The sequence below is a fragment of the Cupriavidus pauculus genome, from assembly GCF_008801835.1.
Classification (GTDB): Bacteria; Pseudomonadota; Gammaproteobacteria; order Burkholderiales; family Burkholderiaceae; genus Cupriavidus; species Cupriavidus pauculus.
This window is the reverse complement of the sequence record NZ_VZOW01000020.1, coordinates 1-102,343: the sequence shown is the minus strand read 5'-3', so window position 1 is coordinate 102,343 and position 102,343 is coordinate 1. Positions and strand designations below refer to the sequence as shown.

At 62.4% G+C, this 102,343-nt stretch carries 98 protein-coding genes and 1 pseudogene; 55 read left to right on the top strand and 44 right to left on the bottom strand.

What is annotated here, in order from left to right:
* Positions 1–26: 26 nt before the first annotated feature.
* Entirely contained in the window at positions 27–344 is a 318-nt protein-coding gene (locus F7R19_RS19715; RefSeq protein WP_282959937.1) for a porin, read from the bottom strand.
* A 298-nt stretch (positions 345–642) separates the two neighbouring features.
* On the opposite strand from F7R19_RS19715, the gene flgB reads away from it, so the two are divergent.
* Positions 643–1,065, top strand: a complete 423-nt coding sequence (gene flgB, locus F7R19_RS19710) for a flagellar basal body rod protein FlgB (protein ID WP_017510537.1) — start codon at positions 643–645, stop codon at positions 1,063–1,065.
* A 487-nt stretch (positions 1,066–1,552) separates the two neighbouring features.
* Entirely contained in the window at positions 1,553–4,045 is a 2,493-nt protein-coding gene (locus F7R19_RS19705; protein ID WP_029309115.1) for a heavy metal translocating P-type ATPase, read from the top strand.
* Positions 4,046–4,101: 56 nt separating this feature from the next.
* Here the strand turns inward: F7R19_RS19705 and F7R19_RS19700 are convergent, their stop codons facing one another.
* From F7R19_RS19700 to F7R19_RS19685, 4 genes are all read right to left on the bottom strand, one after another.
* The gene (locus tag F7R19_RS19700) at positions 4,102–4,410 is read right to left on the bottom strand and encodes a double zinc ribbon domain-containing protein (RefSeq protein ID WP_017510540.1); all 309 of its coding nucleotides are present in this window, start codon (positions 4,408–4,410) and stop codon (positions 4,102–4,104) included.
* Positions 4,411–4,651: 241 nt separating this feature from the next.
* The gene (locus F7R19_RS19695; protein WP_017510541.1) at positions 4,652–5,776 is read right to left on the bottom strand and encodes a glycosyltransferase family 2 protein; all 1,125 of its coding nucleotides are present in this window, start codon (positions 5,774–5,776) and stop codon (positions 4,652–4,654) included.
* On the bottom strand, positions 5,773–6,156 hold the full coding sequence (locus tag F7R19_RS19690) for a GtrA family protein (protein ID WP_017510542.1): 384 nt from the start codon (positions 6,154–6,156) through the stop codon (positions 5,773–5,775). Before F7R19_RS19690 ends, F7R19_RS19695 begins: the two co-directional genes overlap by 4 nt.
* Positions 6,153–7,790: an ArnT family glycosyltransferase gene (locus F7R19_RS19685; RefSeq protein WP_017510543.1), complete on the bottom strand. Its 1,638-nt coding sequence runs from the start codon at positions 7,788–7,790 to the stop codon at positions 6,153–6,155. Before F7R19_RS19685 ends, F7R19_RS19690 begins: the two co-directional genes overlap by 4 nt.
* A 492-nt stretch (positions 7,791–8,282) precedes the next feature.
* Between F7R19_RS19685 and F7R19_RS19680 the strand changes: the two genes are divergently transcribed.
* From F7R19_RS19680 to F7R19_RS19670, 3 genes are all read left to right on the top strand, one after another.
* On the top strand, positions 8,283–8,816 hold the full coding sequence (locus tag F7R19_RS19680; protein WP_124682079.1) for a helix-turn-helix transcriptional regulator: 534 nt from the start codon (positions 8,283–8,285) through the stop codon (positions 8,814–8,816).
* Positions 8,817–9,025: 209 nt separating this feature from the next.
* Positions 9,026–9,544, top strand: a complete 519-nt coding sequence (locus tag F7R19_RS19675; protein WP_223277481.1) for a mechanosensitive ion channel family protein — start codon at positions 9,026–9,028, stop codon at positions 9,542–9,544.
* A 215-nt stretch (positions 9,545–9,759) separates the two neighbouring features.
* Positions 9,760–10,815 carry a DMT family transporter gene (locus F7R19_RS19670; protein ID WP_029309117.1) on the top strand — a complete coding sequence of 352 codons (1,056 nt, stop codon included), beginning with the start codon at positions 9,760–9,762 and terminating at the stop codon, positions 10,813–10,815.
* 97 nt (positions 10,816–10,912) lie between these two features.
* Here the strand turns inward: F7R19_RS19670 and F7R19_RS19665 are convergent, their stop codons facing one another.
* The 10 genes from F7R19_RS19665 to F7R19_RS19620 all read right to left on the bottom strand — a co-directional run bounded on the left by F7R19_RS19665 (position 10,913) and on the right by F7R19_RS19620 (position 21,150).
* Positions 10,913–11,416: a prolyl-tRNA synthetase associated domain-containing protein gene (locus tag F7R19_RS19665; protein ID WP_029309118.1), complete on the bottom strand. Its 504-nt coding sequence runs from the start codon at positions 11,414–11,416 to the stop codon at positions 10,913–10,915.
* Positions 11,417–11,480: 64 nt separating this feature from the next.
* A complete protein-coding gene (locus F7R19_RS19660; RefSeq protein ID WP_017510548.1) occupies positions 11,481–12,893 on the bottom strand; it encodes an aspartate ammonia-lyase in 1,413 nt (470 codons plus the stop codon).
* Positions 12,886–13,869, bottom strand: a complete 984-nt coding sequence (locus tag F7R19_RS19655) for a LysR family transcriptional regulator (protein WP_017510549.1) — start codon at positions 13,867–13,869, stop codon at positions 12,886–12,888. Before F7R19_RS19655 ends, F7R19_RS19660 begins: the two co-directional genes overlap by 8 nt.
* A gap of 29 nt (positions 13,870–13,898) precedes the next feature.
* Positions 13,899–15,263 (bottom strand): MFS transporter, encoded by a 1,365-nt coding sequence (locus F7R19_RS19650; protein ID WP_150981722.1) that lies wholly within the window; start codon positions 15,261–15,263, stop codon positions 13,899–13,901.
* A gap of 257 nt (positions 15,264–15,520) precedes the next feature.
* Positions 15,521–16,636: a type II asparaginase gene (locus F7R19_RS19645; RefSeq protein WP_080711477.1), complete on the bottom strand. Its 1,116-nt coding sequence runs from the start codon at positions 16,634–16,636 to the stop codon at positions 15,521–15,523.
* Positions 16,637–16,659: 23 nt separating this feature from the next.
* Positions 16,660–17,427, bottom strand: coding sequence for an amino acid ABC transporter ATP-binding protein (locus tag F7R19_RS19640; protein WP_051068924.1), 768 nt, complete (start codon positions 17,425–17,427; stop codon positions 16,660–16,662).
* Positions 17,428–17,436: 9 nt separating this feature from the next.
* Positions 17,437–18,204, bottom strand: coding sequence for an amino acid ABC transporter permease (locus F7R19_RS19635; RefSeq protein ID WP_017510553.1), 768 nt, complete (start codon positions 18,202–18,204; stop codon positions 17,437–17,439).
* Positions 18,201–18,938, bottom strand: a complete 738-nt coding sequence (locus F7R19_RS19630) for an amino acid ABC transporter permease (RefSeq protein WP_017510554.1) — start codon at positions 18,936–18,938, stop codon at positions 18,201–18,203. Before F7R19_RS19630 ends, F7R19_RS19635 begins: the two co-directional genes overlap by 4 nt.
* 8 nt (positions 18,939–18,946) lie before the next feature.
* Positions 18,947–20,323: an MmgE/PrpD family protein gene (locus tag F7R19_RS19625; RefSeq protein ID WP_017510555.1), complete on the bottom strand. Its 1,377-nt coding sequence runs from the start codon at positions 20,321–20,323 to the stop codon at positions 18,947–18,949.
* Between the two features lie 2 nt (positions 20,324–20,325).
* Positions 20,326–21,150 (bottom strand): transporter substrate-binding domain-containing protein, encoded by an 825-nt coding sequence (locus tag F7R19_RS19620; protein WP_017510556.1) that lies wholly within the window; start codon positions 21,148–21,150, stop codon positions 20,326–20,328.
* A 917-nt stretch (positions 21,151–22,067) separates the two neighbouring features.
* On the opposite strand from F7R19_RS19620, the gene F7R19_RS29820 reads away from it, so the two are divergent.
* Entirely contained in the window at positions 22,068–22,226 is a 159-nt protein-coding gene (locus F7R19_RS29820; protein ID WP_160172346.1) for a hypothetical protein, read from the top strand.
* Here F7R19_RS29820 and waaC read toward each other — a convergent pair.
* On the bottom strand, positions 22,199–23,218 hold the full coding sequence (gene waaC / locus F7R19_RS19615; protein ID WP_017510559.1) for a lipopolysaccharide heptosyltransferase I: 1,020 nt from the start codon (positions 23,216–23,218) through the stop codon (positions 22,199–22,201). The two genes, F7R19_RS29820 and waaC, sit on opposite strands and share 28 nt — an antisense overlap.
* Positions 23,219–24,050: 832 nt before the next feature.
* Between waaC and F7R19_RS19610 the strand changes: the two genes are divergently transcribed.
* The 9 genes from F7R19_RS19610 (at position 24,051) to F7R19_RS19570 (ending at position 33,732) form a co-directional block, all read left to right on the top strand.
* Positions 24,051–25,319 (top strand): HNH endonuclease, encoded by a 1,269-nt coding sequence (locus F7R19_RS19610; RefSeq protein WP_011229411.1) that lies wholly within the window; start codon positions 24,051–24,053, stop codon positions 25,317–25,319.
* Complete coding sequence (locus tag F7R19_RS19605; RefSeq protein ID WP_011229412.1) at positions 25,316–27,466, top strand: phage integrase family protein; 2,151 nt, start codon at positions 25,316–25,318, stop codon at positions 27,464–27,466. The genes F7R19_RS19610 and F7R19_RS19605 overlap by 4 nt, the downstream gene beginning before the upstream one ends.
* A 25-nt stretch (positions 27,467–27,491) precedes the next feature.
* Positions 27,492–27,821 (top strand): hypothetical protein, encoded by a 330-nt coding sequence (locus tag F7R19_RS19600; RefSeq protein WP_124682092.1) that lies wholly within the window; start codon positions 27,492–27,494, stop codon positions 27,819–27,821.
* Positions 27,822–27,893: 72 nt separating this feature from the next.
* On the top strand, positions 27,894–28,514 hold the full coding sequence (locus tag F7R19_RS19595; protein ID WP_011514857.1) for a hypothetical protein: 621 nt from the start codon (positions 27,894–27,896) through the stop codon (positions 28,512–28,514).
* Between the two features lie 114 nt (positions 28,515–28,628).
* The gene (locus tag F7R19_RS19590; RefSeq protein ID WP_011514858.1) at positions 28,629–29,438 is read left to right on the top strand and encodes a hypothetical protein; all 810 of its coding nucleotides are present in this window, start codon (positions 28,629–28,631) and stop codon (positions 29,436–29,438) included.
* A 57-nt stretch (positions 29,439–29,495) separates the two neighbouring features.
* Positions 29,496–30,686, top strand: coding sequence for a PDDEXK-like family protein (locus F7R19_RS19585; RefSeq protein WP_017510562.1), 1,191 nt, complete (start codon positions 29,496–29,498; stop codon positions 30,684–30,686).
* Between the two features lie 107 nt (positions 30,687–30,793).
* Complete coding sequence (locus F7R19_RS19580) at positions 30,794–31,486, top strand: hypothetical protein (protein WP_104670320.1); 693 nt, start codon at positions 30,794–30,796, stop codon at positions 31,484–31,486.
* Positions 31,487–31,739: 253 nt separating this feature from the next.
* Entirely contained in the window at positions 31,740–33,287 is a 1,548-nt protein-coding gene (locus tag F7R19_RS19575; RefSeq protein ID WP_017510564.1) for a hypothetical protein, read from the top strand.
* A gap of 112 nt (positions 33,288–33,399) precedes the next feature.
* Entirely contained in the window at positions 33,400–33,732 is a 333-nt protein-coding gene (locus tag F7R19_RS19570; RefSeq protein ID WP_011514862.1) for a hypothetical protein, read from the top strand.
* A 62-nt stretch (positions 33,733–33,794) separates the two neighbouring features.
* On the opposite strand, the gene F7R19_RS19565 is transcribed toward F7R19_RS19570, so the two are convergent.
* Positions 33,795–34,163 (bottom strand): hypothetical protein, encoded by a 369-nt coding sequence (locus F7R19_RS19565; protein WP_017510565.1) that lies wholly within the window; start codon positions 34,161–34,163, stop codon positions 33,795–33,797.
* A 649-nt stretch (positions 34,164–34,812) separates the two neighbouring features.
* Here F7R19_RS19565 and F7R19_RS19555 point away from each other — a divergent pair.
* Complete coding sequence (locus tag F7R19_RS19555) at positions 34,813–35,427, top strand: hypothetical protein (protein ID WP_017510566.1); 615 nt, start codon at positions 34,813–34,815, stop codon at positions 35,425–35,427.
* Positions 35,428–35,577: 150 nt separating this feature from the next.
* Here F7R19_RS19555 and F7R19_RS19550 read toward each other — a convergent pair whose 3' ends face one another.
* Both F7R19_RS19550 and F7R19_RS19545 read right to left on the bottom strand, forming a co-directional pair.
* Positions 35,578–35,985: a VOC family protein gene (locus tag F7R19_RS19550; RefSeq protein WP_061954317.1), complete on the bottom strand. Its 408-nt coding sequence runs from the start codon at positions 35,983–35,985 to the stop codon at positions 35,578–35,580.
* A gap of 26 nt (positions 35,986–36,011) precedes the next feature.
* On the bottom strand, positions 36,012–36,641 hold the full coding sequence (locus F7R19_RS19545; protein ID WP_150981721.1) for a LysE family translocator: 630 nt from the start codon (positions 36,639–36,641) through the stop codon (positions 36,012–36,014).
* Between the two features lie 85 nt (positions 36,642–36,726).
* On the opposite strand from F7R19_RS19545, the gene F7R19_RS19540 reads away from it, so the two are divergent.
* Both F7R19_RS19540 and F7R19_RS19535 read left to right on the top strand, forming a co-directional pair.
* Entirely contained in the window at positions 36,727–38,052 is a 1,326-nt protein-coding gene (locus F7R19_RS19540) for an aminotransferase-like domain-containing protein (RefSeq protein ID WP_150981711.1), read from the top strand.
* Between the two features lie 94 nt (positions 38,053–38,146).
* A complete protein-coding gene (locus tag F7R19_RS19535) occupies positions 38,147–38,530 on the top strand; it encodes a VOC family protein (RefSeq protein ID WP_150981710.1) in 384 nt (127 codons plus the stop codon).
* A 9-nt stretch (positions 38,531–38,539) separates the two neighbouring features.
* On the opposite strand, the gene F7R19_RS30230 is transcribed toward F7R19_RS19535, so the two are convergent.
* The 5 genes from F7R19_RS30230 to F7R19_RS19510 form a co-directional block, all read right to left on the bottom strand.
* The gene (locus F7R19_RS30230; RefSeq protein ID WP_061954325.1) at positions 38,540–38,863 is read right to left on the bottom strand and encodes a hypothetical protein; all 324 of its coding nucleotides are present in this window, start codon (positions 38,861–38,863) and stop codon (positions 38,540–38,542) included.
* Between the two features lie 36 nt (positions 38,864–38,899).
* Positions 38,900–40,402, bottom strand: coding sequence for a tripartite tricarboxylate transporter permease (locus tag F7R19_RS19525; RefSeq protein WP_150981709.1), 1,503 nt, complete (start codon positions 40,400–40,402; stop codon positions 38,900–38,902).
* Between the two features lie 274 nt (positions 40,403–40,676).
* Positions 40,677–41,240, bottom strand: a complete 564-nt coding sequence (locus tag F7R19_RS19520; protein WP_061954329.1) for a DUF6036 family nucleotidyltransferase — start codon at positions 41,238–41,240, stop codon at positions 40,677–40,679.
* Entirely contained in the window at positions 41,237–41,926 is a 690-nt protein-coding gene (locus tag F7R19_RS19515) for a helix-turn-helix transcriptional regulator (protein WP_150981708.1), read from the bottom strand. Before F7R19_RS19515 ends, F7R19_RS19520 begins: the two co-directional genes overlap by 4 nt.
* A gap of 182 nt (positions 41,927–42,108) precedes the next feature.
* A complete protein-coding gene (locus F7R19_RS19510; protein ID WP_150981707.1) occupies positions 42,109–43,011 on the bottom strand; it encodes a LysR family transcriptional regulator in 903 nt (300 codons plus the stop codon).
* A gap of 128 nt (positions 43,012–43,139) precedes the next feature.
* Here F7R19_RS19510 and F7R19_RS19505 point away from each other — a divergent pair, with 128 nt between their 5' ends.
* From F7R19_RS19505 to F7R19_RS19490, 4 genes are all read left to right on the top strand, one after another.
* Positions 43,140–44,405 (top strand): alpha-hydroxy acid oxidase, encoded by a 1,266-nt coding sequence (locus tag F7R19_RS19505; protein WP_170292621.1) that lies wholly within the window; start codon positions 43,140–43,142, stop codon positions 44,403–44,405.
* Positions 44,406–44,463: 58 nt separating this feature from the next.
* Complete coding sequence (locus F7R19_RS19500) at positions 44,464–45,141, top strand: RraA family protein (RefSeq protein ID WP_150981706.1); 678 nt, start codon at positions 44,464–44,466, stop codon at positions 45,139–45,141.
* A complete protein-coding gene (locus F7R19_RS19495) occupies positions 45,138–46,196 on the top strand; it encodes a hydroxyacid dehydrogenase (protein WP_150981705.1) in 1,059 nt (352 codons plus the stop codon). The genes F7R19_RS19500 and F7R19_RS19495 overlap by 4 nt, the downstream gene beginning before the upstream one ends.
* A 198-nt stretch (positions 46,197–46,394) precedes the next feature.
* Entirely contained in the window at positions 46,395–47,264 is an 870-nt protein-coding gene (locus tag F7R19_RS19490) for a tripartite tricarboxylate transporter substrate binding protein (protein ID WP_407648945.1), read from the top strand.
* A gap of 91 nt (positions 47,265–47,355) precedes the next feature.
* Here the strand turns inward: F7R19_RS19490 and F7R19_RS19485 are convergent, their stop codons facing one another.
* From F7R19_RS19485 to F7R19_RS19475, 3 genes are read right to left on the bottom strand one after another with little or no spacing between them, the layout of a single operon-like run.
* Entirely contained in the window at positions 47,356–48,087 is a 732-nt protein-coding gene (locus F7R19_RS19485) for an ABC transporter substrate-binding protein (protein ID WP_150981704.1), read from the bottom strand.
* A gap of 21 nt (positions 48,088–48,108) precedes the next feature.
* Entirely contained in the window at positions 48,109–49,152 is a 1,044-nt protein-coding gene (locus tag F7R19_RS19480; RefSeq protein ID WP_150981703.1) for an Ldh family oxidoreductase, read from the bottom strand.
* Positions 49,153–49,173: 21 nt separating this feature from the next.
* Entirely contained in the window at positions 49,174–50,181 is a 1,008-nt protein-coding gene (locus F7R19_RS19475) for a Bug family tripartite tricarboxylate transporter substrate binding protein (RefSeq protein WP_061954348.1), read from the bottom strand.
* 115 nt (positions 50,182–50,296) lie between these two features.
* On the opposite strand from F7R19_RS19475, the gene F7R19_RS19470 reads away from it, so the two are divergent.
* From F7R19_RS19470 to F7R19_RS19455, 5 genes are all read left to right on the top strand, one after another.
* Positions 50,297–51,202 carry a LysR family transcriptional regulator gene (locus tag F7R19_RS19470; RefSeq protein WP_150981702.1) on the top strand — a complete coding sequence of 302 codons (906 nt, stop codon included), beginning with the start codon at positions 50,297–50,299 and terminating at the stop codon, positions 51,200–51,202.
* A gap of 138 nt (positions 51,203–51,340) precedes the next feature.
* Entirely contained in the window at positions 51,341–51,661 is a 321-nt protein-coding gene (locus F7R19_RS29815) for a hypothetical protein (protein ID WP_170292619.1), read from the top strand.
* A complete protein-coding gene (locus F7R19_RS19465) occupies positions 51,613–52,440 on the top strand; it encodes a helix-turn-helix transcriptional regulator (RefSeq protein ID WP_170292618.1) in 828 nt (275 codons plus the stop codon). The genes F7R19_RS29815 and F7R19_RS19465 overlap by 49 nt, the downstream gene beginning before the upstream one ends.
* 305 nt (positions 52,441–52,745) lie before the next feature.
* Positions 52,746–54,308 carry a matrixin family metalloprotease gene (locus F7R19_RS19460; RefSeq protein WP_150981700.1) on the top strand — a complete coding sequence of 521 codons (1,563 nt, stop codon included), beginning with the start codon at positions 52,746–52,748 and terminating at the stop codon, positions 54,306–54,308.
* A gap of 193 nt (positions 54,309–54,501) precedes the next feature.
* Positions 54,502–55,728, top strand: a complete 1,227-nt coding sequence (locus F7R19_RS19455) for an MFS transporter (protein ID WP_150981718.1) — start codon at positions 54,502–54,504, stop codon at positions 55,726–55,728.
* A 3-nt stretch (positions 55,729–55,731) separates the two neighbouring features.
* Here F7R19_RS19455 and F7R19_RS19450 read toward each other — a convergent pair whose 3' ends face one another.
* Positions 55,732–56,667 (bottom strand): LysR family transcriptional regulator, encoded by a 936-nt coding sequence (locus F7R19_RS19450; protein WP_150981699.1) that lies wholly within the window; start codon positions 56,665–56,667, stop codon positions 55,732–55,734.
* A 102-nt stretch (positions 56,668–56,769) separates the two neighbouring features.
* On the opposite strand from F7R19_RS19450, the gene pcp reads away from it, so the two are divergent.
* A complete protein-coding gene (pcp, locus tag F7R19_RS19445; protein WP_150981698.1) occupies positions 56,770–57,417 on the top strand; it encodes a pyroglutamyl-peptidase I in 648 nt (215 codons plus the stop codon).
* Between the two features lie 97 nt (positions 57,418–57,514).
* Positions 57,515–58,771 (top strand): acyl-CoA dehydrogenase family protein, encoded by a 1,257-nt coding sequence (locus F7R19_RS19440; RefSeq protein ID WP_150981697.1) that lies wholly within the window; start codon positions 57,515–57,517, stop codon positions 58,769–58,771.
* A 37-nt stretch (positions 58,772–58,808) separates the two neighbouring features.
* On the opposite strand, the gene F7R19_RS19435 is transcribed toward F7R19_RS19440, so the two are convergent.
* From F7R19_RS19435 to F7R19_RS19420, 4 genes and pseudogenes are all read right to left on the bottom strand, one after another.
* Entirely contained in the window at positions 58,809–59,453 is a 645-nt protein-coding gene (locus F7R19_RS19435) for a methionine ABC transporter permease (protein ID WP_285846661.1), read from the bottom strand.
* Positions 59,454–59,487: 34 nt separating this feature from the next.
* Positions 59,488–60,270, bottom strand: a pseudogene (locus F7R19_RS19430) (methionine ABC transporter ATP-binding protein); the annotation flags it as partial.
* A gap of 25 nt (positions 60,271–60,295) precedes the next feature.
* A complete protein-coding gene (locus F7R19_RS19425; protein ID WP_150981695.1) occupies positions 60,296–61,120 on the bottom strand; it encodes a MetQ/NlpA family ABC transporter substrate-binding protein in 825 nt (274 codons plus the stop codon).
* Between the two features lie 87 nt (positions 61,121–61,207).
* Positions 61,208–62,548, bottom strand: coding sequence for an LLM class flavin-dependent oxidoreductase (locus tag F7R19_RS19420; RefSeq protein ID WP_150981694.1), 1,341 nt, complete (start codon positions 62,546–62,548; stop codon positions 61,208–61,210).
* A 221-nt stretch (positions 62,549–62,769) separates the two neighbouring features.
* Between F7R19_RS19420 and F7R19_RS19415 the strand changes: the two genes are divergently transcribed.
* From F7R19_RS19415 to F7R19_RS19355, 13 genes are all read left to right on the top strand, one after another.
* Entirely contained in the window at positions 62,770–63,603 is an 834-nt protein-coding gene (locus F7R19_RS19415) for a class II aldolase/adducin family protein (protein ID WP_150981693.1), read from the top strand.
* A 333-nt stretch (positions 63,604–63,936) separates the two neighbouring features.
* On the top strand, positions 63,937–64,662 hold the full coding sequence (locus F7R19_RS19410) for a GntR family transcriptional regulator (RefSeq protein ID WP_150981692.1): 726 nt from the start codon (positions 63,937–63,939) through the stop codon (positions 64,660–64,662).
* The gene (locus tag F7R19_RS19405) at positions 64,659–65,399 is read left to right on the top strand and encodes an ABC transporter ATP-binding protein (protein ID WP_061954373.1); all 741 of its coding nucleotides are present in this window, start codon (positions 64,659–64,661) and stop codon (positions 65,397–65,399) included. Before F7R19_RS19410 ends, F7R19_RS19405 begins: the two co-directional genes overlap by 4 nt.
* A gap of 11 nt (positions 65,400–65,410) precedes the next feature.
* On the top strand, positions 65,411–66,220 hold the full coding sequence (locus tag F7R19_RS19400) for an ABC transporter permease (protein WP_223506135.1): 810 nt from the start codon (positions 65,411–65,413) through the stop codon (positions 66,218–66,220).
* A gap of 10 nt (positions 66,221–66,230) precedes the next feature.
* Positions 66,231–67,256: an ABC transporter substrate-binding protein gene (locus tag F7R19_RS19395; RefSeq protein ID WP_150981690.1), complete on the top strand. Its 1,026-nt coding sequence runs from the start codon at positions 66,231–66,233 to the stop codon at positions 67,254–67,256.
* 74 nt (positions 67,257–67,330) lie between these two features.
* Positions 67,331–68,338 (top strand): zinc-binding dehydrogenase, encoded by a 1,008-nt coding sequence (locus F7R19_RS19390; protein ID WP_211922762.1) that lies wholly within the window; start codon positions 67,331–67,333, stop codon positions 68,336–68,338.
* A 61-nt stretch (positions 68,339–68,399) separates the two neighbouring features.
* A complete protein-coding gene (locus F7R19_RS19385; RefSeq protein ID WP_061954379.1) occupies positions 68,400–68,822 on the top strand; it encodes a PaaI family thioesterase in 423 nt (140 codons plus the stop codon).
* A 6-nt stretch (positions 68,823–68,828) separates the two neighbouring features.
* Positions 68,829–70,367 carry a class I adenylate-forming enzyme family protein gene (locus F7R19_RS19380; protein WP_150981688.1) on the top strand — a complete coding sequence of 513 codons (1,539 nt, stop codon included), beginning with the start codon at positions 68,829–68,831 and terminating at the stop codon, positions 70,365–70,367.
* A gap of 31 nt (positions 70,368–70,398) precedes the next feature.
* Positions 70,399–71,490, top strand: coding sequence for an ABC transporter substrate-binding protein (locus F7R19_RS19375; protein ID WP_223506137.1), 1,092 nt, complete (start codon positions 70,399–70,401; stop codon positions 71,488–71,490).
* Positions 71,487–72,830 (top strand): acyl-CoA thioester hydrolase/BAAT C-terminal domain-containing protein, encoded by a 1,344-nt coding sequence (locus F7R19_RS19370; protein WP_150981687.1) that lies wholly within the window; start codon positions 71,487–71,489, stop codon positions 72,828–72,830. The genes F7R19_RS19375 and F7R19_RS19370 overlap by 4 nt, the downstream gene beginning before the upstream one ends.
* A complete protein-coding gene (locus F7R19_RS19365) occupies positions 72,827–73,585 on the top strand; it encodes an ABC transporter ATP-binding protein (RefSeq protein ID WP_150981686.1) in 759 nt (252 codons plus the stop codon). Before F7R19_RS19370 ends, F7R19_RS19365 begins: the two co-directional genes overlap by 4 nt.
* Positions 73,575–74,360, top strand: a complete 786-nt coding sequence (locus F7R19_RS19360; protein WP_150981685.1) for an ABC transporter permease — start codon at positions 73,575–73,577, stop codon at positions 74,358–74,360. The genes F7R19_RS19365 and F7R19_RS19360 overlap by 11 nt, the downstream gene beginning before the upstream one ends.
* Positions 74,361–74,498: 138 nt before the next feature.
* Positions 74,499–75,869, top strand: a complete 1,371-nt coding sequence (locus F7R19_RS19355) for an LLM class flavin-dependent oxidoreductase (protein WP_150981684.1) — start codon at positions 74,499–74,501, stop codon at positions 75,867–75,869.
* Between the two features lie 174 nt (positions 75,870–76,043).
* Here the strand turns inward: F7R19_RS19355 and F7R19_RS19350 are convergent, their stop codons facing one another.
* Complete coding sequence (locus F7R19_RS19350; protein WP_150981683.1) at positions 76,044–76,880, bottom strand: hypothetical protein; 837 nt, start codon at positions 76,878–76,880, stop codon at positions 76,044–76,046.
* A gap of 472 nt (positions 76,881–77,352) precedes the next feature.
* On the opposite strand from F7R19_RS19350, the gene F7R19_RS30495 reads away from it, so the two are divergent.
* The 9 genes from F7R19_RS30495 (at position 77,353) to metC (ending at position 85,280) form a co-directional block, all read left to right on the top strand.
* A complete protein-coding gene (locus F7R19_RS30495) occupies positions 77,353–77,478 on the top strand; it encodes a hypothetical protein (protein ID WP_263289879.1) in 126 nt (41 codons plus the stop codon).
* Between the two features lie 148 nt (positions 77,479–77,626).
* Positions 77,627–78,622: a tripartite tricarboxylate transporter substrate binding protein gene (locus F7R19_RS19345; RefSeq protein ID WP_150981682.1), complete on the top strand. Its 996-nt coding sequence runs from the start codon at positions 77,627–77,629 to the stop codon at positions 78,620–78,622.
* 100 nt (positions 78,623–78,722) lie between these two features.
* Positions 78,723–79,547, top strand: a complete 825-nt coding sequence (locus F7R19_RS19340; protein ID WP_150981681.1) for a transporter substrate-binding domain-containing protein — start codon at positions 78,723–78,725, stop codon at positions 79,545–79,547.
* Positions 79,548–79,560: 13 nt separating this feature from the next.
* Positions 79,561–80,439, top strand: coding sequence for a transporter substrate-binding domain-containing protein (locus F7R19_RS19335; protein WP_150981680.1), 879 nt, complete (start codon positions 79,561–79,563; stop codon positions 80,437–80,439).
* The gene (locus F7R19_RS19330; protein WP_150981679.1) at positions 80,436–81,683 is read left to right on the top strand and encodes an aminotransferase class I/II-fold pyridoxal phosphate-dependent enzyme; all 1,248 of its coding nucleotides are present in this window, start codon (positions 80,436–80,438) and stop codon (positions 81,681–81,683) included. Before F7R19_RS19335 ends, F7R19_RS19330 begins: the two co-directional genes overlap by 4 nt.
* Entirely contained in the window at positions 81,680–82,426 is a 747-nt protein-coding gene (locus F7R19_RS19325; protein ID WP_150981678.1) for an amino acid ABC transporter permease, read from the top strand. Before F7R19_RS19330 ends, F7R19_RS19325 begins: the two co-directional genes overlap by 4 nt.
* Entirely contained in the window at positions 82,416–83,228 is an 813-nt protein-coding gene (locus F7R19_RS19320) for an amino acid ABC transporter permease (protein WP_150981677.1), read from the top strand. Before F7R19_RS19325 ends, F7R19_RS19320 begins: the two co-directional genes overlap by 11 nt.
* Positions 83,215–84,069: an amino acid ABC transporter ATP-binding protein gene (locus F7R19_RS19315; protein WP_150981676.1), complete on the top strand. Its 855-nt coding sequence runs from the start codon at positions 83,215–83,217 to the stop codon at positions 84,067–84,069. Before F7R19_RS19320 ends, F7R19_RS19315 begins: the two co-directional genes overlap by 14 nt.
* A gap of 11 nt (positions 84,070–84,080) precedes the next feature.
* Entirely contained in the window at positions 84,081–85,280 is a 1,200-nt protein-coding gene (gene metC / locus F7R19_RS19310; RefSeq protein WP_150981675.1) for a cystathionine beta-lyase, read from the top strand.
* A 160-nt stretch (positions 85,281–85,440) separates the two neighbouring features.
* On the opposite strand, the gene F7R19_RS19305 is transcribed toward metC, so the two are convergent.
* From F7R19_RS19305 to F7R19_RS19280, 6 genes are all read right to left on the bottom strand, one after another.
* Complete coding sequence (locus F7R19_RS19305) at positions 85,441–87,678, bottom strand: rhodanese-like domain-containing protein (RefSeq protein ID WP_150981674.1); 2,238 nt, start codon at positions 87,676–87,678, stop codon at positions 85,441–85,443.
* 238 nt (positions 87,679–87,916) lie between these two features.
* Positions 87,917–88,873: a Csu type fimbrial protein gene (locus F7R19_RS19300; RefSeq protein WP_170292617.1), complete on the bottom strand. Its 957-nt coding sequence runs from the start codon at positions 88,871–88,873 to the stop codon at positions 87,917–87,919.
* Positions 88,870–91,200: a fimbria/pilus outer membrane usher protein gene (locus F7R19_RS19295; protein ID WP_150981672.1), complete on the bottom strand. Its 2,331-nt coding sequence runs from the start codon at positions 91,198–91,200 to the stop codon at positions 88,870–88,872. The genes F7R19_RS19300 and F7R19_RS19295 overlap by 4 nt, the downstream gene beginning before the upstream one ends.
* Positions 91,197–91,988: a fimbrial biogenesis chaperone gene (locus tag F7R19_RS19290; RefSeq protein WP_150981671.1), complete on the bottom strand. Its 792-nt coding sequence runs from the start codon at positions 91,986–91,988 to the stop codon at positions 91,197–91,199. Before F7R19_RS19290 ends, F7R19_RS19295 begins: the two co-directional genes overlap by 4 nt.
* Positions 91,988–92,494, bottom strand: coding sequence for a Csu type fimbrial protein (locus tag F7R19_RS19285; RefSeq protein WP_061959558.1), 507 nt, complete (start codon positions 92,492–92,494; stop codon positions 91,988–91,990). The genes F7R19_RS19290 and F7R19_RS19285 overlap by 1 nt, the downstream gene beginning before the upstream one ends.
* Before the next feature lie 334 nt (positions 92,495–92,828).
* The gene (locus tag F7R19_RS19280) at positions 92,829–93,275 is read right to left on the bottom strand and encodes a MerR family transcriptional regulator (RefSeq protein WP_150981670.1); all 447 of its coding nucleotides are present in this window, start codon (positions 93,273–93,275) and stop codon (positions 92,829–92,831) included.
* A gap of 134 nt (positions 93,276–93,409) precedes the next feature.
* Between F7R19_RS19280 and F7R19_RS19275 the strand changes: the two genes are divergently transcribed.
* Both F7R19_RS19275 and F7R19_RS19270 read left to right on the top strand, forming a co-directional pair.
* On the top strand, positions 93,410–94,645 hold the full coding sequence (locus F7R19_RS19275) for an NADH:flavin oxidoreductase/NADH oxidase family protein (protein WP_150981669.1): 1,236 nt from the start codon (positions 93,410–93,412) through the stop codon (positions 94,643–94,645).
* Between the two features lie 44 nt (positions 94,646–94,689).
* Positions 94,690–95,661 carry an acetoacetate decarboxylase (ADC) gene (locus tag F7R19_RS19270; RefSeq protein WP_211922760.1) on the top strand — a complete coding sequence of 324 codons (972 nt, stop codon included), beginning with the start codon at positions 94,690–94,692 and terminating at the stop codon, positions 95,659–95,661.
* A 109-nt stretch (positions 95,662–95,770) separates the two neighbouring features.
* Here the strand turns inward: F7R19_RS19270 and F7R19_RS19265 are convergent, their stop codons facing one another.
* The 3 genes from F7R19_RS19265 to F7R19_RS19255 all read right to left on the bottom strand — a co-directional run bounded on the left by F7R19_RS19265 (position 95,771) and on the right by F7R19_RS19255 (position 98,430).
* Complete coding sequence (locus F7R19_RS19265) at positions 95,771–97,378, bottom strand: DUF2957 domain-containing protein (RefSeq protein ID WP_223506139.1); 1,608 nt, start codon at positions 97,376–97,378, stop codon at positions 95,771–95,773.
* A 303-nt stretch (positions 97,379–97,681) separates the two neighbouring features.
* Positions 97,682–97,996 carry a hypothetical protein gene (locus tag F7R19_RS29810; protein ID WP_170292616.1) on the bottom strand — a complete coding sequence of 105 codons (315 nt, stop codon included), beginning with the start codon at positions 97,994–97,996 and terminating at the stop codon, positions 97,682–97,684.
* A gap of 161 nt (positions 97,997–98,157) precedes the next feature.
* A complete protein-coding gene (locus F7R19_RS19255) occupies positions 98,158–98,430 on the bottom strand; it encodes a YHYH domain-containing protein (RefSeq protein WP_223506141.1) in 273 nt (90 codons plus the stop codon).
* A 386-nt stretch (positions 98,431–98,816) separates the two neighbouring features.
* On the opposite strand from F7R19_RS19255, the gene F7R19_RS19250 reads away from it, so the two are divergent.
* The gene (locus F7R19_RS19250) at positions 98,817–99,248 is read left to right on the top strand and encodes a GFA family protein (RefSeq protein WP_150981667.1); all 432 of its coding nucleotides are present in this window, start codon (positions 98,817–98,819) and stop codon (positions 99,246–99,248) included.
* Between the two features lie 129 nt (positions 99,249–99,377).
* Positions 99,378–100,289 (top strand): YihY/virulence factor BrkB family protein, encoded by a 912-nt coding sequence (locus F7R19_RS19245; RefSeq protein ID WP_061958844.1) that lies wholly within the window; start codon positions 99,378–99,380, stop codon positions 100,287–100,289.
* Here F7R19_RS19245 and F7R19_RS19240 read toward each other — a convergent pair.
* Together F7R19_RS19240 and F7R19_RS19235 are read right to left on the bottom strand one after the other, a co-directional pair.
* Entirely contained in the window at positions 100,286–101,350 is a 1,065-nt protein-coding gene (locus tag F7R19_RS19240; RefSeq protein ID WP_150981666.1) for a mechanosensitive ion channel family protein, read from the bottom strand. The two genes, F7R19_RS19245 and F7R19_RS19240, sit on opposite strands and share 4 nt — an antisense overlap.
* 103 nt (positions 101,351–101,453) lie before the next feature.
* The gene (locus F7R19_RS19235; RefSeq protein WP_407648910.1) at positions 101,454–102,248 is read right to left on the bottom strand and encodes an IclR family transcriptional regulator; all 795 of its coding nucleotides are present in this window, start codon (positions 102,246–102,248) and stop codon (positions 101,454–101,456) included.
* Positions 102,249–102,343 lie beyond the last annotated feature (95 nt).

Genomic DNA, 102,343 nt, shown 5'->3' with positions numbered 1-102,343 from the left:
TCCACCGCGATAGATCGCCACGTCCATCAGCGTTGCCCGACGGCACGCAACATTGGTGATGGACGGTGCCGCAGCCGACCATCAATTACCGTGCTCGCGCATCCATCGAATCTCGTGCTCACGCACACGCCGAGATCTTCAACGCCACGCATGCCCCAGCGCGACGTCGACATATTGCCCGAGGTCATGCGGACCTGGCTTGAACCACCAGGCGAAGCAGACGGGACGTTGCTCAGATACTCGATACCAGCATCGGCGACACCGTAGAGCGTCACGGTGGATTGAGCGAAGGCTGTCGTGGCGAACAGACCAAACGATGCAACGGCAATGCGACTAATCTTCATGGATTCTCCTCAGTAAGGCCAGAATGAATTTTTGTTGAGGGCGAGTATAGAAATCCGCAGATGACGCTCAGATTGCTTTGCAATTACACGGGGGAACTTCGTGGTTCAGCGACGACAGGTATGCAAGCACTATGGATTGCACGTGTTGACAAGGCTTCCAGCAAGCGCCGTCCTTCGACGTCGACGCGAACATTGCGAGTTGGTAATGGGAAACTCATGAAAAAGGGTCGTTGCTCTAACCACAGTGTCGAATGCCGCTGACATACGCTGCGCGCTCCGAACTAGTTGGAGAGTGGAAATGGATACCCCATACATCGCAAAGTGGGCCCGTAGTGAAGACAGCGTTCACGAGCAGGCGCTGAGGCTTCGGACGCGGAGGTTCGAGCTGTTATCTGCAAACATCGCGAACGCGGACACACCGAATTTCAAGGCGCGTGATCTCGACTTCAGTGCCGAGTTGGAGCGGGTGATGGGGAGTGGGCAGAATTTCGCCGGCATGACGATGACCTCGCCGCGACATATCGAAGCGAGCAAGTCGGCGCTGGAGGAGGACCTTATGTATCGGGTACCGCTTCAGTCGAGCATGGACGGCAACACCGTCGAGATGGACGTCGAGCGCGTGGCGTTCGCGGAGAATGCGCTGCGTATGCGATTCTCCATTCAAAAGACCGCCGACGAGTACAAGGATATGCTCAAGCTTTACCAGGACATGCGGCCGTAGTGACAGACGTCAGTCGCCGTCAGATTACCTGAGATTGATGGCGGCGCTCGACGCGTCTCGAGATGATGCTTCTGGTGCGCTCGCCGGGGACTGCTTCTTCGGCGGATGCGTGGCCGTTCGATGTCTGGGGTTAGCGGCCTTTGCCTGAAGTTGAGCAGGTGCGGCGCATTTGGTGTAGGACTGGTTGGCCGGGACGACGCTGTTCTCGACAAGATCCGGGCAGTACCTTGTATCGGACAAGGGGCCTGGCGATGGGGACAGCAGCAAGGCCAGGTAGGCAACGACACTGAGCATCTTGTAAATTACTAGAGTCTTCCGCGGTGGAAGCGTGTCCGTACGATAGACGCGCGAGATGACTGGCAGATTGCGAAGTAATTACGGGTCGGCAATGTTTGAGGTGATGGGTCGATTGGGAGTCAAAGGCAAGGCACACTGATTGCTAGTTGTGCGAGTCACTGCCGTCTCAGACCAACTGGAGCCCGTAACAATGACCGAAAAGCTGCGCTTGGACATCCCTGTTTTACTTCCAGGCATCCCTGATTCCTCGGACCCCTGCGTCGAGCGGCTGCTTGCGGAACTGCGGGCCAAGGATGGCGTCGATGCGGCACATCTCAAGTCCGGCAGTCCGGGAGATGATCCCCAGCTCTGTGTGCATTACGATCCCGCGATCATTTCTCTTTCCCGTATCCGCGAACTGGTGACGAGCACTGGCGCGAAGCTTTCGTCTCGCTTTGGCCATGTTGTCTGGAATCTTAAGGGTATTACGCACGCGCGGCGGGCGAGGACGGTTGCAAGTCAGTTGCGTGATTTTCCGGGCGTCATCGAGGCAGAGGTCAGTGCGGCCGGCATGGCGCGCGTCGAATTCGACAACGAACGGACGTCGGCGGCGAAGATTCGGGAGGCGTTGGCACAACGGGGCCTTGCGCCGACGGACAGCAGCGCGCGGGGTGATCGTAGCCATGCCGGCCATGATCACGGCGAGGGTGCCGCGTCCCATGTTCATGGGGAGGAAAAGGGGCATGCCGGGCACGAGCACGGCGGAATGTTCGGGCCGAACACGGAACTGATTTTCTCCGTCATCTGTGGTGCCTTGCTCGGCGTTGGCTTCGCCATCGAGAAGCTGGTCGCCTATGCGCCTGGCTGGCTGCCGACCTCGCTCTTTGTTGTTGCCTACGTCTTTGGCGGCTTCTACACCGTACGCGAGGCAATCGAAAACCTTCGGTTGAAAAAGTTCGAGATCGATACGCTGATGCTAGTCGCCGCGGCGGGTGCGGCTTCGCTCGGCGCATGGGCTGAGGGCGCGCTACTGCTGTTCCTGTTCAGTCTCGGTCATGGACTCGAGCACTACGCGATGGGGCGGGCGAAGCGGGCCATCGAAGCCCTTGCCGAGCTCACGCCTGCTACGGCCAGGGTGCGCCGCGATGGCGATGTGAGCGAAGTACCGGTAGAGGAGTTGCGGGTCGGTGACGTGGTTGTTGTCCGACCAAATGAACGTTTGCCCGTCGATGGATTCTTGGTGAGTGGGACGTCCTCGATCAATCAGGCGCCAGTGACTGGCGAGAGCATTCCCGTCGACAAGCAGCCGGTGGCTGATGTGCAAGCGGCTAGAACGAGGCCGGACGGTGTAGAGGCCAGCTCACGCGTGTTCGCCGGAACCATCAACGGGGCTGGGGCCATCGAAGTAGAAGTGACGCGTCTTTCCAGTGAGAGCGCATTGGCGAAAGTCGTCAAGATGGTCAGCGAGGCCGAGGCGCAGAAATCGCCCAGCCAACGATTCACCGAGAGGTTCGAGCGGATTTTCGTCCCGGCTGTACTTGTGCTGGCGGTATTGTTGCTGTTTGCAGGTGTGGTCGTCGATGAGCCGTTCAGCGCTAGCTTCTACCGCGCCATGGCGGTGTTGGTGGCTGCTAGCCCGTGCGCGCTTGCCATTGCTACACCTAGCGCGGTCCTCTCCGGGGTGGCACGGGCGGCCCGTGGAGGGGTACTCATCAAAGGCGGGGCGCCGCTCGAGAATCTTGGCTCCCTCAAGGCGATCGCATTCGATAAGACTGGAACGCTCACCGAAGGGCGTCCTCGCATCACCGACGTGTTTGCTGCCGATGGCGTTTCCGAACAGGATTTGCTAACGGTGGCCGTGGCCGTGGAGTCTCTCAGTGACCACCCGCTGGCCGCCGCCATTGCGCGCGATGGCCGCAAGCGCCTGGAAGGAAGCCCCGTCCCGGAAGCGACGCATCTCCAAAGCCTGACCGGGCGCGGTGTCACGGCGACGTTGGGCAATGAAACCGTGTGGATCGGCAAGCCGGACATGTTCGGTGCCGAGGGCATGGCCCCGCTGAGTGACGCGATGACGAAGGCCGCCCAGACGCTGCGGAGCAATGGTCGCACGACGATGATCGTGAGGCAGGGGGACCGGGACCTTGGCGCTATTGGTCTGATGGATACACCACGCGCGTCGGCGCAATCCGCACTCCAGGCGCTGCGCGGTCTTGGTATTACGCGCATGATCATGATCTCCGGCGATCATCAGCGCGCGGCGGAGGCAGTCGCTAAGGAAGTGGGCATCGACGAAGCTTGGGGCGATCTGATGCCCGAGGACAAGGTCGAAGCGATTCAAAAACTGCGCGCGGAAGCCAAGGTGGCAATGGTAGGGGACGGCGTCAACGATGCGCCGGCGATGGCAAATGCCACCGTGGGTATTGCTATGGGCGCTGCAGGTTCCGACGTGGCACTGGAAACGGCCGACGTGGCACTGATGGCCGACGATCTCAAGCACCTGCCGTTTGTGGTCGGGCTGAGCCGCCACACGCGGGCCATCATCCTGCAGAACGTCTATATCAGTCTGGGTGTCGTGGCTTTCCTACTGCCAGCGACGATCCTTGGTCTCGGCATCGGTCCCGCCGTCGCGATGCATGAGGGTTCGACCCTCATCGTCGTATTCAATGCACTTCGGCTGCTTGCTTATCGCGACAAGTCCAGATGATGCAAAGGTCGCGTTCAGGCAAGGATGCCGGACGCGACCGCCCTCACAGTTTTTCCTTACTTGGCTTTGCCGCAACTGCCGCAGAACTTGGCATCTTGCGCAAGGGCGGTGCCGCATTGCGTGCACGGCGTGGGAACCAGCGAACTACCGCATTGTTGGCAGAAGCGTGCACCATTGACGCCCACAACACCGCAGGTTGGGCAGGGATGCCTGGCGTAGCTCTGCGGCGGCGCAGGGGGATTGCCGTAACCGTTGCCGGAATCACCATAACCATTGCCGTGATGGCCTCCGCCGTGACCGCGCCGCATTCCCTTGCCATGGTGGCCGCCGCCGTGACCGCTCAAGAGTCGTTCCAGGAAACCCATCTATTCTCTCCTTAGTGGATATGTGTCGTCGCGTTTGCGGGGCGCTCGGGACCTTCGCTTCGCTGTCCCGTAGCGCATCGCGTTGCCAATGACTGCAGTAGATAGTCTGTAGTAGCTACAGGGTCAACGGATGAAAATGGCGAGGGGTGGTGAAAGTTGCTGGTATTTCACATTCTGTCAAAGACGTCATGATGCCGACGCTTGCTCGCCATCTGCGGGCGTCGCGCACGTCTTCAGCCGGCTAACGAACCGAGGCCAGCTTCTCGGTTAGAGCGGAGGCTTGGTGCCGGCCGTCCGCCAGATCCGGCTCTTCACCCTGAGATCTACCCGGTGCGTGGAAGATGGCTGCAGGCGCCATTGGGGTCCTTGCTGGCTGCCGCGGTTCCTGAACTACGCCGCTGACGCTAGGCTCGGTGCCTGCGGGCGCTGCATAGCTCGCAACGAGATACACCGGGCGTCGCTTGACCTCATTAAACAGCCGCCCGACATACTCCCCCAGTATTCCGAGAAAGACGAGTTGCAGCCCGCCAAGCATCAGCAGGACGGTCATCATCGATGGATAGCCGTGTACAGGGTCGCCATAGAGCAGCGTCTTGCCGACGATGTAAGCAGCCATGCCAAATGCAGGGATGGCGACAAGCAGGCCAATGGAGGTCGCGAACTTGAGCGGGACAGTGGAAAAGGCGGTAATGCCGTCCACCGCAAAGCGCAGGAGCTTACGGTAGTTGAACTTGGTCGTTCCCGATGCCCGTGCGTCGCGCCGATACATGACCGCGGTCTGACGGAATCCGATCCAGGAGTAAAGCCCCTTCATGAACCGGTGTTGCTCTCGAAGCTGCCCCAATGCAGCCACAGCACGCCGGCTCATGACACGGAAGTCACCGGTGTCGGCCGGGATCTCCGTGTCGCTGAGTTTGCCCATCAGTCGATAGAACCAGTGCGCGGTGAACTTCTTGAGGAACGACTCGCCGTCCCGAGAGGTACGCGTGGCATAGACCACGTCGAAGCCCTCTCGCCATTTGTCGACCAAGGCGGGAATCAACTCCGGCGGATCTTGCAGGTCGGCATCGATGATCACCACGGCGTCACCGCCTGCCACATCGAGGCCTGCGGTCAGTGCGGCCTCTTTGCCGAAGTTGCGACTAAGTTCGACAATGCCCACGCGCGCTTCATCGGCCTTCAGACGGTGCGCCAGTTCCAACGATCGGTCTCGGCTGCCATCGTCGACATAGATGACTTCGTAGTCGGAACCCAGTCCCTCCATGACGCGGAGGAGCCGGAAATGAAACTGGGGCAGGACGGCCTCTTCATTGAAGAGCGGCACGACGACCGAAATCTTCTCGGTCGGCAGGGTGGGATCATTCATCGCATCGCTCCATTCATGAACGTCCAGTTTGCATGGAGTACGTAGTTGACCAACATGACTAAAAGGGTCGAGGCGATCTGGGCAATCAGGTAATGCAGACCGACGGCCAGTCCTGCCCACATCAGAATTGAGTTGAGCAGGAATGCCAGGACCGAGACCAGGATGAACCGGACGAAGGCGGCGCGCTCCGAGTGAGCACGTACGAACACCCATCGGCTGCTGATGAAATAGTGGCTCAGCAGTCCGACGACGCTACCGGCTGCCGACGCCGGTAACGCAGGCGCACCAAAGCTGACGAGCGCGATCAGCGCGGCATAGTGCAACGCAGTAGCCGTCGCGCCAGCGCCAAGAAATCGTACAAAACGCGCCGGGATGGTCATGGCTTCTGCACGAGAACGTTGACGCCATGTCGGCTGAGCACGGTCGTATCCGCTCCGAGCAACGCCTTCAGTCGCTCGAACGTGTCCTTGCGCATGACGGCGAGCTTGTGGCCGGGGGCTGTCCATCGCTGTACAAACGCAGCTTCATCGGCGATCCACTTGTTGGGTTCGACCGTGAAGCCAAGATCCAGCTCGGATCTGGCCCCCACAATGGTGGGCTCCCGCTCGGCATAGAATGCCAGGCCCCGGTCAATCTGCCCGACGTTGAACAGTTCCGTGTTGATGCGGGCCGCAGCTTTGGCTTCAATGCCGATCGGCTTGATGGAAAGCGATTCAAATGCTCGCGACGCCAGCAGTCCCGTCTGTAGGCCGGCAAGTGTCGCCAGGGACGCGACGGCGACCGCGCATAGCCTGCGGCCACGCATAGCGATGCCAAAGGCCAGGAAGCCCCCCAGCACCAGGATCGCCATGGTGACGGAGCCCCATACCTGGAGCGATGCTGGGTCAGTGACGTCGCGCTTTAGCACCGCACCCGACAGTGTCGGGTGCCACAGCAGAAACGCGATCGCTACGCCAAGCAGCGGCAAGGAGAGGAAGCTCGCGGCAAGGGTGGGGCGACTCACGGCCATTGCCCGATGGGCAAGCAGTACGGCCGCCGGCGGAAAGGCGGGGAGGATATAGAGCGGCAGCTTGGAGCGGGAAATCGAGAAAAATCCAATCACCACGATCACCCATAGCGACAGAAATAGCTGGGAATCGAAGCTCCGCGTTGTCCGGGCCAATCCCGGCCGAGGTGCGATGGCGCCGGGAATCAGAGCGATGAACGGCAGGACGCCGGCGGCACCCACTGCAAGGAAGAACCAGACGGGCTTGTCTCGCTCATGCACCGAAGACGAGAACCTTGCAAAATGCTCGTGGATGAAGAAGTAGTTTAGAAACTCCGGGTTGCGTACCGAAACCATGATGATCCACGGCACTGCAATCGCAACGGCGAGCAGGCTCCAGCGCCAGAATTTGGTGCTCAGGAAGCTGAAGATCTGCCCGGTCAGCAGTGCATAGAGCAACAACGTGATTGCTGGCAGCACCACGGCGATCAAGCCTTTGGCGAGGAAAGCCAGTCCAACCAGCAACCAGACGGCTGGGAACAGGCGAGGCTCTCGCTTCTGGTAGGCGACCGTGAACATCAGGGCTGCGCTTCCGAGAAGCGCACCGACGCCAATGTCCGTCGTTGTCAGATTCGAGCCAAGAATCCAGAGCGGGGCGCCAACAAGTGCTAGTGCAGCAGCCAGGCCCATCTGGCTTCCGTAGAGCAATCGCGCCGCCCACCATGCGGCAGCGACGCCCAAGAGTCCTGCGAGGGCACTCCAGATCCGGGCGGTCCATTCGGAAGGGCCAAAGATCTCGTAGGCGGTAGCGGTCGCCCAGTACTGGAGCGGTGGTTTGTCGAAGAACTTGACGCCGTTCAGGCGTGGTGTGACCCAATCACCTGAGACGTACATCTCGCGGGGAACCTCGGCGTATCGCCCTTCATCGGGCTCATACAGCGGGCGCATGGATAGCGTGGAAATCCAGAGGACCACCGTGATCGCGATGGTCAAGGCCAAGAGAATCTTTCGCTTCAAGAGACTGCCCATCAAGGTTTCGGCGACAATCGCCACCGATATTCGTCAATTACTGTCAGCCCCAGCGAAGGGCCAGGGCCTCGGAGGTGTTGCGTTGCTCTCGTGACGTTGTGCGTGTGGCAGAACACGTGGCGCATTCTTGATCTCCGCGAGGAGTAGATGCGACTTGCACTGGGAGTCGATTGGGTGGCGGCCGGCCGGAGTGTCGCTGGGCGTCCGAGCCCTCGATCCCTGGAAGCGAACAGGGGGATTCTAGGGGGCTTACCTGTCGGGGGGATTACGAAATGATGACGGCGTAGCCACTGACGAGTATCTAGCGAAAAGAAGGCGGAACGTCGCAGCGTTGGCCCCATACCAGTCGCAGGGGCTGTAATCGCTTCGCAATGCGCAAGCAATCTTTCTCATAGTAGACTCGCGCCGCTCCCGCTTTGACGTTGAACTTTCACGAAGGTCGACAGACCGCTCACAAGACTAGGTGCGGACCGTTGCGGACTGCGATGCCTGGTGGTTTCCTCCACGCAGCAGAATGGCGAAATATTTCGGGTCATGCGGTCGATATTGACATCCGCTCTGTTGATGATCTCGGCCTATCAGGCGTGGGATTTCTACCATCTCGCTACCAAATCCACTGATTCCCATGCATTTGCGGAGGCAGGTGTCGGCGCGGCAGGGATAATGGCAATGGCCTGGCTCGTGATTCGTGAGCGACGGCGTCGCTCCTTACAGAAACTGCGCGCGGTTGCCGCCAGTGCGGCGGCGCGACAGCAGGCGATGATCGAGCGAGACGAAGCGTCCATCCAAGTCACGCGGAATTTCCTTCAGTCGATGCGAATTCAGTTCCAGCTGTGGAAATTGACGCCATCCGAGATGGATGTGGCAACGCTTCTGATGAAGGGGCTTTCCGTCGAAGAATGTGCGCATGCGTTACAGTGCGGTGATACGACCGTACGGGAGCATGCTGCCAGCCCGTACAAGAAGGCGGGCCTCGCCAATCGCCATCAGCTTGTTGCCTATTTTTGGGGCGATTTGTTGGGGTGAACCGATGATTACTGCGTCCCCGCTCATAGAGCGTGCTCTGTAGATTCGATACGGTTTGGCACGCCTTCGCACGAACGTGCGAGGTTGAATCAGGCAGCACCAGACTAACAAATTAGATTACCGGCACTGCGTCGCCGCGTGAGCAGGTTTTGTGTCGTGAGCGTATGAACAGACTTCTTCAAGCTATACACGATAGCCTTCCCCCGTGGATGGCAGATTGGTTCGATATTCTGGTCCCGGCAGTTGAGGTTGTTCTGATAGGCGCGGTTGCATGGCTAGCGGTGCGCATCGCAAGTCGGTTGCTCCGGAAGCTGACAAAAACGTATTTACTACCGGCCAAGGTCGCCGCGCTTTCGTTGCGTGTCGTCGCGGCGATCGTCTACGTGGCGGCCACCCTGTGGGCTTTGGAGCGATTGGGTGTATCCGGTACCGTACTGTGGACGGCATTCACGGGCTTCGCGACCGTCGGTGCTGTCGCGTTCTTCGCGGCGTGGAGTGTGCTGTCGAACTTGTTCTGTGCGCTGCTGATCTACTTTACCGGGGCATTCCGCATCGGGGAAACGGTTGAGCTGCTCGAGAATGGAGAAAAGCCAGGGATAAAGGGACGGGTACAGGACATCAACCTCGTCTATACGACGTTGCTGGAAGCTACCTCAGACGGACAGGAGGTCGTGCTACAGCTACCGAATAGCTTGGTGTTTCAGCGTGTTCTTCGACGATGGAAGTAGGATCGGACGATCACTCCGCACGACGATATATTGGAACTGGGAGGAAGGCCGACCGAACGCAAATGGTGACGCACTTTGGTCGCGCGGACTGACGGGTCGAACGTGTCTGCTGGCAGGATTCGAGGCAGCCCCCTTGCTTGCCAGATACCGTCACGCCTGGCATTTCCTTTGGCGCGGAAGGACAATGTGCTTACTCGGTTTGAGGTTCTACGGCAATGTCTCTGCGTACCGCTTCCCCAGCACTATTGGCGGCACTCCTCTTCGGTGCCAGTACACCCCTTGCAAAATCCCTGACCGGCGCGGTCTCACCGATCCTGCTTGCGGGACTCTTGTATCTCGGGAGCGGCGTCGGGCTTGCCTTGGTGATCGTGGCGCGACGGCTGTGGCACCCACCCGCCTTGTCGAGTGAGCAGCTCGGCATACCTAAGGCTGATTGGACCTGGCTATTGGGCGCCATCCTAGCTGGTGGCGTCGCTGGCCCAGGGCTTTTGATGACCGGGCTCGTGTCAACCAATGCCGCGTCGGCATCACTCCTCTTGAACGTAGAGGGAGTGTTCACCGCGATGATTGCCTGGATCGTGTTCAAGGAAAACGCCGACCGGCAGATTGTGCTCGGCATGATTGCCATCGTTGCGGGCGGTATGCTGCTCTCCTGGCAGCCAGGAAGTCTGCAGTTGTCGATGGGCGCATTATTGATCGTCGCGGCTTGCCTGTGCTGGGCAGTGGACAACAACCTGACGCGCAAGGTGTCGAGCAACGATGCGCTCTTGCTGGCTTGTATCAAGGGGCTGGTCGCCGGGCTCTGCAATACAGCGTTGGCCCTGGCGCAGGGGGCGGCATTGCCTTCGCCAACGGTCCTAGCCGGTGCGATGTTGGTCGGATTCGCCGGCTATGGCGTTAGCCTTGCGCTGTTCGTGGTAGGGTTGCGCGTTCTCGGCACCGCCAGAACGGGAGCTTATTTCTCGGTAGCCCCGTTGATTGGGGTCGTGATCTCGTTCGCGATTTGGCCAGAGGTGCCGAGCGTGGCGTTCTGGCTCGCCGCAACGTTGATGATGCTGGGGGTGTGGTTGCACTTGCGGGAGCGGCACGAACATGAGCACACCCACGAGCCGCTCGATCATATTCACGCGCACCGGCACGACGAGCACCACCAGCATACGCACGACTTTCCCTGGGACGGCCGAGAACCCCACCGGCATCGGCACCATCACGAAGCGCTTGTGCACAAACACCCGCACTATCCAGACCTCCACCATCGCCATTCGCATTAGGAAACCGCACAATTCCGTTGGCGATAGCTATCGCGCGAAAACAGGGAGCCGCGCCACCAAGCTGCATCTGCTCGACGAACTGGTCGACGTCGTTACGCTAGGCTGCCAAGCGCGTCGCGAGCGTGGCCCACTCAATTTTATGCCCCGTGGATGAAAGAAACGCCTCCAGATCCAGCCTGGAAATTGAGAGCGTCGCTGCGCTATCCAAAGGATGAAAGAGGAAGGTCGGCTCGCCTTGCAGTTCGGCATCGACTACCAGGTCAATGGATGGCTCGACATCGTTGATCAATGCCAGAGGGCTAAGCGAACCTGGGAGCACGCCCAGCATGCCTTGCATACGTTCGGCAGACGCGAAAGACAGCCTTTTGCTGCCGATGCTCTTTGCCGCGGCGGAGAGATCCAAGGCCTTCTCGGAGGTTGTCACAACGAGGTAGACATGTCCCTGTTTGTCCTGCAGGAGCAGATTCTTGCAGCGAGTGCCCTCCAATGAAAGTCGGAGTTCACTGGATTCCGCCATGTTGAGCACGCGCTCATGATCTTCGTAGGCAAAGGGAATGTTCCTTGCCTTCAGAATCGAAAGTAGTTCTTCCTTTTCAACCATTCTTCTGTCGTCAAAATTCATTAAAAACCCGCCGCCATTTCTAGCCTGGCGGCGGTTACACCACTCAGGGGTTGAAGACCGGATGCGAGGCCTTCTTGATCGCCTCGAGGGTTTCCTGTTTTGAAAGCAGGCCGGTTTCCTCGAGAATGCTCACCAGTGGCCGCCCTTCGGCCACGGACTGGCGGGCAAGTTTGCTGACCTTTGCGTAGCCAATCGTCGGGACGAGCGCAGTGGCGACTGCCATGGATTCGAGCAGATGCTTCTCGTTACGGGCCACATCTGCCTGGATGCCGACGACGCACTTCTCACCAAATCGCTGGATGCCGTTCTTCAGAAGCGTGATGCTATCAAAGACGCGGGATGCCACGACGGGTTCAAAATGATTGATTTCCAGTTCGCCATACTGCACGGCTTGCGCGACTGCGACGTCGTTACCGACCACAGCAAAGCTCAGTTGGATCATCGCCATGGGTAGGACCGGGTTCACCTTGCCGGGCATGATGGACGAACCCGCCTGCGCTTCGGGAAGGCGCAGTTCACCGACACCACCAACAGGCCCGGAAGACAGTACGGTAAGGTCTGCTGCCACCTTGGCCAGCGAGGTCGCACAGGTGCGGAGTTCTGCCGACACACGGGAGAACACGTCCATGTTCTGCATCGCGTCGAACGGGTCCGCAGGCGGCTGGTATTCCACCCCGGTAACGCGGCTGAGGTGCGGATATACTGCAGCGCGATAGCCTGCCGGGGCTCCGAAGCCCGTGCCGATAGCGGTGCCACCAAGGGGCAGAGTGCGAAGCTTGTCGCGCACTGCGACCAGTTCCTCCGCGAGGCGATGGGTCAGGGAGGCATATCCGCCAAAGAGTTGGCCGAGACGCATAGGCTGTGCATCCTGAAGGCACGTTCTGCCGAGGTGCAGAATGTCGGCGAACTCGTACGCCTTGCGATCGAACAACCGTGCCAACATCCTGACTTCATCGATCAGCGGACCAAGCATCGCGTAGGTCGCGATCTTCATCGCTGCCGGATAGACATCGTTGGTCGACTGGGACCGATTGACATGATCATTCGGATGGATGAGCTCGTAGTTACCCGGCTCGCTCCCCATGAGTTGCTGAGCGCGATTGGCAATCACCTCATTGAAGTTCATGTTGGTCGAAGTGCCGCCCGATCCTTCCATCAGGTCGACGATGAGCGAGTCGGAAAACGCGCCGCTAACAATGTCATCGCACGCACGCGTGATGGCATCGCATTCCTCAGCGGTGATGACGCCCGTGTCGCGATTGGCCAGCGCGGCCGCCCACTTGCACTGGGCAAATGCCGTACTGAACTCAGGAAAGTGAGCGACGTTCAGAGGCGAGACCGTCAGGTTTTGGAAGCCTCGCACCGTATTCACACCGTAGAGCATGTCGGCGGGGATGCTGACCTCGCCGACATAGTCGCGCTCGGTACGGCCGTCGTTGTTGAGGGTATTACTCATGGTTTGTCCTCTCATTTAGAGTGATCAGTTTGTCGACCCCACTTCCAATATCCCGCAGTCGGGGTAGAAGGGAGGTCTCGATGACTTCGCGCGCGATCGTGCACGCGTCTTCGAAAAAGGTGGTGTACTCGTCGCGACGGGCGACCAGATAAAGAGACCGTTCCAGGCCCATACCTTCCACCACGTGGATCGAGACGCGATCGGCATAGGCGACGGCCTGCAAAAGGCACATGGGGGATGTCAGCGCCCAGCCGATTCCCTCGGCCACCATTGAGGTGAGGGCGTCGGCGTTGTCGAGCTCCAGTCGGTTTGGCATCCGCAAGTCGATCCGACGGAGATAGCGATCGACCTGCATTCCGACCTGCGAGTTCCGGTTGAACCGGACAATCGGCAGGGCGTTGGCAAGGGGTCGCAGGTCGTCTAGCGTCTTGATCGGATGCCGTTGGTCACGCGGCGTAATTACCAGATAGCGCTCGGAAAACAAGCGATATCTGACTACCTCGTTGGCGTCCATCAGCGGGTCGCTGGTGACAACCAAGTCAAGGTCTCTTCGCAACAGCGCCTCGCCTTGTTGGGGACTCAGACCCGTGCGGATCGAGAGCTGGGACGTCTTGCCGAGCAATCGCTTAATCAGAAGAGAGCCACAGGTTGCAGCGAATGAGTCCACCAGACCGATACGGAGATCCGGGTTGATGCCGCGCCCCGCTTCGACAACCTGTGCCTTGAGATTTGCGATCTCCTCAGTGAGGATCGCGCCACGGTTCTTCAACGCGATACCAAAAGGCGTCAAGGACAACGGACGTCGCGTACGGTTCACCAGAATGACGCCCAGGTCGTCCTCCAGTTGCCGGACCATCTGGGAGACGCCCGACTGGGAAATGCCCAGGCGGGTTGCTGCGCCGGACATGCTTCCTTCTTCGGCCACTGCTACGAACACCTGCACCGCGTTCATGTCGATGGGCTTGCTAAAGGACATTTGGTCTCCTTGCAACCGGAAGTGTCGTGTCAGCGCGCGACGGAGTGGTTCAGGGGCGTGGTGGATGCGACTGGGCGAGGCTCTTCGGAGTCGTTCGCACCGCCTACGTCCGACAGGTTGTCATTGCCGGTCTCGGGAGAGAACACCCCGCCGAACACCAGCACCGCCACGCACGCGCCAAGCGCTGCGTGAATCCCTACTTGCTGAACGGCAATCGGCAGCAGGAAGGTGCTGATTGCAGAGCCGAATCGGCTGGACGCCACAGCGAGGCCGACCCCGGATGCGCGCAGATGAGTGGGAAACAGTTCCGGCGGGTAGACGAATTCAAGGTTTGCCGCTGCGGAAAGGACACACGCGAAAACACCGAAGACGAGCATTGTCCCGATCGGGCCAAAGTGTCCGAATGCGAGGAGAGCCAGCGCGATCGCCGCAAGATAGAACGTCCCGATCAGGAACGCACGGCGTGACAGACGATCGATCAGGAGCAGACCAATGATGGCTCCAATGAAGAGCAGGACGTTGTACACGACGCCACCGGCGAAGCTGTCCTTGACCTGGAGGGCCTCAAGAACACGCGGTGAGAATGTGCCGAGCGCAAAGAACGGAATGACCTGGCACGTATAAAAGACGCAACCCACGAGGGTGTTGCGACGCCAACGAGGCGAGAACAGTTGCGCCCAGGCGCCCTTTCGCTGCTGCATTGCCACCGGTTCGGGTTGAACGAGGTCAACCTCCGGTCCGAGCTTGCGACGGACAATTTCCAAGGCTTCGTCGCGACGGCCCCGCTTCATCAGCCACAGTGGCGATTCGGGAACTCCCATGCGCAACGGGAAAATAAGCAGCGCTGGCAATCCGCTGGCAACGAGCATATAACGCCAGGCATCAGGACCCAGGTCGCGCATCATGAAGCCGACAAGGTAAGCGCCCACGTAGCCGGCGGCCCATGCTGCCGCCAGCACGCTCAACAGACGCCCCCGATAGCGGCGCGGTGCGTATTCGGTGACGAGCGATTTGCTGACCACGTAGTCGGCGCCAAGAATCAGACCGAGCAGCAGCCGCAGGATAAGCAACTGCGTCGGGGAGGTGACAAAGAACTGCGCTGCCGAGATAGCGGCGAACAAGACCATGTCATAGGCGAAAATCGAGCGTCGGCCATGCTTGTCGGCGAAGGGACCCGCAAAGATACTTCCGAGGAAGAGGCCAGCGAGCGATGCCGCGCCAAGAAGCCCCATCCACATCGCGTCGAGTTGCAGCGGGCCGGCGGCCATGCTTACCGCGATACCGATAATCCCAAGGACGAAGCCGTCGCTGAACTGACCGCCCGTGCCACTGAATGCGACTTGCGCATGAAACCTGCGCAAGGGCAGGTCTTCCAACAGAACCTTATTACTCACAACTGTCTCCTGACTTTCTTCGTAGAGCTGCTGACGCTTGCCGCTGTCGATGCAAGCTTGGAGATCAGTGTAGTCAGCGAACTTCAGGAAAACAGCATGTGTGATGACACTATTACTCAACGTGATAGTAGTTAGCGCTGGACGTAAAGTTGCGCGTCCAGTATCAGGGTTTACGCATGTGTCAGGCGTAAAAAGAAGAAGGGCCGCCTTGTTTGAAGCGGCCCTTAATGCCCTTTGGATTTGGCGCGCTAGCGCGGTCAATAGGTGTGGAAGTACTCCTGGATGCGCTTCGGATCCTTGGTAAGAGTCAGTGCCAGCATCAGCAGAATGCGGGCCTTCTGCGGGTTCAGGCTATCTGCGACGAGGCCAGGGTATGCCGGATCATCTGGCACAAAGCCACCACCGGTCCGTGACGAACGCACGACGACGATGCCTTGCCCCATCGCCTTTTTGATGGAGGGGATGGCGCGCAGCGAAACACTACCGGCGCCTACACCTGAGGCAATGATGCCTTTGATGCCGTTGTTTGCTGCGGCTTCGTACATGAATCCGGAGTCACTTTGATAGTGCGCGATCACCGCGACTTCGGGCAAGACATCGAGTTTTGCGACGTCGAATGGCGTGGCTTTGGTGTGAGGCTTTGCCGTGGTGGTTTCGAAGTAGGGGACTTGATCGACCAGTGTTCCGAGGTAGCCCGCGTCCTGCCCCTTGAAGGTGTCCAAAGAATTGGCATTGGTCTTCGTGACATACCGCGCAGCGCCAATACGATCATTCAACACGATCATGACACCGCGTCCGCGGGCAGACGGGGCTGCGGCGACCGTAACGGCCTGGAGGATGTTACTGGGCCCATCCGCGCTAATCGCCGTCGAGGGGCGCATCGCGCCGGTCACGACCACCGGCTTGTCGCTCTTGACCACCAGATTCAGGAAGTAAGCCGTCTCCTCCAACGTGTCGGTGCCGTGTGTGATGACAACGCCGGCGATATCGGGCTGCGCCAGGAGGGCGTTCACGCGCTTTGCGAGTTTCAGGAGAATCTCGTTGGTCATGTTGTCACTGCCAACGTTTGAGATCTGTTCACCCGACACGCGTGCGACTTTTTCGAGCGATGGCACGGAACGAAGCAGCGCGTCGGCGGTCAGCACGCCAGAGGTGTATGCGGTCGTTTGGGTCTCGCTTGCGCCGGTACCCGCGATGGTGCCTCCCGTAGCCAGCACCGCCACACGGGGCAATGCAGCTTCTGTGGGCTGGGCATGCGCACCCGTCGAAAGCGTAGCGGCAAGGATGAAGCATTGAGTAATCAGCCAGCGAAAACGGCCTGGAAGGGTGCGTTGTTGTGTCACAGAGTGCTCCACTGATTTCAGTTTGAACATGTCAATTGATTTGACACGCAGACTCAGGCCAGTACGTGGCCCAGGAACTCGCGTGTGCGGGAGTCCTGCGGATCATCAAAAAATGCGTCCGGTTTGCCGTGCTCCACGATAAGTCCTTTGTCGGTGAAATAAATGTGGTGGGCCACTTCCCGGGCGAACCTCATCTCGTGGGTCACGAGGACACAGGTCATGCCTTCCTGCACCAGCTCTCGGATCGTGATCAGGACTTCTTTGACGGTCTCGGGATCCAGTGCTGCAGTGACTTCGTCGAACAGCATTACACTAGGCCGCATGGCCAATGCTCGTGCGATTGCCACGCGTTGCTGTTGCCCGCCCGAGAGGTGGCCGGGGTAGGCGTTCTCTTTGCCAGTCAGTCGGACTTTTGCAAGCAGCGTCATGGCGCGCTCGCGGACTTCGTCGGGGCGCTGCTTCAGAACCTGGACGGGCGCAAGCATGATGTTCTCGAGCACCGTCATATGAGGGAAGAGGTTGTACTGCTGAAACACCATGCAGACGTCCTTGCGCAAGGCAATGCGTCTCGCACTGTCGGAAAGGTCATGGACCCTGTGCCCCGCGGCATAGATCTCGCCGCTATCCGGCTGAACGAGACCATTGATGCAGCGCAGCAACGTCGACTTGCCGGAACCCGATGGCCCAATCAGCGCCACGGCTTCCCCTTTGCCCACGGTCATCGAAACGCCCTTGAGCACCTGATTTGCGCCGAATGCCTTCGTCACGCGGTCGACTTTCACGATGGTCTCGCGAGTATTGTTAGTCACGAATGTCTCCATTTTTATGTGTCATGCCACGGCGAAGCGGGCTTCGAGCCGTCTTGTCCAGCGCGCAATGGGCGCGCAATAGGCAAAGAAGAGAATGAGGAGGAGCCCATACACAGGCATGAGGAGTGCCGGGCTGTTCTCAGCCGACAACACGGCCCGTGCCACGGTCACGCTATCCTCGACGCCAACGATGGACACCAGCGGCGTGGCCATCATCAGGATGGCGTAGACGTTCATCCAAGGGGGAACCATCCGCTTGACGGCCTGGGGCAACACCACCAGACGAAGAATCTGCCAGCGGCTCAACGCCAAGGAGTCCGCGGCCTCCCACTGGCCGGAAGGAATCGACTGAATGCCGCCACGCACCACCTCGGAGACGTTCCCCATGACCGGTAGTGCAAGACCAATGATGCCTTTGGCCCAGCCAGGAAAGGGTATGTCCGTGCCCAAGAGCGTGAACTGGTTGGGGAGCAGTAAGACGCAGAAAAACAGCAGGACGAGCCATGGCGCATTGCGGAAGAACTGCGTCACCCACTGTGAAGCGACTCGAAGCTGGCGACGCTGCGCGATCTGCCCCAGTCCCAGCCCTGCGCCGAGGAGGGTTCCGATGGCCATCGATGCCGCGCTGATGCCTACGTCGACGGCGAAGCCTTGCAGGAGTAATGGGAGCCACTTGCCCAGCGCCGCGGCGCCGGCCTCACCATCCTTTGCCAGGGCGGAACCTGCGTAGGCCGAGAGCGCGAGCGCCGGCCACCATTTTGACGTTGCACACTTCATGTATGGGCTCATGCTTTTCCCCAGCCAGGTACTGCGACGGCATGCTCGATCCTGTGCATCAGCCAGGTGAAAACGCCAATAACGGCGATGTAGAAGACGAGGAGAAAGACCATCATCTCCAGCGCGTTCAAGCTTTCTGACCAGATTTGCGAGGACGCATAAAGCAGCTCAGGCACGGCAATGGCGAAGGCGTTGGTCGACGTCTTGATCAGGTTCACCAGGTTGTTATTCAGGCCGGCGAAGCTGATGCGCAACGACAGCGGCAGCACCACCTTGCGAAACGTCTGACCCTTGTTCATCCCAAGTGCATCGGCTGCTTCAAGCGTAGAGTTGGGGACGGCCTCCATGCCAGCACGAAAGATTTCCACGTTGAACGCACCGGCATAGAACGTCAGCGAGACGATCGCCCAAGTTACGTTGCTCAGGACGGGGGAGGTGCCGCCGAGCAAACCGGTTAGCGCAGGGCCCAGCGCAAAGTAGAAAAAATAGAGCTGGACAAGCGGGGGCGTGTTTCGGAAAGCCTGCACGTAGAGGTCGACGGCACTCCTGGCGAATTTTCCACCCGAAAACTGGAGGTAGGCGCCGATCGCCCCCACAACCAGGCTTCCCACGATCGACGCCACCGACAGCCAGGCGGTGTAGCGTATGCCCTGGAGAAGAAGCTCCTTGTCGAACTGGTCGTAAAAGAACGAGAAATTGATGCCTTGAGTGCTGTTTAGGCCGCGAAAGAGTTCTGCGATGTCCATCTTGCCTCCTAGGCGTGCGCAGCTGGTCGCAGAAGATCGCGCGCTTCAGGCAGACTGGCTATGCTCATCAGCCGATCCCACAATGCCTCGCGGCCAGAAGCTTCCAGCACTTGCGCCGTGCAGTCCTTGAACTTCGTGCACAAGGTGTCGATCGACGCGGGCTTTTGGGGCATGCCTTCGGCCGCAAGAATGGTCTCGCTGTAGCGTTCGCCGTTGGCGAGCGTAATTTCAACGCTGGCACCTTCCGGATAGTCTGCCCGCTCGCGCGGATCCACGAGTTCCGCATCGGCAATCATTTCGATGTGCGTCATCAGAACGCGAAGTCGTTCGTCGCGCAGCGTTTCCATATTGAGATGGTTGATAGAGACCGGCCCGTACAACAGCGCGCAGGCGATCGCGAACGTCATCGAGAACTGAGCTTCTGACGGCGCCGTCGGTTCCAGATATGGCAGGCAGCTAGCGGCCAGCGGCGTGGTTCGACAACGGATCCGGACGATATCGGCGACACGCGGTCGCAAGGTGGTGGCAATCATCAGCGTGGCCTCGATCGCGGCCTGAGTCGCGGAGCACAGGGGGTATAGCTTGAAAGCGATTCCTGGTGAAATCAGTGCAAAGCGGGTTCCAAGTCCGGCGATGGCGTCTTCATGAAACCGTCCGCCGTTCACCGTATTAATGAAGCCGAAAGCGTGATGTGTGGTATTGGTGCTCCCCGCGATGCCGGCCTTGGCCGCAAGCGCCATCTCGACGCCCAGTCGGGCTGCCATACCGCAGAGGAACGGTTTGCCGGTGGAGCCGTGTGTCGCGCGCAGCCCCAGGGGAATGTTCATCGAGAGACGAATGGCGTTCGCGACTTCCTCCACGCCTAAACCGTAGAGCTTGCAAGCCCCGACGGTCGCCCCCAGGATGCCCAACGTCGCCGTCGTCCAGTGTCCGCGGGCGTACAGCGTCTCGGTGAGCGCCAGGCCCAGGGTGTACTCGACTTCGGCTGCACAGATGAACGCTTCCAGCAGTTGGCGGCCGTTGGCACCGATTTCCTCGGCGACAGCCAAAACGGCAGGAAGTATGACGGCAGACCCATGGACGATTCCAGCGTAGCTTGTGTCGTCAAAGTCCAGGACATGCGAGGCCACTGCATTCAGGTACGCTGCTGACGGTGCATCAGCAGTCGCGCCCGTGCCGATAACCGTGCAACCGCCTTGATGAAATCCAGTGCGGGAACAAAGGCCGTAGGTCTCAGTGCGCGACCCGGCGTGAGCGACGCCCATGACGTCTGCAATACATAGCGTGGCTGCGCCGATGGCGCCTGCCGGTGCTTGATCGATGGAGAAACGGTGTACCCATCGGGCGATGGTCGTTTCCAGGTCCATTTGGTCGGCTTCCAGCATTGTCACTTTCCTGCAGCCAACTTCGTCTGGTTTTCCTTCAGGAACTCGGTGGGCTTGAGACCCCACTTCTTTTCCTCTTCGATCAGATAGCCGCTTGCGTGCCACTGTGTCACGGTCTTGCGTACGAAGTCGCCGTATGCCGTGTTGAGTTCACCGATGGGGACAGCGATTGCCCAGGGTTGAAGGTCCTGAACGGGCAACGGCGTCGTGTAGTCATTCCACTTCGCTTCGCCGCTTGAAATGATGGAGGCCAGGAGGGTGCTGTCCTGCACGAAGCCGACGCAGGAGCCCGTCAACAAGGCGTTCAGTGCTTCGACGTTCCCAGGGAATGCCACGATGTTCGCCCCGTACTTCTGCGCCACTGCCCGGTTGTAGTACGCGCCTTGCGTGCCACAAATGTCTTTGCCTCGGACATCTTCCCAAGTCTTGATGCCGGCGGACTTTCGGGCGAGCAGGCTCGTCCCGCCTGCGTAATAGAAGGGCTCGATGACGCCGACCACTTTCCGACGTTGGTCGTTGACCGACATGGTGGCAATCATGAGATCGATGCGGCCTTGCTGCAGGAACTCGATGCGGTTGGCGGTCTGGACCGGAACCAGTTCCAGCTTTACCTTCAGTTTCTGCGCCAGATCTGCAGCCAAGTCCGGTTCCAGGCCAACGACGGCACCCTTCGGATCGAGGTACCCGAACGGTTTGTAGTCGGTCTTCACGCCAACGCGTAGCACACCGGAGTTCTTAATACGATCCAGCGCGGGGCTTTGTGCATAGGCCTGAACCACAGTCAAAGCGGACAGGGCGGCGGTTGCCCATACGATCAGTTTCCTCATTGTCTTGTCTCCTTTTTTAATACCGCCAGAATGGCGGTGCGCTGTCGCGCGGTGTCAGGCGGCAGGCAGGGCGGATCGAAGCACAATGGCGTTGATCGGAGGCCGGAAAATCTGCCGCGTGATTTCAGTTTATGGGCTGTTGCATAAGCCAAGGGCGGTCGGCGTCCCGTATCAGGAAATCTAATACTGGCTAGCTGCAAGGCGTGCTAGTGGGGGAGGTCAATGCGGGTTTACCGAATTGGTGGATTCCCTATCTGATAGGAGGGTCACGGCAAGCACGGCTGCGCTTCCTGCGTGGTGCATAAGGCGGTGGGGGATTTTGGGGTCAGCGTGTGAGTAGATTGCGCTCAGGGTGGCAGGTCTGAATGGGCAAGCGCGACCTCGGAATTCTCCCTATCCGACGTGGGTGGGTGGAAGAAGTTGCCTAGGATATTGAACGAGTAAACCTTGGCGGTAGACCGCCAGCGGAAGGTGAGGGCCAATGTTGGACTGTGTCCCCCTGTCCCGTTAGGCACCCGGCAGGTCTGCAAAGGGCGCGTTGATCCGCGAGAGGTTGGCGACCGCGCCTTTGAATGCAGGGTTCAATCGACATCCGGGAAGAGGCGTGCTTGCGTCCGGTGTTCTCTGCCGACGTCAGAAGCCGGGCAGGGGCACGAGCGGCGGCATTTTTCCCAAAGCAGGCCAAAACGCGAGAAGGGCGGGTGCCGAGAGATCGAAATCGATCTTTGCTTTTCGCTGGAATAAGGCGAGCTGCATGATGGGCATTGAGGCGATGTGGCGAAACTGTCCTTCTAGAGTATGCGCCAGTAGGCCATGTCAAGTGCGCGTTGTCCTGTGCAACAGCGTGGGATGCGATCCTTCTACCATGGCAGGGTGCATTTGCTTCGCCGAGCTTTTGCAGGGAACAGGAAGACGCCGTGGCGCCGCGGTCTGGGCTAACCCGCGCTTCGCACTACCTGATCTGCAGGATGATCCAGCGCCAGCCGTTCATGCTTGACCTCGTCACCATGAACGGCAATACGACGATCGCGGATTTCGAATACTGGCGTTACGTCGATGCGCTGCCGGCGGCCTGAAGCGGTGCGCTGCCCGCGGGCACCGGACTGGCATGGGTGACGTAGTGGATTGCCTGCAGCACCCCGTCGACCGAAGGCGGTGCGCCGTTATCGCCGACCGACACCGACTGGCCTGGCTTGTTGACGCCAAAATGCGGACGCGATGTCGCGGTGAACAGCATCACCGTTGGCTTGCCAAGCGCGTCCGCCAGATGCACGAAGCCGGTGTCCATGCCGACAACCAGTGACGCCGCGTCGACGCGCTGCGCACACTCGGTGATCGACATGCGGGGCAGCACCTCGGCGCCGGGGATGGCCGCAGCCAGCGCCTGGGCTTCCTGCTGCTCCTTCTGCGAGCCCCAGGGCAACTGCACGCGATAGCCGCGCCGGGCCAGCTGATGCCCAACTTCCACCCAGTTCGCCTGTGGCCATTTCTTGATTTCGAGTGACGTCGCGTGGAACAGCAGCGCACGTGGCACGCCGTCGGCATTCAGCGGCGTGGCCGGTGCCGGCACCCGAAGCTCGGCCGTTTCGTGCGGCTCGATGTCGTAGCCCAGCGCGTTGGCCACCACCATGCGCATTTTCTGCCGGCAGTTGGCATCGCCATGCGGCCCGAAAATCTCGGTGTAGGCGAACACCGCCTTTGCTTCGCCAAGGAACTCGGCGGCATAGCCGAGGCGCCGCTTTGTCCGGGCGAGCCTGGCCGCAATGGCACTCTTGTAGACACCGTGAACGTCAATGGCCACGTCATAGCGCTCGCGGCGCAGCGACATCAGTGCGCTGAATATGCCGCGCAGGTCGCGCCATTTGCGGCCATTCTTCTTGAACTGGCGCAGGGGCGGCGCAATGACACGATCGACGCCTACCGCCCAGTTGGGGATATCCGCGCACGACGCGTCGGCAATCCAGTCGATTTTGGCTTCCGGATAGGCGCGCCGCAGGTCGTACAGCAGCGGCAGGGTATGCACCATGTCGCCAAGCGACGTGATCTTGATTACCAGGATGCGCTTCATGCGGGGGACGGCTTGATTGAGCGAGCGCGGCCGGATCTGCCCGCGGCGGGCCAGTATGCCCCAGGCCGCCGCTCCAGCGCGTGACAATTGCGTAATGAACGACACACTCTCAGCTCGCCATTCGGCCCTGCGTCGAGCGGGCCGTTGGCGCGTTGTTTACAGGGCAGGCTGGTCCGGTCAAAAAGTGCGTACTTCGGTATTGCGCTTCGTACCCTTGGTAAGCGTTGGCGTCGCCATCCGCAGAATGCGCCTCTGCAGACCGCGACAAGGCCGGAGCCTACCGGCAGTTTTCCGAATTGTTCACTATCGTGCCTCCGGAGACTCCTCGCCGTGAAAGGCATTGCGCTTCCATTGGGCGCGAGGTTGCTGCACCCAAAAAGGCTCACTCGAAAATTCCTGCCTTGCCCCTGGACGGGTTGGCGGGCGACGCCGCCTTCAAAATGCGCCTGGACACGCCGCACTCCCCAAACCCTTCTATATATAGAGGGCGGGAAACTCGCCGGCGCAGTCGTCGCGCCGCCCGCCGCCCGCCTCCCTCGTCGGCCCGTCATCTCGCGCAGCATCGGCATCGGCGGGCTGAGGTTGGCGCGATCCCCGTCTCAAACTAAATGGGCACACTTGCAAAATGCCTCATAAGGTACTTTTCGTGCCAGTCCCCGCCAAAAATGCACTTTTTATGTGTGCATGATAACTCTTATTATCAAGCACACACAAAATAAGGTACGGGTCACCTAGCATCGCGCACACGCCTCCGCCTATAATGTGACGAATTCGCGCGGAGGCCGCGCCGGCATTGGGCTGGCGGGTTCTGCGCCCCCACCGACCAAACCACATGGCCCGCGATCCCGACACCCTCCAACAGATCACCCATGCCCACCTGGAGGCCGCCGCGAGCGCGTGGCAGGCGGGCGAGCGGGTCGCCGCCCTGAAGTCGAGCACGCCATGGGAGGCGCAGATCGCAGGGCAGTGGTACCCGACCAAGGCCATTCTGGCGCTCGCGCACCGGCACGCCGGCTTTGGCGAGCTCACGCGCGACACGCTTGCCGGGGAAGCCGCCCGCCGCCGCCTGGCTGCGATGGATATCCCGCTGCGACGGCCCGGGCAGGAGGTCGCGGCAGCGGACAATCCAGCGTGGTCGCGACTGCAGCGGCACGACGTCGAGGCCGGGGCTGCCGCGCTGCGAGACAGGATGGAATGGGCCATTTCCATGAAACACATCGCCAACAAGCCGCACGAGACTGAATGGCGGCTGGGCCTCGACGGACTCTGGTACAGCCCACGCGCGATCGGCCAGGAGGCGTGTACCGCAGCCGAACTGCCCACCTTCAACTGGAAAATGCCCGACGGCGAGTACACGCGATATCGCGCGCACCTCGAGGCCTTGGGCTTCTCCCTGAAGCGTGGCCGGACGCCGACGCGGTCCCAGCCGGCGTGGGGCGCCGGTGAACTACGCGCCGCCGCCGCCGGCCTGACCGGGATGGAGCTGGAGGCCGCGGGCGCAGGTATGGACCCGCTGCAAGTGGTCCTCGACGGCCGCGCGTACCCGGCTGCCGACTTGCTCGGTCTGCCAGCCGGTCAGGCGCCATCGGCACAGGACCGGGCCGCGATCGCCGAGGCAGGCGGCGCCTTGCGTGCCGCCCCGGACCCGCTCGACGCCGCGCTGGAGGCGCTGGCCGCCCAGAACGGGCTGCCGACGGAAGCGGCGCGTCAGGTGCGGGGGCGGATCGGACAGGGACGGTTCCGCGAGGCGCTTCTCCAGCTGCACGGCTGCTGCGCCGTGAGCGGCGTTTCGACGCCGGCGGTCCTGCGCGCGGCCCATATCCATCGTTGGGCCGACTGCGGCGACACGCCCACCGCTCGCCACGATATCGACAACGGCCTGCTGCTGGCCGCGAACCTCGACTGCCTGTTCGAGACGGGGCTGATCGCGTTCGACGACGACGGCCGGATACTGATTTCGCCCGAACTGGACACCGCCGCGCGTGACGCGCTGGGTCTCAGCCCGGACCTGCGGCTGGCGGTCGTGCCGACACTTGGCCAGCGCGGCTACCTGGCCAAGCACCGCGAGCGCACCCGGGCCATGCGCGAGGCTTCGGCATGAACGCCCCGGCATCGGGGGCCACCATCGTGACGCCATTGCGCAGACGCCGGTCCGTCACGCGCCGGCAGCTGCATCGGGGGCATTTCGGGTTCCTGCGGGCCATCATCCAGGGCCTGCATGCACGGGCCATGTGGGAACGCTATCTGATGGAGGAAGGCGAGATCGAGGCCGACCAGGAATTGCTGGCCCGATCCCCGGAGGGCGAGGAGGGCGCGGAGGCCGACATCGAAGCCGATCCGGCCGCGCACGCTTTTGCCACCCATCCCAAGGTCCGTCGGGTGACAGCCTGGCTGCGCAGCGAGCTCGTCGCCGCGGCAACTCGGGCCCAGCGCCCCGGTACCGCCCGCCGCCTGAAGCTGGAAGCCAGGGACCTCCGGAAGATCGGGCAGAAAGGGTTGGGGCTGCCGTCGCTCGAGGAGTTTGTGGCGGAGACCGGCATGGACGGCTTTGGCGAGTCCGAGCAACTGGCCGCCTACCAGGAACGCTATGGCGACGCCCTGAAACGGGAGTCCAAGCGCGCCCGGATGATGCGCCGCCAGCTGGAGGCGATCGACTGGCTCGAAGAACGGTACGCCCAGCCTGTCCTCGCCGGCGACGCGTGCCGTGCCTGGCTGGCCGAACCCCTCGCGGAGCGGCTGGAGGTGGCCGGTGTGACGACGCTGGCGGATCTGCTCGATCGCATTGACGGGCTGGGTGCCGGCTGGGCCCGCGGCCTGCCGGCGATTGGCGCCGGCAAGGCGAGGGCGATCGAAGCCTTCCTGACCACTCACGCCGAGACGCTGGGCCGGTCGATCGGCAACCACGTGGCCGTACCGCGCCGCAGGCGCTATGTGCACGAGATGGCTTCGGTCGTGCCCCGCGGCAAGGAAAACGCCCTGGTCCCGCTCGACAAGCTGGTGCTGCCTGTCCATCTGGACGGTCGCGACGGCGCCTACCGCCTGCCGCAGGCTCGCTGCCTCATCAACGCCCACAATGACTACGAAGCGGTGCTGTCCTGGCTGCGCTCCAAACCCGGGCTGGCGCCGGATCGGATCTTGCGCCTGCGGGAGAAGCGCAAGGATGTCGGCACGGGGCAGGGGCCCTACGACTGGCTGAATTACCTGTCGAATACCCAGCGGGCGTACCGGAAGGAGGCGGAACGCTTCCTCCTGTGGTCGATGCTGGCCCGGGGAAAGCCGCTGTCCTCCATGGACACGGACGACTGCATGGCGTACCGGGACTTCCTCGCCGACCCACCGAAGGAATGGTGCGGCCCGCGCTCGCGGGAGCGATGGACGCCCCTCTGGCGACCATTCGAGGGCCCGCTGAATCCTCGCGCCCAAGGCTATGCGATCGGGGTGCTGGCCAACCTGTATGCGTATCTCAACGCCAAGAACTACCTGGCCGGCAATCCCTGGCAGGGCATTCACGTGCCGACGAGCGCCAAACCCGAGCTGGACGTCGGCCGCAGCCTGACAGAGGACCAGTGGGCCTTTGTCAAAGGGTGTCTGGCCCGCCTGCCGGCGACGTCCATCCATCGCCGGCTGCAGGTCGCTTTGCCGCTGCTGTACGCGACCGGCCTGCGGCTGTCCGAGGTGATCGCGGCCAGCACGGACGATCTGGAGTGGGTGAGCCTGGCCCAGCCCGGTACCGGCGAGCGTGAGGAGGGCTGGTGGCTCACCGTGATCGGCAAGGGGAACAAGCTGCGCCGCGTGCCGGTACCCGACACGACGGTCCACGCATTGGGCGAGTATCTGGAGTCGCGGGGGTTCGCCAGTGATCCTGCCCGGTGCCGCGGTGTGGCGCTGCTCGGCCACGCGACCGACCAGGAGGAACGGGCAGGGGGGTGGGCGAAGATTGACACGGCCCCCGCCGAGGCGGGATTGGCGGCGACCACGTTGTACCGGCAGATCAAGCGGTTCTTCCAGGCGTGCGCGTCCGAGCTGGAAGCGGTCGACGCCCGAGGCGCCTCGCGCTTGGCGGCGGCCAGCACGCACTGGATGCGGCACACCCATATTTCCCATGCATTGGCCGCTGGCGCACCGCTCGAGGCCGTCAAGCAAAACGCGGGGCACGCATCGCTTGATACCACCACCCGCTACGTCACGACCGAGGACGCCCGCCGCCGAGCTGCAATGAGGAAGTTCTGGGATTCGCAATCAACGTAATTGAAATCAACCTATGGGGGAAGCGATGTTCGAAGTTCGTCGAGCACGCCTGCTAGCGAAGATGCTAGCGCGTGCCTACCGCATTGAAATGCGGCTCGGCAAGAGGCTGGTCACTACCGTCAGCGGCTGGGCTTTACAACGTCGCACAGTGAGCGTGGACATTGCAGAGACCGCGTGGGTTGCTAGTGACAAGCCTCGCGTGCGCCTAGTCGTTGACTTCATCAACGAGCGCATCGAAGTTCGGCAGTACGCAAGTGGCAGAGGCGACGAACTGAAGTTCATGGTTACGTCACTTGAGCAGTTCAACACCGTTGGCCACCAAATCGTCGCGTACCTGGTACGCACCTTCCCCTAAGTTATTGGGGGTTGGAAGATCGGTACTGCCAACAGCTTGATTCGGGTCCACGATAGACAAAGGGCAGGGGACATGAAAGAAGACATTCTGGAGCAGATGGTCGACGAGTACCTCCAGCACAAGGGGTATTTCACCCAGCACAACCTGAAGTTCCGACCAGCCAAAGACCATGTCGACTATGTCGCCCAAGCCGATGCGGTTCACAGCGACGTCGACGTGATCGGCATTCACCCGCTAATGCAGGGGCCCGAACGGGTGGTGGTAGTCAGTTGCAAGAGCTGGCAGCAAGGCTTCAGCCCGCAGTATTGGAGTGATGCGATCGCCAAGAACAAGAAGGTGAATGGTAGGGAAGCATGGATGGCATTTCGCGAGCTCGCCAGGCCGAAATGGGCGCAGGCGTTTCGCGCTGAGGTGGAGCGAGCCACGGGCGCAAAGGCATTCACGTACGTAACGGCCGTGACGCGGCTCACTGCCCAAGCAGATCGGACTGCTTGGGAACAGCACCCAGAGTTCCGCCAGAGCTTGAATGGAAACCCCATCAGGATACTGACGTTCGACGATATGTTGAGTGAGCTATTTCCGACGATCAACCAGACAGTCGCCTCCTCACAACTCGGTCGCCTGCTTCAACTGATCAAGGCATCAGGTTGGGCGCTAGCTTCGAGGAATGAAAATGGGCCATCCTTGGTCTAGGTCACGGTCACTGCCAAAGCCTCGCGCCGTACTCCGGACGTGTCATGATCGCCGATCGCCGCGCGGCAATTCAGTTACATTGCGCCTAACCGTACTAGCTGACAATTGACCCTAATGAATACCAAGGTTTTTGACTGGAGAATGCGCCGGAACTGGCTGGCTAGCATCCGCCACTATGCAGGCCATGTGCTAACCGTCGAACTGCGACAGCATCTCTCGCAAGAGCGGCCGAAATGCTGGTCGGACGACTTTGCCTGGCTACCCGACTCGGAATACGTCCTACCCGAATTCGTCGCTGGCTTAACCAGCTACTACACGCATTTCAAGGGCTTTCATGGCTGCCGCCCGTTGAAGCTGGCCAGCTACTACGAGCGCGGCTTGCTCGGGCAAGACAGCGAACTTCTTTGCGACGCGTTCCGCGAGATTTTTTCGGATGTACCCAAGGAGGACGTGGATAGTGCCATCAAGCAGTTCGCCGACCGCAGCGATAGGGAGCGGGGCAAAATGTGGCTCGTGGGAAGTGACGAATTTCTAGTAAAACAATGCGGCCATTACCTCATCCAAGGTAGTGAATATTTGATGGCGCTCGCGGCGCATCTGGGCCGTCCCCTGAGTGGTGAAGACTACCGCTTCCGGCTTCGCAACTATGGCATCCCGACAATTCTGGAGGTCGATGTCCCAGTAGGCCTCGTGCCTGCGGCGCAGCATGTTGAAGTGGCGAAGATGATCTTGTCCGAGTGGGGGCAACTAGCCGCTCGGCGCCCCTTGGGTTTTGGGGGTGAGCCCCCCTGCTATGTCGTTCGCCAAGACATCCCCCCCGATTGCGTTCAGGGCCATTACCATCCCAAACAGATTGTTGACCCCCATCAGGGAAACCGGCCGTACATCAATGGCCTGCTGACCTGCGATGTGTGCGGCGGGTAAATCCGCCGCCAAGCGTGTGGCGACAACACAGACCGGCTTTGAAGAGATACGAGACTAATGGAGCAACTTGCACAGGTTTTGAGGCAGATCGGGGACCTGCCCCAGATGGAATCGCCGGAACTCAACTTCTACGCGGTTGGCGGCGCGGGGTATTTGGAGAACCCTACGTCCGACCTGATGGCTCTTTTCATGGGTGCGGAACCACAAGCGCCGCGATGGCTAGCAAAAGCACTTCTATCGTGTCTCGCAAATAGAGGCCTGGCTGAAGGGATCATAGTCGAGTCGGTCGACTGGGACGGCGTTACCGCTGAACGGGAAGTTGCCCAGACCGATCAAGAGAGTGATTCTGTAAAACGCCTTGATCTCGTGATTTCTGACGGGGACTTCGTTCTGGGCATCGAGAATAAGGTCTACGCCACCGCACGCGGAAACCCGTTCCACGTTTACGACCGGCTGCTTGCTGAACGCGCAGCCGGTGGGCCAATTATCAAATGCGTACTCCGCCCGACCGATAGGACCTCCGATGTTCCATTGGGATGGCCGGTGGTCACCTATCCCGATCTCGTGAAGACAGCGCTCGATCTTCTAGGCCAGGAATTCGTTCGGGCACCGGTATCAAAGTGGCACTTTTTCTACAGAGAATTTCTCAACCACCTAGAGTCACTCGCCAACCCAGAGAGCGGCACCATAATGTCAGACGCAGCATTCAGCTTTGCCCTGAAAAACTTCCATGCACTTAGCCAGGCCGCCGATCTCCTAGGCGAGTTCAAATCGCAGCTTGAGCACGATGCCACGGCACGCGTGCGAGAACGTCTATCGGCTATGACACTAGAAGGGTCCGTCGCGCTGACTTCGAAACAGCAGGTCTGGCGATCCCTTAACCAGCATGTAGTCGAGATTTATCCTGCTAGCTGGGGAAAATATTCGAAGGTGGTACTGGCTTATGGTGAAGATGAAACGGATGAAGATCATGCGCTGTACTTCTACGTTCTCGGCTACATCAGCTTCGGTACCGAAAAGCAAAGCATCGAAGAGATCAAACAAAGGTTTTACGCCGACACGAAGAACGAAGTCAGTTCATGGCGTACCCACTCGGACCCGGCAGACAATTTGTTTGAGGAGGGTCGATCGACCAAGTATCTCGGAATCAGCGGCATGCCCAAGGATGCGACGCTGAGCGGGGCGTTGCAAGCGCTGGAAGACCTTGCAGCCTGGATGCAGCAGTTTGTATTCACCCCGGCGCAATGACTTCGGCAATTAAGCCCGGCGCGACGGAGGTAATCTAGCCGCCCCCCATGTGCGCCCTGTGACACAGATCAAGACCAACCATCACCAGAATCGCAAGACGATCAACAATGACGAATTCTCTCATTCGACCCACAGTCGGCGAGGTGTATCAACTCCTCCAAGGCGTCAGTGGCCTGCTCGTACATTTTTCTGGGGCGCCGAAAGGCGCGGGGAAAACTGACTCTGAAAGATTGTGGTTCCCTGACGACCTGCAGAAGGTACTTGACGGGAAAGCGCAAGGAGGACTCTCCGCGTCGGTGGTCATGCCAGGCGACCGGTTTGGGCAACACTATGCGAGCAATGCGGTTGGTTGCGTTGGTGTGATTCTCGGCCTGCACTCTCCGCAATCCCTACGGTGTGCAGATGCGGCAGATTGTGGCTCGTGGACTGACCAGACGGGAAGCCGAATGTGCGACGCGCCAGCGAGCCTCTCAATTCAAGAATTGGCGCTGACGATTTCCAATCGGCGCCAAGGTTGCTACAACGAATGGGTGATTGCCGACTACATCCCGCTTGGAATTCTCGCGATGCCTCCGTTTGAGGTGCGAACCGGAGGGTCGCCTTCTGACTTGCCAGGCGGCGGCGACCTTTCGCCCGAACTCGCGGGAGACAGCCCCGTTGAGGTTCCAAAGTTTCTCGATCTGGCAAGCGTGCGCAGGGTCTTTCCGAGTCAGCCGCTCTACACGATGACTGGAGAAGGCATTGCCTTGGTAGGGCCAGACGACAGTACCTCAATCATTCTTCACGACCAGATCTATTGAGCAGGGGCGGGCCAGCCAATGGCGGCATGACATGGCAGGGGAACGGCCGGTCACCCAGACCAATGATCAGACCACTTGATCTTCTGCCGACGATGAGTATCATGCTTGGAGCGCTGCCCAAGCCTTCCGTGCACCCGCCGACTCGGCGGATGGTAAAACAGGGCCTATTCCACCTCCTCATTCTCGTGCTGACTTCTGTCGCGGCCGAGGCAATGTGCACACCTCTCACGCCGCGCAAAATGGAAGACTCAGCATGCCTGCTCTTGCACACCCCTATGGGTCCAACGGGTTCTGGAACGATCTGGCCAGACGACTCGAGCCTTTCTTGGGCAACGTCAAAGTCTGTCTGGGTGGGAATTGGTACGACCGCTTCGAAGACCTGTTCACCAAGCCTGATTTCGAGACTGTCGCAATCGCCGAAGGCGGTCTGCCCCAAGCACGCTATCTGATTGAGCTGCAAAACTCAGCAGATGTCCTGGCGAGTCGCTACGACTGGCTAATGGCAGGAGCATCGGAGGCAGAGTGTGTCGCCGCTCTGCTAGATATGTGTCGAGACTCCGATCAATGGCCAACCGCTATATCTCGAGCCCACAATATCCTTGCATTCTCGCGCGACAACGTCCCGTTTGCAGAGATTAGACCAGTCCCTGAGCCGCCTCGCTGGTCCAGCGCGACACTTGACCGCGCCGAGCACGCGCTAGGTCGGTTGCACAAGAACGGCGACTCGGAAAAGGAGTTCGCCAATCGAATCAAGCGATGGCCGGGATTCGAATCAGTCCAGGTAGGTGATCGCGAGCAAACGACGCCGCAGTGGGGTCACTGGCCTAGCCCGGCGGAGTGGCTGATATTGGCTCGACAGCTTCTCAGCATCGCGGGAGCAACCGAAGCCGGCACTGCGCAAGCGCAGGCGCTGGTTGCCGCCATCTTTGACGTGGCCAGCTGGCATCACCTTTGCGGGCTGATGCCTGGTTGTCGCGATGCCCAGTGGTGGGCATTGCAGGGCCCGTTTTTAACTTCTCTCGGACGGAATTCTGAGGACGAACGGGTGTTCCCTGGCCCTGTAGAGGCCTTCATGGATTTCATTACTCGCGGGACAAAGCTTAGTCCTGATGATGGCCCTTGGACCGCCCGTATAAGCTGGCCTTTGGAAATGCCCTATATAACGCTTGAATCCGAACGCCGCCACGATGGAGGGCCCTATCCGTTGCCAATTTTGGGGGCGAGCATGGAGGCGGTGTGCCATACCTCTGCTAGACCAGAGAGCCTTGCTGCCATAGCGTCGCCACTGAGCACTAACGACCTTGAAGGGGTGTTAGCGTGCTTTGTGATCGACCCTAACGACGACAGCTACTCCACCCGCATTTTCCACAGAGCGAACTTTGGTGGGCTGCTCTGCAAAGGCTTCGTTACGAGCGATGGCCCATATATCACTTGCGGAGACGGCTGGATGGACAGCACTCCGCTCGGCGTCTCGATGCTTCGGAAGTTTCAGCCCCATCCAAAGAATGGCCGCCCCCAGAAAGAGGGATGGTGGCTGGTGAAGTACTCCAGTGAGGCCAGGGTTGATCTGACGCGGTTCTCGGAAACACAGATCCAGCAGCTCAGTAAAGAGTTTGGCATCGTGGTTGCCGGTGAAGCCGAGTACGGGGACGACGAAGAGCGGTTCTTTTCCTCACCTGCCTGGTCAGCTCTGCAGGACTGGGCACGGTCACACCCTGAGTTGGCGAAAGACTTAGCCGAAGGGGCGTCCTACTTACCAGGCTGGTACCAGCGAGCAAAGCGCAAGGCGGCGTTGCACTGATCTCCGGTCAGCATTCTGGATGTACATGCGCGAGAGAGGGGTAAGGGAGGCAAGGCCACGGCCAGAGTTGATTGGTACAATCCGCCGTGAGCCTTAGCCACCTACTTTCGATATGAAACAGTTCACGTTTGAGGATGTTCTGAGTCTGACTTTCGACGAGCTTGGCGCCATAGAAGACCCCATGCAATTGGCCGCCACCGCGCAAGTCTCACCGATGCTTGTACGGTACGTCATCAGAACGGACCAACTCGAAGAGAGGTACCGCGGCGTCCGAATGCGCACCTTGCTCGGTGCAATCGACGTAGCTGCCGCGGCAGTAAAATGGCCAAACGTGGTCGGGCAGAAAGCTCTGTTGGCACAGAAGGATGCCGACGTTGATGCCTATTTGGATGAGCTACAACCGCATGTAGCCAAGGCAATCGAATTGGCGCCCAAGTACCACTGACCCATGAAAAAAGGCCCGCGACTTAGCGGGCCTTGGTTCATCAAACGGTAGGTTGCGTACGATTACTTCATCGAGGGCCAGCCCATCGGCTCGGCCTCGTTCAGCGCAACATCTGCCTCATTGACCATGGTCGTCACGACCGCAAACTGTTCCTCCGTCAACTTCTTTGCGGAAGCCAATCCGATGGCTTCCGAGTACTTGCGAGCAGCTTGCTCGCACTGCGTCTTTTGCTCGCCCAAGGTCTGAAGTTCCTCAGGGTCCGTATCGTCGTCAGAGTTGTCCAGGGCTTTATCGAAGGCGCTGGTGAGGTGACCGTCAAGGCGTGCCAGATGACGCTGGCACTTGCGGATGTGTCGTTTAACGTGGTTGACTTCGGCTCGATCTGCGAGAGCCACCGGCTCGCTAGATGAACCACCCGTGTCAGTTGTCATAATCAACTCCAGGAAAGAGACTATTGCTCTGAGCTGGCGCCAATTCAAGTTGAGAGGGTGATCAATCCTCCTGGTCGACAATCTACCCGAAGGTTACGCCGTTTGGAAGGCGGCAGATGCGTCCGGGAACCCAAGCTCTGAGCGCCGGCCCACACGGCAATCCCCGGGCTCTCCTGCCGTGCTAGATTGCAGAAATCTATAGGCCAGAGGTACAAACCATGGAAGTGGAAGGTCAAGTCCTATACGTCTACCGCTGTCCGACGTGCGGCCACCGTGGCGAAGTTCATTTCGCCGACGACTCGCATGATGCCGCTTCCCATACTTGCGCTTCGTGTGGTGGTCAGGTCTCGCTCGAGTGGGATGGCGGCGTGACGTTCGATGTTGTGCCAAAGTCCTGATCTACCTACCAAGGGCACGCCCCAAAATCCTTCACCTCCACGCCCCAAATCTGTTCCCCTTTGCGCCGGCGGTGGCGTCAAGTTGCACAGATGCGCCTTCGCCGCTAAGATCTTGCGGTGGATGGCCTCCCAACCTGCCGACGGGTTAAACGGCCTGCGATACCTACGGACACTCGTCCTCGGCATGTGAATCTCCATTTCATTGTGCCCGCATGTAATCGTCGGTTGTGGGCAAGAAACGGAGTTTTCCCATGTTGCTGCTATTCCCATCCGCTCTCACTCAGAACTCAGCTGGCGAACACAAGAAGGCCGCGCGAGAGCAATTTTCTGGCATCAAATCGTCGCACTTGAGCGAAGCCATCGCGTCTGGTTTTGGCTATCAGTCCCATGCGGCTCTGCTCGCCGCGCTGGGTAGCAACGCCCGCCCGCGCAGTAATTTCTCTTTGATTGGTTTCGGGAAGCGGTTGACTGAACTCGGATACGAACGCCCAGCGGATTTCCTGGCCGACCAGGACGTGCCCTGGGCAGTTCAATGCCTGGTGTCCCTCATGATCGAGGCGGGATTTCGAGACTCTCTTGCTAGCAACAGTTCACGGATCGGCGTCACCAAGACAATTGATGCGCTCAATGTCGCCGGTTGCACCGAGTTCAATTTCAAGGCCCTAGGCCGGCAAGCGCAACAGCAACAGACCCGAGCCTTGCGCGAACTCTTCAGCACGGTTATCGAGTTGCAAGTCTCGGTGCGAGACGGCGATCGCGTATTGAGATCGCCGATTGTCCGAGAGGTAGGAATCGAGACGCCAACCAACTGCATATTGTTCTCGCTAGCGGACGTTATTGTCCGAGCGGCCCGGTTAGCAGCTTAGCGCCCTACGTGTGACGCTTGATGCACATAACGTCTATTATGTTAAATACGAAGTACGTCAGCGGTGAAACTCCCCACGCCCAGCACTAAGCAAAAAGCCTCGCTCTCGCAAGGCCGCTGGTGCCGGTCGGGCCGATCCACACGCCAGCCCTCAGCCGTCCGCAACATCGCCCCGGTAGACGATGTGCACCTTGTTGCCATCCGGATCGCGCAGGTAGGCGCCGTAGTACCCATCGCCGTAGCGCGGACGCGGTCCGGGTTCTCCCTCGCAGCTTCCGTGCATGGCTAGCCCTGCCACGTACGCGGTGTCGACCGCCGTGCGCGACGGTGCGGCGAACGCGACCATACTGCCATTTCCGGCGCTAGCCGGATTACCGTCGAACGGCAGGTAGACGTAGAACCTTGGCAGCGGCTGCCCACGGTGGACCCAGCATGCGGCGGGAGGGCCGCCATCCGCAGCGACCACGCGCCGTTCTAGGCCGAGCGGGATAAGCACCGCGTCATAGAACGCAGCGGCGCGCGCCAAATCGGCGCAGCCGACCGTAATGTGACTGAACATTGGGGTCTCCTTGTGCGCCCTTCTACTCAATCCGGACGCGCCATCACGATCAGTCGCAGGGCCAGCAGCACCAGTACGGTGGCGAGCCCCAACGATTGCAGGTGAGCGAACTTTGGATTCGCATCGAGAAAGCGGCGGACAACGCCGCTGCCCGCGCCGAGGGCGGCGTGGAACACGATGGCGATCACGGTCAGCACGCTTCCCAGGAACAGCAATTGCCATGCGACCGGTCCATGGCCGGGCACGACGAATTGCGGGAGAAACACCACGAAGAACAACAAGGCCTTGGGGTTTAGCAGGCTGTTCAGCATGGCGCGCGCGAACACGGCTTTCAGCGTCGCCTGCGACGCGATGGCCACGCTTGGTGCCGTCGGCGCCTGCACGCACTTGTAGGCCATCCACAATAGGTACGCGGCCCCGCAAAAGCGAATGACATCGAAGGCCGCCGGCATGCTGCCGACCACCGCCGCAATGCCAGTTGCGGTCAGGGCCGTCAGCACCAGGTCCGCCGCGCCAATGCCGAGTGCCGAAGCCACGCCGCCCATCCAACCATATGTCGCGCCGTGGGTTACCACGAACATCATATTGGGCCCGGGCGATATCAGCAGAAACATAACCGCCACGGCAAATACAGAAAGGGTCGCCAAATCGATCATGTCTCTTGCCAGTTGCCAGTTGGGTGAACGCTGATAGAGTAAGGCCATCACCTGATACAACCAAAAAATTGTTCTAGATACAACCATGGCCAAGGCGCGATACAAGTCGATCATGGATGCAATGGCGGTGCGCATACACGCGGGCGACCTCTTACCGGGCACGCAATTGCCGACTGTTCGTGCGCTGATGCAGGAGCATCGCGTCGCGCTCGCTACAGCCTTGCGCGTCTACGCCGAACTCGAGGCGGTCGGGCTGGTAGCTTGCGAACCCGGTCGTGGCACCTTCGTACGCGATACCTCTTTGCCACGCGGTTTGGGACTGGAGCAACGGCCGCTCAAGGCCGGTGCGGTGGACCTTACTTTCAACTACCCTTCTCTGCCGGACCAAGCGGAAATATTACGGGAGGGCCTGCGCAGCCTGGCTGTGTCGGGCGATCTCGATTCCCTGTTGCATTCGGCGCCCCAGGGCGGCCGGCCGCATGAGCGGCAGACCGTGGCGCGGCATTTGCGGAACAGGGATATCCGCGTCGGGGGCGACCAGATACTGATCGTCAACGGCGCGCAGCAGGGGTTGGCCGTGACCGTCATGGCCCTGTTCAAGCCGGGCGACGTTCTGGCTGTCGACGCCCTCACCTATCCCGGTATGAAGGCGCTGGCACACGCGTACCGGCTGGATCTCGAACCGCTTCCTCAGGCCGCCGGCCGCACCGACCTCGATGCGCTGGCCGCGCTCTGCAAGCGCCGACCAGTGCGAGCCGTCTACACGATGCCCACACTGCACAATCCGCTGGGAACGGTCATGCCGGAGCAGGACCGCGTTCGCCTGGCGGCGCTTGCCGACGCGCACGATTTCCTGATCGTCGAGGATGGCGCCTATGCCTTTCTTGCCGAACCAGCGCCAAAGCCCGGGCTCACGCAAGCCCCGCATCGGACCATCTATGTATCGGGCCTTTCAAAGAGCGTGGCGTCCGGATTGCGGTTTGGGTTCGTCGCGGCGCCCCACGCTTACATTCCCGCCCTTGAACAGGCCATTCGCGTATCCACCTGGAACACCCCTTCGCTGACCGTCGCCCTGGCCTGCCGTTGGATCGAAGCGGGTTCGGTGGATGCGCTGGAAGACCGCAAGCGCAAAGACGCCAGGCAGCGCCAGGACCTTGCCCGCCAGGTTTTGCAGGGCTACACGGTCATTGCGCACCCTTCTTCCTATTTCCTTTGGCTGGAACTAGACGAAGGCTTGCGCGCCGACCGGGTCGTTGCAGAACTTGAGCGCAAGGGGGTATTGGTGACGACCGCCGAACCATTTGCCGTCACGCCTCACGTCCCTCACGCATTGCGGGTGGCACTGGGATCGATTGGCCTGCGAGCGCTGCACCGGGCGCTTTGTGAAATCCGTGCAGTGATCGGGCAGTAGTTGCAGCCCGGGACGGTGGAAAGCCCTTTTATTTCAATCGGGCAAGATCAAGCCTAGACTAGGTCTGAGCTAGGCATATCACTCGGGGCGCGCCATGAGCGTACAGCTAAATCACACTATCGTCTGGTGCAGCGACAAACAGAAGTCAACGCAATTTCTAATGGATATTCTGGGACTGCCAAGCCCTGTCGAGTTTGGGCAGATGCTGGTAGTTCAACTCGACAATGACGTTTCGCTCGATTTCTTCGAAAGGGAAGGCGCGATTTCATTGCAGCATTACGCATTTCTGATCAGTGAAGGCGAATTCGATCAGGTGTTCTCTCGTATTCGAGACCGAGGGCTTCGCTATTGGGCCGATCCTGGCAAGCAACGTGCCGGCGAAACTTATCTGCACAATGGCGGCCGCGGCGTGTATTTCGATGATCCTGACGGTCATCTTCTGGAAGTCATGACTCAGCCTTACAAGCTTGGCGCCTAGCCGGCTTCCTTAGCCAGACCGCTGCCGGGTCGCCCTATCTCGGGCCGCCCGCCCTGCCGGGACCAGTGCTTCTAGTTGCGCCAGATAGACATCCAACTCCTGCCGTCCTTCATCCGTTATGCAATAGACGCGCCCGGTCCCTTCGATAAGCTGTGCTGTGATAGCGCGTGCGATCATGAGACTGCGCAAAGTGGGACGCAGCGATCGAATATTCTCATTGAAGCCGCTTTCGCGAAGGCGGTCTGCCAGGCTGAGCACAGTCATTGGGCCAGCCTGGACAAGCTTCAAGATATACACGCGCGATAAGGCGCGCGTGAGCGCTGGAGTCTTCATACACCGATTGATGCCAACTCACATGGCAACCAGCGACTATTCCTCCTGAAACGCCACCTCGCGCTTTGCCTTGATCGATGGCATCGCCACGATTGCCACCAGAATCGCCGCAGCGATCAACAGGCCCAGCGACAGCGGACGCGTTACGAACACGCTGAAGGCACCCCTGGACAGCAGCAGCGAGCGGCGGAAGTTTTCTTCCATCATCGGCCCGAGCACGAAGCCCAGCAGCAGCGGTGCCGGTTCGCACTTCAGCTTGATGAACAGGTAGCCGATCACGCCGAAAGCCGCGGTCTGGAACACGTCGAACGTGGTGTTCTGCACCGAGTACACGCCGATGCAGCAAAACGTCAGGATTGCCGGATACAGATAGCGGTACGGCACGGTCAGCAGCTTCACCCAGATACCGATCATCGGCAGATTCAGCACGATCAACATGAAATTGCCGATCCACATCGAGGCGATCAGCCCCCAGAACAGCGCCGGATTGCTGGTCATCACCTGCGGGCCCGGTTGGATGTTGTGGATCGTCATTGCACCGACCATCAGCGCCATCACGGCGTTGGGCGGAATGCCCAGCGTCAGCAACGGGATGAACGACGTCTGCGCCGCAGCATTGTTGGCCGATTCGGGACCTGCCACGCCTTCGATCGCGCCCTTGCCGAATTCGTGCGCATAATTCGACGTCTTTTTTTCCAGCGAGTAGGCCGCGAACGACGCCAGAGCCGCGCCACCGCCCGGCAGAATGCCCAACGCCGATCCGAGCAATGTGCCGCGCAGGATGGCCGGAATCATGCGCTTGAAATCTTCTTTGGTCGGGAACAGGTTGGTCACGTGATCAGTGAAGGTCTCGCGATTCTCCTTCTGCTCCAGATTCGCAATGATTTCCGCGAAGCCGAATACACCCATTGCCACCGACACGAAGTTCAGTCCATCGGTCAGCTCCGGTACGTCGAACGAGAAACGCGCGGCGCCCGAGTTCACGTCGGTGCCCACCAGACCCAGCAACAGGCCCAGCACGATCATCGAAATTGCTTTCACGAGGGAACCGGACGCCAGCACCACGGCGCCGATCAGGCCCAGCACCATCAGCGAGAAGTACTCGGCGGGGCCGAACTTGAACGCCAGTTCCGACAGCGGCGCGGCAAAAGCGGCCAGGATCAGCGTGGCCACGCAGCCGGCGAAGAACGAGCCGATGCCGGCAGTGGCCAGCGCCACACCCGCACGGCCGCGACGCGCCATCTGGTAGCCGTCGATGGTGGTCACGACCGACGACGATTCGCCGGGCAGGTTCACCAGAATGGCGGTCGTGGAACCGCCGTACTGTGCGCCATAGTAGATACCGGCCAGCATGATCAGCGCGGCCACCGGCGGCAGCGTGTACGTCACGGGCAACAGCATCGCGATCGTGGCTAGGGGCCCAAGGCCAGGCAGCACGCCGATCAGCGTGCCCAGCACGCAGCCCAGAAACGCGTAGAAGATGTTCTGAAACGACAGGGCAGTCGCGAAGCCCAATCCGAGGTTGGATAACAGGTCCATGGGGGCGGGCTCCTTAACTTGCCAGGAAATCTTCCGATACGGCCGACGCGCTGGCGATCAGTGAAACCTAGGGGTCACAACTTTCAATTTGCTTTCATTTGTATTGTGTTGCGGGTATTCACCTGTCAGAGAGTCGTGGGCTTCGACGCTATCGCGGCAATTCGCACGAATTAGCGGCGTTGTGGGGGCTGTGCTGTCTTGCGGCTGTCGCCCCCTTTTCCGGGTTAGAGAGAGCCGCGAGCTTCACTGGGAACGTCTGTGTACGTCGGGTTATTTAATCAGTCGGTGGAGGACGCTGCGACTCAGCGATAGCAATCCAGCGTTTGATTCGCTCGCGCAGCCGCCCTCTCTCCGAGGCGGTTAAAAATGGCGGCATTTTGCTGACCATTGCAATTGCTTCGTCCGCCTTCACGAAACCATGCACGAGCAGCGCCACATCGAAGTCTCTGTCTTTGTCACGATTGGCCACTGCCTTGGCCATGAATAGATCGAGCGCCCCTAGGCAGTATCCGATGCGGCCGTTAGTACGGTCATTTTGGATTTTCTCAACCCGCCTCTCCCAGCCCTCCGGCAAAACCGCAGTTTCGGGCCCCACGCCTTGAGCGTAGTAACCGTTGGTCTCATGAAACTGGGACCCTTCGCCGATTGCTCCGTCTATGTCATCAGCCTTCTCAGGCGCATTTCGCGGATAAATGTCAGCTTCTGCAGAAGCAGTGAATACAGCGGGAGGATATGGATGTCCTCCCAAAAAAGACTGACTTCCAACGATGACGAACTCATACTCGCCCGTGATCTCGCCGGATGCACGAATGATGTGTTCGAGGTCTTCTCGCTTCAATGCAGTTCCTTCGACGACGGATCGATTTCGACATCACCGATCACAACGCCCTTTTTCAATGCTTTTGCCTGCGCGACCACTTCATTCCTTACATGATCGGGCAACACCGTAGGCAAAGGCGACGCCTGCCTCAGTTCCTGCGCGCGCTTGGTACGCCCCAATGCCTTGCGCCACGTTTGGCGCGTGAGAATCTCCTCCCATTCGGACCACAGGCTATCGGACCGGCTTGGCCCCTTCGCTCGCCACTTCGCTAACGTCTCAAGAGCTTGATCGACAAGTTCCGGGTATGTGCGCAACCATCGCACCGCCTCCTCGTGAAGTGCGAGGCTTTGTAAATCCTGTGCCTGATGACTCTCGGAATCCGAACGCACTAGCACCTGGACTTGCGGTCGGCCACGCCGAGTGTTTGCTCCGGCTGAGTTGGGAGGTGCCGGTTGAAAGGTGTCAGACACCAACAAAGCAAGGTCGCCGGCCACACCGAGTGCCGACATCACGCGAAGATAGGTGCCGATCGATGGGGCAGGATCTCCGGCCTCCACCGCTGCAAGCGTCGTTCTGGAGATCCCTACACGACGCGCCATCTCGATTGTCGTGAGGCCTTGCGCTTTGCGAAGGCGCTTGAGCCGATCGCCTAGCTGCAGCAAGAGTTGACGCTCCAGAACCGAAGAAGTAGTAGATGTTCCCATATGTCCAACACAATAGTCGAAAACCCACATTTTGTCCAACATAATGAACAGATAGGAGAGAGGCTTCCCTAGGCGTCGACCATTCAGAAAAGATGGTCGTAGGGCCCATCGCGCCGCAACGACATGACAATCTGGCCGGCGCGGACGCCGCCGAATGCCTGCGGATTTACGTTACCCCATGCCTACACGAAGCACCGTGGTGCCTGGAAGTCGATGACGCCGCGGATAATCTCTCGCATCGCGTGAATCAGCGGCCGGGTATCGTCGCGGCGCCATTGCACGGCGTAGTGGAGCGGTTCCAATGCGTCGGTATCGGGCAGGATGCGCAGTCCACCGCGCTCCACGAGTGCTTCAGCCCATAGCGTGGGGACAAACCCGAAGCCCAACCCCTCGACGACCATACCGACAACTGCTCCCCAGCTATTGCACATCAGGCGCCGGCCCACCATCAACCCTCGGCGCGCCAGCCATTGGTCGAGCACCCGCGTTCCGCCCGCTCCGACCGGAAGTGTCAGCAAGGTCTGCTCGCCCATCAGGATCCGTGGGTCGTCAGTGCCGGCCAGCTCGAGCAAAGACTGGCTGGCAACCCACGCAAAATCCACCTGACCTATCCGCTCAGCCGCCAGGCTGCTACGGGTAGACGGTCCGGCCAGCACCCCAATGTCGAGTTCTCCATCGTGCAGGCGCTGCTCCAGGGCCTGTCCGATATCGACGTGAGGCTCCAGCAGCAAACCCGGATGGCGTGATGACACTTCGCGCACCAGTTTCGGTAACCAGGTCAGCCCGCTCAGTTCTCCCAGGCCGATACGGCACCGCCCGATCAAACCATGGCGTTGCCCCGCCGACTGCTGCAGTTCCGCGGCGGCATGCAGCATTGCGTGAATCTGCGGCAGCATCTGCTCGCCCTGCGCAGTCAGCTCGGCACTCCGCCCGCTGCGGTCGAACAGCGCCACGCCCAGCGACGCTTCCAATTCGGCAATCCGCTTGGATAGCGAAGACACGGACAAATGGACCCGCTCAGCCGCCACTGTGAAGTTGACGCAAGTTGCCGCCCAGTAGAAAGCCTCTAGCTGCTTGAGTGTCATGGCGCGCCCTCCCCCAATCGGTCGATTGCCGATATTTTCATAAAAGCGAAATTATAGCTTCGTTATTTTTCGCTTTTGTCGGTGTGTTGGCGTTGCTAGATTTGCTCCACTTTCTAGCCCTTACGACTATGTCCGCCACTCCTGTCGACAATGCCGCCCGGACCGCAGCACTTCAATCCGCTGACCGGACGCCGCCGCACACGCCCGTTGCGGCACAAGGCGATAGACAGGCGAAGTGGCTGAGGCAGCGCGTGCTGTCGCTTAAGGATTTCGAGGCGCTGGCGCGCAGACGTCTGCCCAAGCCGCTCTACGCCTACGTGAGCGGCGCTGTCGAGGACAACCTCACCCTGGAACAAAATCGGCGGTCGTTTGAGGAATTGGCATTGCGCCCGCGCGTGCTGGTTGGCGTCTCGTCGCGCGACCTGAGCTTCGACCTGTTCGGCCGCAAGTATTCGGCGCCCTTCGGTCTGGCCCCAATGGGTGTTTCCGCCCTGTTTGCCTACCGCGGGGATGTCGTGATGGCGCAGGCGGCTTGCCAAGCGTCCGTTCCGGCCGTAATGAGCGGCTCGTCGTTGATTCGCCTTGAGGAAGTCATGGAGGCGGCGCCCGGCACCTGGTTCCAGGCGTATCTTCCCGGAGACATGCGCCAGATCGAAGGGCTGCTGGCGCGGGTCGCAGCGGCCAAGGTCGAGACGCTCGTCATTACCGTGGACACGCCCGTCGCCGGCAATCGCGAAAACAATATCCGCGCCGGATTTTCCACGCCGCTGCGCCCGAGCGCCGCCCTTGCCTGGCAAGGCATCACGCATCCCCGCTGGCTGCTTGGCACGTTCGCTCGCACCCTGGTACGCCATGGCGTACCGCACTTCGAAAACGCTTACGCTCACCGTGGCGCCCCCATCGTCTCTCGGAATGTGGAGCGCGATTTCTCGGACCGTGCGCACTTCACTTGGGACCACCTCACCACCATCCGTCGCCGCTGGAAGGGACCGCTCGTGGTCAAGGGCATCCTGACTGCAGAAGACGCTCGCGCCGCACAACAACATGGCGTCGACGGCATCGTGGTCTCAAACCACGGTGGCCGTCAGTTGGATAGCGTGATTGCCGCAATGCGTGCCCTGCCAGAGGTCGTCGATGCCGTGCCGCATCTGCCCGTGATGCTCGACAGTGGCGTGCGCCGCGGCACTGACGTCATCAAGGCGCTTGCCCTAGGCGCCCGCTGCGTCTTCATTGGGCGGCCGTTCGCCTACGCAGCGGCGGTGGGTGCGCGCCAGGGCGTCGCCCACGGCATCGACCTGATGCAAGCCGAGATTTCTCGAGACCTGGCCATGCTGGGTATCACCCGCGCAACGGATGTCGATGCGCAGTGCATCTACCGCACGCGCTCGCATTGAGTGCACGCCTTCTACCCATACCAACAGAACCCGCACGGTCGATACAGGAGACAACACAATGACCTCGCCACACGGCTTTCGCATTCATCCGCGCCCCGCGCACCTTGTCAGCACATCGCTGATGGAGCGATATCGCAATTTCCCAGTCGCCAATGTCAGCGATGCCATGAGCCGCACGACGGGGACCAGTCAATTGCGCCCCTTCCATCGTCGCGACGGCAATCTGGTCGGACGAGCGCTGACCGTTCGCACGCGCCCCGGTGACAACCTCATGGTCCACAGGGCCATCGACCTTTCCGGACCCGGCGATGTCATCGTCGTCGATGCCGGCGGCGTCGGACCAAACGCCATCATCGGCGAAATCATGCTGGCGCTCGCCATCTCGCGGGGAGCTGCCGGTTTTGTCATCGACGGTCTGATTCGCGACAGCGACACGATTGGCAAGGAGCCCCTGCCCGTCTATGCGCGCGGCGTTTCGCACCGGGGCCCCTACAAGGATGGCCCGGGAGAACTGCACGTGCCGGTCTCCATCGACGGCATGGTGGTTCGGCCTGGCGACCTGATCATTGGTGATGGCGATGGTTTGCTGGTCGTTCCCGCCGAGGAAGCGGAAGCGATTGCGGTCCGCGTCGAAGACGTGCAGCGCATGGAAGCTGGCGTGCTGGAATCGATTGCGCAAGGTCGCGCCGACCGCACCTGGGTGGACCGCTCCCTGGCTGACAAGGGGGTCCTGTGAGTCGGCCGCGTTCTGCAAAGCGCCAGGTCGTTCGATTCGACTATTGGCTGGATCCCGCATTCAATCGCATTGTGGGCGAAGCCGCCGATGTCACGCTGCACACGTGCCAGCGCGAAGGTGCTGATGAAGAGGCGTGGGCCCGCCTTTCGGAAGCCCACGTGTATCAGATTACGGCCGCCAAGGACGAACTGCCTCGACGCTGGTTCGTGACGACCGAGCTTCTCGCGCGTTGTCCGCATCTGCTGGCCGTGTCGTCGAGCGGCTCTGGTTGCGACACGATCGATATCGATGCCTGCACGGCCGCGGGTGTGGCCGTGATGAATCAGGCTGGCGGCAACGCCGATTCCGTGGCGGAGATGGCGTTCGGGCTGATGCTAGCGGTGATGCGCCGCATCCCTGAATCGGACCAGCGCATGAAGACCCATACCACCGGCAGCCGCGAAGACCTGATGGGCCACGAACTCCGTGGACGCACTTTAGGCGTGGTCGGCGTCGGACATGCCGGGAGCCGCGCTGCAGCGCTGGGCCGCGCCTTCGGCATGCGCGTGATTGGCTATGACCCGTATCTCGATAGCGCAGAGATGGCAAAGCGCGGCGCCAAAGCCGTCTCATTCGACGAGTTGCTGCGCACGTCCGACATCGTGTCGCTGCACTGCCCGCGCAACGCCAGCACGCTCGGGATGATGAATGCTGCAGCCTTCGCGGCAATGCGTCGAGGCAGCATCTTTGTCAGCACTGCACGAGGCGGTATCCACGATGAGGCAGCCCTTTACGCGGCGCTGTCCAGCGGACACCTTGCGGGCGCTGGCCTGGACGTCTGGGACCAGGAACCGCCTCCTCCCGGCCATCCACTTCTGACGCTCAACAACGTCGTTGCCACCTTTCACACGGCAGGCGTGACACATGACGCCCGACGCAGGAACGCTACATTGGCCGCCACGCAAATCCTGGCATTGCTGGCAAAAGGCGAGAGGCCCGAACGTCTGGTGAACCCGGGAGTGTGGCCCAGGGTGCGCCAACGGATGGAAGCAGCCTTGCTCGTTACCGCTAGCTGACCACGCACGCAATCATCACAACAATATGCCGGCCAGATAGGTCGGTGAGGAGACAAGATCATGCACAGCAACCCCGACTTCCGTCGTCGGCGCCTATCCCTTTATCTTGCCGCGAGCTCATTCGTCGGTATGGCGGGCGCCCTGGCATCCGCCTCATCACAGGCGCAACCCGCCGCCTGGCCGAATCGGCCCATCGAGATGATCGTGGCTTACGCACCGGGTGGCGGCACCGATCTGGTCGCCCGCCTGCTCGCAAGGCATCTTGAGAAAGAGCTCGGCGCAACCATCGTGGTCCAGAACAAGCCAGGGGCCGGCGGCGCCATTGGCTTTGCCGAACTGGCACGCGCCACGCCAGACGGCTACACCATCGGCTTTATCAACACACCGAACCTGTTGACGATTCCCATCGAACGAAAGTCGACGTTCACATGGAAGAGCTACGACCTCATCGGCAACCTGGTAGACGATCCGGGCGCATTCACCGTCCACCAATCGAGCAATATCGATTCTTTGGCAACGCTCGTGAAGTATGCCAAGGCCAATCCGGGCGCCGTCAAAGTCGGCACCACGGGCGTGGGCTCGGATGACCATCTCGCGATGCTGCTGTTCGAGCGGGCGGCGGCCGTGAAGATGACGCATGTGGGCTACAAGGGTGCCGGCGAAGTACGCGGCGCGCTGGCGGGTCAGCAGATCACCATTGGCGCCATCAATGTCGGCGAAGCGCTGGCCTACCAGAAAGGCGGCACGCCGCTGAAATTCCTGGGACAGATGGGACTGTCGCGTGCTGTGCTGGCGCCCAATGTGTCGACGTTCCGTGAGCAGGGCTACAACATCGAGCTCGCGTCATTGCGCTGGCTGGCCGCACCGAAGGGCCTGCCGGAGCCGGTCAAGAAGAAGCTCGTCGATGCCATGGCCAAGGTTGCGGCGGACCCGCAGTTCAAGCAACAGGCCGACGCCATGTTTGCGCCGCTGCGTTACCTGGCTCCGGCCGCATACGCCGCCGAACTCGAACGCGGCGAAGCAGGTTTCCGTCAACTGTGGAAGGAAATGCCATGGCAAGAAAAGTGAGCGGGCTTTGCCGAATGGCGACGGGCACGTAGCGCTGGTGTGCCCGTCGCTGCCGCTCGCATTGTCGCGTCGGAGCGAGCCCGTTCAGTCGCTATGACGCCATGGGTGCGACCGACGCACCCTCGATTCCATGACGTGCGAGCGCGTCCGCAACGAAGCCGGAGGCCTTCATTTCCTCGACGAATTGCCGTAGCACGTCCACCGCCTCAGGGCTTCGGGCCTTGGGAATGCCCATGGCCTGCTGGATGACCATGAAGCGGCCCGGCAGCAGCCTCTGGCCCGGCGTGCGCGCGGCATCGGCCTCCAATTGCTGCCGAACGCCCGCAGCCACGTCCGCATCCTGTTCCAGGAATGTTTGCACGACCGATGGCGACGTCGGGGCGCGCACGATCTGGGCATGCTGCAACGCGCGCGTGAGATACAGGTCGTAGGCACTCCCTGTGCCCACGACAACACTGCGTCCAGCACGGTCGACTTCGTCGTTGGTTCTGACCGGGGAGTCGTTCTTGACCAGGTATGCGCCCTCGATCAGCACGTAGGGTGCGGAGAACGCAATGCCCGCTCCGCGGACCGGATCGACGGCAAAGAATCCGAAGTCGGCCTGTTCGGCCGTGACCGCATCGACCGACTTTCCCGCGGAGTCGAACACGACAAGTTCCAGCGGTATGCCAAGGCGACGCGCAAACTCGCCGGCCAGGTCTACTGAAACGCCGAATGGTTTTCCGTCTGCATCGAGGTTCGCGAGGATTGGGTTGCCAACATTGATGGACGCGCGAAAGATTCCAGTCGGCGCAAGCTCGCGCCGTGCATCGTTATAGCTCATGGTGCCTCCGGAGTGTGTGATTCAGTTCGCCTTGGCGTTCGCATGTCGATCCAGCAGGGCCTTCACGGCCGGGTCCATCGCAATGCCCTTTTCGCGCTGATGCCTCAGCTTGTCGAGCTCGATCTCTCCGGGAACGATCACCGGCTTGCCAGGCTCGGCCGGTGCGCTGCCATGGAGGATATCCGCAAAGTCCTTCATGCGCGCAGCCAGCCATTGCGTCGGGCCTAGTCGCCGGGTATCTATCAGGATAAAGAAATGGCCGAGGTTCTGTGGCTCGTCAGGTGCATCGACCCACGACTTGACGTGCGTGAGGTATGCCGCGTCCGAGAGCAACCCAGCGAAGAGATCGACCATCAGCGCCAGCCCATAGCCTTTGTGCCCGCCAATCGGTAGCAGAAAGCCATCGAGGGCGGCTTTAGGGTCTGTGGTTTGTCTTCCTTGCGCATCGGTGGCCCAGGAATCCGGAATGGGCTGCCCTGCCTTGAGCGCATTGCGAATCTTGGCGCGTGCGGCCACGCTCATGGCCATGTCCAGCAGGAAGTGGCGGCCGTCATGCCCCGGTACGCCGAAGCCTAGCGGGCTGTTGCCCAGACGCGCATCGCTGCCGCCCCACGGCGCGATGGTCGTCGTGGCGTTGCTGCCAATCATGCTGGCGAACCCGGCTTGCGCCGCAATGTAGCTGTAGGGCGAAACCGGCCCGAAGTGGTTGCTGCCCCGCACGAAGGCCATGCCGATGCCGAATTCCCCGGCGACTTCCATGGCGGCGCGCAGTGCCTTCATGCCCGCGAGCGGCCCAACGGCGTTGCCGCCATCGACTTTTACCAACGCCGGTGCCGCGCGTTCGACGGTGATGGCCGGGCGTGCCGAGATGCCGCCGGACAAAAGGCGTTCGCCATAGGATTCGATGCGGGACAGGCCATGAGTACTCAACCCGAAAAGGTCTGCCAGCACGAGGATGTCAATGACATCACGGGCATCGTTTTCGGTCAGGCCCAGGCCCTGGAACGCACGCGTTCCGAGTTGGCGGAGTTCGGCTTCGGATAGGAAAACTCGATCTTGTTGCATGCTGGAAAATCTCTGAAGGTTTTAGTTGGCCTGGATGCCTGCGCTGCGGATGACGGTGCCCCAGCGCTGTTGTTCGCCTCGAATGAATGCCGCGAACTCGGCACTGCCGGCGCCTTCGGGCGTGCTGGCGTCCTCTGCAAGGCGTTGTCGCACAAGTGGCGTAGCCAGGGCCTTTACGGCCTCGGCATGGAGACGACTGACAACCGCTGCGGGCGTGCCTGCGGGTGCCAAAAGCCCGAACCATTGGGAGCTTTCGAATCCCGGGTAGCCTTCCTCGGCAATGGTGGGAACGTTGGGGATCGGCGCCAGGCGTTGTGACGATCCAACCGCGAGGATGCGCAGCTTTCCGGCCTTGGCGTGTTGCAGAATGCCGGCCAGGCCCGCCGATGCGGCGTCGATGTTGCCGGCGAGCAAGTCGGTAATCTGCGCGCCGGTGCCTTTGTACGGCACGTGCACAAGATCGATGTGCGCGGTCTGCTTGAGCATTTCGAAGGCGACATTGCCAGCGCTACCGTTGCCCGCCGATCCGTAGGTCATCGCGCCAGGCTTCGCCTTGGCCTGCTTGATGAATGCCTTGATGGAATCGCTATGGACTGTAGGTCCCACGGCGAACACCATCGGCACTTTCGCGAGCAACGTCACCGGCGTGAAGTCCTTCGCGGCATCGTAGGGAAGCTTGCGCATCATGGCTGGGTTGACGGCAAGCGTGCCAACGTGACCAAGAACCAGCGTATAGCCGTCGGGCGCGGCGCGTGCGGTTTCCTGCATCGCGATGACACCCTGGCCGCCGCCCTTGTTGTCCACCACGATCTGTTGGCCAAGGCCCTTCGACATTTCGGCCGCGATGACGCGGGCAATGGCGTCCGAGCTTCCGCCGGGACCGTATGGCACGATCAGGCGGATTGGTCTGACGGGTGTCCACGTTGCCGCGTGCGCGGGAATCAACACCGTGGCGAGCGGAATTGCGAGCGCGGCAAGCGCAGCACGGCGCGACATGCCGCGTATCGGCTCGCGTCTGTTTTTAGGCATTTTGTCTCCTGCTGTAGTCAGGACAGCATGACGTCGCCGTCCGTGCTGCGCATGATCGCGTGTACTGGATTACGGTGTAAAGTGCAAAAATCACAAGTATTCTTGCGTCTACCACATGAATTTCGATCTAGCCGATTTACGCGCGTTTCTGGCCGTCGCCGATCTGGGCAGCTTTAAAGCGGCTTCAGACGCGATGTTCCTGTCGCAGTCGGCGCTGTCGCGTCGGGTGGACAAACTGGAAGAGGCGCTGGGCGTCGCGCTTTTCACGCGGACTACCCGGAAGGTCGAGTTGACGACGCTGGGCCGCATGTTTGTCCACAAGGCGCGCAACGTCATCAACGAGTTGGAAGAGGCCATGCTCGGCATACAGACCGTTTCTGAGCGGCTGTCGGGCGAGGTGACGCTGGCCTGCGTGCCGTCCGCGGTCGGACATTTCCTGCCTTCCGTAGTGGGGCCGTATCACGCGCGATATCCGGGGATACGGCTGCGCATCATTGACGAGTCCTCCGGGGATGTCCTGCTTGCCGTCACGCGCGGCGATGCCGATTTCGGACTGACCTATATCGGGACACAGGAGCCCGACATCGAATTCTGCCCATTGATTGAAGAGGCGTTTGTTGTTGCCTGTCGCAAAGGGCATCCGTTGGCCACGCAAAAAAGCGTCCAATGGAAAGACCTTGGAGGGTTTGACTACATCACGCTCGCGCAAGGCAGCGGTAATCGCTTGCTGATCGACCAGGCCTTGGCGCGACTGCCGGTCAGACCGCGCTGGTACTGCGAGGTAAACCATGTACCCGCCTTGGTAAGTCTGGTCGAGGCGGGCCTGGGAATCGGTGTGGTGCCGAGAATGGCGTTGCCGCCGAAATCCAGCAGTGGGCTACTTGCGATACCACTGACAGAACCAGCGATCACCCGAACCCTGGGATTGATCTCTCGCCGAGGACGCCCGCTGGCGCCGGCCGCGCAGTTTCTCTTTGACATGCTGATCCAGAGAGGCGCAGCGAAACCACCGGGCGCGTGACATCGAACCACGCACACAGAAGCGGCAATTTCGGCACCCTCCTCTTCTGATTTATCGGCGAATTAAAAATGATGCAGCACCGACGGCACTGCGCTTACCTAGAATCGCAGGGTCGCGTTCGCCCGGTGAGATTGGTATATGGACCGAATGCATGCCGTGCTGATGGCGCTGGAGCGGACGTACCAGGCTGCGCTGGACGACAGTGCATGGACCGACGCGCTAGCGGGCATGACGAAAGTGCTCGATGCGCCTTGCGGCATGGTGGTCGACGCCGAGACGCCGACCATGCTGCTGGCGTCGGTTGGTATGGATCGCGAGGCCGTCACCCTGCTCAGCCACGAACTGAGCCACAACTGCCCCGCGTGGATTCGGAAGGCGTGCCGACACGGCAGACCGCCCGCATTAGCGACGTGGAGTTTGCCCGTTCCAAGCTCTATCAGCACTGCATCCGCAAGGTAGACGGCTTCTACGGCATGCTCGTGCCATTGCCGCAGCGTGAGCGCAGGCCGCGCTATTTCGTGGCAGGGCGCCTGCTAGGTCAGCCCGATTTCGATGCCGACGACGTCAGGCTTGCCGCATACATGGCGCCGCATTTGCAGGCCGCGCTAGCGGTGCGATCGCGCCTCGATATCGTTTCGGTACAGACGCACTGCATATATGACGCGCTGGCCCATGTCCATGTGGGCGTGATCCTGCTGGATGCCCGCCTGCGCCCCGTCTTCGTCAACGCACGCGCGGAGGCGCTGGCTGGCGATGGGCTGTTGATTTCGCGCGACAAGATATCAGCGTCGCATCCCCACGAAGTCGAGCGCCTACACGCTGCAATCGCCAGCACAGCACTCATGGGCAACGCGCAATGCCCTGGTCCCACCTGTTACCTGACAAGACAGCCGCCGCATGCGCCATTACAGGTGACGCCCGTGCGATTCGACGCCGCCATATCGGGCGGACCCGCGGGCGCGCGACTACTGCTGCTAGTTACCGAGAGCAAAGGCACGTGCGGAAAGGACATGCGCACGTGGGCGCAGTACCGCTTCACGCAACGCGAATCAGCCCTTGCAGACCACCTTGCGTCCGGCGCCAGCCTGGCCGCTGCCGCCGATAGTCTGCAGATCAGCATCGAAACCGCCCGCACGCATCTGAAGCATCTGTTCGCGAAGACGGACACGCGCCGGCAAGGCGAACTCGTTTGCGCATTGCTAGGTGTGCCGCGGCCCCATCTCACCCGTTTCGAGTAGCACCTCCGACACGCGCCCTAACCTCTTTTGGGGAGGTAAGCGGTGCCGTCCGTAACTATATTCTCCACGCGCAAGCAGCGCGCGACATTCCTGCGCTACCGGATCGTACTCCTTTGCGGGATTGCCATGCGGGATTCCCGCTAAATCCTTGTGTCCCGATACAGGCCCGAGGGAAGCCATTTGACGGACTTGGCGATAAGCGGCGTGGTAACGATTCCTGGCTAGCGAGTCATCAAGACGTAACGTCAATCTTTCGGTTTTTTCCGCCGATTGATCTGGGCGAAACATCAATAAGGGGCATTGCAATGCCAACAAGTTTCCGAGATATACATGACAGTCTGGTTGCGCGAGGACTGATCGTCGATCACGATTTTTCCTCTCTCAAGCCTGACGACAAACTGCCTGCCGCCTTGAGGGACGCGCTTGCGCACTATGTGCCTTCCGGCAACGGGATCCAGCTCCACCCACGGGTTCGAGATTTCGATTCGCCAACGCTCCAGGCGATTTTGGATGCTCTCAACCGCCCGCATTGTGGCGTACCTAACGGATCGCACGGTCCAACTCAAATTCAGACTTTTGGGTCTCCCGGCGGACGTTGGGACAGAGGCGTCCTGACTTTCTCGATTGACCCTGCGGGAAGCGGGTTGCCGCCTAATGACGTCGTAAATACGATCGCCGGGGCTTTCGCGCAGTGGCAGGCAGCTAGCGGATTTTTCTCTTTCACGCGCGTCGATTCTGGCGGCGACATCCAGCTGCGGTTCGGCGGAACTGAGCTACGGAGCTATTTCGGATCTGCAGGCGGTGTACTGGCGGATGGCGGCTATCCGCCAAGTGGACGGATCAATTTTGATAGTGCCGAAGCCTGGACAACGGCCGGCCTTTTATCCGTCTCGCTTCATGAGATTGGTCACGTACTTGGCCTGTCTCATTCGAATGATCGGCGCTCTCTAATGTACCCATACGACTTGAATGCAGCGGTCATCGACTCGGAGAGCACCGATGCGATAAGGAATCTCTACGGATGGCGCCCCCAAATACAGCTGGGTGACCGGGCCACCAGCGACCGGCCTGCACTTGCGGTGCGGTCACGCGCGACATCGACTCAGACCCTGCATATGGTTTGGAAGGGAACGGGAGACGATCAAGGAATTTATGAATCGCAGCTTGTGAACAATGTCTGGAGCCAACAGAAGAAGATCTCAGGCATTGGATCAACCGAAAGCCCCGCACTCGCGACCATCCGCGCGAGTGATACATCAAATGGCCTGATCATGGCGTGGAAAGGAGTCAAGGGCGATCAAGGGCTTTACTACTCGATCATTGGTGACGGCGATTGGGCACCGCAGCGCAAGATTCCAAACGTCGGTTCAAACCATCGCCCCGCGCTAGCAAACTTTAACGGCACGATCTACATGGCGTGGAAGGGCGTGGATGGCGATCAGGGAATCTACTGGTCGATCATTTCAGGCGGAAACTGGACGCCGCAGCGCAAGATCAACGGTGTGGGGACACATCGGCGCCGCCAGCGCTGGCAGCGCTTCATGGCCGACTTTTCATGTTCTGGAAAGGCGTGGAGGGAGACGATCTGGTCTATTGGTCGTCGATCGACAATCAGCCGGGGGCGATATGGCAGCCGCAGAGAGTCGTATCGTATGTCGAGAATGAAACGGAAGGCGGCGTTTGGCGGAATATCGGCAATAGCAATGGCCCATCGGCGACCGTCAGAGGGAATCGCATCCTGCTCGCGTGGAAGGGCATTCCCGGTGACTCTGGCATTTATTTCTCTCTTTTCGATGGCAATGAGTTTACTGGCCAGATCAACGTGGCTGGCGTCGGCACGTCGCAAGGGCCAGGCGTGTGTACGATAGGCGGGATCACGCACATGCTGTGGAAGGGAGTCCAGGGCGACAACACCATCTGGTGGTCTACACTCTGAAACAGGTGGTTGAATGGCGCCTCTGCGTGACTGGCTCGATCTGGCTGCTTTCGGTCCCGTTGGCGCCGGCCAGCACCGCCGCCGTACAGAGCACCCCACATCAACGATGTGTTGCGGCGCAACGGATGAATCGCTCATTGCTTTCCGGCCTCGTATTCCCGTCCGGCATCGACGCAAGTGCGATGCCGCTTCTTGCCGGGCGGGCGTTGCGCGGCTTCTGCGACGGCTTCGTGGCCGTGCTGTTGCCCGCTTACCTGCTGGCGCTTGGCTTCGACCAACTCGCCGTGGGGCTGATCAGCAGTGTCACGCTGATCGGCTCCGCAATCGCAACCATTCTGCTCGGACTCATCGGGAGCCGCTTTCCCCAACGCCGCCTGCTGATATGGGCGGCGGTCCTGATGGCCGCTACCGGCGCGGCTTTTGCGGGACTGTCGTCGCTCTGGCCGCTCCTGATCGTCGCGTTTGTCGGCACGCTGAACCCCAGCTCGGGGGACGTCAGTGTGTTCCTGCCGCTCGAGCAGGCGCGGCTGGCCGAGGCTGCGGCCCCCGAGGCGCGCACGGCATTGTTCGCGCGTTACGGGCTCGCAGGGTCCCTCTCCGCTGCGTTCGGTGCGTTGGCCGCGGCGATACCTGGCTGGCTTGGCTCGCACACCAGCCTGTCTTTCCTGGCCGCCATGCGCCTGATGTTCATGGTTTATGCCTTGACGGGCATTGCGCTGTGGGCGCTCTATGCAAAGTTGCCCGAACCTCACGCGCAGTCGACATCGATCACGCCGCTGGGGCCCTCACGCCGGATCGTCATCCGGCTCGCACTGCTGTTCAGTGTGGATGCGTTTGCGGGCGGCCTCGTCGTCAATGCCTTGCTGTCGCTTTGGTTGATGCAGCGTTTCGGGATGGCTCCGGGCGCGGCGGGCCAGTTTTTCTTATGGGCCGGACTATTGACCACGGCTTCCCAGCTTGCCGCCGTTCCCCTGGCCCGAAGAATCGGGCTATTGAACACCATGGTGTTCACGCACATTCCATCCAGTGCGTTTCTGATTGCCGCCGCCTTTGCCCCATCGTTGCCGCTGACCTTGATGTTGCTGCTGGCGCGCAGTGCGCTGTCTCAGATGGATGTGCCGACGCGGACCGCATTCGTGATGGCGGTGGTCACTCCCCCGGAACGGACCGCGGCGGCAAGTTTCACCGCAGTGCCGCGCAGCCTGGCCGCCGCGATCAGCCCGGTGCTTGCCGGTGGGCTCATGACCTTGGGTTGGACTGGCGCGCCGCTGCTTGCCTGTGGTGTATTGAAGATCGGCTATGACCTGGCCATACTTGCCGCGTTTCGGCGCGTTGGCCCGCTCGACAGATGAGACTCAAACCATCTCACTGACGGCCGCCTGAATCTGCTGCCTGAGCCATACGGCCGCCGCATCGGCTTGCGTGCGCCGGTTGTGGATCAGTTCGATATCGAACCCGGTATCGGCCAGTTCTTCTGGAACTTCAAGAATCTGCACCTCGGGAGAGGCCAGCCGATGCGCCACCCGTCGGGCAACGGTGGCAACCAGATCGCTTTGCGCCACCGCCAACGGCAACGCGACGATATGCGAGAAGGTCGCCGCGACACGCCGTTGCCGACCGAGCTTGTCCAGCCTGCCATCGACGACCCCGCGGCGCGATCCACTATCGCCGGGGGCAAACAGTGCGTGGGGCAGTTGCAGATAGGTCGAGAGGTCGATCTGGCGCCGTCGCTTGCCAGCGCGCAGTTGCGGATGTGAACGGCTGGCGATGCAGACGAAGTCCTCTTCATACAACGTGGTTTGCACCATGCGCTTCGGCGCGGACAGGTGTCCGCCAATCGCGACGTCGACAATGCCTTGGTCGAGTTGCTCGTAGATCGCGGCACGGTCGAGCGCCATGATCCGCAGATCGATCTCAGGCGCCTGCCGCCTGAGCCGGCCGATAACGTGCGGCAGCAGGACGATGTCGGCGTAGTCGGTGGCTGCGATGGTAAAGCCGCGTCCAGCCGGTGCGGCGGGATCGAAAGCCACCGATTGGCCCACCGCCTGGCGAACGTGATCTAGCGCCGCGGAAATCCCGGGCATCAGCGTGTGCGCCAGTTCCGTGGGCTCCATCCCTGCATGGCTGCGCACAAACAGCTCGTCGCCAAATAGCGTCCGGAGACGGGTCAGCGCATTGCTTACCGACGGCTGGGCGCGGTTCAGGCGCCTGCCGGCCAGCGTCACACTGCGCGTCTGATACAGCGCCTCAAATGCCACGAGAAGATTCAGATCGATGCGGGATAGATTCATTTCGTGAATTTAACGGATAACGAATATCCATTTCAAGAATCCGTAGCGCATCGGTACGATTTGCTCTCCCCTTCCATTCGTCCGCCTTCCGGACAGCGCCAAATGCAGACCGTACTTGTGACCGGCATCGAGCCATTCGATGGTGAAACCCTGAACCCTTCGTGGGAAGCGGCCCGCGCCGTCGATAATCGCGTGATCGGCGGCGCCCGCGTGCTGGCCCGGCGGGTGCCCTGCGTGATAGCCGAGGTCAGGCAGGCGCTCCTGGATGCCATCGCGGAGGTCGATCCCGTTGTCGTCCTGTGCCTGGGACAAGCGGGCGGACGTAGCGACGTGTCGATCGAACGCGTGGCGATCAACGTCGTCGACGCGCGCATTCCCGACAACGCGGGCCGGCAGCCCGTCGACGAGCCGGTGATTGCCGGCGGTCCTGCCGCCTACTTCTCTTCGCTGCCGATCAAGGCGCTGGTCAGCCGCCTGCGTGCGTCTGGCATCCCCGCATCGGTCTCGCAGACAGCCGGCACCTACAACTGCAATGCCATCTTTTACTCGCTGCTGCATTACATCGCGACCGAGCGGCCGGCCCTGCGCGGGGGATTTATTCACGTCCCCTATCTGCCGCAGATGGCCGCTGCCCATCCCGGTGCGCCCAGCATGGATGTTCGCGTGCTGATCGAAGCCATCGAGATCATGGTTGCGACGGCGCTTGAAGTCTCGATCGATCTCAAGGAAATCGGCGGCGCCACACACTAGCCGCATAACGGCATGCGAAATCGGTCGTTACGCGTCGAAAGAATTGCTGCACGATGTCTTTCGTGCTCATTCGACGAGAAACCCAAAGGACAACCGCATGCCATTTCAAGAACCCCTTGCGCCCTTGATCGCTACCGAGACGGATGCCGCGCCGCCGACCTCGACGCCACAACTGCTGCCTCCGGCTGCCGATGTGGCAATACTCCGCCAGCGAGCCAAAGCGCTGCTGCCCGACATCGCACGAGACGCCGCACAGCGCGAAATCCATCGCGAACTGCCTTTTGATTTTGCGCGGCGGGTAGCCAACGCCGGTCTGCTAACGTTCCGCATTCCGAAAGCGTATGGCGGCCCCGGTGGCAGCATGCGTGACGCCATCCGCTTTGTGCAGGAACTGGCCGCCGTCGATGCCAACCTCGCCCAGGCATTGCGGCCCAATTTCGGACTTATCGAAGGTCTGCTCGCGGGTCACGACAACGAAGCCGATCGCAAGCGCTGGTTTGACCGATTGCTCGGCGGCCAGATCGTCGGCAATGCCGGCGTGGAGCGCGGCGGCAAGCATGGTGACATCCAGGCCACCATCGCCCGTGAGGCCGATCACTATGTGGTCAACGGCACCAAGTACTACAGTACCGGCGCGCTCTATGCCGACTGGATCAGCTCAATCGCCGTGGATGAGGCCGGCAAGGAAACGCACTTCACGGTGCCTCGCGATCGAGCCGGCATGATGCTGCTCGATGATTTCGACACCATCGGTCAGCGGCTGACTGCCAGCGGCACCACCCAATTCACGAACATGCGCGTCGAGCCCGAAGAACTGCGCGCAAGCCACTTGCCACGCGACCGCCGCAATCCCGTATCACCGGTCTTCCAGCTATTCCTTGCTGCCACGGAAGCCGGCATCGCACGCAATGCGCTGGACGACGCGGTCTGGTTCGCGCGCAACAAGGCCCGGCCGATCAAGCACAGTTCGGCCGAGCGATCGGTGGACGATCCTTACGTGCAGGAAACCATTGGTCAGATCGCCGCGCAGGTGTTTGCGGCCGAAGCCGCCACGCTGCGCGCGGCCGACTCCATCGACGCCGCCTGGGCGGACAACCTCAGCAATGCCTCACTGACCCAGGCGTCGATCGACGTCGCCCAGGCGCAATACTTCGCCGTCGCAGCGGCGCTGAAGAGTGCGGAGCTGGCGTTCGATGTCGGCGGGGCATCCGCCTGCGATCGCCAATACAATATTGACCGGCACTGGCGCAATGCCCGCACCGTGGCCAATCACAATCCGCGTCAGTGGAAGGCGGCCGCCGTCGGCGCATGGCTGCTGAAGGACCAACCGCCCCCCACGACCGGCCTGTTCTGAAGACGCGCCGTCCCAAAAAACTGAAGCGGCGGCGTTGCTATCGGCGGTGATCGAAACGGCGAGCCAGCCGCTCGCCCGCGAACTGCACCACCGTCACCAGCACTATCAGGATTGCGATCACATTGAACATGACCGCCGTTTCATAGCGCTCGTAGCCATAGCGGATCGCCAGATCGCCGAGGCCACCCGCCCCTACGGCGCCCGCCATCGCGGACGATCCGATCATCGCGATCACCGTCACCGTAGCGCCGCCGATCAGCGCCGGCAGTGCCTCCGGCAACAACACGTGCCGCACGATATGCCAGCGCCGGCAGCCCATGGCGCGCGCCGCCTCGATCAACCCTGCGTCGGTTTCATTGAGCGCCACCTGCGACACCCGCGCAAAGAATGGAATCAGATGCGCGCTCAGCGGCACCACGGCAGCCCAGGTGCCCATCGTCGTGCCGACGATCAGCCGCGTAACCGGCAGCATGGCCACCAGCAGGATGATGAACGGGATAGAGCGAAACATGTTGACCAGCACCGACAGCACGCGGTGGGTACGCGGCCTCGGGCTCAGCCCGCCAGGCGCGGTAACGGTCAGCACGATGGCCAGCGCCATGCCGACGACAAACACTACGAGGCACGCGCTGCCGGTCATCAGCAGCGTTTCGCCAAACGCCTTCAGGTACTTCTCAGCCATTGGCAACACGATGGGATACCTCCACAGAATGTCCGTTCGCCGAGACGCGTTTGCGTAGCGGGCGTAGCAGCGACAGCGTGGCCTCGGCCTGCGGGTCGGCAAACACGCGCCAGACCGGCCCCTGCTCCTGCACCTGGCCGTGGTCCAGCACCAGTACGCGGTCGCACGCTTCTTCGATCACGGCCATGTCGTGCGTGATCAGCACCACGGTCAGACCGAGCTGCTTGTTGATATCCCGTAGCAGCGCCAGGATCTGCTCCGTCGTTTCGGGATCGAGCGCCGAAGTCGCTTCGTCGCACAGCAGGATCTCCGGGCGATGCACCAGCGCCCGCGCAATACCGACGCGCTGTTTCTGCCCGCCGGACAGCATCGCCGGGTAGGCGTGGGCCTTGTCCGCGAGTCCAACGGTCGCCAGCAGGTCGTTGACCCGGCCGTCGATCTCGCTACGTGGCACGCCGGCCACGCGCAGCGGCAGCGCAACATTGTCGAAGACGGTCTTCGCCGACATCAGGTTGAAGTGCTGGAAGATCATGCCGATGCGCCGGCGCAGCCCGACCAGACCATCTTCATCGAGCTTGCCGACGTGCGTGTCGTCGATCCATACATGACCGCGGTCCGGCCGCTCCAGCATGTTGATGCTTCGCAGCAGCGTCGACTTGCCCGCGCCGCTGCGGCCGATGATGCCGAAGACTTCGCTCCGTTCGATCGTGAACGATACCTCCGCCAGCGCAGGCGCGGCGGCGCCCGCATAGGTCTTGCCAACGCGATCGAACACGATGTGCGGGTCGCGCGTCGGCCATTGCGAAATCGTGTGCATGTCATCGCCCTTGTTCACAAGCGCCTCAGAACGCCGGAATGACCGACCCCTGATACTTGGTCAGGATGAACTTGCGCACTGCCTCCGATTGATAGGACTTGACGAGCTGCGGCACCCACGGCGCGGTCCGGTCCTTCTCACGCACGGCAATCACGTTGACGTAGGGGTTGTTTTCGCGCTTCTCCACCGCAATGCCATCGCGTGTGGCGATCAGGCCGGCCTGATAGGCGAACGTGTTGACGATGGCGGCGGCGTCCACGTCCGGCAACGCACGCGGCAGCACCACCGACGCGCTTTCGATAAATTCGAGCTTGCGCGGATTGGCCGTGATATCGGCCAGCGTGACGGTGCCCGTGTAAGGATCGAAGCCATCCTTCAGCTTGATCAGGCCATGGTCGCGCAGAATGACCAGCGCACGGGTCTGGTTGCTGGGATCGTTGGGGATACCAATGCGCGCGCCGTTCGGCAGCGCTTCCAGAGATTTCACCTTGCGCGAATAGAACGCGATCGGCGAGATCAGCGTGTCGCCGACATTGGTGATCTTGTAGCCGCGCTGCTTGATCTGGTCACGCAGGAACGGAATGTGCTGGAACGAGTTGGCGTCCAGATCCCCGTTGTTCAACGCCTCGTTGGGGCTGGCGGTGCCGGTGATGATCACCGTTTCCACCTTCAGCCCGTTCTTGGCAGCTTCCCGCGTGACGACCTCCCAGATCTCCTCGTCGACACCGCCACGTACGCCAACCTTGAGCGTCTTGCTGCCCGCTGGCTGGGCGTAGGCCGATGCGATCGGCAGGGCGGACAGCGACAGGGCCAGCGCGGCAATGAGACCAAAGGCGGAGCGTCGTTTCATGATGACAGGTGCGAGAGTTTGGGAGCCACCAGTCTATGAATCGCGCCGCCCGCGGTCCACGAAGTAATCCGAGATAGCAAATGCGGACTACGCCGCCGCGCGCGCGTGTGCCCTGCCCGCTGGCCGCGCCAGGCCCATATGCTCGCGCAAGGTGCTGCCCTCGTAGTCCGTGCGAAACAGGCCCCGGCGCTGCAGGATGGGCACCACACCATCCACGAAATCCTGCACGCCGTCTGGCAACACATCGGGCATCAGGTTGAAGCCGTCGGCCGCGCCGCTGCGGAACCAGTGCTCGATGTCGTCGGCAATCTGCTCGGGCGTACCGACGATGACGCGATGTCCACCGCCGCCGGCAAGCTCACGGATCAGCGCTCGCACCGTCAGGTTCTGGCGCTGCGCCAGTGCAATCGTCGCGCGAAAGAACGTGTGATTGCCGTTGGCAGGCAGCGCGAGCCCATCCGGCAACGGGGCATCGAGCGATAGTCGGTCGGCGGTCACGCCCAGCGTGCCGGCCAGCCGGTTCAGGCTGTAGTCCCACGGAATCAGGTCGATCAGCGCATCGCGGCGTTGCCGTGCCTGTGCCTCGGTGGCGCCGATGATCGTCGTCAGCCCCGGCAAGACCTTAATCGCGCCGCGCCCGCGGCCCAGCGCCTCGGCACGTTGATTGAGGGCCAGGCGGTACTCGCGCGATTCCTCCAGCGTTTGCGATGCGGAGAACACCGCTTCGGCATGTCGCGCGGCCAGTTCGCGGCCATCGTTCGAGCCGCCGGCCTGGAACAGCACAGGATGCCCCTGTGGTGGCCGCGGCAGGTTCAGCGGCCCCTGCACATCGAAGCACGGGCCATGGTGGGCGATGGGCTGCAGGCGGGCCGTGTCCACGAAGCTGCCCAATTGCTGGTCACCCATGAACGCGCCGTCTTCCCAGCTATCCCAAAGCGCCTTCACGACGTTGGTGAATTCGTCGGCGCGCGCGTAGCGTTGTGCATGATCAGGCGGCGCCGCGCGGCCGAAATTGCGCGCGGACCCGGCATCGGCGGTCGTCACGACGTTCCAGCCAGCGCGCCCGCCGCTGACATGATCGAGCGTGGCAAAGCGCCGCGCAATGTTGTACGGCTCGTTGTAGCTGGTGGACGCCGTGGCCACCAGCCCGATATGACGCGTGGCCATCGCTACGCAGGCAAGCAGCACGGTGGGCTCCAGCGCGGTAATCGGCCGGAAATTGATTTGGTCGGCAATGGCGGCGTTGTCGGCCAGGAAGATGGCGTCGAACTTGCCCGCCTCGGCGATCTGCGCCAGCCGGACATAGTGCTGCACATCGACAAAGGCCCGCGGATCGCTACCGGGCAGGCGCCAGGCCGACGGCACAAAGCCAGAGTGAAGCGCGTTGAGATTCAGGTGAAGCTTGGCAGGCGGCAAGGCAGCGGTCATGACAGAGATACGCGTGTGCGCGTTGGCAATGATGTCTGGCCGATGAGCATAGGGAAGGCTTTCGTGGGCGGGAACGAACGAAAGCCGATATCGATATGCCGTGCTTCTTGCGTGGCCGGTTGGGCGTCGCGAAAACCGGATAAGCATCGGCCAAATGCTTCGTTCCATTGCGTGGCAGGCCGGCGTAGGTTCATGCGATGTTCCTCACAAAAAGGCTTCAAATGAGCAGCGTATTTCCGTTCGAACGCCGTGGCACGTTTACGCCCAACCCCGAACCGCAGCAGAAGTTCTGGTTTGATCCGGTCCCTGCAAGGCCGACCATCGAGGCCGAGCGGCGCCATCGGCAGGAACGGTTGGCCGGTGCGTTCCGGATCTTCGCGCGCCAGGGATTTGCATTGGGGCTGGCCGGCCATATCACCGCGCGCGATCCCGAGTTTCCCGACCACTTCTGGGTCAACCCGCTTGGCGTGCATTTCTCGCGTATGCGGGTGTCCGACCTGCTGCTGGTAAATGCGCGGGGCCAGACGGTGGTCGGCAACCGGCCGTTGAACAAGGCGGCCTTCGCAATCCACGCGGCGATTCATGAAGCGCATCCGCATATCGTCGCGGCCGCGCACACACATTCCACCTATGGCAAGGCGTGGTCCACGCTCGGACGCTTGCTGGACCCGCTGACGCAGGACGCATGCTCGTTCTTCGAAGACCATGTCCTGTTCGACGACTTCACGGGCATGGTGGTGGACACGGCCGAAGGCCACCGGATAGCCCAGGCGCTGGACAAGGGCAATGGCCGGACTCACAAGGGCGCGATCCTGAAAAACCACGGCATCCTCACCGCCGGCCCGACCATCGAAGCCACGGCGTGGTGGTATATCGCACTGGAAAACGCCGCCCATACCCAGTTGCTGGCCGAGGCCGCCGGCACGCCGCAGCCCATCGACGAGGCAACGGCCCGCCATACGCATGGGCAGGTCGGGGGCAACGAAGGATCGTTGCACGCCTTCGAAAGCCTCTACGCGGGACTGGTGGAAGCGGAGCCCGACCTGCTGGACTGATCCGCGACTCACCTCCGCTTCACCCCCTCTTCCGCCCCCCAGCCCGATCGTGGCACGGGGGCGCAGTCATCTTCCATTCCGCTGTACCGCTCCCCTTACGCTGCTGGCATTGCCGTGTCGTCCACATCCTGTGCATGCCATCGTTCGCACCGAAGACATGCCACCAAGCATCCGTGAGCGGCTCACAGCGGTGGGCTGCTCAGTCACAGCAGCGTCTTCATATGCTTCGGTAAAACCGTTCGTTTGCTTCCCAATGCCCCGGCCCTAAGCTACGTCCATGTATTTCAAGGCGGACATGCGTGCCGCCCGACAAAAGCGAAGGAGCATGGAACGATGATCGTGCAGGCCGGCATTGCAGAGGACGCCCAAGACACCAGCCTGGGTCTGGCCGCTTACGCGGCGCTGCGCCGCGACATCCTGTCCTGCAAGCTGGTGCCGGGTGCGCTGGTCACCGAAGGCGAGTTGATGACCGCCTATGGCTTCGGCAAGAACAGCTGCCGCATCGCGCTTACCCGACTGGCGCATGACCGTTTGATCTTCGCGCGGCCCCGCCGTGGCTATCAAGTGGCGCCGATCACGCTCAAGGACGTCGAAGAGGTGTTTGCGCTGCGCGTGCAACTGGAGCCGATGGCCGCCAGGCTCGCCGTCGGGCGCGTCGACACGGCGTTGCTACGCGGGCTGGAAGCGGCGTGCCGCGACGAATACGCGATTCCGGCGCCGCGCCGTATCGACAAGTTCATGGACGCGAACAAGCAGTTCCACCTGGCCATCGTCCACGCCACCGGCAACGAACGCCTGACGCGCACGCTGTCGTCGCTGATGGATGAGATGTCGCGGCTGGTGGCGCTTGGCTTCAACGTCCAGCGTGTGCGCCCCGAAATCCGCCATGACCACAACTCGCTGATCAAGGCATTCGAGGATCACGACGAGAAATCCGCAGAAACGATTGCGCGCCGCCACATCGAGGCGTTTCGCGCCCAGACCATGGAAAAGGTCTACGCCAGCCTGTCGCAGGCCGGCACGTACCTGCCAATGCGGGCAGCGGGGGGCGTCGCATGAATCCGCCTGTTCTGTCTGCACACGGCATCGTCAAGCGCTTTGGGACCACCACGATCCTCGACCGGATCGACGTGACCGTGCATCGTGGCGAAGTACTGGCGCTGGTGGGTCCGTCCGGCTGCGGAAAAAGCACGCTGCTGAACATCCTGTCCGGCCTGTTGACCCCTGACGCGGGCCAGCTCGCGGTGGATGGCGTACCCGCGCCGCAGGTGTCTGACTGGCGCCGTATCGCCTACATGTTCCAGGAGGACCGGCTGCTGCCCTGGCGCACCGTGCGCGACAACGTCGCGTTCGGCCTTGAAGCCGGCAACCTGTCGACATCCGATCGACGCCGCCGCGCAGACGACATGCTGGAGCTCGTTGGCCTGCACGCGCGTGGCGACGCCTGGCCGCACGAGTTGTCGGGCGGCATGCGCAGCCGCGTGGCACTGGCCCGCAGCCTGGCCGTCCAACCGGAAGTCCTGCTGATGGACGAGCCGTTCTCGAAGCTCGATCCCCAGACGCGCAGCCAGATGCATGCGGAACTGCTGCGCATCCAGGCCGGCAACGGCATGACCGTGGTGTTCGTGACGCACGATATGGAGGAAGCGGTAGTGCTGGCCGACCGTGTGGTCCGGCTCGCAGCGCGGCCGGGCCGCGTAGCCGACGTGGTCAACCTGGCCGATTTGGTGCGGCCGCGCGTGCCCACCGAGCCCATCGTGGCGGAACAGGTGCGCGTACTGCGCGCTGCGGCATGAGGAACATCGCCGTGAGCACCATCGCCGTCCGTCATGTTGGCACGCTGGTGCTGCAACGCCTATTGCTGGTTGCGCTGCTGCTGGCGCTCTGGTGGTGGGGCGCCGCGCGGGTGCCATCGTTCGTGCTGCCCGGCCCCGAAAAAGTTGGCGTCGCGCTGCTTGTGCTATGGCACAGCGACACCTTCACTGCCGACGTGGCCGCCACGTGCCAACGGGTGCTGTCTGGCTTTGTGCTGGCCACCATCGTTGGCAGTGGCCTGGGGCTGACGCTAGGCGCCAGCCGCGTGCTGGCCGGCTTTTTCGAGCCGGTGCTGACGCTCTTGAACACCGTGTCGTCTGCGATCTGGGCCATCTTCGCGATCATCTGGTTCGGCATTTCGGATGCAACCACGGTCTTTGTGGTGTTCATGACCGCCATGCCTCTGATCCTGACCAACGTCTGGGAAGGCACCAAGACCGTCGATCCGCACTATGTCGACCTCGCACGCAGCTTCCGCATGTCTCGCGTGCAGATACTGCGCAAGATCTACGTGCCGACGATCCTGCCCCATTTCTTCGCCGGTGCCCGGCTGGCCTTCGGTTTCGGCTGGCGGGTGTCGCTGGTGGCGGAGACGATCGGCTCGTCCAGCGGTATCGGCTACCGGCTGCGGCAAGCCGCCGACCTGGTGCAGACCGACCAGGTGTTTGCGTGGACCGTGCTGCTGGTCGGCCTGATGCTGTTGCTCGAAGGCGGTTTGCTCAAGCCCGCCGAGCGCCGACTGTTCCGCTGGAAAGCATCCGCGCGGCCGTCGTCCACGCCCTCGGTTTCTCTTCAAGCCTGAGGATTTCATCGTGCGCAAGCTACTTTCAGCGGCCGCCGCCGCGTTTTACGCCTATTCCACATTTATCGCGCTGTCCTACGCCGCCATCACCCCGGCCATGGCCAGTGCTGCGGAGCCGGCGCCCACCGTCAAGATCGGCTACTGGACCAGTGGTGTAAGCCTTGGCTATGGCTCGGTCCTGGAAGCCAAGGATTTTCTCGCCAAGCGTGGTGTGCGCGCCGAGTTTGTTCACTTCCCTGACGTCAACGCGCCGCTGCGTGCACTGGCCTCCGGTTCGATCGACCTGGCATTCGGCGCACCGGTAGCCGGCGTGTTCGGGACGGCGGCCTCGGGCGTACCTATCCGCATCTTCGCGGCAACGCAGCCTGCCGACGTGCAGTTCGTCGTGCCCAAGGATTCGCCGATCCAGTCGATCCGTGAACTCAAGGGCAAGAAGGTAGGCATGTCGCCGGCCGGTTCGTCGGTCGCGGTGATTGCAGGCGCCGTGCTGGCCGGCAACTATCAGATCAAGGGCAGCGACTTCGCGCTGGTCGGCGGCAACGAATCGCGCCTGGCCCAGTTCCTGGCGCAGAAACAGGTCGATGCAGCGGCGCTGCGCTCGGTCACTGTGGAGCAGCTTGGTGACGAATTGCCGGTGCGCAAGCTGGGCACGTTCGCCAATGAGTGGAAAACGCTGACCCAGTCCGACGCCGTTCCCTATATCGGCGTGGGGGCCGCGCGATCCGATCTGGTCGACAACCATCCCGAGGTGGTTGCGCGCGTGATTGCGGCATTGCGCGACACGCTGGCCTGGGGCAATGCCAATCGCGACGAAGTCGTCCAGATCCTGCAGAAAAAAGCCAACCTGCCGGCCGACGATGCCAAGGTCTACGTGAGCCATTGGAACGACATGAACCGCGTGGCCTTCGAGCCGGCGGACATCGCCACGCTGCGCCGCCAGCACGCCGTGTTCGTCGAATCTGGCCTGGTCAAGGGCGAGCTCAAGGACGACCTCTTCGCGCGCAAGCCCTACGAGCAGGCCAAGGCGCTCAAGTAAGCCCTTCGGCACGCTCCTCACTCTTTCTAGTTTTCCGCTTCCCTTCCCCCAAGGAATCCATCGTGACGCAATTCATGAAAGCGCTGGTGCTTGACGCACACGGCACCCTCGAAGAACAACTGCGCGTGGTCGCCGACAAGCCCGTACCGAAGGCCGACGAAGGCCACGTCGTGATCCGCGTCGGCGCGTCGTCCTTCAACTATCACGACGTCTTCACCGTGCACGGCATGCCCGGCATCAAGGTGCCGTTTCCGGTCGTGATCGGGCTGGATCTGGCCGGCACGATCACCGAGCTGGGCGCCGGGGTGACCGGGTGGAAGATCGGCGATCGCGTGCTGGTGAACCCGCTCAAGCCGGGTGTGGGCCTGATGGGCGAGATGACCGATGGCGGCATGGCCGAGTTTGCGCGCGTGGATGCGCGCCAGTTGATCGCGCTGCCCGATGACGTGACGTTCGCGCAAGCGGCCGCACTGCCGGTGGCCTACGGCACGGCCCATCGGATGCTGATTACCCACCAGACCGTCAAGGCCGGTGACAAGGTGCTGGTACTTGGCGCCAGCGGCGGGGTAGGCACGGCCACGGTGCTGCTGGCCAAGATGCTGGGCGCCGAGGTCATCGCCGCGGCCGGCTCCGACGAGAAAGGCGAGCGTCTCAAGGCGCTGGGCGCCGACCACGTCATCAACTATCGCGAAGTCGACTTCGGCAAGTGGGTGATCGAGCGCTACGGCAAGCCGCAGCGGCGCACCTTCGACGGCGGCGTGGACGTCATCGTCAACTTTACCGGCGGCGACACCTGGCTGCCGTCGATCAAGAGCCTGAAGCGCGGCGGCACGCTGCTGGTGTGCGGCGCCACGGCCGGCCATGATCCCAAGGAAGATCTGCGCTACGTGTGGAGCTTCGAGCTGAACATCAAGGGGTCGAACAGCTTCTACGACGACAACCTGAAGGCTCTGCTGGCACTGGTTGCCGAAGGCAAGCTCGATCCAGTGATCGACAGCGAGTTGCCGTTGGAGCATGCCGCCCGTGGACTGGCGCTGATCCGCGACCGCGCCGTTCTGGGCAAGGTCGTGGTGACGCCCTGAACCGCGCGTCGACATCTGTCCGGCTCTTTCCACGCCAACTACCTTTCATCGAGACCCGATCATGACGCAAGCCCTTTCCCAACCCTCCGCCGCCGACGTCCAGGCTCGACTGCTGCGCGCGCCCTATCACCAATGGCTCGGCCTGCAGGTCGAATCCGTCGCCGAAGGCGAGATCACGCTGACCGCGAAATTCCGTGACGAATGGATCGTCAACCCCGACGGCGGCTATATCCACGGCGGCATCCTGGCCGCGCTGGTCGACCTTGGCGCCGACTGGGCGCTGGTATCGCACACCGGCAAGGGCGTGCCGACGGTCGATCTGCGCGTGGACTACCATCGCCCGGCGCGCGGCGATCTGAAGGTGGTGGGCACGGTCATCAAGACGGGCCGCCTGGTAAGCGCGGCCGAGGCCAACGTGTATGACGCCGAAGGCCGCCTGGTTGCCAGCGGCCGCGGCGTCTACGCCACCCCTGCGCAGGGCTGACGCATCATGGCCGCTGATACGCACGCCGCTTTGGCCAGCCATTCAGGCCGCAACCTTGGCAGCGTCATCTCGCGCGATGCCGATCCTGCCGCGCTGGCCATCGTTGGCATCGGTGCCAACGGCGAGGCCTCCACGCATACGTTTGGCGATATCGACGCTGCCGCCGACGCCGTTGCGCGGGGCCTGCTGCGGCGTGGCCTGGCGCAGGGCGACTGCATCGCCCTGCTGGGGGTGAATTCGGTCGACTACGTGGTGTCGCTGCTCGGCATCATGCGCGCCGGGCTGGTCGCGGTGCCGGTGAACTTCAAGCTGCCGCAGACGCTGGTGGACTATATCGTCGCCGATAGCGGCGCGCGGCTTGTGCTGTGCGACGCGGCGCACCACGCGCAAGTGCCAACGGGCACGCTAGCCATCGTGTTCGGATCGCCCGAGCATGCGGCCCTGGTTGCGACGGACGGCGATACAGCGCCCCTCACGCCGTACGTACCGGCCGACGACGACCTGGCGCTGCTGCTTTACACGTCCGGCTCCACGGGCCGCCCCAAAGGCGTACGCCTGAGCCATGCCAGCCATCTGTGGGTGGTGCGGACACGCCAGGCCAGCACGCCGCTGGCCAACGAGCGGATGCTGATTGCCGCGCCGCTGTACCACATGAACGCGCTGGCGCTGATCCTGTTGGCGCTGGCCTGCCACGCGCCGTCGGTGCTACTGCCGCAGTTCCAGGCCGCCGCCTATATCGATGCCATCGGACGCTACCAGTGCACCTGGCTGACGGCTGTGCCGCCGATGATTGCCATGATGCTGCGCGAGCGCGCGCTGCTGGCGCGCACCGACCTAGGTAGCGTCCGCGCCGTGCGCATGGGGTCCGCTCCGGTCAGCCCGGCGCTCAAGGCGCAGATTCATCAGCTGTTGCCCAACGCGCGCGTGATCAATGCCTATGGCACCACCGAGGGCGGCCCGGTCGTGTTCGGTCCGCATCCGGATGGACTGCCCACGCCCGCGCAATCGGTCGGCTATCCGCATCCCGCTGTAGCGGTGCGGCTGATCGACGAGCACGGTCAGGCTTCCAACGAAGGCGTCCTGGAGCTGCGCAGCCCCGGGCTGATGCTCGGCTACCACGGGCGCGCGGAGCTGCGGCCTTTCACCGCTGATGGCTACTACATCACCGGCGACGTGTTTCGCCGCGATGCCGAAGGCTTCTACACCTTCGTGGGCCGGCGCGACGACATGTTCGTCAGCGGCGGCGAAAACCTCTATCCGGGCGAGATCGAGAAGGCGCTGGAGCGCCACGAGGCGGTGCAGCAGGCCAGCGTCGTGCCGGTGCCTGACGAGATCAAGGGCACCAAGCCGGTGGCCTTCGTGGTGCTGCGCCCGGGCATCGCGCCACCGACCGAACACGCGCTGCGCGAATGGTCGCTGACGCAATTGGCCTCCTACCAGCATCCGCGCCGCATCTGGTACGTCGATGCGCTGCCCCTGGCCGCCACACAGAAGATCGATCGCCGCGCACTGGCCGAGCAGGCCGTGCGCCTGCTGCTTCCGTAAAGATCCATCCGATTGCAATCCGCAGGAGTCAATGATGTTGTTCCGCAAGCCGGCGCGCGCCGGCGCCACCCTCGCCGCGCTCGGCACCGCTGCGTTGTTCGCCACCTCGGCCCACGCGCTCGATGAAGTCACCGTGGCCCTGGCCATTCCGCCCGCCGTGCACGACGGGGCGCCTTACGCGGCCGCCGAAGCGCTGGGCCTGTTCAAGGAAGCCAACCTCAGCGTCAAGACCATCGTCTTCCAGGGCGCCGGCGCCTTGCTGCCCCAGGTGGCAAGCAAGCGCGTAACGTTCGGCTATCCCACGTCGGAACCGGTCATCGCCAGCTACTTTTCGGGCAAGGACCCGCTGCCGCTGCGCTATTTCTATAACGGCGTGCCGGGCAACACGATGGAGTTCGCGGTACTGGCCGATTCACCGATCCGCTCACTGGCCGATCTCAAGGGCAAGCAGATCGGCGTGGGCGCCCTGACCTGGGGGACGATTCCCGGCGGGCGTGCCGCGCTGCGCATCGCCGGGCTGGAACCGGGCAAAAACGTCGAATACGTGGCCGTCGGGGCGCTGGGCGCCGGGTTCCAGGCGCTGCGTACCCATCGCGTCGATGCGCTGAACTTCAACAGCAGTTGGAACGACCTGCTCGAGTTCTCCGGCACCCGCATCCGGCGCATCACCTATCCGGCGGTGTTCCAGGAGACGGCCGGCAACGGCTTTATCGCCCACGTCGACACCCTGCGCGACCAGCCGGACCTGGTTCGCCGTTTCGGCCGCGCCTACACGCAGGCGCAGATCGTGTGCGAGGCGAACCCCGTTTTTTGCGTCAAGGCGTTCTGGCAACAGCATCCGGAATCCCGGCCGGCTGGTGACGAAGCCAGGCAACTTGCGGAAGCCGCGGAACTGCTGACGCGCCGCCTGAAACGCGTGCTGTACACCCCGTCCGGTGCGCCCCGCGTACCGGGCCAGTACGATCTGCCGGCCATTCAGCGTGGCATCGAGGCCATGACCAAGGCCGGCGAGTATCCCAGTGCTGATGTGCCGCTGCAGAAGATCTTCTCGAATGACTTCGTCCCGGCCTTCAGCGATTTCGACCGCGCCGCGCTGGTGCGACGCGCAAAGGCGGCGCAATGACCCGGCCCTCGCATGCACGCATCGATATCGTTCCGGCCGACGCGCTGATCGATGTCCCGCGCGACATCACGCTGCGCGGATTCAACGCCCACGAACGCGTGACCCTGACGGGCACATTGAACCATCCGGACGGCAGCCAATGGGAAAGCCATGCGGTGCTGATTGCCGATGCCGACGGCACGGTGGTCGTCAGCGATACGGCACCGGTCAGCGGCGGCTGGCTCGTGGCCGACGCCACCGCACCGGTGTGGGCCATGCAGCGGCTGCGCGCGCCGACGCGTCCCGCATGGAGCGAAGGCATTGCGCCGCTTGACATCGCGCTGACAGCCACTGGCCAATATGGCGCACAGGCGCGCGGGCAGTACACGCTGCGCTTCCTGGCGCCCGGTGTGACGCATCGCCCGGTGCGCGAAGCCGGGCTCAGCGGCACGCTTTATACCCCGGCGGGTCCGGGCCCCCATCCGGCGGTGCTGGTGCTCGCAGGTTCCGGCGGCGGCACGCACGAACAACGCGCCGCACTGTACGCCGCGCACGGCTACGCTGCGCTGGCCCTCGGTTACTTCAAGTCACCGGGCCGGCCCGACCATATCGACGACACGCCGCTCGAATACTTTGAAACCGCGCTGCAATGGATGCGCGATCGCCTGGCGCCAAGAGACGGATTCGTCGCGGTATCGGGCGTATCGCGCGGCGGCGAACTGGTGCTGTTGCTGGCGTCGCACTTTCCGGCGCTGGTGTCTGCCGTGGTCGCCTACGTGCCCAGCGCCGTGGTACATGGGACGCTGCGCGCGGGCCATCCGGACAAGCCACGCGACGCCACCGCGTGGACATGGCGTGGCGAGGCGCTGCCCAATGTCTGGCGCGACAATCCCGACGCCGACTGGCACGCATTCGATCACCCTCCGGAACCCGGCCAGCCGGTGCGCCAGGCGCCTGCTTTTCATACACCGCTGCGCAACACGCAAGCCGTGGCGCGCGCCCGTATCCCGGTGGAACGCATCCGGGGACCGGTGCTGTTGATTTCTGGTACCGATGACGGCTTCTGGCCTTCGACGCTTTACAGCGACCAGGTGGCCGAGACGCTGCGTCAACGCGGCGATGGCGCCTATGTCGAGCACTTTCGCGGCGAAGGCGCTGGGCACGCGATTGGCTTGCCGCAGTTGCCGGCGACGCAGATCGCCAAGCCGCATCCCGTGGCCGGGCTGCTGCTCGATGGTGGAGGCACCGCTCTGGCTAACGCGCGCGCCAGCGCCGCTTCGTGGACACGTGTGGTCGATTTCCTGGCCGATGCCCTGCAGCGATCGGCAAACAGCAATGCCGGGGGGGCTACCGCATCATGAGCGCAGCGCTGTCGATACGCGGGGTGGGCCTGACCTATCCCACGCGCTCCGGGCAGACCGAGGCGTTGGCCGATGTCGATGTGGATATTGGCGAGGGCGAGTTTGTCGCCCTGCTTGGCCCGTCAGGCTGCGGGAAGTCCACGCTGTTGCGTCTTGCCGCCGGGCTGCTCTCGCCAACGCGGGGACGGATCGCGCTGAACGGGCAACCGGTCGACGGGCCCAGCCGTGGCACCGGCGTGGTGTTTCAGAAGCCAAGCCTGCTGCCGTGGAAGACTGTGCGCGAGAACGTTCTGCTGCCAGCGCGCACCCAGGGCCTGGACTTATCCCGCGCAAAGGCCCGCGCGGACAAACTGCTGGACTTGGTGGGCCTCACGGCATTTGCCGGCAACTATCCGTTCGAGTTGTCGGGCGGCATGCAGCAACGGGTCGGCATCGCTCGCATGCTGCTGCCGGACCCCGCTTTGCTGCTGATGGACGAACCGTTTGCGGCACTGGACGCGCTTTCGCGCGAAACGCTGACCTTCGCGCTGCAGGACATCTGGGGCGTCCAGCGCAAGTCCGCGCTGTTCATCACGCACAGCATTCCAGAGGCCGTGTTCCTGGCGGACCGGATCCTGGTCATGTCGCCACGTCCTGGCCGCATCGTCGAGTCGCTCCAGAACCCGCTGGCGCGCCCGCGTAGCGTCGACACCTTCGACCATCCCGAATTCACCGCGCTAACCCAGCACTTGCGGAGACACTTCAATGCCCACTGACACCGCGGCCCGGCGCCTGCCCGCGCCGATCTATCCCGCCATCAGCGTTGGCCTGCTGCTGCTCGCCTGGGACCAGGCGGTGCGATGGCTGCATATTCCCGACTATCTGTTGCCGCCGCCCGAGGCGGTGTTCCGTTCGCTGGCCGATGGATTTCTCACCGGCACGCTGTGGCCGCATATCGGCGCCACGCTGCTCAACACCGCGGCCGGCTTTGTGGTGGGCAGCGTGCTTGCCGTGGCGCTTGGCGCGTTGCTGGCGGAATCCGAAACCTTCGAACGTTTTGTCTACCCGCTGCTGGTGGGCCTCCAAGCCACGCCCAAGGTGGCGCTGGGCCCTATCCTGCTGGTCTGGTTTGGCTTTGGCGCGGCATCGAAGATCGTGCTGGTGGCGTTGGTCTGCTTCTTCCCGTTGTTCGTCAACACGATCAACGGAATCCGGCGCACCGACCCTGAACTGCTGGAAGCTTGCCGCGCCTTCAGTGCATCGCGCGGTTTTCTGCTGTGGCACGTCAAGCTGCCGGCGGCGCTGGGCGACATTTTCTCGGGCCTGCAGATCGGCGTCTCGCTGGCGCTGATCGGTGCCGTGGTGGGCGAATTCCTGTCCGCCCAGCGCGGGCTCGGCTACCTGATCGCCTCATCGTCGGTCAGCATGAGTCTGGCCACGATGTTTGCTGGCGTGCTGCTCCTGGCGATAACCGGGCTGATCGGAGTGGAGGCGGTACGGGGTATCCATCGGCGTGTGGTCTTCTGGCACCCTGCCGCGCGCGGCCGGTAGCCGCGACCGCACGTCGGCGCATTGCCGCATATCGTTCAACGGCCGGCAGCAGTATCGACATGCGGTATTCGTAGTTCGCCTTGGGTCAGGGATTGATTAGGCTGGGAGGCTCCATCGTGACGATCCTCGACCACATCCATGTCCCAACGCACCGGTCAACTGAGCCTGGGGGCCTTTCTCTACCCGTCTGGCCATCACATCGCCGCATGGCGGCACCCACAGGCGCAGGCCGACGGCGGCACCGACCTGCGCTTCTATGCCGACCTCGCCCGCGCGGCGGAGGCGGCCAAGTTCGACCTGATCTTCCTGGCCGATGGAGTCGGCACGCGAGGCGACAACGTTGACTTCCTCAGCCGCGTCGCCCACAACTATCAGGCGCAGTTCGAGCCGATTACGTTGCTGTCCGCGCTGTCGGCCATCACGGAGCGCATCGGGCTGGTCGCCACCGCGTCAACTTCGTTCAACGAGCCGTACCATATCGCCCGCAAGTTTGCCTCGCTTGACCACTTGTCCGGCGGCCGCGCCGGCTGGAACGTGGTGACGACCGGCAACGACCACGAGGCGCGCAACTTCAACCGCGACAACAACCTGCTGCACGCCGATCGCTACGCGCGCGCCAGCGAGTTCGTGGATGTCGTAACCGGCCTTTGGGATAGTTGGGAAGACGATGCCTTTGTGCGCGACAAGGCTGCGGGGTTCTACTTCTCGCGCGACAAGCGCCATGTGCTGCACCACAAGGGCGAGCACTTCCAGGTGCAGGGGCCGCTCAATGTCTCGCGGCCACCGCAAGGCCATCCGGTCGTGGTGCAGGCCGGCTCTTCCGAAGCGGGCAAGGAACTGGCCGCGCGTTGCGGCGAAGTTGTATTTACGGCCCAGCAAACGCTGGACGAAGCGGTCGCCTTCTATGCTGATCTCAAGTCGCGCCTGCCGCGCCATGGCCGGACCGCCGACGATCTCAAGATCATGCCGGGCGTATTCCCGGTGGTGGGCGAGTCCCAGGCCGAGGCGCAGGAAAAATTCGAGCAGTTGCAGGCGCTGATCGATCCCGTGGTGGGCCTGACGCTGGTGTCCAACCTGACCGGCGGATTCGATTTGTCCGCCTATCCGCTTGACGGTCCGATTCCCGATCTGCCCGAAACCAACGGCACCAAGAGCCGTCAGCGGCTGGTGATAGATTTGGCCCGCCGAGAAAACCTGACCATCCGCCAGCTCTATCAGCGTGTGGCCGGCGCACGCGGGCATTGGCAACTGGTTGGCACCGCGACGCAGATTGCAGACGCGCTCGAAGATCGATTCCGTCACTACGGTGCCGATGGCTACAACATCATGGCGCCGTATCTTCCCGGCGGACTGCACGATTTCATTCGTCTGGTATTGCCGGAATTGCGCCGTCGCGGCCTGTTCCGCAGCGAATACGCCGGCAAGACGCTGCGCGACCATCTGGGCCTGAAGCGGCCGGCGCATCCGGCAACGGTCGCACGGCTCGCTTCCGAAGCCGCTGCCGCCTGACCGCCTCCTGCCTCATGCCTCATGCCTCATGCCTCATGCATTCACTCCTTCTGTATCCCTTGCCGATTGTCATGCGTTTTCCTGTATTCCGCGCCGCGCTCGCCACAGCGGTCGTCATCGCTTCTCTCCACGCCACTACTAACGAGGCATGGTCGCACGACGCATGCTCTGCCGCTACTCGTGGCTAAACGGCTTAAGCACGATAGCGTTTTCCGGCGTCTTTACACGTGCCATGTCAGCGAAAATGAATCCAAGTAGCGCGATCGCATTGTTGAAGAAGACATGAAATACGGCGGCGTCGCTGCCATCGTTGGAAACACCAAAGCTGTAGAAGAACTGTTCATGCAAACTGGTCTGCTGCCTTACCAATGTGGGAAATCCTTGCATCATGGGTTCAAGCAACTCTTGCGGGGGACGTTCGTCGGGACGGCTCGCGTTCGAATACCATCGAAACACAATGCCACCCTGAGATGGCAAAACGTTCCCCGTGTGGAAGTAGTACAGGCTCAGGAATATCTTTGTGGAATAGCGCTCCATCGCAGCGATGATTTTCGGGTGCTGAATGGAGATGACGGGAACGTCTGCGGTCGTGGCACCCTGAGGTAGCTTGTAGTTGTTCACGCGCAGCCATCGGCGTACTCTCGTCGCAGGAAGTTGGAACGACCGATAAAGCTCAGGCTCTTTCAGCGCTATGGTCTTCATCAATCGTTGTACCTCGCGCTGCGACTCTGCATCACCGCTATCATGCGACGCGATTCGGCAAATGAGTGCTGTTAGCGCTTCGTCCGGTGCCTTGAGCGAATTGCAAGGCGAACAGGCCGGAAAGACATATCCCTCTGGCCATTGACGCTGACGAAACAAGCTTCGGGAAGGTATGTGGTCTTGTGTTTCGGCAGACGTTCCGCCGCCGCAGAAGCAGCAGATAGGATGCCTTGCGTAGAATTCCTTTTTCCGTCGTGCCGATGTCCCCATCGTTTCCACCCCTTTTAGCTCTTTCGCTCCATTGCGCAATTCTGCTCGGCAATTTTATCTTGCGGCAGACAGAGGGCAGGCAGGGATAGAGCACCGCCCCCCACTGGGGTGTGGCTTCGCGAGCTTACATGCCGATATCGCCCGCCATCAGTTGACCGTACGCGCATCGAATGCATGCGCCGGACGACGCAGGAAAACGCAACTTTGCTTTGTCCTAGGAGATACGAGCATGATTAAGGACGGCGCAAGTTTGCGCTGACGGAAGAAGGTCACCTTGTGCCGGGTGGCAATGTGCGTCGCGAATGGGCTTTGGAACCAGCCGCTATCCCAGAGCGGGCATGTCGCGCATTGCGTTGATATAGGCGAAGACCAGATTTTCCGCTCGCGGGTTACCGCCCATCATGGGAACGCGGATCACGCCGCGCGGATTTGCATAGTCGGATTACTTCGTTGACTTGCCCGGCGATCGCATCCACAACATGACGTGTCGACAAACACGGAGAGCCTTGCCATGACCGATCTGCTCGACTGGTTCACGGCCATCTGCGCCGTGGTGCTGGTCTACGCCGCATTGCGCCATCCGCTGTACCCGCCCCACCAGGACAGCGAACCGTCGAAACACCGGCCGCCACGTTGACCACGCAAGTCCGCCACGCATATCGAAGTACGAAAAGATTTGTTCGTATCGAACGCCGCAGTCCCTAAGCTGATTGGTCCGCGACATTGCGCGATTGCCTGCCGACATCGGGTCGACAGGCGTGTCCGGATTGAACCCTGCATACATCATGCTGCGCCGCAGACTGCTCCACTCGTTGAAACTCGCATTGGCGGCGTTTGCTTACGCCACCAGCGCCACCCCGTCCCTCGCCAACACACCGGTCGACAGATTTCCGAACAAGACCGTGCGCATCGTCGTGCCGGTGGCCGCCGGCGGCAGCGCGGACAAGCTGGCCCGCACGCTCGCTCAGAAGCTCAGCGAACGGTGGCAACAGAGCGTGGTGGTCGAGAACGTATCGGGTGCCAGCGGCACGATTGGCGCAGGGCAAGTGGCCCGCGCCACGCCGGACGGCTATACGCTGCTGCTCGGCGGCGAAGGCGTGACGCTGAACGCGTCGCTGTTCAAGCGGCTGCCCTACGATACGCGCAACGCATTCCGCGGCGTGATCAAGGCTGTGGTCAGTCCCCAGGTGTTGGTGGTCCGGCCCGACTTGGGCGTAAAGACCTTTGGCGAGTACGTAGCGCTGGCCAAACGGAAGCCGGGCGAGCTCGCGCTGGGACTGCCTGGCAATGGCGGCATCGCCCACGTTGCGCATGAAATGCTGTCGCGCCAGCTCGGCATCGAGGTCAACTACATTCCCTATCCCGGCGGCGGCCCGGCCACACTCGACTTGTTGGGCGGTCATATCGACGGCACGCTGATTACGCTGGCCGCCGTCACCGACTACGTGCGCAACGGACGCCTGACCGCGCTCGCCGTAACCACGCCCTATCGTTCGAAGGCGCTGCCACAGGTTCCCACGATGGCGGAAGCCGGTGCGCCCGGCTTCGCCGTCGAAAGTTGGCAGGGCCTGCTGGCCCCAGCCGGAACGCCGACCCACATTGTCGAGCGCATCAACCGCGATGCCATGGCCGTGCTGGAGCAGCCGAGTACGCGCCAGCAGCTCGAAGATGCCGGCTTCGTCGTGGTGGCGTCTTCGGCGCAGGCGCTCGACGACACGCTATCGAAAGACCTGCCGCGTTATGCGGCGGTGATCGCCTCGGCGGGCATCAAGCTGAACTAGCTGCAGCGCGGCGCTTCCTACCTTTCCCTGGACACCCATCCTTGCCGCGCAGCGATGCCTATGTGGGCGTTGGCTACGCGGCGACTACTTCCTCAGCCACATGACATCCACCTATACCCTGCGCGCCATTGCCGCGCTCGCACTAACGCTTCTCGCCACCCAGCCGGCACGCGCCGACGCCACGCTCGACAAAATCAAGCAACGCGGCAAGGTTGCCATCGGCGTGCTGGTCAACGGGGGGCCGTTTGGATCGATCGATCCGGCCACGCAGCAACTGGTTGGCTGGAATCCCGAACTCGCCCGTGACCTGGCCAAACGCCTCGGGGTGGAAGCTGAACTCGTACAGGTCAACCCGTCCAACCGCGTGCAGTTCCTGCAAGCTGGCAAGGTGGACCTGCTGATTGCCTCGATGGAATACAACCCGGACCGCGGCGAATTGCTGTCCTACGCGCCCACGCCGTTCTACCGCGTCGGCGGCACCGCGGCGGTGCTCAAGACCAGCGGCATCCACCAGTGGGAGGACCTGCGCGGCAAGACGGTATGCGCGTCGCAAGGCAGCAGCTTCGTGAAACCATTGCAGGAACAGTATGGCGCGCAGGTGCGCGGCTTCAAGACCGCCTCGGAATCGCTGCTGGCGTTGCGCGGCGGACAATGCGTGGCGGCCGTGCATGACGCCACGCTGATCCACCCGCTGCTGCGCGCCAATACCGAGTGGGCCGGCTACGCCGCACCGATTACGACCGAGATCCTGCCGGCGCCGTCGGTGGTCTGGGCACGCAAGGGCGAGACCGATACGGTCGCCGCCGTCGACAAGGTGGTGCAGGAATGGCATCGCACCGGATGGTTGATCGGCACCGAGAAGCGGCTGGGCATCACGCCGCCGCAGCCGTTGCTGCCCGAACTGCAAGCAAAATTCAAGGGCTGAGCGCAGGCACGCGATGAACAAATACCTCGTAACGGCCGCCCTGCTGCTGACCGGCGTCGCCACGGCGCATTCTGCCTGGGCCGACGCCACGCTCGACAAGATCCGCCAGCGAGGCAAGCTGTCGGTGGGCATCGATGGTCCCAGCCCGCCGTTTGGCATTCTCGATACCGCGACCGGCAAGACTGGCGGCTACCAGACCGAACTGGCGGCCGACCTGGCCCGGCGCCTTGGCGTGCAACTGGAAACCGTGCCGGTGACGGCTTCCACGCGCGTGCAGTTCCTGCAGGCGGGCAAGGTCGACCTGTTGGTGGCAAATATCCAGTGGACGCAGGAGCGCAGCGAGATTCTGAGCTTCGCCCCCACGCCTTACGACCTCGTTGGTGGCGCTGCGATGGTGTCGAAACAGAGCGGCATCAAGCGCTGGGAAGATCTGCGCGGCAAGGTGGCTTGCGTCTCCCAGGGCAGCAATTTCGCACGGCCGCTGGCAGAACAGTACGGAGCCATCGTCAAGGGGCTGCGTGGCATTCCGGAATCGCTGCTGGCGCTCAAGGGCGGCACGTGCGCGGCGTCGGTGCATATCCAGCCCGCGCTGTACCAGACAATGACCGGTCCCAACAAGGGTGAATGGGCCGGCTTTGTGCTGGCCACAGAAGACCAGTTGATTCCGTCACCAACGGTCGTGTGGACGCGTCGCGGCGAACGCGACACCGTGGCATTTGTCGACAAGGCCATCCGCGACTGGCATCAGACCGGCTTCCTGCTTGGCCAGGCCCGCAAGTTCGGTGTTCCGGAGGGCGCTTATATCCGGCCGGCCCACGAACGCGCCCGACAGGGCAAGTTCGATGTGGCGCCGCAGGACTTCGCCGTCTTCGCGGAGAGCAAGAAGCCATGACCACGCCCACCATTGCGCTCTCCCAGCGCGCGCGCCGCGTCCGACTGTCCCCCATCGCCGCTGCCGGGCAGCGCGCCGCCACGCTGGTCGGCCAGGGCCGGGACGTCCTGGCCCTGACCTCCGGCGAACCCCAATTCGACACACCGCCCGCCATCCAGCAGGCCGCTATCGCGGCCATGGCACGCGGCGAGACGCGATACCCGCCGACGCCCGGCACGCAGGCGCTGCGCCGTGCCGTGGCCGAGCGCTTTGCCGCCGACCATGCCATCAGCGTCGCACCAGCCGAGGTCTTTATCGGCAGCGGCGGCAAACAGGTGATCTTCAATGCGTTCGCGGCCACGCTGGACAGCGGTGACGAAGTCATCGTGCCGGCGCCCTATTGGGCATCGTTTCCGGACATTGTGCGCGTCAATGACGGCAACCCCGTCATCGTGCCCTGCGACCAGCAGAGCGGTTTCAAGCTGAGCGCAAGCGCGCTGGAAGCAGCGATCACGTCGCGCACGCGCTGGGTGATCCTGAACTCGCCGTCGAATCCTTCCGGTGCCGTATATACGGAGACCGAACTGTTGTCGCTGGCCGACGTGCTGCGCCGCCACCCGCAGGTGCTGGTGCTGCTCGACGAGATCTACGATCAGATTCGTTTTGTCCCGCCTGCGCGGCATTGGCTGGCGCTGGCACCCGACCTGCGCGGGCGCTCGCTGATCCTCAACGGCGCATCGAAAACCTATGCGATGACCGGCTGGCGCATCGGCTGGGGAATCGCGCCGGCCGAACTGGTGCAGGCGATGACCGCGATCCAGTCGCAGGTGTCGTCCGGCGCCAATTCGATCGGCCAAGCAGCCACCGCGGCTGCGCTGCAAGCCAACGACCGCACGCTGGCGGACTTCATCGAACATGCCCGCAACGCCTACGCGCGCCGGGCCGCGCTGACCGTGGCCGCGATCCATCGCATTTCCGGACTGCGCCTGCTGCCGCCAAACGGGGCATTCTTTGCGTACATCCACTGTGGCGGCCTGATCGGGCAGTTGCGGCCCGACGGTCGAGTGCTGGCCACCGATGGCGACGTGGTGGACTGGCTCTTGGACAGCGCCGGCGTGGCGGTCGTGGAAGGCGCCGCCTACGGGTTGTCTCCGTATTTCCGTCTGTCTTTCGCCGTGGCGGATCATGTGCTGGAAGCCGCCCTGCAGCGCATCGAGCAAGCCGTCGGCACGCTACGCCCCGCGCTGGCGGAGGCACACCCATGATCGATGCCTGGATCGCCGCCATCATCGCCGCACTCAAGCCGCTCGGGCTGAACTACGCCTTCGTTCTCGACGCTACCGAGCGCACGTCGTTCCTGCATGGATTGGTTGTAACGCTGCAACTGTGCGCGCTTACGATCCCGTGCAGCCTGCTGGCGGGCGCGGCCCTGGCGGCAATGCGCACGTCCGGCAACAAGGCACTGGCCACGCCGGCGCGCGCGTTGGTCGAACTCACGCGCAACACGCCCACGCTGGTGCAGCTCTACTGCGGATTTCTCGTACTGAACATGCTGATCACCCAGCATCTGAACAGCCTCGGCAGCAGCAATCCGCTGACGCCTTTTTTCTGGGTCGTGGCCGTCGTCTCGCTGCACAAGGCCGTGTTTCACGCCGAGGCCCTGCGTGCCGGCATCGAAGCGGTACCGCGCGTCACGCTGGAGGCCGCGCGCTCGCTTGGTTTCTCACGCCGACAACTGCTGTTGCAGGTCGAACTGCCGCTGGCCGTCCGCTTCGCGCTGCCCGCGCTCATCAACAACCTGGTCGACCTGGTCAAGATGACGGCCGTCGCGTCGGCCATCGCCGTGGGCGACGTCACGTACGAGTCGATCATGATCTGGACCCAGCGCGACAACGTGCTGGAACTGCTGTTGCTGATCCTGGCGTTCTTCGGCGTGCTGACATGGTTGGTCAGCCGCACAGGCCGCTGGCTCGAACTGCGTTGGAGGATGCCCGGCTATGGCCAGTAACCCACTTGCCCTACCCTGGCGCACCGCGCCCCATCCCGTCCGGCACACCCTTGCCAGTCCCTGGGTGCTGACCGCGCTTTGCGTGCTGGCCGTGGTCGGTTTCTGGATCGCCACCGGCAGCACGCCGGCAGCGTTCCGACACCTGTGGACGTGGTCGCCCGCGCTGCTGCGCGGCATGTGGGCCAATATCGAAATCAGCATCCTGGCCATGGCGCTGGGCACGCTGGCTGGTCTGATGATCGGCGCGTTGTCGCTGTCCACGCATCGCGGGATACGCCACTTGGCGCGGCTTTGGGTTCAGGCGTTCCGCAACGCGCCAATCCTGGTGCTGGTGTACTTCACCACCTATGTGTTTCCGTTCGAACTCCATCTTGGCCAGTGGACGGTGCCGTTTCCCGACTGGATCAAGGTCGTGCTGGGCCTTGCCCTGCCCGCCAGCGCCAATGTGGCCGAGATCTTCCGCGGCGCGATCCAGTCGATTCCCAGCGCTCAATGGGAAGCCGCCCAGTCGCTGGCGTTCCGGCGCAGCCAGATATTCCGGCTGATCGTGCTCCCGCAGTGTCTGCGGCGCATGTTGCCGCCATGGATGAACCTCTACGCCAGTATCACGATGAGCACGTCGCTGGCCTCGCTGGTGGGCGTGCACGACGTGGTCGATACCGCCCAGGTGGCCAGCAATACCGTGGCCCGCACTGACTTCACGGTGCTGGTCTATTTCACGCTGCTGGCCCTGTTCTTCGCCTATTGCTATCCGATCGCGCGCGCCACGCGTGCGCTGGAGCGTCGTCATGACCGCCACTGATTCCTTCTTGCGCCAACCGCAGGCACACGCGCCCACTCCGCCACTCATCACGCTGCGGGACGTCCATCTCACGTTCGGCGACAACACCGTGCTCAAGGGTATCGATGTCGAAGTGCGGCGCGGCGAAGCCGTGACCATCATCGGGCCGTCCGGCTCGGGCAAAAGCACGATCCTGCGCTGCATCACCGGCCTGCTGCGCCCGCAGCAGGGGCAGATCCGAGTTGGGGACACTGCCGTGGAAACGCTGCGCACCGAAGACGAGCTGATTGCGCTACGCAAGCGCGTGGGGTTCGTCTTCCAGCAGTACAACCTGTTCCCGCACCTGACCGTGCTGGAAAATCTGGTGATCGCCCCAACCCGCGTGATCGGCCGCAGCCGACGCGACGCCGAACAGGAAGCGCATGCGCTGCTGGGCAAGGTACGGCTGTCTGATAAGGCGCACGCGTATCCAGGCGAACTGTCTGGGGGTCAGCAGCAACGCGTGGCGATTGCCCGGGCGCTGGCGATGCGGCCCGAACTGATCCTGTTCGACGAGGTCACGTCGGCGCTCGACCCCGAGACAGTCGGCGAAGTGCTGACCGTGATCCGCGAGCTGGTGGAAGACGGCATGACGTGCGTGCTGGTGACCCACGAGATGCGCTTTGCCGCCGAAATCAGCGATCACATCTACTTCACCGAGGCGGGCCGCATCGTCGAGCATGGACCGCCCGAGCAGATCTTCGGCCACCCCAGCCACGAGCGCACGCGCGCCTTCTTGCGCCGCGCGCTGGGTGCCATTCCGCGCCTGCCCGCCGAATTCAACGCGGCGTTCGCCCCGGCCCCCGCAACCACCCAAGGCTGAAAGGATCAACCATGAGTCAGAACCCTGTGGACGGCGTCCATACGCGGCTGCTGCATGCCGGCTCGGCACGGCTGCGCGATGGCGCCGGACCGGTCAACGTACCGGTGGTGCGAACCAGCACGGTCCGCTTCGCGAATGTCGAGACGCTGGCCGACCGCCATCATCGCCGCTCGCATGGCGAGCGGATTGCCACCTATGGGCGTCACGGCCTCGACACCCATGAGGCGCTGGAAGATGCGCTATGCACGCTCGAAGGCGGGCATCGTGCATTCCTTGCGCCATCGGGGCTGTCGGCCATCACGCTGGTACTGCTGGCGCTGCTCGGCCCCGGCGACCATGCGCTGGTCTCCGACACGGTCTACGCGCCACTGCGCCGGGTCGACCAGACCCTGCTGCAACGGTTGGGCGTGGAGATCCAGTATTTTTCGCCCGCACATGACGACCTCGATACGCTCATTCGCCCCGAGACGCGGCTCGTCTATCTGGAATCGCCTGGGTCCCTGCTATTCGATGTGCTCGACCTGCCCGCGCTGACCGCCATCGCTCGCGCAAAAGGTGTCCCCGTGGCCATCGACAACACGTGGAGCGGCGGCTGGTTTTTGCAGCCGTTACGGCTGGGCGCCAATATCTCGATCCAGGCTGCGACGAAGTACATCGCAGGCCATTCCGACGTGATGCAGGGTGCCGTCGTGGTGGACAGCCCGGCGTTGGCCGAGCGCATTGGCACCGCGCACGAAGCGCTGGGTCTCACCATCGGCGCCGACGATGCCTACCTGGCGCTGCGCGGGCTCCGCACGCTGCCCGTACGGCTGGCGCAGCACCAGCGCAACGCCACAGCGGTGGCGCAATGGCTGCAACAGCAGCCGCAGGTCGCGCGCACTTTCTACCCCGCTTTGCCTGACGACCCCGGCCATACGCTATGGAAACGGGACTTCTCCGGTGCCAGTGGCCTGGTTTCGTTCGCGCTGAAAGGCAGCGACCATGCCGCCGCCAGCCGGCTGGTGAACGCCCTGCGACTGTTTGCGATCGGCGCATCTTGGGGCGGCTACGAGAGTCTGGCGCTGGTAGCGCCGCCCGAGCGGCTCAATGCGTCCCGAAGCTGGCGGGAACACGGCAACGACGCGCCGGTCATCCGCCTGCATATCGGATTGGAAGATCCACACGACCTGATCGCCGATCTGCGGCAAGCGTTCCAACACACCATCGCCTGAGGCTGGATGTGGGCGAAATCGAACTGCACCAGGTCCGCGCACTCACCGACGTGTCGCCCGACTTCGGCCCCGACTGTACGAACATCCAATCCGGCGCGATCTGAATGGCACAAAGGAGGCGTTGCCCTCTTTGTGCCATCGTGCGTTCTTGCCCTTTACCTCAGCTTGCTGTCTCGGCCGCCCCGATCAAGCGGAAGCCGATATCGCCCTCGCGCGTGAGTTGCTCCACGAGGTTGACCTCCCAGTCGAGGTACGCCTGAAAGCCTGCATTGCGCCGGGCCACGTCGGCATGCCGATACGGGCTGAACCAGTAGTCGTCGTCACCGGTCAGCACCCGCTCGCCGCCCGTACCCACGGGCAGCCCCGCAGCCGTCCACGCCTGCGTGCCGCCAGTTATGTAGCGGACATCGCGGCCCGTGCGCGCCGCAAGTTCCGCGGCCACCACGCGTGCGAGCACGCCATCCGAAGATGTGATCAGAATGGCGTGATCGGCCGGAACGTCGGCGATCAGCGCTTCGAGCCGATCCGGGACAGCGAAGTACGCACCGGCTGGATGACGCTTCTCGTAGGCCGACCTGCGCTCCACGTCGAACAGCCGCGCCGTGCCCCCGGCCAGCCGTTGCGCGGCCTGCTGAGATGACACCGACGCTGCAGCCGGACGCGATGCCAGCACACGGACTGGTTCCGGGCCCGTCACGAGCGCCGCGTCCGCCGACGGTGCGTAGACGAAGACGTCATGCCACCCAAGCTGCACCAGCCACGCGGCGGTCGTCAGCGCACGTACGCCGTCAAAGTCTGCCAGTACGATTTGGGCACGGCGCGTAGCCACGTACTCGTCGGTGGCCTGCACCAGTTGGCCGCCGGGTGCCCAGCGCCAGCCTGGCAGATGGCCCGCTTCGTACTCGCTGCGCGTGCGCACGTCGAAGCGGTAGAGCGTACGCGTCTGCGATGCGGCCTCAAGCTCTGCCAGGCCGTTGGCGTCGATCCGGTGCACGCCGGCCTGTGCCGCCACACGCCCGGCGCGCGCGCGAGCGTCGTCGCGCGTGGCCGCGGAAGGCTCCGGCAGCGCCGTCACGCGTCCCTGTGCCAACGTCCGGCCTGCCAGCAGCCAGGCCATCGTGCCGTCCTTGAGCGACGCCACCGGGTTGGGGATGCCTGCATCGATCAACGTCTGAGCCCCCACAATGCTGCGCGTGCGGCCCGCGCAATTGACCACCACGAGCGTGTCAGGATTCGGCGCCAACTCGCCAATCCGATAGACCAACTCCGCACCGGGCAGGCTGTGCGCGAACGGCAGGCTGAAATCGGCAAACTCTTCCGTGGTGCGGCTGTCCACCACGACGATCTCTTCGCCCGCTTCAATCCGGCGGTGCAGTGCGTCGACATCGATCCACGGCGTGTGCTTTTGATGTTCGATGATCTCGCCAAACGCCTTGCTTGGCACGTTACTTCCGCTGAACAGTTCGTGACCGGCCGCAACCCATGCGGCCACGCCGCCCTCCAGCACCGAAACATTGCCCCAGCCCAGTCGCACAAGTTTTGCCGCGGCCTGATGCGCGAGCGCGTCGGCATTGTCACCGCTATCGAGCAGGACGATGCGCGTGTCGCGACGCGGTACCAGCCGGTCGATCAGCAGTTCCAGGCGCCACAGCGGTGCGGGAGCAGCCAGCAGCGGATGGCCCTTCGCATGGACGCCGGCCTCCCGCACGTCGAGCAGTGCGATTTCCTGCCCATCATTCAGCGCAGCCTTCAGCCCCTCTGCCACGATCACGGGCGCGGCCAGCCGGCGCGGCGGGCCGAAGTGGCGATAGCTGCCGCCTGCCTTGCTCTCGAACACCACGCGGCCCGCGAGCCGATCCAGTGCGAGGCCATAGAAATGCAGATGCAGCCCGTTCTCCTCGCCAATCAGTTCGATGGTATGCACATCGTCGGGCAATAACGTGACCGAAGCGCCGGCCACGACATCGAATTCCCCGATTTCGCGCAGCTTGTCGCGCACCGGGTCGTCCGTCGCGTCGCGCGCATAGAAGTGGTTGCGCTCGCGGCCCGTGATGCCGGCGATGATCGCCCAGGTGGTGTGATCGTGCGGCGGCTGCGCCTTTCCCGGCAGACCCGCCGAGACATACAGCGCGAATCGGCCATCGAGATCTTCGGCCAGGCGGTAGACCTGCGCAGGGTTGCTGGCGGACACCGGAAAGTGCGCGTCAGGGAATAATTCCCGTTGCTGGCCCAGCGCTTCAAGCGCCCTTGCCACGGGTTCAAGCACGGACTTGTCGGTCACATCGGCGTTGCCGAGCAACTGGCGCGTGTCGTCGATAAACCGGGCTACGGCGTGGTGGCGGCGGCTGGCGATGTCGGTGCCTGGAGCGGCAGCATGAAATAACTGGGAGGCGGTCATGGCGAAGGCCCAATGGTCATGGGTCGGATGGGACAAGCTTCCGACTCTAGGGGCTGCCGCCTCTACAAGGAACGAACAAACACGCACATGGTTATGCGTAAAGGGACTGCGCCGCGCCCAGAGGCTGCGTCGGCCGATGCGGCAGAAACATCGCCCCACCTGGGACCTGATCGTTAACCGCCCGGGCATAGGCGACCTTTCAATCAGGCGATGGCACAAGACCGGGGCGACACCGCGCTCAATAGGTGATGGTAGCCGTTACCGTATCGGCATAGCTGCCGGCCTGCGGCGTCGTTTGCCCCGGCACGCGGCCGTAGACCGTGATAGTCCGCGCCACGCCGTTACCTGTGCCGGAGACCGCCGTCGTACCCTGCGTGCCGTCTCCCCAGGGTTGCGTCCGGTTGGCGTCCGAGAATAGCTGATACGCGACCATCTGCGTGCCGCCGCTACGTGTCATGCGGCGCGCCGCCACGGTGGCGCCCGAGCCCACCCCAGCATTGAGCGCGATCGAATACGGTGCGCCCTGCGTGCATTGCACGGTAAGCGTGCTGGTGGCATCGTGGTTCCCGGCAAGCAATCCGACCGCACCAAAATCGAGTGGCGTGGCCGAGATATTGCAATCGCTGATCACGTTTGCACTGGCGGTGAACGTCATTGGAATGCTGGGAGATGAGAGCTGGCTGCAATCGGGCGGCAACAGCAGATATTCGATATAGGTGACTTCGGCGTTTAGGCCGGTGAACTGCGACGTGTAGGCGCCCACGGTGGCGGCAGTCTGGCTGGCCGGTAGCTGCGCATAGTAGCTGGCGCTGGCACTGCCATTGCCGAGCAGTGCGGCAAAGTCGAGCATGACCGGTGGCGCGGCGGTGCCTGTACTGCGCGATCCCCATGGCTGGGTGCGTGCGCTATCGGTGTAGATGTTGAAGTTCAGCGTGCTCGCGCCGTTGGCCAGCGTACGAGGCGAAACCGATGTCCCCCCCGATCCGGTGCCGATATTGATGCAGGCGCGTACGCGTGCTGATACGGCCACGCCGGTGCACGTGACAGTGATCACACCCTGCACGTCGCCGGAGTTGCCGCTGACAGGGCTGTAGCTGCCAAAAGCCACCGAGGGCGCCGTGGCTGTGCAGACCGCCCAGGCGGGTTGCGTCCAGCCCGCCAGCGCCAGTACGAAGGCCAGCGCCATACGTATCATGACGCCTCCCGCAGGCATGCCACGGGCCCCAACTTCGGCAGCGGATCGGCGCTGGCGCTGTAATGCAGACGCGCGGTACAGACGCCGTCGGCCGTATCGGCGCGGAATGTATTGTCGTCATCGAGTGCGTCGAAGAACGCCAGGCCGTCGTAACCAATCACCGTGCGCGCACCGCTTTCCAGGCGTACGATCACGGTGCCGGGCGGCAGCGGCCGGCCGGCTTCGTCATGTACCACCACTTGTCCGCCGCGGTAGGACTCGACCGAGAAAGTGGCCAGCGCGCCCGACTGCAGGGCTGGCGCGATCGACAAGCGTGTGGAACTGAGCCGCGTGTTGACCGGCAGCGCCAGCGCATCGATCTCGATGCGGTTGGCGTCGTAGGGCAGCAGGTTCGGCACGAGGATATGGCCACTGTCGTTGGTGTTGCCAATGCGACGGTTCTCCACCAGCACCGGCAGGTTTGCCACGCCGCCGGTGGACACCAGAGCGAAGCTCTGGTCGATCCGCCGGCCGGCCATCACGGTGCCGTCCATCGCCACCAGCGACCCGCTGGCGCCAAATTGTGTGCTTACGCGCCCTTGCAAATCCTGCACTGCGCCATACACATCGCCGTAGCTGCCGCGAAAATTGGCCTGCGCATAGCCGCGCCACAGCCCGGCGCCTTTCCGTCCCGACACTTGCCAGCCCCATCCGCCCTCGTAGGGCGTGGCGTGACTGACCGCGCCGATCAGCGTTGGATTGCCGCCGTCTCGTCCGAGCGTGGCGGACGCCGTGGTGGTGCTGTCGATCAGATAGGTGAGCGTCATCGATACGCCATACGACGAGCCCGCTGCAAAGTCGCGATAGGCGCTGGCCGTGAACGACGTGCGGCTGTTCCACTGCGAGGTCCACGCCAGCGATCCAATGCGCGCCGCGCCGTACACCGGATCCGACAGGTCGACATAGCTGGCCGCAATATTGCCGTTGCGGCGGACCGGCACCGATACCGTGGCGCGATACAACGCGCTGGGCATCGGTGCGCCCGATCGCGCCGCCAGATCGGTATAGCGGCCGACGGTACGCGTCCCCTGCACATCGATGGCGAGGCGCGGCGTGCGCCACTGATAGCCAAGCCCGAGCTGCGTGCCGCCGGATGCGCTGAGGCTGGCCGACAAATTGAGTACGCCATTGCCTGGCACCCGGAACAGCGCGCCCGTGCCAGCCACGCCGACGCCGCGCGACGCTTCGCCGTGGCCTTCCAGCGTGACACCGTCGCTCAGGCCATAGCGCGCCGATCCATTAAAGGCCGGGGCGCTGTCGTAGCGAAAGGAATCGACGCCATAGCCATCACGCAGAAAGCCCGCTTCGAGCGAGTAGTCGAACAAGCCCGGGGCCAGCAGCCGCGCGTCAACATAGAGCGGCACCGTAGTGCTGACGTCGCGCCCCAGCGCATCGCGCACCACGATGGTGGCCTGGCCCGCGCCACTGAGCGCAGGCGCGTTGTTGATCACGAACGGCCCGCTCGGCACTTGCCCCGAGTATTGCCGCACATTGTTGATGTATAGATCGACCGCGCCGGGCACCGCTGCGGACCCGCTCAGCGCCGGTAGCGGATACGTGATGAGGTCCGGACGCAGCCCGAAGTTGCGGCGCACCTGGACGCCGCCCAACCGCACGGGACGCGACCACGGCAACGCGCCGGTGATCATGTCGCCGATCAGCACCGACTGCATGCCCCCGGGATCGGCGTGTGTCCAGTTGGTATCGAGCCGCACGTAACGAGTATCGACGCCATATGCGGTGGCAACGCCCGTGTTGCTAAACACGCCGCCCGGATGGAAAAACCGCTGCTCGCTATAGACGCCGAACTGCTGCCCGGTGTCAGGCTGCGCATAGGCGTCGTAGTTCAGCACGAAGCCCAGCCCCGGCGTAACCGGCGGGCGCACCCGGCTGCGCGTGCCCAGTTGCGTGGGGATGCGCTGACTGTCGTCGACGGTCAGGTACACGCGCTGCATCGCCGCGTCATAACGCCACGCCACGCCGGGCAGTCGATCGAGTGCTACCAGCCCCTGCGCGTCGACCAGTGCCGGGTCGGCTTGCAGTCCCAGGTCGCGCAGTTCTTCAAGCGGCGTCAGCAACATGCCGTCGCGATCGGTAAACCGCGCCACACTGCCAGTCGATTCGCCATTGACGATGACTTCGAGATATGCAGTGTGGCCGGGCACCTTTTCGACCCCTTGGGCGCATGCCGCAATGTGCTCCACGGCGGTCGCCAGCAAGCAGACGGCCATCGCAAGACGGCGCAGCGCATTGCGGTGCAGATGCAGGGAATCCGTGCGCCATGTCATGAGCCCGCAACTGGCTTGCCCTGCCCGACCGGCAGTGTGCGCGGCTCGCCATTGATGTCGCCTTCGATCCGTACGCTCCCGGTTGGCGCAAAGCCGGCAGGCATGTGGATCTTCCAGATGCGCGTGGCACCTGGCAGCGCATAGCCAAGCAGCCCTTCGGTGACGGTCACGCGCTGCGGGCCGTTGATCACCGCCACGCCGCTGATGCGTGCATGGCGGGCACCATCGTTGCGCACCGCAAGTTTCCATTCGTCCTGGTCACGCCACATCGTCAGCTTGAGCCGGAGGGGCGCGTCCGCTGGCGTGCCGGCGAACACCGGCACCGAGTAGCGCAACTGCACGCGCACGCCGGATTGGTCGACCTGTGCTTCGCGCTGCGGCAGTTCGTCGATCAGCAGGCGGTAGGCGGTCTCGGTCGGCGGCACGGCGCTGGTACTCGCGTCGTTGCGAAGCACCGGATCCAACGGACGGACCACGCGCACCATCTGCTCGGCGTTGCCGGCAATGCGCAGGATCGGCGGGCTGGCAACGGCGTCGTCGGTCGGCGTCAATACGTCCGCACCATCGGCCTGGGTCCAGCGGAATACGCGCACCTGGGCATGGATCGGGGCACCCGACGCATTGCGCAGTGTTATCGCCGCGGCGCCAGGGCCAGCCGGCAGGTCGATGCGGACAGGCGAAATTTGCAGCGATGTGGCGTGCGCCGGCGGGCAAAGCGCCAACGCGGACAGCACGCAGGCGGCCCATGCAGGCAATGCGCGGCGCCGCCCGAAGGCGGCGATGGCCATCAGAAATTTACGGTGGCGGTGACGGTGGCGGTATAGGTGCCCGCCGCGGGAGTTGGCTGCGTCGGCACGCGCCCGTACATAGTGATGGCCTGCGCCGACCCGTTGCCGGTGCCGCCCACCGTATCGGTGCCGGGCGTGTTGCCCCAGACCTGCGAGCGTGCGCTGTCGCGATAGATCTGGTACTGAACCGTAGTTGCGCCGGTGCCGGCCATCAGGCGATTGGCGATAGAACTACCTGCCGTGGTGCCGGCATCGATGCCGACCTGATACGGCGCGTTCGTGGTGCAAGTGACCGAGAGCGCGGAGGTCTGGTCGACGTTGGCAGCCAGCACGCCGTGCGAGCCGAAGTCGAGATCGCTGGCGGAGATCGTGCAATCGGCTGTCAATGTCAGCCGCACCGCGAACGTCGTCGTCTTGGTGGCGGCGCCAAGCCAGCCCGGCGATGTTGCCAACGCGCCGAACAACACCACTTGCATCGGCACGCTGAAGCGGCGAGATCCAGTCATACCTATCTCCATTGGCAGCGATGTCCAGATGGTAGCGATCACTGGATCACTTGGCACAAGCTTTTACCATGTTCAATTGCATTTAATGCGAATTGGCGCTGAAATTAGCGAAACTAAACACGGTCCAACTGCTTGAAAGCCTTGCCAGAACTGGGTTTGCCGCCGGCGTGCGTGAGGTTTCCCGATACCCGATTCCGCGCGCGCAAGCGGCAACAGTCGTTTGAAACGTGACGTTAAAAAAACTCCGTGAGGCGCTTCTCCAGGCGCCGGGTCGACGTGGGCCTTGAGCCGTGCAACGGCCTACGGGCGATAGAAGTCGTGCCGGATATTAAGGTCACTTCGTACCCGGACGGCGACGCTTGTCCTTCACGACCGCGCCCTTTGCGCGCAGCCGATCCATCACCCATTGCGCTCCGTCTGCGCAATCCAGTTCCGCAGGCCGCTCTTCGATATTCTTGATAGCGGCAAGCAGTTTGGCGCGGTTGGCCTTCAGTCGCTTCTGCATGTCTTCGATTTCGGCGACCTTGTGCTTGAGTGCATCCAGCAATTCATCATGCTGCCAGTTCCCCGATCCAAGCGGCAGCAAATGCCGGATTTGTTCGAGGGAAAATCCTGCGGCTTGTGCGCTGGCAATGATTTCCAGAATCCACACCGCGTCGGGCGAGTAGTCGCGATAGCCGTTGGACGAGCGCTCCACGGCTGTGATCAGGCCGGCGGCCTCGTAGAAGCGAATGCGAGAGGCTGACAAGCCGCTGCGCCGCGCTAGTTCTCCTATCCTCATAACCAAAAAACATTGACCTTGAAGTGAGCTTCAATCCTACAGTGGATTGGGCCGGAGCGACATCGCAAAAAACCGCTTGACCTTCAAGTTAACTATAACCTTAAAGTCGAGGCACGCTCTAACGAGGTGATCTCATGACCGTGTTCGACATACTCCCCCTCCCCAATGGTTCAAGCCTTCCAAACCGCATCGCCAAGGCTGCGATGGAAGAGAACATGGCGGACGCCGACCATGCGCCTTCCGACGCGCTGATTCGCCTGTACAGCGCATGGGCGGATGGCGGCGCCGGCTTGCTGCTTACTGGCAATGTCATGGTGGACGGCCGAGCCATGACCGGGCCAGGCGGCGTGGTACTGGAAAACGCGCGGCACCTGGAGCGATTTAAACGGTGGGCCAGCGCAGGCCGCGCCCACGGCGCGCAGTTCTGGCTGCAGATCAACCACCCGGGCCGCCAGATGCCTGCCAGCCTGGGGCAAGCTACCTGGGCACCGTCCGCGGTAGCCATTGATCTGGGCAAAATGTCCAAACACTTCAACCCACCGCAGGCGATGACGGAAGCAGTGATCGTCGACGTCATCCAACGCTTCGCGCGGACGGCGCAGTTAGGCGAACAGGCGGGCTTCACGGGCGTCCAGATTCATGCCGCGCACGGTTACCTCGTGAGCCAGTTCCTGTCTCCGCTAACGAATCACCGAACAGACCGCTGGGGCGGCCCGCTGGAAAATCGCGCGCGGCTGCTGGTCGAGATCGTCAGGGCGGTTCGCGCGGCGGTCTCACCGAGTTTTGCGGTGGCGGTCAAGCTGAACTCCGCCGATTTCCAGCGTGGCGGGTTCAGCGTCGATGACGCGCGCGAAGTCGTGCAAATGCTTAACGGTCTGGACGTCGACTTGGTCGAACTGTCCGGCGGCAGCTACGAAGCCCCTGCGATGCAAGGTCAGGCTCGCGATGGCCGCACCCTGGCCCGCGAGGCGTACTTTCTGGAATTCGCCCGGGACATTCGCGCCGTGGCGAAGATGCCGATCATGGTCACCGGAGGCATCCGCCGCCTTGCCGTGGCTGAGGAGGTGATTCGCAGCGGCGTGGACATGGTCGGCATCGGCACCGCGCTCGCAATCAACCCGCGGCTGCCGCGCGTCTGGCGGGCCGGGCAGCAAGCGGCGCCAGTCCTGCCCCCTATCACTTGGAAAAACAAGGCGCTGGCATCGCTGGCCAATATGGCGGCGGTCAAGTTCCAACTGCGCCAGCTCAGCCGCGGCAAGCCGACGAACGCGCGTGTGTCGCCATTGCGCGCGCTGATCTTGCAGCAAACCAGCGATGCATGGCGCGCCAGAAAGTACCGGCGATGGGTTAGCGAGCGCGCTGTTGTCTGACCGACGACCCAACCCGACATGCACCTCTACCCTTGCACCACGAAATGACGATCCGCAAATTTGCTGTAACCGGTGCCGTTCTCGGCACCACCCTGACGCCTGCTTGGGCCGATGCCACGCCATCTCCCACCACAAGCATCGATATCGCTGGCCATCGGGTTCCAGTTTTAAAGGGCGGACTCTATGACCGCTTTCGTTCGAACCCGTCGCTTGCCGTCATCGAGGCCGAAGCGCCGGATGTGGACCTGAGTTGGTTCAGAAAACTCAAGAAAGAGAAAGTCGATATTGGCTTTGAATCGTATTCGCCGAACTTCTACTACAAGAACAGCAGAGTTACCGCCATTTTTACCGCGGACATTGACCGGCTTCGAGAATTGATGCCCCCGGCTGTGCTTAAAAAGGTGCAGCCGCTTCAGGTATGGCCCGGCAGAGGATTGGTCGCACTTACGGCCTATGCGTATCGCTACTGCGATAACGATAGCTACAACGAGATTGGGCTATCGGTCATCACGACACGGCCCGATGGCGTCAGCCTCGGACCCTTGACGCTGATGAGCCAGGCCATGTCGAATGACTTCTGGGGCTACGTACTCAAATTGCCCGTCAATACCGAACTTGCGCGGGTGCGTGGTGTCGTCGGATACAACCTGCCGAAGTGGCTGACGGGCATCCACTATCGCGAGACCGACAGTTCGGTCGTCGTCGAGATTCTGGACAGCGAAACGGGCAAGGTCGACGTCAAGCTGGAGGCGAGCAAGCTGGACAGTGTGTCGCACAAGGTAGTGCTCGTGACGAACAGCTTCACGAATATCGACCAGCAGGGACGGTTGACCACCGGCCATACAACCTCCCGGCAGCTTTCGCACGCGTCGAGTTCAAGTGCCGAAGCGGTCCATCTGGGCCTGACGGACGGAAGCCTGTCGCTGTTTATCAAATCCCTGAAGCTGGGCAAGATGCTCAAGTACGAATATGTTCCAGAGTTCCAGGGTGCGCTTTACGCACCGAGGCTGTTGTAGGCCACGGCTTTCGTCGCATTGGCGACAACGGCGGCATATCACGCAAAACTTCCGCCACCGTTCTTCTGCATTGGAGTCTGACAAATGGCGTCCGCCAGCAGTCGCCGCTTCAAGGGAGCGCCATGCCGAACTGCACAAAGGGGTTGTATTTGTTCGAATTCATGATCAGCGCGTAAACCGGCCCGTTCCTGACCATCACGCCCATATCCCCGACGTTAAACAGCGGGATATTTCCGGAGGGGCCCTGCGTACTGAATGCTTGCAACGCGCTGACCTTCACCTTGCCGGGCACGGTCTGCGCATAGTCCAACGACAGCGATGGTGTTGCGGACGATACGGTGGCACCTGCTTGCACGCCGTCTGCTCCATGGAACAGGTTGCCCACGTAGATGGCCGCCGGCGTTGACGTGCTCGATCCATCGAGGCAGTTACCCGCATCAGGGTGGAATAGCGATCCGCTGTAAACCCCCGGAAGATCGGGATGATCGACGCTCGGATCGAACACGCCCATGGCGACCGCTGGAGAGCCGCTTGGGCCGTTGTTGGCGACCTTGCCGCACAGTGCGGCGGACGATACCGCGACGTACTTACCGTCAAAGGCGTTGGCCTGCACGGCGGTAGCCGGCACCAGCAATGACAGCCCGACTTGGTCGTCGACGACCGAGGTCAGCAGATTCCCTGGCGGATGGTTGACGAATCCGATCCGTGCCACCACAGGAATCCGCTGGTTGCCGACCTTGCCGACGATCATGATGCCGTGTGCCAGCGAAGGCTGCAGCAATACGATGGGCTGGGCGTTGCCGACCGTTACGTAAGGTACGCCCGCCGACACGCTGCTGCTCGCGAATGCATTGTCTTGTGATCCATCGGCGTTGTGGCGTCGCGTCCATGGCGTGCCCGTAGTGCGGCAGGAATATCCATTTCCCTCGGCAGCGCATGAACCGCTTGCATTCAGCGTTTCCGTCCAGTTGACGGGCTCCGGCTCCCAGCCTTGGGGAGCGGCCGTCTGGTAGCTGGAGCCCGACGGCGTCAGATACATGCCAACGACATGGTAGCGGCCCGCTACCTGGGACAGATCGGTTTCCGTCACCGCAAAACCGATAAACGGAAAACTGTCGAAGCTGCGCTTGGGCACGGCAGCAATCACGGTGCCCGGCGCCAGCTCAATACCATCGAACTGAAATGTCGCCCCCGGGGACCCGCCTGTGACAACGCCAAATCCTACAAAGAGCATGGGTGGATTGGCCGGATTGATCGTCGCCGCGTAGCTGCCATCTGATGTCTGGCCGCTTTGCAGCACGATGGCGCAGCGATTCTGTTCGGCGGTCGGCAGGGTAGCGGGATGAGTGAAGTCCCCCTCGATCGTCAGGCCCGCCCGGGTGTTCTGGAGTTGGCCGGTGGATCTTGGCACCGACGACTCCACAAACGTCATCCGGTACCGCCGGGTCGCGGTGTCGATGCTGAGCTTGATGTACTCCCCACCGGCAGAGGCGCCAGTGAAGGTGGTGCCGTAGTCGAGTGCAGCGGGGCACAACGGTGTGACCGGTGCGGGCGTCTCGGGATCCGGATTGGCATTGCATGCCGAACCTGTGCAGGCGGCAGTCGTTGGCGGTGTCGGCGTATCGTCCTGGCAGCCGCTTAAGGCAAACAGCAATGACGCGGCGACAAATACGTGCATGGCAAGACCTGGATGACCCCATCCCGTTTTTTTACTCATCGGTTTTCCCCGGTATTCGAAGGCTCTGACGCCCGGCTCGCTCTATATTGGGTGTGGCGAGATTTGCGCTACTCTAGCATTTTTGGTGATTACGCAGTTTCCCCGATTTTGGGTACGCGAACGCCCTTTTGCCACCGTGACTCGCTCATCGCTTTCAAGAAGCGGGCTGCCCTGCCCCACCCTCCTGGCAGAGGGGCGCTCAATTGGTGCGCCTTTGTTTTTGGTAACATCCAGCCCCATTCAAACATGCAGATCCGAGGAACACGGCACTATGGGCAAGGCAGGTAGTTGCGCTGTGAGATGTCAGAAAATTGCTGCAGCGATCGTCTGCTCGATGTTGGCCGCCTGCTCCACGCCGGCGCCATCGTCTTCAGGCCGCCAACTGTCGACGTATGACGTGTCGACGGAGTACGCGACCGAATATTCGCCCGACGGTTTTACGTTGCTGGTTTTCCACCGATATCCGGACTTCACGATACGACACACCACAGCGGTCTCGGCTTGCACAACAGCAGCCCGTAGCGTGGCTAACAGTCTTGCCGATCGATGGGCCAGGAAGGTCGCGCCAATTGAGGAGAGTCGTGTCACCGTGCAAACCAGCAGAAACTGGCTGGGCAAGATTACGGCGTGCTCGGCGAAGGTTCCCGTGACGTGGGCGCACTAATGCCGACGAACGGTCTCTCCCTCGAGACCCCGTCCGGTTATCGACCTAGTCGTATACCGATTCGGCGACGAGGTTGGCGCTGCGTGCACTTGCCTGAGAAGACACGCAGGGTTCTTCAGCAACCGCCGTAGTTTTTTCGGCCACTCGCGGTGATGGTATATGTGCCACCCCGGGGGCCGGTGTAGCAGGTTTGACCGCTCGGCGTTTGCCGACCGGACAGAAAGGAATTGGCGTTACCCGGACGCCCATCGGGACTGACAGAGGACTTTGAAGTGGCGCCAGCATTGGTCGCCCAGCCTCGGTGGCAGTGATACTCGCCGGTCTTTCTATTGGTGTGGCAGCCCTCGGCATTGAGGCCGCCGCCGTGCGCATTGGCCGAGCCCGACATGCATGCTGCCCAAATCCCAAGAGCAGCGATTCGAAGCGCCCGAGTCTTTCGCGATAAACGCTGGTCCATGCGACCTCTTCCCTATGTCTTATGTTTGCAGCATCCTGGCCGCGGATCGCGATTCTGCGGCTGTCCTTCTGTGCGGGCCATCCCGCCGAAGTGGGATGCCTTGCAGCCGAACTGGCTTCCGTCGAGTTCGGATGACGCAGCGGCAGCGCTTTTGTGGCGACCCTCTCGCGATAGATTATTTAAAGGAAATCGCAAATTTATCTCGTTTGTCAGACCGCAATAAGATAGATATCCTGCTTCGGCGCCTGTGACGCTCTTCCGCACTCATACCGTTTAACCATTGCCAGCTGGCACCGCATGACGGAGATACCCCCAATATGTCGACCGATACGAACCAGCGGACGGGAAAATGCCACTGCGGCGCGGTGCGCTTTGTGGTCACGCTGAGCGACGGGCTCAATACGGTCCGTCGATGCAACTGTTCCTACTGCCGCATGCGCGGCGCGGCGGTGGTCGCGGCGGAAATAGGCGGCATCCAGTTTGTGCAGGGAGAAGAGATGCTTACCAGTTACCGGTTCAACACCGGCACGGCGCAGCATTTCTTTTGTTCCCGCTGCGGCATTCACACCCATCTGCAGCGCAGATCGAATCCAAACCTGTTCGGCGTGAATGTGGCCTGCCTGGACGGCGTCAGCCCGTTCGATTTCGCCGAAATGCCGGTTGTGGACGGGGTCAACCATCCAAACGACACCGGCGAGCCTGCGCGACTGGCGGGCACGCTGCGCTTTGTGGCGGCTGCCGTCACGTGAGATGCGAAGGTTTTTCATGCCGCCGCCGCCGCGTGTCAGACCGCGACCGATAGCTGCGGGTCGCCGCGAGACGCTAGCCTTTCAGCAGGAGACTGCAGCGGGAGGCACATCATGCGGGAAGCACAGCGAATGGTCGGGGCAAGGCCGACCGCCGGAACGTTGCTACGGTTGCTGAGAGACACGGTCACCGCCTGGCGCGACGACTATGCGCCAAGCATGGGGGCGGCGCTGGCGTACTACACCGTGTTTTCCGTTGCGCCGCTGCTGCTGATCGTCATTGCGGTAGCCGGGCTCGCGTATGGCGACGAAGCCGCGCGTGGCGCGGTTGTGGCGCAGATCGGTGGCCTGGTGGGCGATGAAGGCGCGCGTGCCATCGAGGACATGCTGGTGTCGCTAAGTTCTCCGGCGAAGGGATCGCTGACCGCCGTGCTTAGCACCGTCACGTTGCTGGTGGGTGCCACGACGGTATTTGCCGAGTTGCAGGATGCGCTGGACCGCATCTGGCGCGTGCCCGAACGCAAGAAGCCGTCGGGCATCTGGGAACTGCTGCGCGCGCGCGTGTTGTCGTTTGGAATGATCCTGGGCATCGGCTTTCTGCTGATCGTGTCGCTCGTGGCCAGCGCGGCACTGGCGGCGATGGGCCGATACTGGTCGCCGATGCTGGGCGACGCCGAGTGGCTGGCGCAGATGATCGACATGGCGCTGGGCTTCGTGATGGTCACCGTGGTGTTCGCCATGATCTACAAGATCATGCCGCATGCGGACGTACGCTGGCCCGATGTGTGGCTCGGCGCAGCCGTCACCGCGGCGCTGTTCACGGTGGGCAAGCTGCTGATCGGCCTCTATATCGGGAAGACCGGCATCGCCACCGGTTACGGTGCGGCGGGGTCCTTGGTCGTGATTCTTGTATGGGTGTATTACTCCGCGCAAATCTTTCTGCTCGGCGCGGAGTTCACTTGGCTTTACGCCAACCGGTTCGGGTCGTTCCGAGGCCAGGAACTGCGCGAACGCCAATCGCGCGCACGGGTGCCGGCGCCCTAGCCTGGCGTCTGCGACGCTGCGCTTTCGCCTTCGATCCTCAGGCGCGGCAGGAACTGCGGGTATTCGCGCTGCATGAAGTCGATCAGCGCTTCACGGATGGCGCAGCGCAGATCCCACGCCAGGCCCGATGACGCGGCGGTGCACAGCACGCGCAACTGCATGGTCTTTTCGGTCGTATCGCTGACCACGAGATTGAAGAAGCGCCCGTCCCATTCGGGCCGCTCCTTGACGATGCGCGTCAACGCCTCGCGCAGCGGGGCAAGCGGCATGCCGTAGTCGACGTGGAAGAACACCGCGCCCATGATCTGCGCGCTGTTGCGCGTCCAGTTCTGAAACGGCTTTTCGATGAAGTACTGCAACGGGATGATCAGGCGGCGCTCGTCCCAGATCTTCAGCACCACATACGTGCTGGTGATTTCTTCCACGCGCCCCCATTCGCCCTCGACGATCAGCACATCGTCAAGGCGCAGCGGCTGCGTCAGCGCCAGCTGCAGCCCGGCAATCATGTTGCTGAAGACGGGCTTGGCAGCGAAACCGGCGATCAGGCCGACCACACCCGCCGAGGCCAGCAGACTTGCGCCCACCTGCCGCGCGCCGGGAAACGTCATCAACAACATGGCGGTGCCCATTACCACCACCAGCGTCATCGCAATGCGGGAGATCACGCGCGTCTGCGTGTGAATGCGCCGGGCGCTGATGTTGTCCGCGACATCGACGGGATGCTGGTCGAGTATGCCCTGCGCAAATCCGGCGATGATCCGCACGATCAACCAAGTGGTGGCGACGATCAGCAGCAAACCATTCAGATGCCGGATGCTATCGATCCAGCGCAGGTCATCCGGTGCGGCCTGCCATGTCGTCTGCAACAGCATCAACGGCACCACCGCGGTTGCCGCCACGCGCGACTTTGCCACGATGGCGTGCAGCACCGGCGTATGGCGCGTCATCCGCAGCAGCAGCAGGCTGCCAAGCCGATGCACCAGCAAACCGAGCAGTATCGCCGCCACCGCGCCCATTGCCGTGCCAAACCACGGGTGGTTCACCAGGATGGCCATGTTCATCGTTCAGGTTCCTCGCTGCATCATCCCCAAGCGGGTATCCCCATAGCGACGCCCACCACGCCGAAAAGTTTCAGGACGACACCTGCATGGCCCTCGCCGCGCCTCAGGGGTGCCAGGTCGACGGTTTCTCGAGCGGTGTGACGGGCCGCTGGCTCCCCGCCATGGCATAGGAAAGTTTGTTGGCCGCATCGACCACGGTCTGCGCCAGTTCCAGCAAGCGCGTTTCGTTCAGGCGGGAAGTGGGCCCCGATATGCACATCGACCCCAGTAGCCGCCAATGCAGACCGAACACTGGCGCCGATACGCTCGACACTTCGGGCTCGCGCTCGCCGAGGGACAGATGAAAGCCGCGGCGGCGAATCATCTCGTGCAGTTCCCCGGGCTCGCCCGAAAACGCCAGGATGACCCGCCCCGGGGAGCCACTGTCCAGCGGCAGCGCCGCGCCGATCCGCACGTGATGGCGGATCGCCTGCGGGCCTTCCACGCGGAGCAGGCAGGTTCGCTGTTGACCTTCGCGGACATAGAACGACGCGCTTTCACCGGTCTTCATCGTCAACTCGCGCAGCACCGGCTCGACCACCTCCTGCACGTTGAAGGTGGCCTGGTAGCACGCGCCCAGCCAACCCGCCGCGCGGCCCAGCCGCCAGTTTCCGTCTTCTTTCTGCACCAGATAGTTGTCCGCCGCCAGCGTGCGAGCCAGGCGCAGCACGGTGGTCTTGTGGATGCCGGTGCGTCGGCTCAGTTCGGCAAGCGAGAGCTGTGGGTCATTGACGCCGAACGCTTCCAGTACCCGCAGCGCGCGCGTGACCGCGATAACGCCCGAACTGCCGTCCTCGACCTTCGGGATGTCGCTCGAATCACTATTTGGGGTCGCCTCAGAAAACGGAAAATAAAGCACGCTAAGCCGGTTGCAGCGGTCGTAGCGGCCTGAACTTGCCCGCGCCGATCTTGGCGCTGCTGCGCCAGAGGTAATCGCCGGTGAGGTTGATGTGC

What these genes read in the sequence shown, in the direction of transcription:
- F7R19_RS19715 (WP_282959937.1), bottom strand. Translation starts at nt 344, where the DNA reads ATGAAGATTAGTCGCATTGCCGTTGCATCGTTTGGTCTGTTCGCCACG.
- flgB (WP_017510537.1), top strand. Translation starts at nt 643, where the DNA reads ATGGATACCCCATACATCGCAAAGTGGGCCCGTAGTGAAGACAGCGTT.
- F7R19_RS19705 (WP_029309115.1), top strand. Translation starts at nt 1,553, where the DNA reads ATGACCGAAAAGCTGCGCTTGGACATCCCTGTTTTACTTCCAGGCATC.
- F7R19_RS19700 (WP_017510540.1), bottom strand. Translation starts at nt 4,410, where the DNA reads ATGGGTTTCCTGGAACGACTCTTGAGCGGTCACGGCGGCGGCCACCAT.
- F7R19_RS19695 (WP_017510541.1), bottom strand. Translation starts at nt 5,776, where the DNA reads ATGAATGATCCCACCCTGCCGACCGAGAAGATTTCGGTCGTCGTGCCG.
- F7R19_RS19690 (WP_017510542.1), bottom strand. Translation starts at nt 6,156, where the DNA reads ATGACCATCCCGGCGCGTTTTGTACGATTTCTTGGCGCTGGCGCGACG.
- F7R19_RS19685 (WP_017510543.1), bottom strand. Translation starts at nt 7,790, where the DNA reads ATGGGCAGTCTCTTGAAGCGAAAGATTCTCTTGGCCTTGACCATCGCG.
- F7R19_RS19675 (WP_223277481.1), top strand. Translation starts at nt 9,026, where the DNA reads ATGGCAGATTGGTTCGATATTCTGGTCCCGGCAGTTGAGGTTGTTCTG.
- F7R19_RS19670 (WP_029309117.1), top strand. Translation starts at nt 9,760, where the DNA reads ATGTCTCTGCGTACCGCTTCCCCAGCACTATTGGCGGCACTCCTCTTC.
- F7R19_RS19665 (WP_029309118.1), bottom strand. Translation starts at nt 11,416, where the DNA reads ATGGTTGAAAAGGAAGAACTACTTTCGATTCTGAAGGCAAGGAACATT.
- F7R19_RS19660 (WP_017510548.1), bottom strand. Translation starts at nt 12,893, where the DNA reads ATGAGTAATACCCTCAACAACGACGGCCGTACCGAGCGCGACTATGTC.
- F7R19_RS19655 (WP_017510549.1), bottom strand. Translation starts at nt 13,869, where the DNA reads ATGTCCTTTAGCAAGCCCATCGACATGAACGCGGTGCAGGTGTTCGTA.
- F7R19_RS19645 (WP_080711477.1), bottom strand. Translation starts at nt 16,636, where the DNA reads ATGTTCAAACTGAAATCAGTGGAGCACTCTGTGACACAACAACGCACC.
- F7R19_RS19640 (WP_051068924.1), bottom strand. Translation starts at nt 17,427, where the DNA reads ATGGAGACATTCGTGACTAACAATACTCGCGAGACCATCGTGAAAGTC.
- F7R19_RS19635 (WP_017510553.1), bottom strand. Translation starts at nt 18,204, where the DNA reads ATGAGCCCATACATGAAGTGTGCAACGTCAAAATGGTGGCCGGCGCTC.
- F7R19_RS19630 (WP_017510554.1), bottom strand. Translation starts at nt 18,938, where the DNA reads ATGGACATCGCAGAACTCTTTCGCGGCCTAAACAGCACTCAAGGCATC.
- F7R19_RS19625 (WP_017510555.1), bottom strand. Translation starts at nt 20,323, where the DNA reads ATGCTGGAAGCCGACCAAATGGACCTGGAAACGACCATCGCCCGATGG.
- F7R19_RS19620 (WP_017510556.1), bottom strand. Translation starts at nt 21,150, where the DNA reads ATGAGGAAACTGATCGTATGGGCAACCGCCGCCCTGTCCGCTTTGACT.
- waaC (WP_017510559.1), bottom strand. Translation starts at nt 23,218, where the DNA reads ATGAAGCGCATCCTGGTAATCAAGATCACGTCGCTTGGCGACATGGTG.
- F7R19_RS19610 (WP_011229411.1), top strand. Translation starts at nt 24,051, where the DNA reads ATGGCCCGCGATCCCGACACCCTCCAACAGATCACCCATGCCCACCTG.
- F7R19_RS19605 (WP_011229412.1), top strand. Translation starts at nt 25,316, where the DNA reads ATGAACGCCCCGGCATCGGGGGCCACCATCGTGACGCCATTGCGCAGA.
- F7R19_RS19600 (WP_124682092.1), top strand. Translation starts at nt 27,492, where the DNA reads ATGTTCGAAGTTCGTCGAGCACGCCTGCTAGCGAAGATGCTAGCGCGT.
- F7R19_RS19595 (WP_011514857.1), top strand. Translation starts at nt 27,894, where the DNA reads ATGAAAGAAGACATTCTGGAGCAGATGGTCGACGAGTACCTCCAGCAC.
- F7R19_RS19590 (WP_011514858.1), top strand. Translation starts at nt 28,629, where the DNA reads ATGAATACCAAGGTTTTTGACTGGAGAATGCGCCGGAACTGGCTGGCT.
- F7R19_RS19585 (WP_017510562.1), top strand. Translation starts at nt 29,496, where the DNA reads ATGGAGCAACTTGCACAGGTTTTGAGGCAGATCGGGGACCTGCCCCAG.
- F7R19_RS19580 (WP_104670320.1), top strand. Translation starts at nt 30,794, where the DNA reads ATGACGAATTCTCTCATTCGACCCACAGTCGGCGAGGTGTATCAACTC.
- F7R19_RS19575 (WP_017510564.1), top strand. Translation starts at nt 31,740, where the DNA reads ATGCCTGCTCTTGCACACCCCTATGGGTCCAACGGGTTCTGGAACGAT.
- F7R19_RS19570 (WP_011514862.1), top strand. Translation starts at nt 33,400, where the DNA reads ATGAAACAGTTCACGTTTGAGGATGTTCTGAGTCTGACTTTCGACGAG.
- F7R19_RS19565 (WP_017510565.1), bottom strand. Translation starts at nt 34,163, where the DNA reads ATGACAACTGACACGGGTGGTTCATCTAGCGAGCCGGTGGCTCTCGCA.
- F7R19_RS19555 (WP_017510566.1), top strand. Translation starts at nt 34,813, where the DNA reads ATGTTGCTGCTATTCCCATCCGCTCTCACTCAGAACTCAGCTGGCGAA.
- F7R19_RS19550 (WP_061954317.1), bottom strand. Translation starts at nt 35,985, where the DNA reads ATGTTCAGTCACATTACGGTCGGCTGCGCCGATTTGGCGCGCGCCGCT.
- F7R19_RS19545 (WP_150981721.1), bottom strand. Translation starts at nt 36,641, where the DNA reads ATGATCGATTTGGCGACCCTTTCTGTATTTGCCGTGGCGGTTATGTTT.
- F7R19_RS19540 (WP_150981711.1), top strand. Translation starts at nt 36,727, where the DNA reads ATGGCCAAGGCGCGATACAAGTCGATCATGGATGCAATGGCGGTGCGC.
- F7R19_RS19535 (WP_150981710.1), top strand. Translation starts at nt 38,147, where the DNA reads ATGAGCGTACAGCTAAATCACACTATCGTCTGGTGCAGCGACAAACAG.
- F7R19_RS30230 (WP_061954325.1), bottom strand. Translation starts at nt 38,863, where the DNA reads ATGAAGACTCCAGCGCTCACGCGCGCCTTATCGCGCGTGTATATCTTG.
- F7R19_RS19525 (WP_150981709.1), bottom strand. Translation starts at nt 40,402, where the DNA reads ATGGACCTGTTATCCAACCTCGGATTGGGCTTCGCGACTGCCCTGTCG.
- F7R19_RS19515 (WP_150981708.1), bottom strand. Translation starts at nt 41,926, where the DNA reads ATGGGAACATCTACTACTTCTTCGGTTCTGGAGCGTCAACTCTTGCTG.
- F7R19_RS19510 (WP_150981707.1), bottom strand. Translation starts at nt 43,011, where the DNA reads ATGACACTCAAGCAGCTAGAGGCTTTCTACTGGGCGGCAACTTGCGTC.
- F7R19_RS19505 (WP_170292621.1), top strand. Translation starts at nt 43,140, where the DNA reads ATGTCCGCCACTCCTGTCGACAATGCCGCCCGGACCGCAGCACTTCAA.
- F7R19_RS19500 (WP_150981706.1), top strand. Translation starts at nt 44,464, where the DNA reads ATGACCTCGCCACACGGCTTTCGCATTCATCCGCGCCCCGCGCACCTT.
- F7R19_RS19490 (WP_407648945.1), top strand. Translation starts at nt 46,395, where the DNA reads ATGATCGTGGCTTACGCACCGGGTGGCGGCACCGATCTGGTCGCCCGC.
- F7R19_RS19485 (WP_150981704.1), bottom strand. Translation starts at nt 48,087, where the DNA reads ATGAGCTATAACGATGCACGGCGCGAGCTTGCGCCGACTGGAATCTTT.
- F7R19_RS19480 (WP_150981703.1), bottom strand. Translation starts at nt 49,152, where the DNA reads ATGCAACAAGATCGAGTTTTCCTATCCGAAGCCGAACTCCGCCAACTC.
- F7R19_RS19475 (WP_061954348.1), bottom strand. Translation starts at nt 50,181, where the DNA reads ATGCCTAAAAACAGACGCGAGCCGATACGCGGCATGTCGCGCCGTGCT.
- F7R19_RS19470 (WP_150981702.1), top strand. Translation starts at nt 50,297, where the DNA reads ATGAATTTCGATCTAGCCGATTTACGCGCGTTTCTGGCCGTCGCCGAT.
- F7R19_RS29815 (WP_170292619.1), top strand. Translation starts at nt 51,341, where the DNA reads ATGGACCGAATGCATGCCGTGCTGATGGCGCTGGAGCGGACGTACCAG.
- F7R19_RS19460 (WP_150981700.1), top strand. Translation starts at nt 52,746, where the DNA reads ATGCCAACAAGTTTCCGAGATATACATGACAGTCTGGTTGCGCGAGGA.
- F7R19_RS19455 (WP_150981718.1), top strand. Translation starts at nt 54,502, where the DNA reads ATGAATCGCTCATTGCTTTCCGGCCTCGTATTCCCGTCCGGCATCGAC.
- F7R19_RS19450 (WP_150981699.1), bottom strand. Translation starts at nt 56,667, where the DNA reads ATGAATCTATCCCGCATCGATCTGAATCTTCTCGTGGCATTTGAGGCG.
- pcp (WP_150981698.1), top strand. Translation starts at nt 56,770, where the DNA reads ATGCAGACCGTACTTGTGACCGGCATCGAGCCATTCGATGGTGAAACC.
- F7R19_RS19440 (WP_150981697.1), top strand. Translation starts at nt 57,515, where the DNA reads ATGCCATTTCAAGAACCCCTTGCGCCCTTGATCGCTACCGAGACGGAT.
- F7R19_RS19435 (WP_285846661.1), bottom strand. Translation starts at nt 59,453, where the DNA reads ATGGCTGAGAAGTACCTGAAGGCGTTTGGCGAAACGCTGCTGATGACC.
- F7R19_RS19425 (WP_150981695.1), bottom strand. Translation starts at nt 61,120, where the DNA reads ATGAAACGACGCTCCGCCTTTGGTCTCATTGCCGCGCTGGCCCTGTCG.
- F7R19_RS19420 (WP_150981694.1), bottom strand. Translation starts at nt 62,548, where the DNA reads ATGACCGCTGCCTTGCCGCCTGCCAAGCTTCACCTGAATCTCAACGCG.
- F7R19_RS19415 (WP_150981693.1), top strand. Translation starts at nt 62,770, where the DNA reads ATGAGCAGCGTATTTCCGTTCGAACGCCGTGGCACGTTTACGCCCAAC.
- F7R19_RS19410 (WP_150981692.1), top strand. Translation starts at nt 63,937, where the DNA reads ATGATCGTGCAGGCCGGCATTGCAGAGGACGCCCAAGACACCAGCCTG.
- F7R19_RS19405 (WP_061954373.1), top strand. Translation starts at nt 64,659, where the DNA reads ATGAATCCGCCTGTTCTGTCTGCACACGGCATCGTCAAGCGCTTTGGG.
- F7R19_RS19390 (WP_211922762.1), top strand. Translation starts at nt 67,331, where the DNA reads ATGAAAGCGCTGGTGCTTGACGCACACGGCACCCTCGAAGAACAACTG.
- F7R19_RS19385 (WP_061954379.1), top strand. Translation starts at nt 68,400, where the DNA reads ATGACGCAAGCCCTTTCCCAACCCTCCGCCGCCGACGTCCAGGCTCGA.
- F7R19_RS19380 (WP_150981688.1), top strand. Translation starts at nt 68,829, where the DNA reads ATGGCCGCTGATACGCACGCCGCTTTGGCCAGCCATTCAGGCCGCAAC.
- F7R19_RS19375 (WP_223506137.1), top strand. Translation starts at nt 70,399, where the DNA reads ATGATGTTGTTCCGCAAGCCGGCGCGCGCCGGCGCCACCCTCGCCGCG.
- F7R19_RS19370 (WP_150981687.1), top strand. Translation starts at nt 71,487, where the DNA reads ATGACCCGGCCCTCGCATGCACGCATCGATATCGTTCCGGCCGACGCG.
- F7R19_RS19365 (WP_150981686.1), top strand. Translation starts at nt 72,827, where the DNA reads ATGAGCGCAGCGCTGTCGATACGCGGGGTGGGCCTGACCTATCCCACG.
- F7R19_RS19360 (WP_150981685.1), top strand. Translation starts at nt 73,575, where the DNA reads ATGCCCACTGACACCGCGGCCCGGCGCCTGCCCGCGCCGATCTATCCC.
- F7R19_RS19355 (WP_150981684.1), top strand. Translation starts at nt 74,499, where the DNA reads ATGTCCCAACGCACCGGTCAACTGAGCCTGGGGGCCTTTCTCTACCCG.
- F7R19_RS30495 (WP_263289879.1), top strand. Translation starts at nt 77,353, where the DNA reads ATGACCGATCTGCTCGACTGGTTCACGGCCATCTGCGCCGTGGTGCTG.
- F7R19_RS19345 (WP_150981682.1), top strand. Translation starts at nt 77,627, where the DNA reads ATGCTGCGCCGCAGACTGCTCCACTCGTTGAAACTCGCATTGGCGGCG.
- F7R19_RS19340 (WP_150981681.1), top strand. Translation starts at nt 78,723, where the DNA reads ATGACATCCACCTATACCCTGCGCGCCATTGCCGCGCTCGCACTAACG.
- F7R19_RS19335 (WP_150981680.1), top strand. Translation starts at nt 79,561, where the DNA reads ATGAACAAATACCTCGTAACGGCCGCCCTGCTGCTGACCGGCGTCGCC.
- F7R19_RS19330 (WP_150981679.1), top strand. Translation starts at nt 80,436, where the DNA reads ATGACCACGCCCACCATTGCGCTCTCCCAGCGCGCGCGCCGCGTCCGA.
- F7R19_RS19325 (WP_150981678.1), top strand. Translation starts at nt 81,680, where the DNA reads ATGATCGATGCCTGGATCGCCGCCATCATCGCCGCACTCAAGCCGCTC.
- F7R19_RS19320 (WP_150981677.1), top strand. Translation starts at nt 82,416, where the DNA reads ATGGCCAGTAACCCACTTGCCCTACCCTGGCGCACCGCGCCCCATCCC.
- F7R19_RS19315 (WP_150981676.1), top strand. Translation starts at nt 83,215, where the DNA reads ATGACCGCCACTGATTCCTTCTTGCGCCAACCGCAGGCACACGCGCCC.
- metC (WP_150981675.1), top strand. Translation starts at nt 84,081, where the DNA reads ATGAGTCAGAACCCTGTGGACGGCGTCCATACGCGGCTGCTGCATGCC.
- F7R19_RS19305 (WP_150981674.1), bottom strand. Translation starts at nt 87,678, where the DNA reads ATGACCGCCTCCCAGTTATTTCATGCTGCCGCTCCAGGCACCGACATC.
- F7R19_RS19300 (WP_170292617.1), bottom strand. Translation starts at nt 88,873, where the DNA reads ATGATACGTATGGCGCTGGCCTTCGTACTGGCGCTGGCGGGCTGGACG.
- F7R19_RS19295 (WP_150981672.1), bottom strand. Translation starts at nt 91,200, where the DNA reads ATGACATGGCGCACGGATTCCCTGCATCTGCACCGCAATGCGCTGCGC.
- F7R19_RS19290 (WP_150981671.1), bottom strand. Translation starts at nt 91,988, where the DNA reads ATGGCCATCGCCGCCTTCGGGCGGCGCCGCGCATTGCCTGCATGGGCC.
- F7R19_RS19285 (WP_061959558.1), bottom strand. Translation starts at nt 92,494, where the DNA reads ATGACTGGATCTCGCCGCTTCAGCGTGCCGATGCAAGTGGTGTTGTTC.
- F7R19_RS19280 (WP_150981670.1), bottom strand. Translation starts at nt 93,275, where the DNA reads ATGAGGATAGGAGAACTAGCGCGGCGCAGCGGCTTGTCAGCCTCTCGC.
- F7R19_RS19275 (WP_150981669.1), top strand. Translation starts at nt 93,410, where the DNA reads ATGACCGTGTTCGACATACTCCCCCTCCCCAATGGTTCAAGCCTTCCA.
- F7R19_RS19270 (WP_211922760.1), top strand. Translation starts at nt 94,690, where the DNA reads ATGACGATCCGCAAATTTGCTGTAACCGGTGCCGTTCTCGGCACCACC.
- F7R19_RS19265 (WP_223506139.1), bottom strand. Translation starts at nt 97,378, where the DNA reads ATGAGTAAAAAAACGGGATGGGGTCATCCAGGTCTTGCCATGCACGTA.
- F7R19_RS19255 (WP_223506141.1), bottom strand. Translation starts at nt 98,430, where the DNA reads ATGTCGGGCTCGGCCAATGCGCACGGCGGCGGCCTCAATGCCGAGGGC.
- F7R19_RS19250 (WP_150981667.1), top strand. Translation starts at nt 98,817, where the DNA reads ATGTCGACCGATACGAACCAGCGGACGGGAAAATGCCACTGCGGCGCG.
- F7R19_RS19245 (WP_061958844.1), top strand. Translation starts at nt 99,378, where the DNA reads ATGGTCGGGGCAAGGCCGACCGCCGGAACGTTGCTACGGTTGCTGAGA.
- F7R19_RS19240 (WP_150981666.1), bottom strand. Translation starts at nt 101,350, where the DNA reads ATGAACATGGCCATCCTGGTGAACCACCCGTGGTTTGGCACGGCAATG.